The following is a 102419-nucleotide window of genomic DNA, read 5'->3' as shown; positions in this document are numbered from 1 at the left end:
AGTAAGACCCCTGAAAGACCATCAGGTTGATAGGTTAGAGGTGTAAGTGCAGTAATGTACTCAGCTGACTAATACTAATAGGTCGAGGACTTGATCAATATTAATTCACTGTGCAATTTTGAGAGAACAAAGTTCTTTCAAAGGAAACTCACTCAGCAGAGCTGAGGAGTACTGATTAATGACACTCTTGAGCAGAAGCTCATGAGTAGCCGACCATCACAAAATCGAAGATTTTGGATGTCTGGCTATCTGGTGGTTATGGCTTGAAGGTAACACCCGTTCCCATTCCGAACACGAAGGTTAAGCTTCAAAGCGCCGATGGTACTGCACTGGTGACGGTGTGGAAGAGTAGGTCGCCGCCGGGTTAATAAAAAGAAGCACTAAAATAAAAATTTTAGTGCTTCTTTTTTATTTATAAATACCACCTAGAGTTTAAAATTGCGAAGCACTGGATATTTAACTTAACCTAGCTAGAGAATAGAATAATATTAAGAAATCTAGTGGAGGTATGTATATGCAGGTTGGAGTTGTAATGGGTGGAGTATCAAATGAAAAGGAAATTTCTATTTTAACTGGAAAAGAAATTATAGATAATTTAGATAAGAGCAAGTATGAGATTTTGCCTGTACCTATAGATTCAAAATATCAACTAATAGATAGAGCAAAATGCTTAGATTTTGCCTTCTTAGCTCTTCATGGAAGCTTTGGTGAGGACGGGGAAGTGCAAGCAATTCTTGAAGCTTTTCAGATACCTTATTCGGGAAGTGGTATATTAGCAAGTTCCTTATGCATGAACAAGCATATGAGTAAAAAAATATTTATGGGAGAAAACATTTTAACCCCTAAATGGGCTTATATAAGCAGGGAAAAGAAATGTAATTATGATGAACTTAAAGCTATAGGTTACCCGCTAATTCTTAAACCAAACAATGGAGGCTCAAGTATAGATATAGCTGTCGTTAATAATAAAGAAGAGTTTCAATTAGCATTAGATAGCTTATTGAAATATCACAAAGGAATTTTAGTTGAAGAATTTATAAAAGGACAAGAGATAACCTGTTGCCTTTTAGATGGAAAGCTCCTTCCTGTAATTTCTATTCAGCACAAGTCAAAATTTTTTGATTTTAATTCAAAGTATAAAGAGGGAAATACCGTTGAAGAAATTATTGAACTTAGCGAGACTTTAAAGCATAAGGTTGAAGATATTGTTAGTAAATGCTGGGATGTTTTTAATTTGAAAGTATACGCTAGAATTGATATGATAATAAAGGATGAAGAAGTATATGTTTTAGAAATAAATACTCTTCCGGGGATGACAAAAAATAGCCTATTTCCTAAAAGCTCTGAAGCTCAAGGGCTTAGTTTTAGTGAACTTTTAGATGAAATAATTAACATATCTATTAGAGAGAGTAACAATAAGATTTGAGGTGTTTTAATGTTTTCTAATTTTAAAATAAATGAAAAGGAAGCAATATTTATTCAAGTTTATAATTATATAAAAAATATGATTGAAAATGGTATGCTTCCATATGAAAGTAAGCTTCCTTCAACGAGAGAAATGGGGATAATGTTAAAAGTAAGTAGAACTACAGTAATTAAGGGCTATGAATTACTTCAAGATAAGGGATTAGTTTATACTGCACAAGGAAAGGGAACTTTTGTATCAAAGGTTCCCTTAAAAAAGTCTAATGAATGGAATATAGATTGGGTAAGAAATTGTACTTCTTATGCAAAAAAGGCAGAATCGTTAGATATAATGAAACATGGAGAACAATATAAGAAGGGAATGATTTCTTTTAAAAGTATAGCTCCAGACGAAAAGTTATTTGATTTAGAAGAGGTAAAGAGAGCATTTCTAAATCGTATATCCATTGAGGGAGAAAAGCTTTTAAATTATGGATATGCTAAAGGATATAAGCCCTTAATCGATTTTATGATGAAGTATATGAAAAACAAAGGAGTAAATATAAAAAATAAAGATATATTAATCACTAATGGTTTCACTGAAGGTTTTGATATAGTTCTTTCAGCTATTGCAGAGAAAGGGGATAAGATAATTTGTGAAAACCCAACTCATAATACTGCTATAAAATTAATGAAGCTTCATGAACTTGATATTATAGGAATTAATATAAACAGTGATGGAGTTGATTTTAAACAGTTAGAAAGTAAGCTTAAGAACAATAAAATAAAAGCAGCTTATATAATTCCTTCATATCATAATCCTACAGGAATGGTTATGCCTTATGAAAACAGAGAAGTTATGTATGATATATTAAGGAAAGAAAATATTCCAATCATTGAAGATGGTTTTAACGAAGAGTTACAGCATCTTGGGAGTCATATTTCTCCTATGGCAGCTATTTGTGGAGAAGAAAATTCAGTAATTTATATTGGGAGTTTATCCAAGATACTTTTTCCTGGTCTCAGAATAGGATGGGTATTTGGGGATAAAAGGCTTATAGAAATACTTGAAAGTATTAAAAGAAGCAAAAATATACATACCTCATTTTTAGATCAGGGAATTCTCTATGAATATATGAATAGTGGTGTATTTGAAAGATATGTAAAGAAAGTAAGGAGTACATATAGGGAAAAATATAAGTACTGCAGAACTTTAGTAGAAAAGTATATACCTTATAAAGAGATAATAGGAGATGGGGGATTATACTTATTTATAAAGCTGGATAATATAAATTCTAAGGAACTGCTTCAAAGATGCTATAAAAGAGGAGTCATATTTATGCCAGGAGATATATTCTATACTGATGGTAGGGGAGAGGATACTATTAGATTGAGTTTTGGTAGGGCATCTATGGAAGAAATGGAGAGAGGAATTAAAATTATAGGAGAAGAAGCAAGAGCTATTGTTTTATAATGTGCATTTTTGTTATACTTAGCAAGTAAAGAAATAGACAAATAACATCATAGTTTGGGGGAAAAATAATGTTTCAATCACACATAGGAGAGTTTGCAGCACTATTAACAGCATTTTTTTGGACAACTACTGCAATGGTTTTTGAATCTGCAGGTAAAAAAGTTGGTTCACTTCAAGTAAATTATATTAGACTTATGTTTGCATTCATATTTATTAGTATATACACACTTATTTCAAGAGGGTTATTTTTACCTGTTGACGCCAGTACAAGTACTTGGGTTTGGCTGCTTATATCTGGTTTAGTAGGGTTTGTGTTAGGAGACTTATTTCTATTCCAAGCGTATGTTGAAATTGGAGCTAGAATCTCTATGCTTATAATGTCTTCTGTACCTCCACTAACGGCTATTTTAAGTTATTTTGTTCTAGGTGAAAAACTAACTAAAGTAAATATTTTAGGGATGACTATAACAGTACTAGGAATTGCACTAGTTGTATTGAAGAAAAAAGAAGGAGAAGAAGGAAAGGTACAATTCGCACATTCTGCTAAAGGCTTATTTTTTGCTTTTTTAGGAGCTGTAGGTCAAGCTACAGGAATGGTTATTAGTAAATTTGGAATGCAGAATTATAATCCTTTTGCAGCTACTCAAATAAGAATCATTGCTGGATTATTTGGATTTACAGTCTTGTTTTTTATTATGAAAAGATGGGGAAATTTAGCTTTAGCATTTAAAAATAAGGAAGCACTTAAGAGAATTTCTGTAGGTGCACTATTTGGACCATTTTTAGGAGTTTCCTTTCAACTTTTATCCCTGCAGTACACTTCAGCAGGTGTAACTTCTACTATAACCGCTATTATACCAGTATTAATAATACCTCCTGCAGTAATTTTATTTAAAGAAAAGTTAACTTCAAAAGAGCTGTTTGGTTCAATGGTTACAATAGTAGGTGTAGCAATATTATTCTTATAATATTTTATCCACTGTAATATGAAATAACTTTAAGATAAGGGTGAGATTATGAAAACTGTATTATGTTATGGAGATTCTAATACATGGGGTTATAATCCTAGAACAAAGAAAAAGTATAATGAAGGAATAAGATGGAGCAGTATTCTTGAAAAGGAATTAGGAGAAGACTATAAAGTAATAACTGAAGGGTTAAATGGAAGAACAACAGTGTGGAATGATCCTATTGAAGGAGAATTTAAAAACGGAAAGACATATCTTATCCCATGTATTCATAGTCATAAGCCAATTGATTTAATTATATTTTATTTAGGAGCAAATGATTTAAAATATAGATTTAATGTAACAGCTTACGATATTGCAAAATCTATTGAAACTCTAGTTAATATAACAAGAGAAAGTAAAACTGGTGTTGGAGAAAAGACACCCAAAATACTTGTTATTATACCTACAAAGATTGGAAATCTAGATGAGCCAAAGGGAGCCTTTTTTGGTGCAGAAGAAAAAAGCCAAAGGTTACCTTGTGAATTTAATAAAGTATTCGAAAATAGTGAAGTTATTTTATTTGATTCAAACGAAATTATCAAAACAAGTTCTATAGATGGAGTTCATCTAGATGAAGAAAGTCACAAAATCTTAGGATTTGAAGTAGCAAGAATAGTTAAGAAAATATTGTAATTAAAATAAGGCACAATAATGGTTAATTCCATCATTGTGCCTTATTTGCATAAAAACTAATGATTATTCATGATCCTGTAAGGCATCTCTACCTTCTTCGCCAGTTCTAATTTTTACTACATTAGCTACATCATAAATAAATATCTTTCCATCACCAATTTTACCAGTTCTAAGTACTTTTTCTGCAGTTTTCACAACTAAGTCAACAGGGACTTCGCAAACTACAATTTCTACTTTTACCTTTGGAATTAAGTTAATGTCTACAGGTACACCACGATAATATTCAGTGTAACCCTTTTGCATTCCACATCCTAGAACATTAGAAACAGTCATACCAGTGATTCCTATTTTTCGTAATTCTTCTTTCAATTCTTCAAACTTATTTGGACGTGTAATTATATCTATTTTGGTCATTTTTGTGTTCATAAACATGCCCCCTTGTACCTAAATAATTATTACATTCAGATATATAGAAGTATAATAACATAGATTCTGAATAAAAGCTATAACAAGCTTTAGACAATGTTAAAATGTTAATTATAAGGAATTAATCTATAAATCAAGACCGCTATTTGCATAAGCTTCTTCACCATGAAGAGATACGTCTAAACCTACACTTTCTTCTTCCTCATCAGTTCTTATCTTTACAAATACCCCAATAACTTTTAATATTACAAAGGTCACTATTGCTGCATAAAGAGCACAACTTAGAGCTGATATCAGGTGAACTTTTAGAAGCTCAAAATTTCCGTATAAAACACCATCTGCACCTGCAGGGTTTACTTTTGTTGTTGCAAATATTGCAGTTGCTATTGCTCCCCAAAATCCAGCAACTCCATGGCATCCAAATGCATCTAATGTATCGTCATATCCAAGTTTAACTTTTAAGAATGCAATGGCGAAAAAGCTTGCTATTCCTCCGACTAATCCTATGAAAATTGCTGATGTTGGAGTAACATATCCAGCACCTTGAGTTATAGCAACAAGACCTGCTACTGCACCAGTTACTGTTCCAAGTACTGTTGGCTTTTTATTGATTATCCATTCGCAAGCAGCCCAAGAAATAGCTCCGGCAGCTGCAGAAGTGTTAGTAGTTAAAAAGGCATTTACTGCGACACCATTGGCTGCAAGAGCACTTCCAGCATTAAATCCAAACCATCCGAACCATAGTAAACCTCCACCTAAGATTGCCATAGGAATATGATGAGGTTCTGGCTTAGTTTTTTTTCTTCTACCAATTACAAGGGCAGCAACAAGACCAGAAATACCTGAATTTATTTCAACAACGTTTCCTCCAGCAAAGTCTAGAACACCTAAATTTTTTAACCAACCAAAGTTTCCATTTGCACTTCCCCATACCCAGTGAGCGATAGGGTCATACACAAATGTGCTCCATAAGATTACAAATATAATAAAAGCAGGAAATCTCATACGTTCAGCAAAAGATCCTGAAATAACTGCTACTGTGATAGCAGCGAACATCATTTGAAAAACAGCAAATAATAAATGTGGAATTGATGTGGAATAAACTCCATCAGCTTCAAAGCCAACATTATGCAAAAAAGACCAATCCAAACTGCCAATAAACCCTTTTATATCAGGTCCAAAGGCAAGAGAATATCCAATCAATATCCATTGAATAGATATTATTATTAATGCAGCATAGCTGTGCATAGTTGTACCAAGAACATTCTTACTTTTTACCATACCTCCATAAAAAAGTGCTAGTCCAGGTACCATTAACATAACTAGTGCTGCTGAGAAGATAACAAAAGACATATCTGCTCCGTTTAATCCCATAATTAAGTTCCCCCCATATTTTATATTTTAAACACACTCTATCATTTTAATTTTAAATTATTAATTTGTCAATAATATAGATAATTTGGTGATAATATAATATCTTTATAAAAGAAAATATCGTATTTTATCAAAAAATAAGGTTGAGAATTTGTAAAATAGAAATATTAAAAATGCTTTTTTAAGACAAATGAGTTATTAATATGGCATTTTATCATATGCATATTGAACTTTAAGAAAATTTGTCATAATATATTAAAAGTAAGTATTTTAATAGGGGGTATAATTTAATGTTTGATATAGATACATGTTTAGCTTTCATCACAGGAGTTACAGCAAAAAAAGTTGCAGATTATTTCAATGAAATATTAACAAAAAAAGGAATTACACGAGTTCAATGGATGGCACTTTATTATATTGGTAAGCATAACAAATTAACTCAGGCTGAGCTGGCAAATCTTATGAATATAAAAGCATCAACAGTAGTAAGGCTTTTAGATAGAATGGAAAGGGAAGAATATATAATCAGGGAAAGAAGTTTAGAAGATAGAAGAGTAATCTTCATATCTTTAACAAAGAAAGGAAGTAATTTGAGGACGGAACTTTTACCAGAAGGAGAAAAGATGAGTTTAATAGTAAGAGAAGGATTAAATGATGAAGAGATAAGAATATTTAAGCATGTACTAGATAAAATTACAAATAACGTGGATTCAAAAGAAATATAAAATTTTATTAATAAAAAACGCCTTTTTCAGGCGTTGTTATTTTCCATAATAGTTGCTATACTAATTATTGTAACAGCAATCATTGCTGTTACAATAATTAAAATATTAACAATTACTAAGAGATAGTGAAACAAAAATAAATTTATAAAGGAGTGTTTATTATGCCAATGACAACGTTTAAAGCAATAGCAAGAAAAAAAGAAGGCTTAGCAGTAGAAGCTGAAGCTAGAGATTTTAAAGTATTAATAGACGAACCAGAAGAACTAGGTGGAACAAACAGAGGAATGAATCCAGTTGAATTATTACTTTGCAGTCTTGGTGCATGCCAAACAATAGTTGCATCAGCTTTTGCAGGAGAATTTGGTATCAACTTAGAAGATTTTTGGGTAGAAGTAGAAGGAGATTTAGATACAGATGGTTTCTTAGGACTTGCAGATGTTAGAATGGGCTATTCAAATATTAGATTTAATATGCATATAAAGAGTGATGCTTCAGAGGAGACAATTAAGGAATTTGTAGAGTTCATTGAAAAAAGGTGTCCTGTTGGAGACTCTATAGGTAATGGTGTAAAACTGGACAAAGCCAAAATTACAATTGAAAAATAAAACCTATTTTTAAGGGAAACTAGAATTGTTAGTTTTCCTTTGATTCTTTTTATTATTTATTTTGGAGGTAAATCATGATTACAGAAGTTAAAGCTACAAGATTAGGAAGTATAGGTAAAATTAATGTACAGGTGGGCAGCAAGATTGCAGCAGGACAAGAACTCTTAACAATGGAAACTAAGAAGGGAAATGCAGTAATAAAAGCTACATGTAATGGAATTGTAGAATCTATTGAAGTTGAAGAAGGTATGGAAGTAAAAGTTGCGCAAGTTCTTTTAAAGGTAAGAGAGGTTCAAGAAGAAAATAATTCAAGTAAAAATGAAGAAAAGATAAAGCCAGTGGAAAAAATAGAAAGTGAAATAACAGTCATTGGTGGTGGTCCTGGTGGATATGTAGCTGCAATTAAAGCTTCTAAGATGGGAGCAAAGGTTGTTCTTGTAGAAAAAGAATTCTTAGGAGGTACATGTTTAAACTGTGGCTGTATACCTACAAAGGCTCTTGTCCGTTCTGCAGAAGTGTATGATAGCATTAGAGAGGCTGATGCCTTTGGCATAACCGCAAAAGAATTTAAGGTAGACATGGCAAAAGTAATAGAAAGAAAAAATTCTATAGTATCTCGATTAGTTCAGGGTATAGAATATTTAATGGATAAAAACAGTATTAAAGTTATAAAAGGCAATGGAAAGTTTTTAGACAAAAATACAGTAGAAGCGGAAACAGAGGATAAAAAAATACAAATACACAGTAAAAATGTAATTTTAGCAACTGGTTCAGAAACTGTATATTTACCTATACCAGGAGCAAAATCTAAAAATGTTCTAACAAGCAAAGAAATTTTAGATTTAAAAGAGCTTCCAGAAAGCTTAGCTATAATCGGCGGCGGAGTTATAGGAATGGAATTTGCATTTATTTTTGCATCCTTTGGAGTAAAGGTATCTGTAGTAGAATTTTTAGACAATATACTTCAAATGTTAGACCAAGATGTAATACATGAAATCACAGCTGCAGCTAAGAAAAAAGGAATCACTCTTTATACAGGCTCTAAGGTGGAAGAAATAATTGATACAGAAGATAATAAGAGCATATTAAAGTTCACTAAAAATGGAGAGGCAAAATATATATCGATCCATAAAGTTCTTATGGCTGTTGGAAGAAAGCCTTATTTAGATAATTTATCATTAGAAAATGCTGGGGTAGAATTAAATGACAATAAAAAAGGAATAAAAGTAAGCTTAAAAATGAACACTAATGTGTCTAATATATATGCTATAGGTGATGCTACAAATATTATTCAATTAGCTCATGTGGCATCTCACCAAGGGCTAGTAGCTGTTGAAAATATAATGGGCAAGGATATGGAAATGGATTATAGTGCTGTTCCAAGCGCAATATTTACTCACCCAGAAATAGCTACAGTTGGTTTAACAGAAAAAATAGCTAAAGAAAAGGGACTAAATATTGAGATTGGAAAGTTTCCTTATGCGGCTAATGGTAAGGCACTTACTATGGGAGATGAAAGAGGCTTTATTAAAATAATAAAAGACAAAGCTACAAGAAAGATAGTGGGAGCCAGCATCATTGGAATAAATTCAGCAGATTTAATCTCGCCATTAACCATAGCAATTAGAAATGGCTTAACAACAGAACAGATAATAGAGACTATCTTTGCACATCCTACTACTGCTGAGGTAATTCACGAAGGAGTATTATCTGTTGAAGGGGGAGCATTACATTTTGCAGAATAACTATACACTAAAGCTTGTAAAATCCACAAGTTATGATCCTTGGTACAATTTAGCTCTTGAAGAACATCTTTTTAATAAGGCGGAAGACAATGAGATAATATTTTATCTATGGCAAAATGATAATACAGTTGTAATTGGAAGAAACCAAAATCCTTGGAGAGAATGTAGATATACTGAGCTTGAAAGGGATGAAGGGAAGCTTGCTAGGAGGCTTTCTGGTGGAGGTGCTGTTTATCACGATTTAGGTAATATGAACTTCACATTTATTATGAAAGAAAGCTTATACAATGTAGAAAAGCAGCTTCAAGTTATAATAAATGGTGTAAAAAAGCTAGGAATAAATGCTGAGTTTTCAGGAAGAAACGATATACTAGTGGAAGGAAAGAAATTTTCAGGAAATGCCTTCTACTCTGATGAAGGTAGATGCTACCATCATGGTACTCTTTTAGTAGACTCTGATATTAGCAAGCTTTGCCAATACCTTAAGGTTAGCAAGGAGAAGATGGAATCTAAAGGAATTAAATCAGTTCAGGCAAGAGTTATAAACCTTAAGGAGATTAATACTTCTATAGATATTAAAAAACTTAGTGAAGCTTTAGAAATTAGCTTTCAAGAGGTTTATAACAGCAGCATAAGTGAAAACGCTATTATGTCTGGTGATACCTCTGAGTTTAAAGAGCTTTATGATAAATACTCCTCTTGGAAATGGAGATATGGAGAGACTCCAAACTTTCAGATAAGCTTTTATAACAGGTTCTCCTGGGGGGATTTAGACATTAACCTTAATTTAAGAGACGGAGAAGTAATGAGCATTGCTATATTTTCTGATGCTATGGACTATAAGCTGATAAAGGATATGGAAAAGTCCATACAGGGCATTAAATTTGAAAAGCTAGAAATTTTACAAAAGCTAGAGATGTTAAATGAGATTTATGATAAAAATATAATAAGTGATATAGAAAATTGGCTAAATGAAAAGGATATATAAATAATAATGATTTTAAATGTGAATACTAATGTTACTCTTTAAGTTAATAATAAAATAAGGAGGCTTAGTATGTCACAAAATAATATTTTTTATAAAAATAAACTAAATGATATACCTTCAGCACATCCATTGGATTATAGAAAAGGTGAAGTATCAAATAAAGTCATCAATGAAGGAGTAATAAAACAAAAATCGGAAATTGAAAGTAGTGTAAATGGAGTTGTTGTAAGAGAAGAAGATTTAGACGGGATACAATTCAGATGGTTATAATGAAATAAGGTCATGAACCTTTCATGACCTTATTTCAGGCTGTTGATAAACATAATTTACCAACAGCCTGACTAGAAGTAATCTAGTCTATTTTTTTTCTCATAAAGAAATCAAATTTATCTTTTTTAGGTGTTGAAACGGATATATTTCTTTGATGGTAGGTGTCCTTATATTCAGAAACTTGACTATCTACAATATATCCATTATCAGTTTTACCTGCTTGTACCCAACCCATAAATATATAGGTATGAGAAGGAGCGCCAGAAGTTGATTTAACTGTAAAGCACACATCTCCTGGTTCTAGCTTATTGTAATCGGTAATTTTTTCCCAGCCATCCTTTTCAAGTTGCTTTACAAGGGAATCTGTGTTTATTATCTTATCACTAATAGTGTATCCATTATCTCTTAAGATTTGTGCTATAAATGTTGTTGCAAGACCTTTACTATTTCCTTTGTTTAAAGATGTAGCCTTATTAAGAGATGATGTTCTATTTTTTGAATCTGTCAAATATGTATATAATTTTGAATTTAATTTTTCAGAGGTAACTTGTACAGTACCTTGAGTATTAGAAGTATTACCTGTGTTGGCATTGCTATCTTTTGCAGAGGTGTCATTTGAAGTATTTCCCGAAGTTGAAACAATTTCAGGTTTTGAATCATCAATACTACCTTTTGCTAAATTAATAGTAAAAGAGAACATTTGTATAATTGTCAGAGTAAAAATTATTAAAAGTGGTATTCCAACAGCAGCGAAAGTTATATTTGTTATCCTAGCATTTCTATCAGACATTTCGTGCATTTCTTTTATATATTTTTGAGTATCTTCCATGCTTTCCAAGTTACTAAATTTATTTGAAAATTTACTTTTATTGTTCATTATTTTACCTACTCTCATTTATTATTTATTAGAAAAATCAGATTTGTATGTCGATAAATATTGTAATTTAAAGTAGATATTTATCATAATATTAATTTTAACAGATAATCTTAGATGAGTAAATAAAATAAGATTTTAATAAAATGAAAACAATTGTTACTAATGGGAAGTTGTATGAAAGAAAAAGGATTGTTTTGCCATTATGGCAAAACAATCCTTTAATATTAATTTATAATATATAAAAAACTGATAAATAACGAAATAAGTACTAAACTGCTTATAGGTAAAAGAATATTTTTATTTTTTATTTTAGAAGTTTCTTTATGAGCATCTAAAAGATAAATATAATGAGCAAGATTTATTCTTTCAGATTTACAGTAGTCATTTATTTCATGTATCTTATTATTTGTTTTAAAAAGCTCTAAATTAGACCCTAATGGATGAGAATTTACTCCGGGCTTTAACATGCATATTACCTCCTAATACTGATTGTTTTGTTAATAAAGTTAAGTCATTTGTTTTTACTATCATTTCCACTTTCTCCTTTCTTTGATATTTAATACAAAATTTAATAAAAAGCTGTGGATTTCCACAGCTTTAAAACAGAGTAATTTAATTTAAAATATATAAAGCCATGGGTGTTTTAACCCATGGCCATTTTAAACATCAATAAATAATTAAAAATTCTAATAGATTAATTAAATATTCTTTATGGTAGAGCTAAAAACACATTTATTATATGAAGTTTTTAAACTGTATGCATTAACTAACATAAACATAACTCTACCTCCTTTAAAATATTTTCATTTATTTTCCTTTATTAGTATATAGTTATTTAATGGAAAAGTCAATAGACTTTTACTAAAATTATTAAAATATTGAAATCAATAATTATTTTGTATAATTGTTAATAACATTTCTTAAATTTCTAGAAGAATTTTCAATATTGTCATTTGCTAAAATAGCAGATATTAATGAAATACCATTAACCCCGGCTTTCATAACCTCTTCACAATTGTTTTTATTAATTCCACCAATAGCTACAGAAGGTATTTTAATTTTATTTACAATCTCTTTAAGACCTTCAATTCCAATAGGCTCTTCTATATCTTTTTTAGTTCCAGTGAAGAAAACAGTACCAATGCCTAAGTAATCGGCACCGTTCTTTTCTGCTTCTAGAGCTTCAGATATGCTGCCAGCAGAAATACCTATAATCTTATCCTTCCCAAGAATCTTTCTAGCAATTTCAATGGGCATATCACTTTGTCCAAGATGTATTCCATCAGCATCAATTGCAAGAGCGATGTCTATTCTATCGTTAATTATCAATGGAATATTATATTTAGTTGTGACTTCTTTAACCTCTTTAGCAACTTTAAAAAATTCTCTTGTGGATATATCTTTTTCTCTAACCTGTATTAAAGTTACGCCTCCTTCTATTGCTTCTCTTACACAATTAGCAAGAGATCTTCCATTTAAAAAGCTTCTATCAGTAATTAAATATAAACTATAATCTACAACCATGTTACTTTACCTTCCTTTAGGAAATCTTCTTCTTTTAGGTTATATATTTCGTCAATAAGCTTAACTCTAAAGCTTCCAGGGGCTTTTGTAAGTTTTTCAGCATGTTCTCCGGCTAAATTCATCGCAAGAACGGAAGCTATTCCTGCAATAAATTTATCTTTCTCAGCTGCTGCAGTCGCAGCGGTTAAAGCTCCAACCATACATCCAGCACCAGTTATAAGAGTTAAAAGCTTTGTTCCATTTTTAATTATTGCTGTCCTTTTTCCATCAGTAACTATATCTTCTGCTCCAGTAGCAATAACAGTGCAGTTATATTTTAAAGCAAGACTTTCACAAGCTTCTACAGAATTATTACCATCATCAATGGAGTCAACTCCTCTTGATTTAGACTCGTAGCCTGCAAGATATTTAATTTCTCCTAGGTTGCCTTTTATAATATCCACCTTACCTAATTGGAAAATTCTGTTTATAACATCCATTTTTCTCTTTATAGCACCACAGGCAACAGGATCTAGTACTACAGGAACGTTATAGTTTTTTGCTGATATGACAGCCATTATGATAGCTTGTTCCTGTTCTTTTGTAAGGGTGCCTATGTTTATGTATAGGGCAGAAGAAATAGATGCAAAATCATAGGTTTCATCATAAGCTTCAGCCATAGCAGGAGAGGCACCATAGGAAAGAAGTATGTTTGCACAGTCATTAATGGTAACATAATTTGTAATAGCATGAATTAGTGGAGTAGTTGTTCTTACATTAGTTATTATTTTAGAAACATCATTAATCATATTTTACACCAGCCTTTTTGTATAAATTTATAAAATGTCCTACTGGACCAACACCGTGACCTATAGAAAATGAATTTTCAATAGTCGTATTAATATACTCTTTTCCCAGTTTAACTGAATGCGCAGTGGAATATCCTTTTGCAATATAGGTTGCAATTGCAGAGGAGAGAGTACAACCTGTGCCATGAGTATTTATAGTTTCAATTCTTTTACTTTCAAAACTAATAGATTCACCATTATAGTAAAGAATATCTGTTGAATTAGTTGGGCAATGGCCTCCTTTTATCAAAACATTTTTTGCACCAAGTTCAGCAATTTTTATAGCAGCATTTTTCATATCTTGTTCACAGGAAATTTTCATTCCTGTAAGTTCTTCAGCTTCAGGAATATTTGGAGTTACAATATGAGCTATTCCAATTAAATCCTTTAGAGCATCTATGGCTTCAGGTCTTAAAAGGTAGTAGCCGCTTTTCGATATCATAACAGGATCTAAAATAATATTTGTAACTTCATACTCTACTAAAAGAGCTTTTATTGTTTTGATTATTTCTGAGTTAGAAACCATACCTATTTTTACGGAATCTACTGAAATATCATCGAAAATAGCTCTTATTTGTGCTTCAACAATCTCTTTAGAAATTTCTTGAACCGCTGTTACACCTAAAGTATTTTGAGCTGTTACTGCACATATTACACTCATTCCGTACGCTCCAAGGGCACTGATGGTCTTCAAATCAGCTTGAATACCTGCCCCTCCACAGCTATCAGAGCCTGCAATAGTAAGCACTTTTTTCATAGAACCATCCTTTCATTAGAAAATAAAAAACATTCATACAGATATTATTGCATGAATGCTTAGAAACGAAGCTTTTAAATAAATTAAAAGCTCCTTTGCACAAAGCAAAAGGAGCTATATAAAGCATATAAACTTCTTCATTGCTTCCTACGCTAGTATAATCTAGGTTCAGGTTCTAAGGGTTAGAATTTCTTCTTCTCAGCCTAAAGGCACCCCTGCAATAATTCACATATTTTCTTTTACTAAATTATATTTTTATAATTCTTAAAAGTCAATAGAAATAATATATTATTTTATAATGTGTATAATGTATATGGTGCCAGGCACCGGAGAAAGGAGAAAAGTGACACGGTCGAAAATAGTAATTGTGAGGGAGGAAATAGGGTGAAGATAGATGCTGTATTTGAAGGTGGGGGAGTAAAAGGAATTGGGCTATTGGGTGCTGTATGCTGCCTTGAAGATAGGGGATATGAAATTCAAAACTATGCTGGCTCTTCTGCTGGTGCAATGATAGCTGCACTTTTAGCAGCAGGGTATAAGGGGAATGAATTAAGCAAAATTATATTAAATATGGATTATGAAGTTTTTTTAGATAAGAAAAAATTTAAAGATTTTATGCCCATATATATTCCAGAAAATATAATTAGATTATTAAAAGATAAAGGAATTTATTCTGGAGATCCTATTGAAGAATATCTTAAACAGCTATTGATAAAGAAGGGAAAAGTGAAATTCAAGCATATTAGCGTAAATGGTAAGTCACCACTGAAGATAATTGCATCAGATATTACAAAGGGAGATATGCTTATACTTCCAGACGATCTAGTTAAGTATGATATCGATCCAATGGAATTTGAAATTTCTAAGGCTGTAAGGATGAGTATTAGCATTCCATTCTTTTTTAAACCAGTAAAGATAAAATATAATGATGAAATAAGTTATGTGGTAGATGGAGGAATCTTAAGCAATTATCCCATATGGATATTTGATGTACAAGGAACTCCCAGGTGGCCAACCTTTGGAATGAAGCTTGTAGATGAAAATAAAAGTTACACATCTAGAAAGAGAACAGATATTGTTTCTTATTCTTTAGATATAATTAGTGCTATGCTAAATAAAAATGAAGAAATTTATGTTAAGGATAAGGATTGGGTAAGAACTATTAGTATTCCGACATTAGGTGTAGAAACTACAGATTTTAGCTTAAAAAAAGAAAAAGCACTTCAATTATTTGAAGCAGGATATAAAAGTGCTGAGAAATTTCTCGGGAATTGGAACTTCCAAAAATATAAAAATGATTATAGATAAAAATTAAAAGGTGATGTTAGAAAATCTAAATATCACCTTTATTTTTGTTAAGTAAATTTTTTTGAAAAAATTTCTAACTGCAAGGTAGCATTGTGGATGTTTTCCAAAGCAGAAGCCATTTCTTCTGTTGATGCAGCCTGTTCTTGACTAATGGATGCAACGCTATCTATATCTGCACTTATCTGATTAACTGAGGTATTAATATCCTCAAGTATTTTTTTGATTTTTGTTACTGATTCTTGACTTTGATTAGCTAGTTTACGTATTTCACTGGCAACAACACCAAAACCTCTACCTTGATCACCGGCTCTAGCAGCTTCGATAGCAGCATTTAGACCGAGAAGATTAATCTGTGTTGCTATATTTTTGATTAGTTCTAGAGCTTCATCAGTTTGGGCTGCTTTTTTTAATGTATCCTGAACCTTTTCAGTAGCAGTTTGACCCGATTTTGCTAAAATAGTAGCACTTGCAGCAACTTGTTCAATACTTTCATTTGCTTGCTTAGTTGAATTAGAAAGTTCATTAATTCCGTTCATTAATTGGTAGCTTTCATTTAAGTTAACTGCGGAGTTTATGCTGCCGATGATCTTTCCTTGAGAATTTTTAATGGGATTTGAAAAAACCTTAATTTCTACTCCAGAGGCTCTATCACGCGCATTTTGAATTATAAGTTTTCCAGAAGAAATGCAGTTTTTTATTGCCTTTGAACTATTGAAGGACTCTCCAACATTTATATCTAAGTTAAAGCTATTTGCTGGAGCGTAAGCTATGTATTTTTCAAGGTTAGTTACTGTAAAGGACATATCATCTCTTGTTATTGCATTTAACAGTGGAAGTGCTTGGCAGATATTCTCTAAAATTATGCTATCATTATCGGACATTAAAATTCCTCCAATACAAAATATTGTGTAAATGTTATCATAGGAATAATTATACAATATTTGTCTAACTTTGTTAAGATAATAAAAAATTTATTTTTTACCTAATTTCTGTGAGGTGCTTCCAATAACGTTTTGGCATCATTTTCTTCTGAAGCTTTGGATTTAGCCTATCATTAATAGCTATAGCTTCAAAATAGTCCTTCCACAAGCCTTCATAAAATATTTCCTCTTGACATTGAATTAAATTTTCACTTTCTTCCTTAGTGAGGTTATAAATAACCCATTGGTTTTTATTGTAAATAGCTGCAATATTTCTTTTTAAATCATGGATAATAAAGTATTCATTAGAAAGACGCTGAATAAAGTGTTCTGTAATAAGAGATAGAATATTATGGTCTGGTTCTATTGGTGCATAAAGAAATCTATTTTTAATCTTTTTAAATCTGACAAAGCCTAAAAATCTATGATATTCAAATGTAACTTTTTTCACTAACTGATGAATTTTTAGTACGGAATTTTCCGTTAAATGTAAATCCAAATTCTTTCCTAATTTAAAACCGAGTTTTACATAGTGGTAAATTAGGGTTCCGTTACCTTTAGCATCAGAGAGGTAGGCGTAATATATATATTTAAGAGAAGTTAGTGAAATTTTCTCCTGTATTGCCTTTGAAACCTTTGAAGCTTTTATATTATCATTAGAAATACATATTGGATTAGAGATAAGTGAAGGAACATACTCTTCATTTTTTATAATTTCCTCTGGCTTTTCTTTAGAGTAATAAGCATCATAAATAGAAGTAAGTAATCCTTCAAAGCTTCCATCATAAATATAAACAACCATTTGAATACCTCCTATAATTCACCTGAAATGCTAGTATAAGAATCAGAAGGAATATATACAGAAGGAGGTGAAGTTAAAAAGGACAACTGCTCATAATTAGTTGAAGGTATAGAATTATATATAAATTTGGAGTTAACATTATTTTTAAGAGTTTCTTTTATAAGTTGATCATTAAAGCTTACAGAGCCATAATATTTTCCCTTACAGGTTATAAAGTATTGAGCTCTTTTTAATACTACACCAAGTTTTCTAAGGTCATCAAAATCTAATGAACGAACTCGTCTAGCAGAAGCAATTTTTCTAACGGATCTAACACCAATACCAGGTGTCTTCATTAACTCTCTTGTAGATGCCTTATTTATTTCTATAGGAAATTTGTCAATATTTCTTATGGCCCAATCAGTTTTGGGATCTAAATGAGTATCAAAGTTTGGATTTTTTTCATTTAATAAATCTTCTGAAGAAAAATCATAAAATCTAAGAAGCCAATCTGCTTGATACAACCTATGCTCTCGAAGAAGCGGAGGATTATTTAAAGCAGGAAGCTTCGGATTGTTAGAAACTGGAACGTAGGCCGAGTAGTAAACTCTTTTTAATCCAAAATTTTTATATAGTTTTTCTGAAAGCCTGAGTATTTGAAAATCGCTTTCAGGGGTTGCTCCAATTATAAGCTGACTACTTTGACCAGCAGGAACAAAAGAAGGAGCATTTCTATAAATTCCTTTTTCATACTTTGAAGCATTGATTTGAGAACCTATATAAGACATAGGCTTTAAAATGTTTTCTTTAGTTTTTTGCGGTGCTAAAAGCTTTAGGCTAGAAGATGATGGTAGTTCAATATTAACGCTCATTCTATCTACCAGTTCTCCAGCTTTCTTTATTAAAGCAGAATCTGCTCCAGGAATAGCTTTAATGTGAATGTAACCGTTAAAATTTTCTTTTTTTCTTAGCTTAGATACTATCTCTATTAATAATTCCATAGTGTAATTTGGATTTTTATAAACAGCTGAGCTTAAGAAAAGGCCTTCAATGTAGTTCCTCTTATAAAAGTTAATTGTTAAGGAGACAATTTCATCAGGAGTAAACATAGCTCTTGGAAGATCATTTGAAAACCTGTTTACACAATAAGCACAATCGTAGCAGCAGTAATTTGTCATTAAAATTTTCAATAGAGATATACATCTTCCATCCGCTGCAAAACTATGGCATATACCACTTTCGCTAGCATTTCCAAGACCACCAGGAGTATTTTTTCGATTACTTCCACTTGAGGAACAGGAAACATCATATTTAGCAGCAGCTGATAATATTTTTAATTTTTCTTGTATTTCCATAATTGATCTCCTAAGTAATATAATACTTATATTTTATCAAACGTAAGTTCGTATGTAAATATATATTTCCCTAATAATAACTTTTTATTGACACAGCATATTTATAGTATTAAAATGTTTATTATTATAATTAAAAATTGTTCTTATCATGAGAGGTGGAGGGACTGGCCCTTTGAAGCCCGACAACCGGTATTAGTAATACAGCGGTGTCAAATCCTGCAAAATCTTTGATTTTGAGAGATAAGAAGGTAAGCGGAAATAAAAATGTATGTGTAGATTGAAGCTGCTTTTCTTATAGAAAGGCAGCTTTTGTTATTTTAGGGGGGGTTAGCAATGTTTATAAAAGATTTATTTTCTCAGAAAAAAACGGTTATTTCCTTTGAAATCTTTCCTCCAAAGAAAGATACTTCTATTGATAGCATTTATAAAACAATAGATGCTTTAGCACCACTAAACCCAGACTATATTAGTGTAACTTACGGTGCAGGGGGCAGCACAAGCAAGAACAGCACAGTTGAAATTGCATCAATAATTAAAAATAAATACAATATTGAGGCACTAGCACACTTAACCTGTATAGCTTCTACCAAAGAGGATATTAATATTATCCTTCAGCAATTAAAAGAAAATAATATTCAAAATATACTTGCACTAAGAGGAGATTTCCCTCAGGATCCAGATTTTAAGTTTCCAAATCCTCTTCATTTTACTCATGCAATAGATTTAGTACAGCATATTAAGAAGGATAATTATTTCTCTGTAGCAGGAACCTGTTATCCAGAAGGTCATATTGAAGCTAAAAGCATGAAGGACGATATAGTGTATTTAAAGAGAAAGGTAGATGCGGGGACAGATTTCTTAATTACACAGTTATTTTTTGATAATAATCTTTTCTATAGTTTCAAAGAGAAAACTGATATTATAGGAATAGATGTACCAATTGAAGTAGGAGTAATGCCAGTAATAAATTCTAATCAAATAAGAAGAATAGCATCCTTGTGTGGTGCTCATATTCCAGAAAAATTTGTTAAAATTTTAGATAGATATATTGATAATAAAGAAGCATTAAAGGATGCTGGAATTGCTTATGCAACGGAGCAAATTATTGATTTAATATCATCTGGGGTATCTGGTATTCATATTTACACAATGAATAATCCAGAGGTAGCAGAAAAAATAGTTCATAATATATCATCAATAGTTACTGCATTAAATAATTCAAATGGAGAAAAATAATATTTTAAGGAGGAAATTAAAATGTCAGAAGTTGAAAGTTTTCAATTAGATCATAGGAAAGTTGTTGCACCATACGTGAGAAAGTGCTGTACACTTGAAGGTAAAAAGGGCGATATAGTTTCAAAATTTGATTTAAGATTTTTACAGCCCAATAAGGAAGAGATGCCTACAGCATCAATTCATGCCTTAGAACATCTGCTTGCAGGATTTTTAAGAGAAAATTTAGAAGGAATTATTGATTTATCACCTATGGGCTGCAGAACAGGATTTTATTTGACAATTTGGGGAGATGTAGATCCAAAGGATATTAAAACTGCTCTTGAAACATCATTAAAACAAGTATTAGAAGCTAAAGAAGTACCAGCGGCTAATGATCTTCAATGCGGAAATTATAGGGATTTATCATTATTTGGAGCTAAGGAATATTCTAAGTATGTTTTAGAAAAAGGGTTTAGCACCGAGTTTTACAGATAGATGTTTTTGAGGTGATAAACTTGGAAGTAAACAGGAATGAAGTACTAAGGTATTTAGGATACAAAAAGGGGAATATTGGAGAAAGTATATCTCAATTAATAGATGAATGTATTGAAGAAATAAAAAAGTATTCAAATTACAAATACACTTATAAACTTTTCGAAATTAAGCAATTAGAAGAAGAGATAGAGCTCTTAAATAGTAATTTAATCCTAAAGGGTTCAGATATTTCACACCATCTAAAAGATTCAACCATGTGTGCTGTTTTAGGAGTGACCCTTGGCAGCTTAGTTGATACTAAGATTAAGTTATATGAAAAAACAAATCTTACAAAAGCTCTTATTCTAGATGCTTGTGCATCTACTGCTATAGAGTGGGTATGTGATGAAGCTAGTAATAAAATTAAAGAAGAAGCATTGAATAATTATGATCTTGGTATTACTTACAGGTATAGTCCAGGATATGGGGACTTTGCAATAGATATTCAACCGGAAATAATAAATGCACTTGAAGCTCAGAAAAAAATAGGCCTTACAGTTACGGAAACAAATATTTTGATTCCAAGAAAATCAGTAACTGCAATTATAGGCTTTCAAGATAAAAATATTATAAGTATTCATCCGGGGTGCAGAACTTGTAATAATTCTAAATGGTGCCAGTTAAAAAAAGGGGGCAATTACTGTGGCAATTAGGGACTTGATTACAAAGGAATTCATATTTTTCGATGGGGCTATGGGAACTATGCTTCAGCAAAGGGGCCTTAAAACTGGAGAGATTCCAGAAACCTATAATATCCTACATCCGGAAATAATAAAGGAAATTCACGAAGAATATATAGAAGCAGGGGCTAATATAATAACAACCAATACCTTTGGAGCAAATGAATTAAAGCTTAAAAATACAGGCTATTCTGTGGAAGAAATAGTAACAAACGCAGTAAAGATAGCAAAAGGGGCTAAAGGAGAAAAGTATGTTGCTCTTGATATTGGACCTATTGGGCAAATGCTTGAACCAATTGGAACCCTAAATTTTGAAAGAGCCTATGAAATAATTAAAAGACAAGTGGTTGCTGGTGTAAAGGCTGGTTGCGATGTGATTTTAATCGAAACCATATCAGATTTATATGAGGCAAAAGCTGCAATTATTGCTGCAAAAGAGAACTCAGATTTGCCAGTATTCTGTACAATGACCTTTGAAGAAGATGGAAGAACCTTTACTGGAACTGATCCAATTACCATGGTTACTTTACTTGAAGGCTTAGGAGTAGATGCTTTAGGGGTAAACTGCTCCTTAGGACCAGGAGAACTTCTTCCTATTGTAGAGGAAATTTTAAAGTACTCATCAATTCCTGTAATGGTGCAGCCAAATGCAGGTTTACCTAAAATTATTGATGGAAAAACCGTATATAATATTTCAGAAGAGGAGTTTTCTAATCACGTTCAAACTATGGCTGAAAAAGGAGCCTGTATATTAGGAGGCTGCTGTGGAACTAATGAAAAATTTATAAAAAAAGTAGTATCAAAGTTAAACTATAAAACTCCAAAGGCTCTAGAAAATAAAGAATACACTTCTGTATGTTCTCCTTCAAAAACAGTAATTCTAGGAAATGGAGTAAAGGTTATTGGTGAAAGAATTAATCCTACAGGCAAAAAGAAATTTAAAGAGGCATTAAAAAATAATAATATTGACTATATTCTTACAGAAGCTATTAATCAAATGGAAGCTGGAGCTGATATTCTAGATGTTAATGTAGGATTACCTGAAATAAATGAAACTGAAATGATGGTAAGAGTTATAAAGGAGATTCAGTCAATAATTAATTTACCTCTTCAAATAGATAGCTCAAGCCCAGAGGTTATAGAGGCTGCTGCAAGAATTTACAATGGAAAGGCAATTATAAATTCTGTTAACGGAAAAGACCAGATTATGAAAGAGGTGTTCCCTATTGCAAAGAAGTATGGCGCCTGTGTAGTAGGACTTACTCTAGATGACAGCGGAATACCATCAAAGGCAGAGGATAGATTTAAAATTGCTGAAAAAATCGTAAGTACAGCTAAGGAATATGGAATTAAAAAAGAAAATATATTAATAGATTGTCTTGTACTTACAGCTTCTGCTCAGCAGGAAGAAGTAATGGAAACCTTAAAGGCAGTTAGACTTGTAAAGGAAAAACTAGGGGTAAAAACTCTTCTAGGAGTTAGTAACGTGTCCTTTGGACTTCCTAATAGGGAACTACTTAATCAGACTTTTCTTTCTATGGCTTTAGTGCAGGGATTAGATGCACCTATTTTAAATCCAAATAATAAAGCTATAATGGATGTAATAAAGAGTTTTAAGGTGCTAGCTAATATAGATAAGGAAGCTAAAGAATATATAGAAGTAAATTCTAATGTAGAAGTGAAACAGGAGGTACAGACAACCAACAAAGGTGATTTAAAAGATATAATAATAAAGGGTATTAAGGAAGAAGCGACTCAGATTACAAAAGAATTATTAAAGACAAACGACAGCTTGACAATAGTGGATAATTATTTAATACCAGCATTAGATGTGGTTGGAGGAAAGTTTGAAAGAGGAGAAATTTTCCTTCCTCAGCTTATTCAATCAGCTGAAACAGTAAAGAATTCCTTTGCAGTTATTAAGGAAAAAGAATTATTAGAGAATAAAAAAGGCGTTTCTAAAGGAAAGATAATACTTGCCACAGTAAAAGGGGATATACACGATATTGGGAAAAATATTGTAAAAGTTATTTTGGAAAATTACGGTTTTCAAATAATTGACCTTGGAAAAGATGTTCCAATAGAGAAAGTAGTTAAAACGGCTCAAGAGGAGGATGTTAAGTTAGTAGGACTAAGTGCCTTAATGACAACTACAGTAAAAAGTATGGAAGAAACAATAAAATCACTTAAGGAAAATAATGTGCAGTGTGAAACTATTGTTGGGGGAGCAGTATTGAATCCAGAATATGCAAAAATGATTAATGCTGATTACTATGCTAAGGATGCACAAGAGGCAGTACAAATTGCTAAAAAAGTCTTCAATATAGTGTAATAGATAAAGGTAGGTGACAAGGCACCTACCTTTCATCTATATGATCAGAAGATGTTAAAGTTGTTGATTTATTAATGAACACTTCTGTAATATCCATTAATAAATATACCAACAACGGTTAGAAATTCTGATGATATTATATTATCCATTTTAGAGTTTTATATGTAGGGTAAATTTTGATATAATTATTAAATAATACATAAAATTTGGAGTTGTTAAAATTGAAGGAACAGATTAGTATTCAGGAAAAAAATAAAATAATTTTAAAAAATCCGAATATGTACAAGGTTCTTCTGCATAATGATGATTACACAACAATGGAATTTGTAGTATTTATTTTAGTAAATATATTCAGAAAAAGTAATGAAGAAGCTACAAAGATTATGTTGGATGTGCATAAGAAAGGAATTGGAATTGCAGGAGTTTATACATATGATATTGCTATGACTAAAATTAAACAGGTAGAAATATTATCTGAACAAGAGGGTTTTCCACTAAAATTAACAATTGAAGAGGAGTAATTATGAATTTAGATAAAGTTTTAAGCGAAATATTAATATTTGCCTATAATCAAGCCAATAAGCATAAACATGAGTATTACACTCCAGAACATATACTTTATGCAGCTATGTTCTTTAAAGAAGGTAAGGATATTATTAAGGGATGTGGGGGAAATGTGGAGGAATTAAAAAAAGATTTAGAAGGGTATTTTAACAAGTATATTCCTAAATTAGATGAAGAAGTAGAACCTATTCAAACAGTAGGGGTTCAAAGAATTTTATCTACTGCCAGTGCTCAGGTTGTTAATTCTGGAAGAAAAGAAATAAAAGTTTCTGATTTGATAGTTGCACTTTATGATGGAGATGAATCCTATGGAGGTTTCTTAATAAAGAAGCAAGGTATTCGTAAGATTGATATTTTAAGATATATTTCTCATGGCAATAAGCATATGGATGATTTTACAGAGGAAATTTCTTATGATTCTGATGATGAGGATGAGGAAGATACATATTCAGAAGAGGAAGATAAAAATAGCAGCTATCTACTAAAGAGTTTTACAGTGGAACTAACTGAAAGAGCTAGAAAAGGTGAATTAGATCCATTAATCGGAAGAGAGGATATATTAAATAGAACACTTCAAATATTATCTAGAAGACTTAAAAACAATCCTGTGCATGTTGGCGATCCTGGGGTTGGTAAAACTGCAATAACTGAGGGACTTGCTCAATTAATTGTTAAAAATAAAGTTCCAAGCATTCTAAAGGGCTTTAAAATATATTCTTTAGACATGGCAAGCCTTTTAGCAGGAGCTAAATATAGGGGAGATTTTGAAGAAAGAATAAAAAAGGTTTTATTGAAAATAAAGGCACAGGGAAAAGCTATAGTATATATTGATGAAATTCATACTATAGTAGGTTCAGGAGCAGTTTCCGGTGGTGCCATGGATGCAGCAAATATTTTAAAACCATTTTTAACTGATGGAAAGCTTAGATTTATTGGTTCAACAACTTATGAAGAATATAAAAAGTATTTTGAAAAAGATAGAGCTTTATCAAGAAGGTTTCAAAAGATTGAGATTCCAGAGACTTCTAAAGAGGATACTTTTAAAATTCTTATGGGTTTAAAAGAAAATTATGAACAGTATCATAATGTTGTTTACACTGAGGAGGCATTAAAATCTGCAGTAGAGCTATCTTCAAAATACATCAATGAAAAGTACCTTCCAGATAAAGCTATAGATGTGATTGATGAGGTTGGCGCTTTTGCTAGGTTAAGAGAAAAAAGTGATGCTAAGGTAACAATAACCGAAAAGGAAGTAGAAAAAATAATTTCTTCAATGGCAAAAATACCTCAAAATAATATATCCATCAATGAGCTAGATAGACTAAAAAATCTAGAGGCTGAATTAAAGAAAAATATTTACGGACAAGATGAAGCTATTGATACCATAGTTAGGGCAATAAAAAGATCAAGGGCAGGATTTAATGAAGAACAAAAGCCTGTTGCTAGTTTTCTATTTGTAGGACAAACAGGAGTTGGAAAAACTGAAATTGCAAGAAAACTTTCAGAGACCCTAAGTATACCTTTAATAAGATTCGATATGAGTGAATATCAAGAAAAACATACCGTAGCAAGACTAATAGGAGCTCCTCCAGGATATGTAGGATATGAAGAAGGAGGTCTTTTAACAGATGCAATTAGAAAAACTCCTTATGCAGTACTGCTTTTAGATGAAATTGAAAAAGCTCATGGAGATATTTTAAATGTCTTACTTCAAATTATGGATTATGCAACCTTAACTGACAACAATGGTAAAAAGGCTGATTTTAGAAATGTTATAGTTATAATGACTTCAAATGCTGGGGCGCGAGAAGTAGGAAAAACTATGATGGGATTTGGGTCCAGGATTGTTGAAGATGATGCCATTAATAAAGAAGTAGATAGAGTATTTTCACCAGAATTCAGAAATAGATTAGATGAGATAGTAGTATTTAATAGAATGAATAAGGAAATGGCTTATCTTATTGCACGTAAAACTTTATGTGAGTTTGAGAAGAAGCTTCTATCAAAAAATATTGAACTTATGGTTTCTGAAAGCTGCTATAAATGGATTGGATTAAAAGGTCTATCTTCTGCTTATGGTGCAAGGGAGATAATTCGTGTAGTACAACAGGAGGTTAAACCGTATTTTGTTGACGAAGTTCTTTTTGGTAAACTTTCAAAGGGAGGAAAGGCTTCATTAGATGTTGTTGAAGATAAGATAATAATAGAAAAAATCTTTTAAAGCAGATTAATTAAATAAGATAAATTAAGCCCTCTTTATTTTTAAGAGGGTTTAATAATTAAAATTTAATCATCTTTCTCCATGGCATATAAGTAAGTAAATCTTGTAGCATGCTCTTGCTCAAAGGAAGAAAATTATGTTAATAAAAAATTATGAAAACCAAATTTTAATTTCCCTTTGAGCATTTTCAGAGCAGTCTGAAGCATGAACGGAATTTTCTGTTTTTGAAAGTCCGAAGCTTCCTCGTATGGTATTTTTATCTGCTTTTTCAGGGTCGGTATTCCCATTAATTTTTCTAACCTTATTGATAGCATCTTCACCTTCAATAACTAAAGCACAAAGAGGGCTTCTTGTTATATAGGATATTAGTTCATCAAAATAAGGTCTTCCAATATGTTCAGAATAATGCAATGTTGCTTTTTCAACTGAAGCCTCCATCATCTGCATTTGGGATATTTTTAGTCCTTGCTTTTCATAAAAACTAATAATACTTCCAATAATATTTCTTTCTGTTGCATCAGGTTTAATTAAAACTAAAGTTTTTTCCATGCTTATAACTCCTTGCATAATAAAAATTATACTATAAATTATTGCCATTTATATTCATCATATTCTTTTTTGTGTATAATAGAAGAAAAATGTGAGGCATTTTTCTTAGGTACTAGTTACGAGGTGCTAGGTACTAGGAAATGAAATAATTAAGCATAGCTTAATTATAAATCCGCCATTGTAGCAAGCTACAATATGCGATAGAAGCTTTGCTTCTAAGCTAAAGTTTAGTTTTGCAAAAGCAAAACATCCTTCACTAGTACCTAGAACCTAGCATCTAGTACCTCAAGAATTTTACATCGTAAAATTCTTATATTACTAATTATATTTTACTAGAGGGGATGAAGATATGAAATACGTAATTTTATACTTGATTATAATCAATTTATATGGAATATACATTATGTATATAGACAAAAAAAGAGCAAAAGAAAGAAAATGGAGAATATCTGAGAAATCGATTTTCTTAGTAGCGTTATTTTTTGGAGGTATAGGTGTAATTTGAGGGATGAAAGCTTTTAAGCACAAAACTAAACATTTAAAATTTATAGTTGGTATTCCAGCAATATTGTTAATTCAACTGTATTTAACATATTATTATTATTTTTATAAATAAAAAAATTATAGAATAGAGGAGAGCTAGTTCATGGATGCACCAAATTATTTATTTTACGGATTAATAGGAATTCTGGTTATATTATTTATTACATCATTAATAAAAAAGGCATTTAAGTTAATGACTCTGGTTATAATGATTATCATTGGAATTTCCCTATACAATATTGTAATAAAAGGGGTTTCGCCAATAGATGAAGTGAATAGTTATAAAACAGATATAAGCTATACTAAAAATATAAAAGACTACTCTGAGAAAATAAAAACTTCTGTAGGAAATATTAAAAAAGCCGCTGGGAATCCTACTAAGCAGGAAAATGTAGATATTATATCTCTTGAAAGTGAAAATTTACATAAATATGAAGAAGAAGTGCTTTCTTTGAAACATTCAAGCAAATTGAAGCTGTTCCATGAAAAGTATTGTAACTATCTGACTTCACTTGTAAAAACTTCAGATTCTGCACTGAAGCTGACAAAGTTAGGGGGAAGTAGTAGCCAGAATGTAAGCAGCGTAATAGATAAGCTGATGGATAATTTTAATAGCTTAGCAGAGTTAAAATAATTAATTATTATCATTAAGTTATTAATAAGAAGTTTTTTATGATAAGTATTTATATCTACTAATTATTATTGTTTTATAATATAATTATTAAATAAACTTAAGAAATAAACGGAGGTAATTTGCTTTGAACAATACACCTAATTCTAACAGAATACACATAGGGATTTATGGAAAAAGAAATGCGGGTAAATCATCTTTATTAAATGCAATAGTTGGTCAAGAAACATCTCTTGTGTCAAATATAAAGGGTACAACTACAGATCCGGTAAATAAACCAATGGAATTAATTCCTATAGGACCTGTGCTATTTATTGATACCGCAGGATTGGATGATGAAGGGGAGTTAGGAAATTTAAGAGTAGAAAAGAGTTTAAAGGTTATTCAAAAGACAGAACTAGCTCTTTACTTAATGGATATTAACGATTTAGATGAAGAAATATATAAGAAAACTCTACTATATTTTAAAAGATTTAATATTCCTTATATAACTGTAATTAACAAAATAGATACGGTATCAAAAGAAAAAATAAGTGAGTTGAAAAATTTATATAAGAATTGCATTTTCATATCAACTAACAATGAAAAGGATATTGAATTATTAAAACAAAGTATCATAAAAAAAATCCAAGACAACTTGGAAAAGGAAACTCCTTTAATAGGAGACTTAGTTCCTTACAATGGTAAGGTTATATTAGTTGTACCTATTGACTCAGAAGCTCCAAAGGGAAGAATTATTCTTCCGCAGGTTCAAGTTATTAGAGATTGCTTAGACAATGGAATAAAAAGCTACGTAGTTAGGGATACAGAGCTTGAAGCAGCTATTGAAGACCTAAAAGACATAGATTTAGTAGTTACAGATTCTCAAGCATTTAAAAAAGTAAATGAAATAGTACCTAATAACATAAAGTTAACATCATTTTCTATTCTTTTTTCAAGAACAAAAGGAGAACTGTTAGAGTTTGTTAAAGGTGTAAGTGCAGTTAAAAATTTAAAAGATGGTGCAAAAATTTTAATAGGCGAGAGCTGCACTCATAATAGTACACATGAAGATATTGGTAGAGTGAAAATACCTAATTTAATGGAGAAATTTACTGATAAAAAGTTTGACTTTCAATTTAAAGCAGGGCATGATTTCCCGGAGGATTTAGCTGGATATGATTTAGTAATTCACTGCGGTGCATGTATGGTAAACAAGAAAACTGTTGAAAGCAGAATTAGGATTTGCAGAGAGCAGAATATCCCTATTACTAATTATGGAATTTTATTAGCATTTTTAACAGGAATTTTAAATAGAAGCTTAGAAATATTTAATATTGAATAAAAATTTGAGGATAAGAGTTACTAACTATTATCCTCTTGTATATTTTAGAACTCAACTCTACATAAAGTAGTATCTACATAAACAAGCCTTTGACCAATTTTACCGTCTAGATTGTATATTATATAATCTGCTTCTCTCTTTTTAGCTTGCCTTCTTCCTTTTACTATCGCATTGCTTTTTGTTCTATGATGACTTATTATTTCGCCAGTTATATTATCGATATTATCCCATCCACCAGATTGATTAGGTATTGTATAAATATATTTATCAGACATTTAATTTTCCTCCTTTTAATTTCATGAAGAGCTAATTAAAAGAAGATATAGTCTTATATTTACCTCCGTTAAAATAAATTACATTTAAGTAAGATATTTTTCGCCTTAAATCAAAGATAGGTTTATAGAAAAATCGAATTATAATAAGAGCTAAAAGACAACTGCAAATTACCTTAAGAATATTAGGTATAATGCTTGGAATAAATTTAAAATCTAGTACTCGTTTACCGGCAAATGCCATAGAATTTGTACTTATTTCATATTCTATCAATGCATGGTTTTTCGATTGAGTATTTGAACTATAAAAATATTTAACATTTTCACGTAAAGTAGAAATTCTAAATATTAAAAGAAAAATCAAACAGCATAGGAGTAATTTTCTTTTAAAATGGGTTTTCATGATTATGGATACACCCCTTAAACTTAAATCTGTACTATCTATTATATATCCTTTTTGGAATAAAATAAAGTATTATATTGAAATATCCAAAAGGTTCATTCTGAAGGTCCATAAAAAGCTGAAAACCGATATAATGGGATATATTCGGATGATTCCACTTTAGTGACTTAGTTAGTTTTAAAACGTTCTACTTCTTGAATCAGTTTTTCAGATAAAGTGTTTAAATTATTAGCGTAACTAGTAAATTCACTTACTGATGAAAGAAGCTCTTCTGTAGCAGCTATTGTCTCTTCTGTGCTATAACCGTTTTCTTCAGCTAATTTAAGTATCTCATTCATAACTAATACAATGGCTTCTTTCTTACTTGTCATATCATCATTTTGAGTTTTAATTATTTGTATATCATTTATTAAATCTTTCACTTTATTTGAGAGAGAGGTTAGTATTACCTCAGTTTCATTCATAATTTTTCCTTGCTCTAAATTAATTTCAGCTGCTCTTTTCATAGAACTTACTGCTTTTGCAGATTTAAATTGAATTCCTTCTATTAATTTACTAATGTTTTCAGTGGCTGAAGCTGATTGTTCAGAGAGTTTTCGAACCTCTTCGGCTACTACAGCGAATCCTTTCCCATGTTCTCCAGCTCTAGCAGATTCTATACTAGCATTTAAAGCTAAAAGCTGAGTTTGTGCTGCAATTTTATTAATTGTATCAACAATAACACCTATTTCATGGGAACTCTTATCAACTTCTAAGATTACATTTCCAACTTCTTCACTTGCAGAAGAACTTTCTTTAGATTTATCAATTAATAAATTAACTGTTGAAATACCTTGTCTATTTAAATTATTTAAATCGCTTACTGAATAAGTAACTCTTTGTATTGACGAGGAAACTTCATTAATACTGTCAGCGAGTTTATTAGTTTTTTCAGTACCATCAGATAGGAAACTCGTCTGCTTATTTGTTGATGAAGCGATTTCGTTAATACTTTTAGATACTTCATCAGTTGCTAAGGTAGTATTGTTAGCCATTTCTGAAAGGGATTCTGAGGTGTTGTGTAAGCTTTCACTAGACAGAGAAATTTCTTTTATTAAATTTGAAATACTATCAAGCATTATATTAAAGGTTTTAGCTAAAACTCCTATTTCATCTTTTGAATCTACAGTTACTTTGTCAACTGTTAAATCATAATCAGAAATCTTTTGAGCTACCTTAGACACTTTCTCAATTGGCTTTGTTATATATTTTGAAAGTATAATTGCTATTATGATTGATAAGACAAGAACTATAATGGATACCAAAATAATACTGTTACGGAATTTATTTAAAGCTTCATATCCATTACTTACATCATAATCCACTCCAACAAATCCAAGGACGCTACCGCTGCTATCTTTTATTGGATAATATGCAGAAATTAATGTTCCATACTCGTCAATTTCAATTTCGTCAGATATGAAAGGTGTTCCTTTGTAAACATTTTCAAAATCTTCATATGGCTTTTCTTCATCTCCAAATTCGGCGGCTTCTTCAGAACCATCTAATATATATATATATTTACCTTGATCATTTTTTTGAATAACATATAGATATTTTGAACCAGAAACTTTTCTTAAATCAGAGAATTCATTTAAAAGATTTTGATAGGATTCTTTATTTGTATCTTCTACGGTCTTATACTGCTTATATTCTTCAACAGGGATTTTTTCAGCAGCAGATTTTGCTATTTCACAAGCTATATTTCCAAGACTAGTGGTTAACATTTTATAACTCCTAGAATAGCTAATGTAAAAAAGAACAGAGATAATTACTAGTATGGTTACTGTGAATGAAACAATTATTTTTGTACTGAGTTTTCTGTGCGAATTATTTTTAAACATAAGCTCCCCCTTTATAATGCATTGTAATTTATTTAAAATATGTAAAATAAATAATACAAACATTGCCCCTAAAAACATATTTTGTTATATTATTATATATTATTTTTTATGCTAAAACTACTCTTTTAATCTTAACAGTTTCTTAAATTTTTTTGCTGCCGTATATACTTTGTTACATTAGGATAAATTAATAGTTAACTTATAAATATTTTTGATACCTTTAATATTTGGAGGGATAATTAGTGAAAACAAATAACTTAAAACGAATGTCTTTACTTAAACATAAATATTCCTCTTTCTTAGAAGATACTATTGCCAGTGAGGCAAATTATTATGGCATTTACAATAAAAGCATTTTAGAACGTCATATATGGATTTATGAAATACATTCCCAACTTCAAAGCAGGCTAAAAGATAATTGTATTTTAAAAGGAGGAGCCTGTGCTCAATTGTATATACCATTAGAAAAGCAGAGATGTACGGAAGATTTAGATTTATATACAAGTTTAACTCCAAATAAGCTTAGGACGGAATTATCCTCTCTAGGAAAAGAATTTAATCAAAGTAAGTTAAAAACAAGCATAAGAGAATATATACCAAAGGGTGTTAGAGATGTTAAAAATAAAATGCCTATAACTACATTTCTTGTATCACTTCCATTTATTTTTAAAGAAAACAAAAAAAATAAAAGAGCACTTTTGAAAATTGATTTTTTGCATGTAAATATAAAAAAAATTGAGACAAATAAGGTAAAGAATGCTTATGTTTTGGGTCTAAAACTAAATTATGAGCCTAATTGCATAACCCCTCATGCTTTAATGGCAGGGAAGTTAATGGTTTTTGCTGTAAATACTATAGGAATTGAAAAATTTAAAAAAGATAAGTTATATAAGAATATTTATGATTTATTTTATTTAGTGAATAAATATAATTCCTTGCAAGATATGGATCTTATAAGCAAATATTTTATGAATAGTATAGGCTTAGAATTTTATTTAAAAGGAATAAATCCAATAGAGATTGAATATATTTTGCAGGATATTTTACAGGAATTAAAGTTTTTGTATACAGAAAGTATTAATAAAGAATATATTGAAACAAATGAGAAAGTTCAATATTTTATAGAGAACTATTTACAATATAATATAGAAAGTAAACTTAATTTAAAAACCATTGGGAGCATGGCTAACTACTTATTGCATTGGACCTATGCATTTGAAGCTATAGTATTGTATAAAGATTTCGACAATTTTTCATCCATAGAAGCTACTTTAAATGAATTAAAATCCATAATTGATGAATAAATATGAATATAAATATGAATTATTAAAAATAATAATTGCATTTTTTATGAAAAATATATAATATAATATATAATTCTTGCTTTAATACCATTAAGTTGGCACTGAAAATGAAATAACACAAACAATTTAATTCAGAAATAAAATTATTTATGTTTATTATGCATGAATAATATGATAAAATATACTATACTTAGTTTTAATGGTTTTTTAATTGGGGGGAAACGGGGCAATGATTAATAATTTTACTAGTGACACTTTCAAAGGAAACATATTCAATGAAAATTTATTAAATGAACTTTCCATAATTGCAGAGAAGAATAATTATATAGACCCAATGTATTATAGCAAATATGATGTAAAAAGAGGGCTGAGAAATGAGAATGGTACTGGGGTTCTAGTAGGCTTAACAGAAATAGGAAATGTTCATGGGTATACAACAAGTGATGGCAAAAGGATTCCGGATCAAGGAAGGCTTGAATATAGAGGCATTGATATAATGAAAATAGTTGAAGGCTTTCAAACTGAAAGCAGATATGGATTTGAAGAAGTAGCTTATTTATTGCTATTTGGGGAGCTTCCTAGTAAAAAAAGACTTGAAGAATTTAAATACCTTCTTGGTGAATGTAGAATTCTTCCAGATGGTTTTACTGAAGACATGATATTAAAATTTCCAAGTAATAATATAATGAACAAACTTCAAAGAACTATTCTTGCAACATATTCTTTTGATAGTAATCCAGATGATACTAGCATAAAAAATATTTTGAGGCAGAGTATTGAATTAATAGCTAGATTTCCTACTATGATTTCTTATGGATATCAAGCTAAGGCTCATTATCATGGAAATCAAAGCTTATTTTTGCATATTCCTAAGCAAGAACTTAGTACTGCAGAAAATATATTATATATGATAAGGTCAGATAATCAATATACAAAAACAGAGGCAGAAATATTAGATTTAGCATTAGTTCTTCATGCAGAGCATGGAGGAGGTAATAATTCAGCTTTTGCTACACACGTAGTATCTTCTTCAGGTACTGATACTTATTCTGCCATAGCTGCGGCAGTTGGCTCACTAAAGGGACCAAAGCATGGTGGTGCAAATTTAGAAGTTATGAATATGGTGGATAATATTAAGGAAAACATTAAGGCCTGGGATAACACTGCAGAAATTAGAGATTATCTTATAAAGATTCTTAATAAAAAGGCTAATAATGGTTCAGGTTTGATTTATGGAATGGGACATGCGATTTATACCTTATCAGATCCAAGAGCTGTACTATTAAAGGAAAAGGCAAAAAAACTAGCAATAGAAAAAGACAGATTAGATGAGTTTAATTTGTACAATAATATAGAAGAAATTTCCAAGGACATTTTCGCAGAATTAAGAGGAAATGACAGTATATCAGCTAATGTGGATTTTTATTCTGGATTTGTTTATGATACGTTAAATATTCCAAGGGAATTGTATACACCACTTTTTGCTACTTCAAGAGTTGCAGGCTGGTGTGCTCATAGAATTGAACAGGTGGCTAGTGAACCTAAAATAATAAGACCAGCATATAAAAATATTAAGTTAGACGAAAAATATATACCATTAGATAACAGATAAAAAGAGGAAATTTATCCTCTTTTTTTATTAAAAGAAATAGTATAATATTTTTTGTATATTGAAGACTTTAAGCATAGTATTTAAGACGAGGAGAGCTTTAGATGAAAATAGGATATGCCTGTATTCCTGTAGCTAGCAGATATAAAAAAATAGAAGATTTGCTTTAAAAAATTTTTCATATGATAAATGAGGAAGTTTTTTCAACCTGGGAAGAAAAAGATGGGGAACTAAAGGTACACTACTTTGATAGTGATAAATCCAAGAAAACTGGAACTCAAGGAAATTAGCTATAAAGTACAATGAAAAATATTTGCTGGATTCATGCTATTTTTATTATTAATTACAGAAGAATAATTAAGGGAAAGAGAGGATAGACTTATGGAAGAAAATATAAACAAGGATATATTAGATAAATTAACAAAGATATGCATTTGTAAAAGTATAACTAGGGATAAAGTAAAAAAGGCAATAATTAATGGTGCGAATTCCTTTGAAAAGGTTCAAGAAAAAACAGGTGCTGGTACAGGTGAGTGTGGAGCTAAAAGATGTAGAGAGAAAATTGAAGAGTTAATATTAAGTTTAAAATAGTAAAAATTACTACTGGGATATAAACTCAGTAGTAATTTTTTTTATACAAAATGTATATCTTTATGCTTGGATGATTCAGTTAAAATATTTTCGATTAAATCATGATGTAAGTTTCTAAAATTTCTTGCTTTACAAATAAATCTTAGAGATAAAACAATCTTGCCATTTTCTAAGGAAGTATATATAGTATGTGAGAGATTTTCATAATAAATAGGGAGGGTTTTAGAAACAATATTTAAGGATTCTTTAGCTTCACTTTCTATATTTCCTAGAATATCATCAGCAACAGTTATTATAATATCCTTAGTTTTTTTCCAATTGCTTGTACTGTCTACTACTATGTCAATTTCATGCCAGGTAAAAGGAAAGGAGTTTGTCTCATTTATAAGGTGCTCAGTTAGTATTTTTATATTAGGAATATGGGTAAGGCGTCCTGTACTTTGACCGTAAGTATTACTATTACTTTCAACTACTTCAATAATTGTTGTATAAAACCAATCAACTTCAATTACGTCTCCAATACTATCATCAATTTTAATTCTATCTCCAATTTCAAAGGGCTTTTGAGTACTTATAATAATCCAGCCCAAAAAGTTTCCAAGTACATCTTTAAAAGCAAAAGCAAGACCAGCAGAAAATAAGCCTAGAAAAGTGAAAATGTCTTGATGATCATACATCCAAATAGGTATTGCCACAATAAAAAAAAGCAATTTAATGAAAATTGATGCCATTTTTTTTATTTTAATTGTATGTTGTGAACTAAAATCAAGCTTATTCAAAAAAGTACAGATGCTTTTATTAATTAAATATAAAGCAACGAACAGAATTAGAGTTATAAGTAATTTTGATAAAACACTAGTAGTTTGGAGCTTTGAAGCTAATTCTAAAATAAAGTCTTCCAAATAATATGTCACTCCTTTGAAAATTTATTTCTATTAATTTTATGATAATATAGAAGATATGATTTATAAAGTTAAAATATAATATTATATTAATATTTAAGAAATTCTTAATATTTTCTATAAGCTTTTGTTAAGATGTATTCCTTATAATATACAATATAAAAACTCTTTGCAGAAGGGAGAAACCTTATGAAAAAGCTCAAAGAAACGTATATTCCATTACTATTTATGTTAACTATTCCTATTTCAAATATTTTTTATAAAATATTAAACACATCAGAAAGAGGAGTATATAGTTTAAGTACAGAATTTGATAGTAAAATTCCTTTTATAAAGGAATTTATTATACCATATATAATTTGGTATCCATTCATATTTATTTTTATGATATATATTTGTTTTAAAGATAAAAAAGCATATTATAGAACACTTATAAGTTTAAATTTAGGATTAATTATTTGCTATGTAATATTTTATTTTTACCAGACCACAGTAATTAGGCCGGAGGTTGCTGGGAACGATATTTTTTCGAGCATTGTAAAAATTATATACAATAATGATAATCCATATAATTGTTTTCCAAGCGTTCATGTTATAACTACATTTATTGTGATGAAGGGAGTACAGATTGCTACGGATAATAAGCTTATATTAAAGCTTGTTAATATAATTGGAATTTTAATTATAATTTCTACTCAATTTGTAAAACAACACGTTATCTTAGATTTGTTATCAGGAATTATTTTAGGTGAAACAGTATTTGCTATTTCGATGCTAGGAATATATAGGGAGGGAGTTCTATGGAAAAAGAAACAATTCTCGTGGTCGATGATGAAAAAGAAATTAGAAGGTTAATTGAAATTTATTTAAATAGTGAAGGCTACAATACTTTGCTTGCAGGAAATGGGGAGGAAGCATTAAAAATATTAGAGAGGAATGAAGTTCATCTTATAGTTTTAGATATAATGATGCCTAAAATGGATGGAATAGAGGCATGTTTAAAAATAAGAGAAGATAAAAATATGCCTATTATAATGCTATCTGCTAAAAGTGAAGATATGGATAAAATATTGGGACTTACAACAGGAGCAGATGATTATGTAACTAAACCCTTTAACCCTTTAGAGCTGGTTGCTAGAATTAAGTCTCAATTAAGAAGATATATGAAACTAAATAATAATGATGTAATAAATAAATCCATTATTCAGCTGGATGGATTAAGTATAGACACAGATACTCATGAAGTAAAGATAGATGGCAAAGAAGTAAAGCTTACGCCAAGAGAATTTGATATTTTAGAGCTTTTAGCTAGAAATAAAGGTATAGTATTTAGCATTGAAAAAATATATGAACAGGTATGGAAAGAGGATTTTTACGAGTCTACCAACACTGTTATGGTACATATAAGAAAAATAAGAGAAAAAATTGAAGAGGATTCTAGGAAGCCAAAATACATAAAAACTGTATGGGGAGTGGGATATAAGGTTGAAGCTTAAATTATTTCCAAGATTTAGACCCTTTAGGAAGACAAGAAATAGAATAAAAAATCTATATACATCCATTAAAAATAGAGTTAATAGAAGTATAAGAGTAGAGTTATTAGTGACCTTTGGAATCTGTATAATCATTGCATTTGTTTCTTTAATATTTATTCAAAGAGCTGTTGGTAAATATAATAGAACAGCTGTAATTAACTACAATAGTGGTATTATTGAAATTGAAAATAGGGTTGAATTTCTTGTTAATTCAATTTCCAATAGTGATTTAAGTATAAAGGAAAAAGAAAAAATAGAGAATTTAATGAATGAGTATATAGAAGAAGGTAGAGCAATTGAAAAAATATTAATTACTGATTTAGATGGTAAAGTAATATACAAAAGTAAAGGTGCAGAGGAAAGTATCATAGATATTTACAGTATAATTAAGAATTCAATGAGTAGAAAGGATTCAAGTATATTATATGAAAGAAAAGAATATGTAAGCTTCTATCCAATAAATTTTAAGGAGGATAGAGCCTATTTAATTGTAAAGGCTATACCGGAAGGTAGGATAGAATATTATAGTACTAGTGGTTTTTCATCATTGGTAGGATTTGTCTTAGCTGTAGTAGTATTTATAATTGCTTTTCTACTTTTTACTAGAAATAAGATGTTGTATTTTGAAGAAATAACAAATAGTTTAAAGGAAATATCACAAGGAAATCTAAGTCATAGAGTAGAAATTAGAGGTTATGATGAGTTAAGTTCCCTTGCATCAAATATCAATAACATGACAAAGGATTTGGAAAGTACTATCCAAGAGGAAAGAAGGGCGGAAGAAACAAAAAATCAATTGATAACAAATGTATCTCATGATTTAAGAACACCGTTAACTTCAATTATGGGGTACTTGGGATTAATAAAAGAGAAAAAGTATGATGGAGAAGAACAATTAACTGAATTTGTAAATATAGCTTTTAATAAATCTGAAAAATTGAAGGTATTAATAGAAGACTTGTTTGAATATACAAAAGTGTCTAACAAGGTAATAAGGTTAAATAAAAAAGATATAGTAATTAATGAATTGCTAGAACAGCTTATAGAAGAATTTATACCTGTAGTGGAGGAAAACTCTTTAGAAATATCTAAACAAATTCCAAATGAAAAGTTTATTTTAAATCTTGATACTGACAAAACCGTTAGAGTTTTCGATAATTTGTTGATGAATGCAATAAAATACAGCACTAAGCCAGGAACTATAACGGTAAGTTTATACAAGCAAGAAAATAATATAATAATAGAGATTCAAAATAAAGGGGAGCATATACCTAAAGAAGAGCTGCCTTACCTATTTGAAAGATTTTACAGGATGGATAAATCCAGAAATTCTGAAAGCGGAGGAACAGGGCTAGGACTAGCAATTTCAAAAAATATTGTTGAACTTCAAGGGGGGAAGATTTGGGCTGAATGTGAAGAGGATAATATAGCCTTTAAAGTTAGCTTTCCTATATAGAAAATAATAACAGGAAACTCACTCAGCTAAGCTGATGAATAAAAGCTTGCACAAAATCAAAGATTTCTAGCAAGCTTTTAAATGGAATTATCTTATTTTGAGATAATTCCATTTGTTTGTATTTTAGATAATTCTAGTTTTTCTAACTGTTTTAATTCCTTCATTCCCTTGTATAAAAAGAAACTTGTCAATATTGCTGCTACAACATCTGCTATAGGCTGAGATAGCCAAAGACCAGTTAGCCCCAAAAAATTAGGCAGAATTAATATTATTGGAATCAAAACTATTACTTGTCTCAAGAAGCTTAAGAAAAGGGAAATTTTAGCTTTCCCAATGGCTTGAAAATAGTTTGAAGCAATTACTTGATAACCTATGATTGGCAAAAACATAAGGTCTATTCTTATGCCTCTAGAGCCTAGTTCTATCAGTTCAGGTGCATCTTTTGCAAAAACTTTAAAAATAAGTTTAGGGAAAAATTCAATAGCAATAAAGCCTAATGAAGCTATGAAAATACCAGATAAAATTGCTAATCTAAGGGCTTTTTTTACTCTAGCGTATTGTTTAGCTCCATAATTATATCCCAGTATCGGCTGAACTCCTTGATTTATACCGAAAATTGGCATGAAGATTATCATAGAAATACTTACAATAATACTCATTGCGGCAACAGCTGAGTTGCCACCATATTTTAATAATCCCTTATTATAAAGAATGGATACACAACTAGCAGCAAGCTGCATTGTAAATGGTGAAAGACCTATTGAGAAAATATCAAGCATAAGATTGTAATTAAACTTTAGATTGGATTTTTTTAATTTTAAGATACTTCCGCTATTTTTGCTGGTAAAATAATGTAATACCAATAGGGTATTTATGATTTGAGAAATTACTGTAGCTATAGCTGCACCTTTTATACCGAGTCCTAATCCAAAGTCAAAAATAAAAATTGGGTCTAGAATAATATTCAGAAATGCTCCTACTAGCATTGTTCTCATTGCAATTTTGGGGTTGCCTTCTGAACGAATTATATTGTTAATTCCAAAACCCATGTTCTGGAATACTGTGCAAGAGAGAATTACAATAATGTATTGTTTTGCATAAAAAATACTATCTGCATCGGCACCAAAAATTTTTAGTATAGGTGTAATAAATAGTAACCCAATAATTGAAATTAATATGGAGATAGTGAAGTTTAGTAATACAGCTAGTCCGAGAATTTCTTCAGCCTTGTCCTTATTTTTTTCTCCAAGCTTTAAAGATACAATAGTTGAGGATCCTATACCAACTAACATACCAAAAGCCATAATTGTAGTCATAATTGGCATAGTAATTCCAAGTCCAGCTAAAGCTTTTTCACCTATTCCTTGTCCCATATTACCTATATATATTCTATCAACTAAGTTGTAAAAAGCATTTACTAACATTCCAATTATTGCAGGTACAGAAAATTTCAATAGGAGGCTACTAATACTTCCTGTTTCAAGTTGTTTAGATTTATCCATAAAATACCTCCTTGCATAATTTTAAATCTGAAAATGTTCCAAAGAATTATACCATGTTTTAGAAATAAAGTATACTTTAGAATAATATTTCATATTTGAGAAAGTATAATTATAGATTTCTAATTAATTTTGTAATTGAAAGGAGACCTTAATTTTGTGTGTTTATTTGATATACCAGATAAATTTATAACTCCCATGATTTCAGCTACAGCGGTTATTATTGGTTCACTTATTGGAGCTACCTGCAGCTGGATTACAATGAAGCACTCTATTAAAGAGAACATGAATGTGGAAAACAAAATTGTAGAAGATAATAGAAAATACGAAGAAATTCAAAAGATGAGTAAAATCTGCGAGAACATAAATATAATAAGATTAGATATATGCACAGCCATTTTTCAAAGTATAAGGAATTTAAATGATTTTTCAAAAGAAAATTATTTAAGCATGAATCCTATACTACTAAACAGAGACTATTCAAAGATTGTGGCTTCTTTAACTAATAGATTTGACTTAAAAGAAATGAGTTATATATATCAGCTATATGGAATTATTGAAATCATAAATGAACATATTAAGAACTATAAACTTAATGATAATAATAGTTATAATTTAATTATTAGAGACTGTGAATTGCTACTTCATAAAATTTATGGGGATAATTATAAAAGCATATTAAAGATGGATATAGATAAAATAAAATATGAACAATTGTATGATAATCAAATTATAAAAATAGGGTATAAAAAAATATTGAAAAAGTTAGATGAAAATGTATGTACTGATAAATAACATTTACACTTATTTCATTTTAAAAGCTTTTAATATTGGTATATTCTATTTAGCTTTAACACAAAATACTACAGAAAATATAGTAAAGAGGAGGAAATTCACATGTCACAATTAAATCAATTAGAATTACAAAACCTAAGACACTTAATAGGAAGTCATGAAAATATATCTGCAAAACTAAATGATTATGCAGGTAAATGTCAAGACATGCAAGTTAAACAAATGTTTCAGCAAGCAGCAAATGCTTCAACACAAACTGCTCAACAATTAATGGGATTTTTACAATAATAAAAAATGGAAAGTGAGGAATAGACAATGCAAGAAAAACAAATGGTGAATGATATTTTATCAATGACTAAAAGCAGTTTAACTAACTATGCTGCTATAATTTCTGAATGCGAAAATCAGCAGCTTAGACAGACTCTTCAACAAAAAAGAGATGGAGATGAACAATTCCAATATCAATTATTCCAAATGGCTTCACAGAAGGGATATTATAAGCCAGCTGCAAAGGCAAGTCAACAAGATATAGATCAGGTTAAATCACAATTAATGCAAGGATAATAAATTAATAATATAAATAAAAGCTGCCTTTTTAGGTAGCTTTTTAATATATTGTTTTTATTACGTAATAAGTTGTATAATATTTACTATACTTATATAAAGTACATAGGGGGTGCGGATATGAAGGACATTGGACTTGTTTTAGAAGGCGGAGGTATGCGAGGAGTATATACAGCAGGTGTATTAGATTTTTTTATGGAGAAGGATTTGTATTTTCCGTATGTAATTGGGGTATCTGCTGGAGCATGCAATGCAGCCTCTTATATATCTAAGCAAACTGGAAGAAGTAAAAAAATTAATATTAAGTATATAAAAAATCCAAGGTATTTAAGTCTTAGAAATCTTATCTTAGAAAAGAGTATATTTGGGATTAAATTTGTCTATGATGAACTTCCAAATAAATTGGAGCCTTTTGATTATAAAACTTTTGAAAACTCACAGCAAAAATTTGTAATAGGAACAACAGATTGTATTACTGGAGAAGCACTATATTTTGAAAAAAATGATTGCAGGGATAATATTTTACAAATAATCAGAGCGTCAAGCAGTTTACCTTTATTAGCGCCTATGGTAAAGATAGAGGATAAAATTCTTTTAGACGGTGGACTTGCAGATTCTATTCCAGTTAAAAAGGCAATGGAAGATGGGTACTTAAAAAACATAATTATACTTACAAGAAATAAAGAATACAGAAAAGAACCTACAAAGTTTAGTGGCATTATAAAAATTAAATACAAAAAATATCCAAAACTAATAGATACAATTTTAAATAGATACAAGGTTTATAATAAAACTCTAGATTATATAATTTCCCTTGAAGAGAACGAACAAGCATTTGTAATTAGACCAGCTAGTGACTTAAAAGTAGATAGATTGGAAAAGAATCCTGAAAAGTTAGCTGCTTTATACCAATTAGGATATGAGGATGCTAAAAATAACTATAATAAAATGATAAATTGGATACAAAAAAGTAATTAGGTATCGATATATTTATTAATAAATTATTTAGTTCAAATACATTAAGTTATTAAAAAATATGGAGGTTTTTTTTGTGGAGAGTTTGCAAATGAAAAATAAGGTTGAAGACAGCATATTATTTAAGGCTTTTGAAGAGATAGTACCATTTATGGGCTCTATTTTAAGAGGGGATTTTGTTATGGGCTTTAACTCAACAGAGGATTGTATAAAGCTGTACAATAGTTCTAAAGGTGGATATGAGTATAATATTGGGCCTATTACTAAAGAAACTGTAGCATATAAATGCATACAATCAGGAGAATTAATATTAGATGAGTTGAATGTTGGAAGAACAGGAATACCTTATAGAAGTACAGCAATTCCAATAAAGGAAAACAATAAAATGCTTGGATGTATTGTTGTATCTACTTTTTTAGATAGACAAAAGAAAGTTTCTGATATGGCTGAAGAATTATCTAAATCTGCAAATGAATTGTTAATGTATATTTCAAAGGTTTCAAAAGGAATTGGACAAGTAGCTGAGAGCAATAACGGGGTTATAAAAGTATTAGATGAGACAGTTAAGGATACTGAACAAACAGATAGTGTTATTGGATTTATTAAGGATGTTTCAAAAAGATCAAACTTGTTAGGACTTAATGCTTCTATTGAAAGTGCAAGAGCAGGTGAGGCAGGAAAAGGCTTTGGAGTTGTTGCTTCTGAAATTAGAAAATTAGCTGATTCAAGTAATAATTCAATAAAGACAATTGAATTTACATTATCCAGAATTAAGAAAAATTCAAGAGAAATCTTTGAAAATATTGAAAGTGATATGAAAAGCTTTCAACAGTATTCAAATGATTTAAAAGAAATAGAAAGTTATATTTTTGATTTAGAGAAGTTATCTAGAGAATTAAAGGAAATATCTCGAAAATACTAATTGTTTTATTAAATATATTAACTTTACTTCAAAGTAATAATAAGTAATGAGCAATAAATTTGTGTAATTATAAGTAGCTTGTATATAAATTAGTTAAATTGGAAAGTTTAAGAAAACATAGTAAGAATGCAATATATGCTTGAATTTGAAGTACGAGATTAATTGAAATATAATATTTAATTAAGCAATAATAAATGTATAACGAGGTATAAATTATGGACATTTCAACGGTTATTTTTTTAATAATTAGTTTTGGAGGTTTAATTTTAGGTTTTGTTTTAGAAGGAGGACATCTAGCAGCTTTATTAGTTGGTACAGCTGGACTTATTGTTTTTGGAGGAACTATAGGTGCAGTAGGAGTGTCTTTCCCAATGAATAAACTAAAAAGAGTACCAGGAGCTCTAAAAACAACTTTTTCAAGTAAGAAGAGTAATAGAGCATATTCAATAAACTATTTTGTTGATATTGCAAAGAAGACTAGGCAAAATGGATTGTTAAGCTTGGAATCAGATTTAAGTGATTCTAATATGGATCCATTTATTAAAAAAGGTCTTCAAGCAGTTGTAGATGGTGTAGAGCCGGAAACAGTAAAAACAATGCTGCACTTAGATGCAGAAATGACTTCTATGAGACACAAAGATACAATTGCTATATTTGAAGCAGCTGGAGGCTTTGCTCCTACTATGGGCATAATAGGTACAGTAATGGGATTAGTTCATGTTTTAGGAAATCTAAGTGATCCAGGTTCCTTAGGACCTAAAATTGCAGTTGCATTTATTGCTACTTTATATGGAGTTTCTTCTGCAAATCTTCTATGGCTTCCTATAGCTTCAAAGTTAAAGGTATTAAATAAAGATGAATTGATAGATAAGGAGTTAGTTATAGAGGCTATATCTTGTATTCAGGCAGGAATAAATCCAAATACAATTGGAGAAAAATTAAAGGGATTTATGGATAAAAAGGAACTAGCAGAATATGAATCAAAAAGAGGAGAAAATTTAGAATGATTAGTGATGAAGAAGAAAAAGAAGCCAATAATGAACGATGGTTGCTTACATATTCAGATTTAATAACTTTACTAATGATATTTTTTGTTATAATGTATGCTATGAGTAATATAAGTGTAGAAAAATATAAAAAAATAGCAGAGTCCTTTAATATTGCTTTTTCTGGTGGACAATCTATTCTTGAACAAGATACTAGTACTAGCGAAGGAACTCCTACTCCAATAGTTGAGAAAGATCTCGAGCAGGCCAAAATGGAACAACTAAAACAAGAGGTAGATAAATATCTAGCTAATAATAATCTAAGCAGCAGTGTTTCAACTGAAATCGAAGAAAGAGGACTTGTAGTAAGACTAAACGATACTCTGTTTTTTGAATCAGGGAAAGCAGAAGTAAAAGAAGATGCGTTAAAAAAGCTTATTCAAATAGGAAATATTCTAAAGCAGGAAGACAATTATATAAGAATCGAAGGAAATACAGATAATAAGCCAATTAATACTTATATGTTTAAATCAAACTGGCAATTATCTGCTGTTAGGGCATCAAATGTAGTACAGCTTCTCATTGAAAAGTGCAATTATTCTCCAGAAAAGCTAAGCTCAGTTGGATACGGTGAGTATAGACCTGTAGCAACAAATAATACAAAAGAGGGCAGAGCAAAAAATAGAAGAATTGATATAGTAATAATGAATACAAAGTATAATACTGTTGAAAAAAACTGATAAAAGCAAATTGACTAAATTAAGGCTGTTGGTAAGCGCAAGATACCAACAGCCTTTTACTATGGATGTTTAATTAAAAAAGTATATTTCTAGAAAATTTCTTAATAAAAATTGAGAATAAGTCAAATAATAGTTTAGTAAAGCATTATCATCATATGAAAAAGGAGGAATTTTTAATGGGAAAGTTTGCAACCATGGATGGAAATGAAGCTGCAGCTTATGCTTCTTATGCTTTTACAGAAGTAGCAGCTATCTATCCAATCACTCCCTCTTCACCTATGGCAGAATTAGTAGACGAATGGTCTGCCCATGGTAAGAAAAATATTTTCGGTCAGTCAGTACATGTTGCTGAGATGCAATCAGAAGCTGGGGCGGCAGGGGCAGTACATGGGTCCCTTGTGGCTGGAGCACTTACTACTACTTATACTGCTTCACAAGGATTATTATTAATGATTCCTAATATGTACAAAATAGCTGGGGAAATGCTTCCAGGTGTGTTTCATATAAGTGCTAGAGCATTAGCAACTCATGCTCTTTCGATATTTGGAGATCATACAGATGTTATGACTACTCGAGAAACGGGATTTTCAATGTTAGCATCTTCTAATGTCCAAGAAGTAATGGATTTAGGATGTGTTGCACATCTTTCTGCAATCAAGGGCAGCTTACCATTTACACATTTTTTTGATGGATTTAGAACCTCTCATGAATATAAAAAAGTTGAGACTATTGATTATGAAGATTTAGAAAAGATCGTTGATAAGGATGCAATAAGAAGATTTAGAAGAAAAGCATTAAATCCAAATTATCCAACTGTAAAGGGGACTGCCCAAAACCCAGACATATATTTTCAAGAAAGGGAAGCAGTAAATACTTATTACGATGCTATACCGGATATAGTAGAAGAATACATGATGGAAATAAAAAAAATTACTGGAAGAGGGTATCACCCTTTTGATTATTATGGAGATCCAAATGCAGAAGATATTATAGTTGCTATGGGTTCTGTTTGTGACACTATAGAAGAAGTTGTGGATTACCTTATGAGTAAAGGAGAAAAGGTAGGAACTATAAAAGTTCATCTCTTTAGGCCGTTTTCACCAAAATATTTCTTCAATGTTATGCCAAAGACAGTAAAAAGGATTGCAGTACTGGACAGAACAAAGGAACCGGGATCTTTAGGAGAGCCATTATATCAAGATGTAGTACATCTTTTTAATAACAATAGCAATAAGCCAATAATAGTCGGTGGAAGATATGGAATCGGTCAAAAAGATACTAGACCTTCTCAAATAATTGCAGTCTTTAAAAATCTTAAAAATGATGTACCTAAGGATGGTTTCACTATAGGTATTATAGATGATGTTACCTATAAGTCTTTACCAGAAGAAGATATAATTGATACAACAGCTGAAGGGACAATAAGCTGCAAATTTTGGGGACTTGGTTCAGACGGTACAGTTGGTGCCAATAAGTCAGCAGTAAAGATTATAGGTAACAATACAGATATGAATGTTCAAGCATATTTTTCCTATGACAGTAAAAAGTCTGGAGGAAGTACTATTTCTCATTTAAGGTTTGGAAAGAAACCAATTAAATCGCCATATCTAGTATATGATGCAGATTATATTGCCTGCCATAACAAATCTTTTATTTACCATTTTGATATTCTCAAAGGACTTAAGAAAAATGGAGTTTTTGTTTTAAATTGTCCTTGGAAAGAAGAATTAGAAGAAAAAATCCCCTCAGCATTGAGAAAGGCTATTGCAGAAAAAAACGCTAGGTTTTATATAATTGATGCTGTTAAGATTGCTTCTGAGATAGGTCTTGGCGGAAGAATTAATATGATAATGCAATCGGCATTCTTTAAACTAGCAAATGTAATTCCTGTAGAAGAAGCAGTTGGTTACTTGAAAAATTCAGTTGAAAAGACATATGGTAAAAAGGGTAAAAATATAGTAGATATGAATAAAGCTGCTATTGACAGAGGAGTAAGTGATCTAAAAGAGATTAAGGTACCTGAAAGTTGGAGAAATGCAGAACTTGAAGAAACTGAATATCCTATAAAAGACGAACCAGAATTCATTAAAAGGATTCAAAAGGTTATGGCCAGACATGAAGGAGATGAGCTTACTGTAAGTGCGTTTAAGGGAATGGAAGATGGAACTTTCCCGCTTGGAGTTACATCATATGAAAAACGTGGTATTGCAGTAATGGTTCCAGAATGGCAAATTGACAAGTGTATACAATGTAATCAATGTTCTTATATTTGCCCACATGCTACAGTTAGACCATTCCTTTTAGATGACAATGAAAAAGCCAAAGCACCAGACACATTTAAAACAAAAAAAGCAGTTGGTAAAGGATTAGAAAATTATGAATATAGAATTCAAGTAAGTCCGATGGATTGTACAGGATGTGGAAATTGTGCTGATATATGCCCTGCTCCTGGTAAGGCATTAATAATGAAGGCAGCAGAAGAGGAAATGGAGATGGAATCAGAAAATTGGGAATACGCTACAACTATCACTTATAAAGACGAACTTATGGATAAAACAACTGTAAAAGGAAGCCAATTTGCTGTGCCATTTCTAGAGTTTAATGGAGCATGTCCTGGTTGCGGTGAAACGCCATATATTAAATTAATTACCCAGCTTTTTGGCGACAGAATGATGATAGCAAATGCTACAGGATGTTCCTCAATTTGGGGAGCTAGTGCTCCTGCAATAGCTTATACAACAAATGCAGAAGGAAAAGGACCTGCTTGGGGGAATTCCTTATTCGAAGATAATGCAGAATATGGCTATGGTATGTTTTTAGGTGTTAAGCAAATAAGAGAAAAGTTGGCTGATTTAATGGGAAATGCTTTAAATACTGATATTAACTATGAAGTAAAAGAAGCTTTTAAAAAGTGGCTAAAATATAAAGATGAAGGAGAAGCTTCTAAAGATGCATCAGATGAAGTAATAAAGGTATTAGAAGCACAAAAGGATACTAATAATGAAATTATTAGTGAAGTATTAGAGAAGAAAGATTTCTTGGTTAAAAAATCTCAATGGATAATTGGAGGAGATGGATGGGCATATGATATTGGATATGGAGGAGTAGACCAGGTATTGGCATCTGGCGATGATGTGAATATTTTTGTTATGGATACAGAGGTATACTCTAATACAGGTGGTCAATCCTCAAAGGCAACACCAACTGCAGCAGTCGCTAAATTTGCTGCTAGCGGTAAAAAGGTTAGAAAAAAGGATTTAGGACTTATGGCAATGACATATGGACACGTTTATGTGGCTCAAATAGCTATGGGAGCTAACTTCAATCAAACTATAAAGGCTATTGTAGAGGCAGAAAGACATAAAGGACCATCATTGATAATTGCTTATGCTCCATGCGTAAATCATGGTATAAAGAGCGGAATGGGAAGTAGTATTATGGAAGAAAAGAAGGCTGTAGATTCCGGATATTGGCATTTGTACAGGTATGATCCTACGATTAAGAAAGAAAATAAAAATCCATTTAAATTAGAGTCTAAGGAACCAACAAAATCATTTAGGGAGTTTATATTAGGTGAAATAAGGTACTCTTCTTTAGCAAATACCTTCCCAGAAGTGGCTGAAGAATTATATAATGCTGCTGAAAAATATGCTAAAGAAAAATATAAGACTTATAAAGCACTAGAAGATTGTGGATATCTATAAAAGAGAAAAAGGTGTGTCTCCTTTGAGACATACCTTTTATTTCTGGTTTTCTTCCACCCAATCTTTAGCTTCTCCAATTTGAAAGTCGCTAGGAACTGAAACCTTTGAAACGGGTTTTGCAGTTTCAATATTTGCCCATGCTGCAGTTTCATGTCTTTCTATTGGAGTAGAAAGAAATCTTTCTTTAAATTTGTTTTTAGCCATGATATACCTCCTTTTTTAATAGTATTTTCAATAGAGGTTATATTTATTATTAACTTTCAGTAATTTTTCCGCCATTAACGTGAATTACTTGGCCGGAAATATAAGAAGAATCTTCAGAGGCTAAAAAAACATATGTTGGGGCTAATTCAAAGGGTTGACCTGGGCGACCCATAGGAGTGTTCTGCCCAAATTTTGTAACTTCCTCAGCAGTAAAACTAGAAGGAATTAAAGGAGTCCATATTGGACCAGGTGCTACGGCATTTACTCGAATACCTTCTTTAGATAAATTTAAAGCCAGTGAACGAGTTAAGCTAGTAATTGCACCTTTTGTTGAGGAATAGTCCAAAAGAGTTTCATGTCCTTCATATGCTGTTATGGAGCTAGTATTAATTATTGAGCTTCCCTTTTTTAAGTGGGACATAGCATACTTTATTAAATAGAAAGCAGAAAAAATATTAGTTCTAAAAGTCAATTGAAGCTGTTCTGATGTAATGTCTGTAATACTATTCTGTGGATATTGTACAGCAGCATTATTTACTAAAATATCAATATGATTAAATTTATTAATAGTGTTTTCAATAACCTTTTTACAAAAATTCTCGTCTCCTAAGTCACCAGAAATGCATAGGCATTTTCTACCAGTTTCTTTTATAATTTTTTCAGTTTCTTTTGCATCAACTTCTTCGTTTAAATATACAATAACTATATCTGCACCTTCTTTTGCATAGGCTAAAGCAACAGCTTTTCCAATACCGCTGTCGCCACCGGTTATAATTGCTACTTTATTTAATAACTTATTACAGGGTTTATAATTTGGGTTTTCACTTTGAGGTTTTGGATTCATAAGGGACTCAAGACCAGGCTGAGTATCTTGATGTTGCGGTGCAAAATTTTTTGGAAACATAAAAAACACCTCCTAGAACTATACTTTATTTTAGTATTTTGATAATTAGGAGGATTTTTTATACTTATATTTTGAAATAGAATTCATCGGATATTGATTTATATCTATCTAAATAGAGCTGTTTATTTTTTACTATATTATTCAATAAAGATAATAATACATCTATTTCTTTTGTAGTATTGTAAATCCCAAAGCTTATTCTAACCATTCCAGGTTCATGACTGCCAGATTTTACCCTTTCATCTATTTCTTCTTTGGTCATTCTTAATAATTTTTGAACATAAGGCTGAGCACAAAAACAACCATTTCTAACAGAAATACCAGCTTCATAAGATAGTATTTTTGCAACTACTTCATGATTTATGTCGTTTATATTAAATGAAATAGTACCTATTCTTGTATCCGCATTTTTTTTATCACAGTATATTTTTATATCAGGTATTGAACTTAAACCTTTTAAGGCATATTGAGTTAGATAATTTTCATAGGCTTCAACATTATTCATACCTATGAAATTTAAAGTTTCAATTGCAGTTGCTAAAGCTATTACTCCTACTACATTTGGAGAGCCGGCTTCTTCTTTATGAGGAGAACGGAGCCATTTAATATAATCGTGAGTAACAATATCTACAGTACCACCACCCAAATAATCTGGAGTCAAGCGCTCTAACTCTTCACTTGGGCCAATAAGAACACCTACACCAAAAGGAGCATACATTTTATGACCTGAAAAGGCAATATAATCTATATGATCTTTTTCTTTCATAGGTTTCATATCTACAACTGCGTGAGGAACCAGTTGAGCACCATCTATGAATATCTTGGCTCCATATTTATGAGCTAGTCTTGCAGCCTCATGAATAGGATTCCTAAATCCAGTTATATTTGACGCACCTGTAAGAGTAACTAGTGATACATTTCCATTATAATACTTTAATTTATTTCTTAAATCCTCAATAGATAATCTTCCACAATCGTCAACAGAAATATAATCTATTTTATATTTTCTCCAAGGCAGATCATTTGAGTGATGTTCCATGTCAGTTGATAAGATTATTTTATCTTTATTTTCTGCATAAAGCATGTTAGAGAGTTTATTTATTGCTTCAGTGGTATTTTTAACAAATATTACCGAGTTATAGTTTAAATCTGCATTTAAAAAGTTTGCTACAATATTACGACTATTCTCATAAAGTTTTGTAGAGAATTGAGATTTATAACCGAAACCTCTATGAACAGATGAATATAATGATATAAATCTTACAACTCCCTCTACTACTGATACAAAGGCAGGGGTTGTAGCAGCATTATCAAAATTAATAGCTTGACCATATTTTCCATTTATAAGCGGAACTCTTGTATTTACGCCTACTACTAAGTTTCTATAGTAAGATGCGTTCATATAATCACACTCCAAGTAGTTATCTTACTTATAGTTTATTAAGCATTTTACGATTTGGTGTTATTGATAAATGTATTTTATTTAACATATTAATAGTACTTAATGCAGTTCATTATTTTTTAATATTTATTTTTTTCAATTACGTTGATAAAATTATACTTATCAAGTATTATATATGGTAATCAAAATATTTTTACTTTTGACTATATAAAAGATTCGGAGATGATTTAAATGCAAATGTGTTCTATTTGTAAGAAGAATGTTGCAACTATATATACAGCTAAAATAGAAAATGGAAAATCAGAAATGATAGGAATATGTTTTGAATGTGCTAAAAAAATGGGGTATCCAATAATGGATCAACTAATTAAGCAATCAGGAATAAAGCCAGAGGATGTAGAAAATTTAGCAGAACAAATGAATGGAATGTTACAGGACATAAATATAGATGAGCTAGGAGAAGATAATATTTTATCAAGTCTAATGAATAATGTGTTTCCTCAGACAAAGAATACTTCAGAAGAAGAAACAAAAGAGGAAAAAGAAAAGAGTGCTACTAGAGCTTCAAAAGTGGAAGAAAAACCTAAGAGTAAGTCAAAAAGCAGTTTATTTAAAAAGAAAAGAAAATACTTGGATATGTATGGAACAAATTTAACTCTAAAGGCTAAAAACCAAAATGTAGATAAGGTTATAGGGAGAAATAGAGAAATAGATAGGGTTATCCAAATTCTAAATAGAAGAACAAAAAATAATCCTATTCTTATTGGAGAGCCTGGAGTAGGAAAGACAGCTATCGCAGAAGGGCTTGCAGTAAGAATAGCTGAAAGACAAGTTCCTGCAAAGCTTTTTGATGCTGAGATATATGTTCTAGATCTAACAGCAATAGTTGCTGGAACACAGTTCAGAGGTCAGTTTGAAGGTAGAATGAAATCTATTATTGAAGAGGCTAAGGAAGATGGCAATATCATTTTAGTAATTGACGAGGTTCACAATATTATCGGAGCAGGTGAGGCACAAGGTGGTGCAATGAATGCAGCTAATATTCTTAAACCTGCGCTGGCTAAGGGAGAAATCCAAGTAATAGGAGCAACTACTCTTGAAGAGTATAGGAAACATATTGAAAAGGATTCTGCTTTAGAGAGAAGATTTCAACCAGTCCTTGTGGAGGAACCAACAATTGAAGAAACTATCGAAATAATAAATGGAATAAAAAATTATTATGAAGATTATCACAAGGTTAAGATTTCTAAAGAAGTGGTAGAAACAGCAGTTAATCTATCAGCTAAATATATAAATGATAGATTTCTGCCAGATAAGGCTATTGACGTAATAGATGAAGCTAGTTCAAGAGCAAATTTAAAGAACAAAGGCTTAGTTGAGCTAAAAGCTGTAAAGGAAGAAGCACAGCAAATAGAAGAAGCAATGAACTATGCAGCAGATAATGATGATTATGCAAAGGCTGCTGAATGTAAGATGGAACTTTGTAAGGTTGAAGAAAAAATTGAAAAACTAGAAAAGGAAAGTAAAGAAACAGATTTATCCATTGAAGAAATTGCATATGTAATAGAAGCATGGACTAAAATTCCTGTACAAAGCATAACAGAAGAAGAGGCTGAAAAATTACTAAACTTAGAAAATAGACTTCATAAAAGAGTAATTGGTCAGGAAGAAGGTATAGTTGCACTATCAAGGGCAATAAGACGTAATAGATTAGGCTTTAGAAAAAAGAAAAAACCATCTTCATTTATATTTGTTGGACCTACTGGAGTTGGTAAAACTGAATTGGTAAAGGCTTTAGCAAGTGAACTTTTTGGAAGTGAAGATGCAATGATAAGAATAGATATGTCTGAATATATGGAGAAGCATACTGTATCTAAACTAATAGGTGCTCCTCCAGGATATGTAGGCTATGATCAGGGAGGACAATTAACTGAAAAGGTAAGAAGAAAACCATATTCAGTAATATTGATGGATGAAATTGAAAAAGCTCACCCAGATGTATTTAATATGCTTCTTCAAATTTTAGAGGATGGAAGACTTACAGATAGTCAAGGAAGAACTGTATACTTTGATAATACTGTTATAATTATGACCTCTAATGCAGGGACTAATTTTAAATCATCATCTATAGGATTTGCAAAAGATGATTACTCAGAGTTAGAAAAACAGGTAAAGGATGCATTAAAGGAAGTATTTAGACCAGAATTTTTAAATAGAGTTGATGAAACAATAGTATTTAAGTCTCTAACTAAGGAAGAATTGTATAAGATAATGGATTTAATGCTAAAAGAAGTTATAGAAGAAGTAGGAACAAAAAAACTTACTTTAGATATTTCTGACGAAGTTAAAGAATTTATTTTAAAGGTAGGATATGATAAAAAATACGGTGCTAGACCATTAAGAAGGGCTATTCAAAAGTATATTGAAGACGAAATTGCAGAGCAATACCTTCAGAAGAAGTTTATTGATGGTGACAAAATAACAGTTAAATTAATAGATAATAAGGTTGTATTAGAGTAAAATTAGTAAGGCTATGTTTAAGTATATTGGGTTCATTAACATATGACAATTATGAATCTAATTTCTTAAAACATAGCCTTTTTAAATAATAACAAAAAAATGAATGAGCATAAAAATATTTTAGACGAAAAATGTCGAAAATGATTATAACCATTTCAGAAATTTAATATATAAAATATTGATGCTCATTCATAGCAAAACTTAGACTATAGGTTTTGCTAAATAATGTGGGTATATTATTAAACATGTAGTGTGGTTTGATTACGTTTACATTATAACATTTTACAAAAATATTTTCAAGAATAATTTTAAATGAATTATAATTTTTTTAGAAAAAAATAAGGGCGTTTACTACAAGTAAATTAAATCATAGTCTTGGCTACCAAGACCAATTTCTTCAGCATACTTTAGAGTATATCTTCCTCTTGAAAAAACCCTACTGCCCTTTTCCTTATCTAACATATCTAAACAAGCTTTATCAATCGCAACCGGGTCCTTTGAAGCAAAAATTCCTAAGTCATTTACAACAGGTTTCATTTTATGACCCTCACAATCACAACCCTTTGTAATATTAAAAGCAAAAGTAATATAAATATTATTCTTTTTATGTGCAGCAAATGCATACTCTGCAAGTCTTTCATAAAAAGATTTTGAAATGGATCCTAACCAGTTAGTACTTATAGCTTTGTGTGGACAAATTGCAATGCAGGATGCACAACCAATGCATTTTTCTTTTAAGATTTTAGCTTTTGGATTTAATGTAAGTGCATTTACAGGGCAGGTTTTTACACAGGCATTGCAGGACTTACATTTAAATGGAATAATTATTGGAAAAGAGTTTGAGTGTTGGGCAAGCTTCCCCCCCCTAGCGGCACAGCCCATGGCTAGTTGCTTTATTGCACCACCGAAACCAGCCAACCCATGTCCTTTAAAGTGACTTAAAATAATCATTTGGTCAAGTTTGGCAATTTCTCTTCCGATTTTGCACTGCTTAAAATTTTTTTTATTTATTTCTACAAGTTCATATTCTTCACCATACTCACCATCAGCTATAACTATTGGAAGTTGATTAAAACCATGTTCTTTTGCAAGTTTAATATGATTTGTTTTAGTGGTTCTTTCACCTCTATAAAGTACATTAGTTTCTATAAAAGCACTTTCAATCTCTTTTTCTTTTAAATAATTTATTATACCTTCATAATTTTTAGATTCAATGAAGGTATTGTTACCTTTTTCCCCAAAATGAACCTTTAAGGGAATATATTTTTGTAATTCTAATTTTTCTTCAGTAACAAGTTTGATTAAAAGTTCTTTAGCACTCATACTTATGATAGTTGTATCGTTATAAGAATCTATTTTTTTAAAAAATACTTTTCCCATATTTATTTTCTCCTAAAATATATACTGTTTTATAAAATTATATACTTTACTTTTTACCGTATCAATGCAAAATAATAAAAATTATCCAATGGGTAATCAATATAACAGCATATTGAATAAAATATATCATAAGTATTGAAGAGGTGCTTGAAATGAACAATTTTTACAAGGTTAAAAAATACTTGATATATAAGAAAAAATATAAGGAACTACTTATAAAGCTAGCACAATTAGAAAATCTTAATAAAGAACTGATAAAAAAGATAGAAGATAGTAAAAATATACAAGAAAGACTTCAACACATGGTATATCATGATGCATTAACAGGTGTATATAATAGGAGCTATTTAGATAATTTTGAATTTAAAGAAAAGGTTAAAAAGGCTAAAAGTCTCGGAATTATATTCTGCGACATTGACTTATTGAAACTTATAAATGATACTTTTGGGCATTTAATAGGTGATAACCTTATTTTTTTAACATCACAAATTTTAAAAAACTCAATTAGAGATAAAGACATAATTGTTAGAATGGGCGGAGATGAATTTGTAATTGTTTCATTCGATATTTCTGAAGAAGAAACTAAAGAAATGTGTGATTTTATTTTAAAAAAGGTAGAAGCATATTCAGTAGAAAATAATAATCTACCAATATTTACGTCTTTAGGTTTTTCATATGGAGAAGGAGAAGATTTTTGCTTAGAGGAAATTTTAAGAAAAGCAGATGATAATATGTATAAGTTCAAGCTTAGTAAAAGAAAATTAGTTAAAAAAAAGATTACAGAAAACATTATAAATTACTATAAAATTTATGAAAATGAACTATATGAACACGGCAAGCGTGTAGCTAGTTATGCTTTAAAGTTGGGTGAATTATTTGGCTTTAGTAGAAGTTCCATTGAAAGGTTAAAAATAGCATGCATTTATCATGATATAGGTAAAATAAATTTTAACAATAACTTATGTAATGGTAAGAACCACAGTGAGGTCGGATATAGGATAGCTAAGATTTCTGATTTATTAAACTTTTGTGCTGAATGGATACTTCAACATCATGAAAATTGGGATGGCACTGGCTGCCCTCTAAGTTTAGAAGGTGATAATATAATACTTGAAGCACAGATAATAGGAGTATCAGACTATTATGACAGAATGAGGTATTATAACGGATTAAACAAAATAGATGCTCTTGAGGCGGTAAGATCACAAGCAGATATAAAATTTAGTAAAGATTTAGTTAATCGTTTTACTACAATTTTTCAAACTACTGAATAATAGTAAAATCTAGAGAATTTATTACTCTAGATTTTCGTTATATTTAAATATATTATTTTTTTATTTTTTTGATATAATTTAAGAGGGAAAGGAGATGAAAAAATTGAAATTTGTAACTTTTTATTATAAGGGAATAGAACAAGTTGGGTTACTTTCAAAGAAAAATGATAGGGTATATACTATAAAAGAACTATTAGAATCTGACAGACCAAATTCTATGATAGACTTTATTGAAGACTTTAATGAATGTGTTGAAAAAAAATTAAAGTATATATATGAAAACTCTAATAATTTAGAAGGAATTGATATTAGTAAAGTGAAACTCTTAGCACCTATTCCTGAACCAAGAAGAGGTGTAATCTGCCTTGGGAAAAACTACGCAGAACATGTTAATGAGGTTCCAAGTGCAATAGATTTTAGAAAAGGCTTGCCAGAAAATCCAATTTATTTTTGTAAATTAGTTGATAGAGCAATTGAAGATAAAGGATCTATTTCAATACACAAGGATGTGTCAAAGCAGGTAGATTATGAAGTAGAGCTAGCTGTAATAATAGGCAAAAAAGGGCGAGATATACCTAAAGATAAGGTTGAAGAATACGTATTTGGATATACTATTTTAAACGATATTTCTTTAAGGGATATTCAAGCTAAGCATATTCAATGGTTTAAGGGGAAGAGCTTTGATGGAACATGCCCTATGGGTCCATGTATAGTACACAAAAGTGAAATAAAACTTCCAGTGAAATTAGATATTAAATGCTATGTTAATGGAGAACTAAGACAAAATTCTAATACAAGTAAAATGATATTTGATATACCGTATATAATAAGTGAGTTCTCAAAGGGAACTACGCTAAAACCAGGAGATATTATCTCCACTGGGACTCCTTCAGGGGTTGGAATGGGATTTAAACCTCCAAAACTTTTGAAGGTTGGGGATGAAATTATGTGTTACATAGAGAAAATAGGAACTCTTACTAATATAGTCGAAGATAAATAAGGAAAGAGCCTTTTACACAAAGGGCTCTTTTACAATTACTACTCCAACTAGACCAGGACCTGTATGTACTCCTGCTACTGGACTAATATCTCCTAAATTTAAGGAAGTAATATTTGGATTAGTTGATAAATAATCGTACAATTTCTTACCTTCTTCCATGGCTCCGCCATGCATAACCCAAATTCTGGCTTTAGATTCTTTTAATTTATCATTGATTATTTCAATAAGTTTTGAATTAGCTTGATTCTTTCCTCTAGCTTTAGAATGGGTGTAATAAACACCATCATCATTAATAGAAATTATAGGTTTAATATTTAATAACTGACCTATTGTTCCGGCAACTTTTCCAATTCTTCCACCTTTTATCAAGTATTCTAATGTATCTACTATATAGAATACACTTATCTTTTCCCTCATGGCTGGCAATTCAGCTACTATTTCATCATATTTTTTCCCTTGCTTTAACATTTCACCACAACCTATGATTATAGCACCTGCTCCTAAAGTTAAAGATTTTGAGTCAAAAACTGTAGTAGTTATATTCTCATGTTCACTTGCTACAAGTTTTAATGCACTGAATGTACCTGATAAAGCAGAACCTATTCCAGTAACTATTGCATGAGTATAACCTTCAGATTCTAACTTAGAGAAAAGATTATGCATATCTTCAATTGAAGGCAAAGAAGTGTGAGGAACTTCTACACTAAGATTATCATAAACCTCTTGAGGAGTAATATTTACTTTATCTATGTATTCTCTATCCTTATATATTATTTTTAGATTGAGCATTTTTACATCATACTTATTAATGATTTCGCTGCTTAAATCTGAAGTACTGTCGGTAATAAGAGCTATTTTTTCCAAAATTATCCCACCTTATAAACAATTGTATATGTAGTTTTAAAAACTTTGTTTTGTAATACTAATATAGTATCATGCGGTAATAAAAATATCAATTAGGAGTTTTTTTGTTATATTACTATTAATAGAGTATTATAGTTGAAGTAATCTTTTTATATGTTTATAATAAACTTATAACTTATAAATGGGGGCGAAAAAGTGGAAAAACAAAATATACACAATACATATAATACTTTATTCCACTTTGAAAATTTTCAGCTTAGGCTAATTTTTGAAGGTATAGTAGTAGGAATGTTATCAAGTTTAGTAATTGTGGCTTATAGGCTTGTTGCGGAGAAAATTTGGACATTTACGCAAAATGTTTTTATGAATAAAACTCATAGCGTAGGATTGATTTTTTTTATATTATTAATATATATTTTAGCTAGTTTAATTGTAGGGTTTACTGTAAAAAAAGAGCCAATGATTTCAGGAAGTGGTATTCCACAAACAGAAGGTGTTTTAACAAGAAAACTTGAAATGAATTGGATAAAGGTACTAGTAGGAAAATTTTTTGGAGGAGCTATTTGTTTAGGAACAGGATTATCTCTTGGGAGAGAAGGCCCTTCTATACAAATGGGAGGTGCTATAGGACAAGGGGTTAGTAGGATTTTTAAAAGAGTCAAGGTGGAGGAAAGATATCTTATTACAAGTGGAGCTAGTGCAGGGATAGCCGCTGCCTTTAATGCACCTTTAGCAGGAATTGTTTTTGCACTAGAGGAGGTTCATAAGAATTTTTCATCGTTAGTAATTATATCTGCAATGGCTTCTTCTTTAACAGCAGACTTTATTACAAAACAGTTTCTAGGCTTGAATCCTGTATTTGACTTACATTTAATAAAAGTATTACCTTTGAAATACTACTTTTTTCTTATAATATTAGGGATTATAACGGGAGTATTAGGAGTAGTTTTCAATAAATCAATTATCATGTTTCAAGATTTATATGCATCTATGAAGAAATTAAAAACAGAATATAAACCAATAATTCCATTTAGCGTAGCATTTTTATTAGCTATTATATATCCAATAGCATTAGGATCTGGTCATGATTTAATACTTCAGTTTAGTAAAATAAATTTCGGACTAAAAGCATTATTACTTCTGTTAGTAATCAAATTTACTTTTACAATGATATGCTTTGGTTCAGGAGTTCCAGGGGGCATATTTCTGCCGTTACTAGTGATTGGAGCAATCATCGGAAATATTTACGGAAATTTGCTTGTAATATTATTAAATTTAAATTCTCAATATATTTTGACTTTTACTGTATTAGCAATGTCAGGGTATTTTACATCTATTGTAAGGGCACCAATTACGGGAATAATATTGATAACTGAGATGACAGGATCATTTAGCCATTTGCTTCCTTTAATTATTGTATCAATAAGTTCATATATAATAGCTGATTCATTACGGTCAGAACCTATTTATGAAACACTGCTAAATAGATTATTAAATAGAAGTAAAAATATATTAATAAATACTCCTAATAAAAGTCATAAGAAAACTATTATTGAAGTAGCTGTTTGTTTAGGATCGACTTTAGAAAATAAAAAAATTAAACAGATAAGTTGGCCAAAGGATTGTTTGCTAGTAGCTATTAAAAGAGGGCAAAAAGAAATAATTCCTAATGGAAACACTGTAATGTATACATCTGATTACTTAGTAGTTCTTACTAATGAAGAAAAGGCTTCAATAGTTTCTGATCAATTAATTGAAATTGCTGGAGCATGCTCTTTAAATGATCAATTTTTAAGTAACTAAAAAATAAGAACAGCAGGGATTTATAGAAAAACTATAGTTCCCTGCTATTTTGATTTTATTTGATTGCTACCAAATATCTTTCATTAACAACATCCCAATTTACTATGTTCCACCAAGCTGATATGAAATCTGCTCTTCTATTTTGATATTTTAAGTAATAAGCATGTTCCCAAACGTCAAGGATTAGTAAAGGAACACTTCCCCATATAGTTAAATCCTGATGCTTTTCAACTTGAAGAATTTCTAGTTTTTCAAATTTAGGAATCCAAACAAGAACACACCATCCAGATCCTTCTACTGCAGCAGCAGCGGCAGAAAATTGCTTTTTAAAAGTTTCTATATCTCCAAAGTTTTCGGTAATCTTTTCTAAAATCTTTCCTGAAGGTTGAGAACCATTACCAATCATGTTTTCCCAGAAAAGAGTATGAAGTATGTGACCAGCACCATTAAATGCAAGTTCTCTTTCCCAATGCTTGATTAACGCAAAATCTCCAGATTCTCTTGCTTCTTTAAGCTTTGTTTCTGCTTTGTTTAATCCATCTACATAGGCTTGATGATGCTTATCATGGTGAATCTTAACTGTTTCTTCATCATAATATGGCTCTAAAGCATTATATGAATAAGGAAGTTGTGGTAAAGTAAACATAATTAATCACCTCATACAAATTATTTTATCTACAAGTATATTTTACCATAAGTAATAAGTTTATGCATATATCCTTTTGTATTATTCTAACATTCTGTAACATTATATATATATTTAAAAAAGGATTTTCTTCATGAATAATTCTTATATGAATATAGAAAAATATCTTAGGAGTGAAATTTACTTTTAATTATAGGAGGATAAAATGATTAAATTAAAAAAGCATATTATTATACTTATTTTTACTGGAATTATATCCATGCCAGTTGCAGCAAATGCCAATGTAGTTACTAATAGTGAATCTAATATAGTAAATACTAAGAGTGTTATTCACAAGCCATTAGAGGATAGAGAGAAGATAAAAGAAGATTATTTCAAGACATTTGAAAAGGCAGATAAATATGTTCCAGGAATAAAAATAAAAGGAGAAGAACTTTATAATATAAGACATGAACTTAAGAAAGAACTAAGGGAAGCAATAAGAGAGAAACAGAGTCATCATTTAGAGGAAAATCAAGATAAGCCTAGAGAAGGAATAGATAAAGAAAAAGTAGAGAAAGAAAAAATAGAGAAAGAAGATTTAAACTTAAAAGACAAACACAGATTTAAAGATGAAGAAATAAAGATTCAAAATGAAAAAACAAGAAAAGCATATAGAGATTTTGTTAAAGCAGTTGATAGTGGGGATAAAGAATCTATAAATAAAACTTATAATATTTTTGAAGAAAATAGTAAAAGTCTTAATGAGCTTTTGAAAAAGAAGATTAAGGAGCTTAAGTCTCAATAAAAAGTAAAGAACAGATAGATATAAGTACGATTATATATCTATTTGTTTTTTAGTTTATAAGCAATCTATGAAGTTATAGCTTTAACAAGTATTGGTCATTTTTATGATTTTTTTCTGCCAAGCTCCCTTATAATAAATAATAATACCTATTAAGCAAATTATTCCATTACTTATCATCATTGAATACCAGACTGAAGGAGAACCCCAATTTGTATAATTTTTAAAGAATAATATTAAAGGAAGTCTTATGAACCAAAGCCTTCCCATCTCCATTATCATGGAATAAATAGTGTGACCAGATCCTTGGAATATTCCAATTAATACTTGAAAAATGCCCATTAAAGGTAGCCCCGCGGAAATTATCTTTAAATAGTATTTTCCTTGTATAATTACTTCCATATCTTTTGCTTCAGGTACAAATATTTTTATCACATTTCCTGCGAATAGAAATAGAAAAGAGCCGCCAATGACTAAAATTATTGTAGATAAGCAAAGAGCGGTTTTAAAAGCTAATTTTGCTCTGTCTATTCTATTTCCACCTAAATTTTGACCAACAACTGAGGCTAAAGCTGTACCTATGCCTAAAGCTGGCATCATTACTATAGAATTAATATTATTACCAATATTAAAAGCAGCCATTGTATCGTTACCATAAGATACTATAAATGAATTTAAGAATATAAAACCTAATGAAGAGAAGGATTGCCCAATACAAGTAGGAACCGCAACTTTAAGTATAGTTAATATTAAATTTCTTTTTAATCTCAAAAACTTTATAGGAATATGAACTCTTTCCAGCGACATAAACAATAGGAAAATAACATATGGCATATAGATTACTTTAGAAATTATAGTAGCAATTGCTGCTCCGCCAATCCCCATATGAAACTTAAAAATTAATATAGGATCTAAAATTACGTTAGTTATAGCGCCTATAATATTTAAAAGCATTGGTGAAAATGTATCTCCTTCAGCTTGCCTAATTGCTCCAAAAACTAAAAAGATAAAATAGCAGGGAATATCTAAAAACATTATGCTTAAATATTTACAGCTATAACTATATAGTTGAGAGTTAGCACCCATTAACTTAATAACATATGGAGTAGAAATGTAACCTATAATTGAAAGAATAAGACCCAATATTATGGCTACTAAAAAAATCTGAGAAGCAATTTTATTTGCCTGATTTTTTTCTTTAGAACCTAAATATTGAGATATTAGTGAAGTACCGGCAATAGTTAAGCCCATTCCAATAGACAATATAAGAAAGAGTACTGGCCATACAAAGCCTGTAGAAGCAACTTCTATAGAACCGAGTTTGCTTACCCAATACATATCAGCCAAACTATATAAGGTTTGAATGAGATTATTAAACATGATTGGTACGGATAAAACTATAATAACTTTTTTCATATCTCCATTTAAAATAAATTCTGTTTTCCCTAGATGATTCATTATTGTTCTCCTAAAATGTAAAATTATATATTTCCATTGTTGTTATTTTAGCATGTATGATACAATGTGTATATATTTTAGGATATGATACATTCAATTTTAAAAAAGGAGGAGTTAAATTGGCTATTAATTTTACTGAAAATTTGGATGCAATGATGCAACAATTACATAAGAAAGGTGCTTTCTTAACTGTTAAACATGGAGAGAAAGTAAATACTATGACTATTAGCTGGGGAGATATTGGATATCAATGGAATAAGCCTATATTTACTGTCTTAGTAAGGAAATCAAGATATACACATGAGTTTTTAGAAAAGAATAGAAACTTCACAGTAAGTGTACCGATAGATTCTGAGTTTGAAAAAGCATTGGTTTTCTGTGGAACAAAGTCTGGCAAAGATGTTGATAAAATTGAAAAATGCCAATTGAATTTAGAACCAGGTAAAAGTATTGATGTTCCTGTAATAGGTAATTGTGGATTTGTTTATGAATGTAAGGGACTTTATAAACAAGATTTAGATTTAAGTTTAATGGATGAAAGCATTAAAAAATCAAGTTATCCAGATGAGGATATTCATACAATGTATTTCGGAGAAATCGTTGCTTGTTACAAAAATAAATAAAATATAATAATTTAATTTAGGATGCCTTAAAGATTTTTTCTTTAAGGTATTTTCTATTTATGGCTTAGTAATAATTAATTAGATTATATACATATAATTCAAGTGAAGATTACATATTTTAAAAATGATTTACAAAAAGGGGGGAACTAGATGAATACAAAATATAATAAAAAAGAAATCTTAAAAAGTATATTGACAATTGCGGGATTATTATCTATACCAACTTTGATGATTAAGGATAAAATTAAAAATATTCGCCATGAAGAATTACAAAGAAGAACTTTAGAAAAAATTATAAAAAACACAATGGAATTAGACAATAATTTATGTAACCTAAAAGCAATACAGTATTTACAATTTATTCAATCTGTAGAAATACCTGATAAGACTCTTTGTAAAAATATAATAATTGAAGGATTTAAAATGATTAAAGACTCCAAGGAAATAGATGATAGAATAAAAGGAGATTTAAGATTTGTCCTAGAGTGTAAGGGAGTTAGTTTCTTATATTAGAATTTAAGGTGCAGTATGAGTATTATACTGCACCTTAAATTTTAAACAGTTCTATCAAGAATATTACCAAGGTTTGGATTTACAGACTGTTTAAGTAGATCAGTCATTCCAGCAGCATTATCTTTTGAAACATCCATTGCTTTCTTTAATACTAGAAGACTTGCACCATCATTGATTTTATTGTGATTATTAACAATAGAAAGTAAAGAAATATCCATTTTAATAACCTCCTTTATGTTAAGCCTTATTTTCATTATCGTTTAGTAAAGAAAAAAATTGAGAAAATATTATAGATAAAGTAGTTGTCAACTGGTATTATATAATATAGTGTTAGAGGGGGGGATTACAATGGAGAAGAGCAGTATAATGAATCAGGTTATTATTCTTTTCTTAATAGTGGGAGTTGGATATTATTCAAGAAAGAGGAATATTATAAATGATGAGATAAATAAAGGATTAACTAAACTGCTACTAGAGGTTACTATGCCTTTAATGATAGTTGCCTCATTTGATTATAGCTTTTCAAAGGAATTAATGAAAAATATAATTTATATGCTTCTTTATTCTTCGTTAATTCATGGGGCTTTAATATTAATTAGTAGGATTTTATACAATAAATATTCAAAAGAAAAGAAGGATATATTAAGATTTGCTACTGTTTTTTCAAATTGCGGATTTATGGGGTTCCCGGTAGTTGGCAGTATTTTTGGGAAAATAGGTATATTATATGCGTCTATTTTTAATATTCCATATAATATTTTAAGCTGGACCTTTGGAATTATGCTGTATACTGAAAATAAGGATTCTAAAAATTTAAAGAAAGTATTATTAAATCCAGGAATTATAGCAGTTATTATAGGGATAATTTTATTTATATTTTCTATAAAAATTCCACAAACCATTTATAGTACGATTAAGCTGGTAGGAGATATTACAACTCCTCTCTCTATGATAATAGTAGGAGTAATGATTGCTGAAGTGGATTTTAAAAAGATATTTAAGAAAAGTTCACTTTATTATATTGCTTTTGTTAGATTGATTTTAGTACCAATATTGACCTTTGCAATTCTTAAAATAATTAGAGTTGAAGAATTACTTATAGATGTTGCAATAGTAATTGAGGCAATGCCTGCAGCTGCAGTAACAGCAATTTTTGCGGAAGCTTACAGTAAAGAGCCTGAACTAGCCTCTGAAATTGTTTTTTTTACAACATTTCTTTCTGTAGTATCAATACCTGTAATATTTAAAATATTGAATATATCATGATGCCTAATTTAAAAAAGGTTTTTGAGTTTTATAATAATGAGAGTTTATTGCGGTGAATAGCAAAAAACTCTCATTTTTTTAAATATAATTATATGAATGAAAAAAATTGAATAAATAGATTTAAGATTAAACAATTTTCTAAACTGTTTGACAAATTTCAAATTTTTTGATATTTTATTTAAAGATAAAATATTAATGATATTATAAAATTATATTAATTGGAGGGCATTATGAGTACTAATCAAGAACAAAGTGTGAAAATTGTCAATTGTGATCCATCGGCAGTAGGTCTATTTGGACTAGCTATGGTTACATTAGTTGCATCAAGTCAAAAATTAGGCATTACTACAGGTGAATCTTTTATTTTACCTTGGGCAATATTCTTAGGTGGATTAGCTCAGATATTTGCTGCTATTAACGATTCTAAAAGAAATAATGTATTTGGGACTACAGCTTTTGCTGGATATGGACTTTTTTGGCTTGCAGTAGCTACTAGCTGGATGATTAAATTTGGTGTTTTTGGACAAGCTATGGCTAAAGCAATAGATCCAAAACAATTAGGATTTGCATTTTTAGGATATCTAATATTCACTATTTTTATGACTATTGGAGCAGCTGAAACACATAAAGTGTTATTCATTATATTTGTACTTATTGATTTTCTATTCTTAGGATTAACATTATCTTCTTTTAATATAGAGCCGCATCTTACACATGAAATGGCAGCATATGCAGAATTCCTTATATCAATGGTTTCATTCTATGGATCTGCTGCTGCAGTATTAAATCCTCACTTTGGAAGAGTATTTTTACCAGTTGGTAAACCATTAGGAATATTTAAAAAATAAAAAAATGGGGTCAGACCCTTGGATAGATTTCCCAGGGGTCTGACCCCGTTACTTATTTATTTTACATATAAGCAATTTGAGCTATTCATTCTTCCATAGCCTCTTCCTGCTCCAGTGCCTTGAGATCCTTGACCAGCAGAAGTACCTCTTCTTCCATTTATTCTTCCTTGACCAGGAACAGCATTTTCAGAATTACTTTTAATAGCGTTTTTATAGGTAGCTGCTTGTTCACTAGTAATTGTACCCTTTGTTACAGCATCATCAATAGCTTTGTATTTAGAGTTTAGCATTGCATTTTTTAAATCATCATAAGATAATCCCTTCTCAGTTGCTATATCATATAAAGTCTTACCTTCTAGTCTTGCTTTTGATATTTCTTCATCAGTCAATTTGCCTAGGTCTTTAAGTACTGATTCCATGAATTCATATCCTCTAACACCTATAGCACGATTTAATCCTACTGGCTGGCGTGTATTTGTTGCAGTGGTAGTGTTTGAAGTATTTGCATTTTCAGTTGCTGCATAAGCAGTAGCACCTATCCCAAGGGTTAAAGCAAGAATTAATGTTGTGGCAATATTTCTTTTTTTCATATTTGTTCCTCCTAACAAAATTTTTATTTTCTATGATTTCATTATAAATACCAATTATGTAGAAAATATGTTATAAATGTGATGGATTTGTGAAAATAAAACTATTTTTAAGTTGTTGACTTCGTATAATTTCAAAAACAATTCTAAGATTAGAATAACTATCACAGCTAAACTTTCATTAACTCGCACAGCTCAGACAAATGAAAGTTTTTAACGCTGCAATAGTTATTCTAATCAAGAATTGTAATTTCTCATTATAATGAACTCAACAATCTTAAAAATAGTTTTTGGACATTAAAGGAAAGTTTATAATGAATGTAAAAACCAACATTCATTATAAACATAAATAAAAATAAACTAATATAGGGTTATTATTTTGTATAATTTCGAAAACAATTCTATTTTTAAAGAACTTTATAAATTATGATGAAATATGATAAGATAAAGAAAGGAGATATTACTAAATAATTTTATAAAGAAGGTGAAATCATGAGGGAGTTAATTAACAAGGATGAATGCTGGTGTGGCAGTGGAAAGAAATATAAGGAATGTCATTTTACTATAGATGAGAAATTGAGCAAAATGGAAGGGGAGGGTTTAATAGCACCTCCAAGAGAAATAATAAAAACTTCTGAGCAAATAGAAGGCATACGAAAAAGCAGTCAAGTAACGAAAAAAGTATTAGATATGGTAGCTGAAAGGATTAGGGCTGGAATAACTACTGATGAAATAAATACATTGGTTCATGAGTACACATTAGAATTAGGTGGAATACCAGCTACTTTAAATTATAGAGGATATCCTAAGAGTGTATGCGTTTCAATAAATGAAGTTGTATGCCATGGTATACCAGATGAGAGGGTTTTAAAAGAAGGGGATATAGTTAATGTTGATGTAACAACTATATATAAAGGATACTATGGAGATTCTAGTAGAATGTTCATTATTGGAAAGGCCTCAGAAAAAGCAATAAGATTAGTAGAAACGGCTAAAGAATGCCTTTATGCTGGAATCAATGTGGTTAAGCCTTTTGCTACCTTTGGAGATATAGGTCATGCAATTCAAACCCATGCAGAGGAAAAAGGATATTCTGTAGTAAGAGAATATGGTGGACACGGTATAGGCATCCAATTTCATGAGGAACCCTTTGTAGATCACTGTGCTGAGCCACATACTGGAATGATAATGATCCCAGGAATGACCTTTACTATTGAACCTATGATAAATGAAGGAACATACAGGTGCAAGGTTTTAAGAGATGGTTGGACAGCTGTAACAGCAGATGGAAAGCTTACTGCTCAATGGGAGCATACTGTTCTAGTTACAGAAGAAGGTGTTGAGATATTAACAGCCTAGAAGACTTTTCTTCTAGGCTTATTCAATGATTTTAGATGAAAAAAAGGGGAAAAAATGGAGAAAGCAAAACTAGGTAACATTTCCTATGGAGAACAATATATTAACACAAGAAGAAATGCTATCAGAAAAGAATTAATTAAGACATCTAAAAATATTGATAGTGGAGTAATAGATACAATTTCTGATGAAGATTTAAAAATACTATTTTATTTATATGACAAATATTTCTTTGAAAATTATTTTATAAATAATTTTAAGGGAACAATTAATTTTGCTCTTTCTAGAAGAATGAGCAAAAGCGCTGGAAGTACAACTGCATTAAAAAGTAATTGGGCTATGCCAGAAGAGAAGGAAAAATACGAAATAAAAATTGGCGTGAATTTTTTATTTCAATATTATGAATTAAGTAGAGAAAAAACTGTTGCAGGAATTAAGACTGAAGATTCACTTCATGCTTTATTGATTACTTTTGAGCATGAATTAATTCATTTAATAGAATTCTATTTATTTGGAAACTCTAGTTGTAAGAAAAGAAGATTTAAAACAATGGCAGAAAACTTTTTTGGACATAAAGGAGTATATCATTCTTTAATAACTAAAAGTGAAATTCTTAGTAGCAACTATGGTTTAAAAATAGGTGATAAGGTCAGTTTTGTGCATAAAAATAAAATAAAGTATGGATATATATACAGAATTAATAAGAGAGCAACAATCTACTTCTTAGATAGAAAAGGTATTTATATCGATTCTAAAGGAAATAGATATTTAAAAGCATATATTTCTTTAGAATTGCTAAAAAAAGAATAAAATTTGCAAAAATATGTTGAAAAATTTTCTGAATGTGATAACATTTATGATTATACATAGTTTATGAGATTTTCAAGGATTCTTTTGAATTAAAACTAAATATATTAAATGGGGTGTTTAAAGATGGATAGTATTGTAGTAGCTAAATTTGGGGGCAGTTCATTAGCTAGTGCAGAGCAGTTTAAAAAGGTTAAGAATATAGTTCTTGAGGATGCTAGAAGAAGATATATAGTTCCTTCAGCTCCTGGAAAAAGAAATAGCAAGGATTATAAAATCACTGATTTATTTTATTTATGCCATACTCACGTAGATCACGGTATAGCTTTTGATGATGTTTTTAGTATTATTGAGCAAAGGTATAAGGAAATAGTGAAGGAAATTGGAGTTAGCATGGATATAGACTCTCATTTAAAAGAGGTTAAGAAAAAAATTGCTGAAGGTACAACAGCTGATTATGCAGCAAGTAGAGGAGAGTATCTAAATGGTTTAATCTTAGCAGATTACTTGAACTACGAATTTGTCGATGCTGCTGATGTAATTAAATTCGATAAATCTGGATGTTTTGATTCTGAAAAGACTAAGGAAGCTATAAAAAGCAAGCTTTCAAAAATAGAGAAAGCAGTTATACCAGGATTTTATGGTGCAATGGAAGATGGAAGAATTAAGACCTTTACTAGAGGTGGCTCAGATATCACTGGATCTATAATTGCTAGAGATGTAGAAGCTGATTTATACGAAAATTGGACAGATGTATCTGGATTTTTAATGGCTGATCCAAGAATTGTTGAAAACCCAAAACCTATAGAAAAAATCACATATAAGGAGCTAAGAGAATTAGCTTATATGGGAGCTACTGTTCTTCATGAAGAAGCTGTTTTCCCAGCAAGAGAAGGTGGAATACCTATAAATATTAAAAATACAAATGCACCTCAGGATAAAGGCACTATAATCATAAATGACGTAGATTTTGAGGATGGAAATAGCACTATCACAGGTATTGCAGGAAAGAAAAACTTCACAGTAATATCTATTGAAAAGGCTTATATGAATGCTGAAATTGGATTTGGCAGAAAGTTATTATCTATTTTAGAAACTTACGGAGTTGCTTTTGAGCATATGCCTTCTGGTATAGATACTATATGTCTTGTAGTTGAAGATGCTCAATTAGAACAAAAGCTTGACAAAATACTTGATGAGATAAAGAGACAATGTAATCCAGACTCAGTACAAGTTATACCTAACATGGCACTAATAGCTACTGTTGGTAGAAAGATGGCAAAAACAGTTGGAGTATCTGAAAAGGTATTTAGTGCTTTAGCAAAAAATAACGTAAATATCAGAATGATAGACCAAGGATCCAGTGAAATAAATATAATAATCGGAGTTGAAACAGAGGATTTTGAAAAGGCAATAAATTCAATTTATAAAGTGTTTAATTCGTAAAAAAGTGTCAGGTATTTAGAATTATATTAAGTACCTGGCTTTTTTTTATTAGCAGACATCAGACATCTTGCTTGAAAAATGACATCTTTTATTATATTATATATACATATCTTTAAAGGAGGCCGTTTTATGAGAAGAAGAGTAAAAAGCCTAGCTGAAAGCGTCGCTGATGAAATCCATGCAATGATTACTATAGATAAAAAGTTTGCTTCTGGAGAAAAACTTCCAAATGAAAATGAACTTTCTGCTGAGTTAAAAGTAAGCAGAACAACTCTAAGAGAAGCTATTCGAATTTTAGTTGCTCATAATGTGCTTGTAATCAAAAGGGGAAAAGGGACCTTTGTGACTAAGCAATCAAAGATAGGTGATAACTTTGGATTGGAAGAATTTTCAACCATTAAGCTTAATGTAAAAGACTTATACGAAATGAGATTGATTTTTGAACCAGAAACTGCATATTATGCGGCTATACGGGCAACAGATAAGGAATTGGAAAGAATACTTTATTACGGAAAACTTGAGGAAGAAAAAATTTTAAATAAAGAAGACAGAACTGAGGTAGAACAAGCATTCCACAAAGCTATTGCCAAAGCGACTCATAACGAATTTATGAATAGATTAATGCCTATAATTCATAAAGCTATTGATAAAGGAGTAATTTTGTCCTATGAAAATGATAAAGTTGTAAAGGATACCTTGAATGATCATAGAATGATTATGGAGTTTTTAGCCAAAAGAGATGCGGAAGGTGCAAAAACTGCAATGAAACTTCATATTATTCACGCAATGGGAGACTTAGGAATCAAAAAGGAATAAAGTGGGTTTGTGACGTTGACAACAGACATCATACAACTTATAATTAAAACATACAAGTCGAAATTAAAAAATAAAGTAGGGGGTTAAATTATGAGAAGTGACGCTGTAACAAAGGGAACAAAAAGTGCACCACATCGTTCTTTATTTAATGCTTTAGGTTTTACTAAAGAAGAAATGGAAAGACCACTTATAGGAATTGTAAGCTCACAGAATGATATTGTACCTGGACATATGAATTTAGATAAAATTGTAGAGGCAGTTAAAATAGGTGTTGCAATGGCAGGGGGTACTCCAATTGTTTTTCCAGCAATAGCAGTTTGTGATGGTATAGCAATGGGACATTTAGGAATGAAATACTCACTAGTAACAAGAGATTTAATAGCTGATTCAACTGAAGCTATGGCAATGGCTCATGCCTTTGATGGTCTTGTTATGGTGCCAAATTGTGATAAAAATGTACCAGGACTTTTGATGGCAGCTGCTAGAGTTAATATTCCAACAATTGTTGTAAGTGGTGGACCTATGCTTGCAGGAAGAGTTGATGGTTGTAAGACAAGCCTTTCAAGTATGTTTGAGGCTGTTGGAGCATATAATGCAGGAAAAATTACTGAAGAGAAACTAGAAGAATTTGAAAATAAAGTTTGTCCAACTTGTGGATCTTGTTCTGGAATGTACACAGCCAATAGCATGAACTGTTTAACAGAAGTTCTTGGAATGGGGCTTAAAGGAAATGGTACAATTCCAGCTGTTTATTCTGAGAGAATTAAGCTTGCAAAACATGCAGGAATGAAGATTATGGAGTTAATTGAAAAAGACATTAGACCAAGAGATATTATGACAGAGGATGCTTTTAAAAATGCATTAACTATGGACATGGCTCTTGGCTGCAGTACAAACAGCATGCTCCATTTACCGGCTATTGCTCATGAAGCAGGAGTTGAGTTAAATATTGATATTGCTAATGAAATAAGTAATAAAACGCCTAACCTATGTCACCTTGCTCCAGCAGGACATACCTATATGGAGGATTTGAATGAAGCAGGCGGAATATATGCAGTTATGAATGAAATTAATAAACTAGGTTTATTAAATACTGATTTAATTACATGTACAGGTAAAACTGTTGCAGAAAATATTAAAGCATGTTATAACAAAAATCCTGAGGTTATTAGACCTGTTGAAAATCCTTATAGTTCAACTGGTGGAATAGCAGTTTTAAAAGGAAATCTTGCACCTGATACTTGCGTTGTTAAACGTTCAGCTGTTGTACCTGAAATGTTAAAACATGAGGGTCCGGCAAGAGTATTCGATTGTGAAGAGGATGCACTAGAAGCAATAAACTCAGGTAAAATTGTTGATGGTGATGTTGTAGTTATAAGATATGAGGGTCCTAAAGGTGGTCCAGGAATGAGAGAAATGCTTAATCCTACCTCAGCTATTATGGGAAGAGGTCTTGGAAGTACTGTTGCTTTAATTACTGACGGACGTTTTAGTGGAGCTAGTAGAGGAGCATCTATTGGACACGTTTCTCCAGAAGCAGCTGTAGGTGGAAACATTGCTTTAGTTGAAGAAGGGGATATAATCCAAATCGATATTATGGCAAACACAATTAACTTCCTTGTAAGTGATGAAGAATTAGAAAGAAGAAGAGCTAACTGGAAACCAAGACAACCTAAGGTTACAACTGGATATCTTGCAAGATATGCTGCACTAGTAACTTCAGGAAATAAAGGGGCAATTTTAGAAGTTCCTAAGTTATAATAAAAGAGAATTTTACGAGGTAAAATTCTTGAGTAACCAGTAACCAATTCCCAGTAACCAGTTTTATAAATCCTACTGGCGACTGGTCACTGGTTACTCAAGAAAAATGCGTCGCATTTTTCTTCTATTGTAAAAAATAATAAAAATTTTCAGCTTCCCTCTTGACATGAAAAATTTATGATAGTATACTTTTCTTCAAAGTAACATTGATATGTAAAAACTGAGAAGGGGAAAAGTATATAAAAATTAGTCTTAGAAGAGAGTGGGAATAGGTGAAAGCCCATAGACGAGGTTTTATTGAATATCACCCCGGAGTTGCAAGCTGAAACAAAGTAAGCTGAGCCGGCATTGTCGTTAAAAGTATGAGTAAAAAATTGAGTGGTACCGCGAGTATAAGACTTTTCGCCTCATGGAAGAAAAGTCTTTTTTTATTTTTCACGTGAATCTTTAAAAAGAATATATTAATTTTAAAATGTAATATTAAAAGCTATGATAGGGACAAGTAGATATAAAGTAATCTTAGAAGAGAGTGGGGATTGGTGAAAGCCCATAGATGATCTTTTATATTGAATATCACCCTGGAGCTGCAAGCTGAAATAGAGTAAGCTGAGCCGGCATTGCCGTTAAAAATATGAGTAAAAAATTGAGTGGTACCGCGTATAAGACTTTTCGCCTCATGGCAGATAGGTCTTTTTTATTTTAAATTTTGTTCACAATTTACAGTTTTTTATTAGAAATAAAGTTTAAAGTGGGGGATTGAATAATGAAGCTTAGTGGGGCAAAAATTTTATTGAAATCTTTGAAGAAAATGGGGGTAAATGTTTTATTTGGTTATCCAGGTGGTCAAGTACTTCCAATATACGATGCTTTATATGATGAGGAAGGGCTAGAACATATACTAACTGCACACGAGCAAGGAGCTACTCATGCAGCAGATGGTTATGCTAGAGCAACAGGTAAAGTGGGGGTAGTTTTAGTAACTTCAGGTCCAGGTGCTACTAACACTGTTACAGGAATTGCAACAGCTTTTAGAGATTCTGTTCCTTTAGTTGTAATAACCGGACAGGTTCCTAAATCACTAATAGGGAAGGCTGCTTTTCAAGAGGTGGATATATTAGGGATAACCACCCCAATTACAAAAGAGAGATTCATTGTTAATGATGTAAAAGAGTTACCTTCAATTGTGGAAAAGGCATTCTATATTGCTAGTGAAGGTAGAAAAGGTCCTGTGGTAATTGATATACCTAAGGATATTCAAGTGTCCGAGATGGAAGTGGATAGTATTATATATGGGGAAAGAAAAAATCAAGGGAAAAATTCATTTGTTGATGATAAATGCATGGAAAACATAAACAAAGCGGTAGAATTAATTAATAATTGTGAAAGACCACTTATTTATGCTGGGGGCGGCATAATTAGTGGAGATGCAAGCAAAGAACTTTTAGAATTTTCGGAAAAGATAAAATCTCCTGTTACATGCAGTTTAATGGCTTTAGGGGGATTCCCAGGAGAACACGAGAATTTTACTGGTATGATTGGTATGCATGGTACAAGATGTTCAAACTTTGCTGCAACAAAATCAGATCTATTAATTGCAATAGGGGCAAGATTTAGTGATAGGGTAACGAGCAAAACTGAGGGCTTTGCACCGGGGGCTAAAATTATTCATATAGATATAGATCAAATGGAAATCGGAAAAAATGTTAGAGTTGATGTTCCTTTAAAAGGGGATGTGAAGGAGATATTAACTCTATTGAATAAGCGTGTACAAGAAAAAAGTTCAAATAACTGGAATTCTAGAATTCAGGAATGTAAAGAGAATTATCCACTAAAGTATGAAAAGGCTAATGCTTTATGTGGACAATTCGTTATTGAAAAATTATATGAAATTACAAAAGGAGATTGCATAATAACTACAGAAGTAGGACAAAATCAAATCTGGGCTGCTCAGTATTTTAAGTATTCAACACCAAGAACCTTAATAACGTCAGGTGGTCTTGGAACTATGGGCTTTGGTCTTGGAGCAGCAATAGGAGCTAGTTTTGGCGGTACTGGTAAAAAAGTTATCAATGTTGCAGGGGACGGAAGTTTTAAAATGAACTCTACAGAATTAGTAACTCTTGCAAAGTACAAGGTTCCTATGGTACAGCTTGTATTAAATAACAGCTGCCTTGGAATGGTTCGTCAATGGCAGGAAATGTTTTATAACGGGCATTATTCCCACACACTTTTTGATGAAGACATAGATTTTGCAAAACTTGGGCAAGTTTACAAAATAAAAGGAATCACAATCACAAAAGAAGAAGAGGTTGAAGATGCTCTAAGGTATGCACTAGGCTTAAACGAACCTGTTATTATTGACTGCAAGATAAGCAGAGGAGAAAAGGTATTCCCAATGGTGGCACCGGGAGCTAATATTGATGATATGATTTTTGAGTAGTTAAAAGAAGGGTACAAGGCTAAGCTTATACCCTTCTTTTTTAATATCTTCCAGAAAAGAATTTTTTATTGTCAACATTAATATTAAATTGGTAAGGAGCTTCATCATAAAAGCTTCTGTAGTTTTGGAAGGAATTTAAATCTAAGTCTTTAGTCCAAAACATAACATAAATTACTTTATTCTTATTAAAAGGGTTTTCGCTAATAAATTGACCAGAAATATTTTTACTATAGAGAGCTAAATCATTGGTCATTAACCCGTAACTAGTAAATGATATAGGGAGTTTGCTGTTAATTGAATTTAATATAGAGTTATTTTCAGGGTTACCAATAACCATTAGATTTTCATTCTTTAATTCCTCTGGTTTTAAAGTTGAATCTTCTTTTACAATTATTTCGAAACCATATTGATTTTTAAAGCTATCACTAAGCATTGATAAATATTCATTTATTTGAAGTGATTCTTCTTTTGATAAATTAGAAGGTTTTACAATATATATTTTTTCACCTAGGATTCCTCTTGCAATGATGCTATCAATAGAAATTCCATATTGCTTTTCAGAGTTTAGAATCCTATTTTTCTCCATCTCTCTAAAAGCTTTATTTCTTTCCTCTTGAGAAAGAATGATATTTTCCGGGAAATAATTTTTAGAGCTTAAAGCGTTTTTTATTACATTTTCTGTTTCTTCTCCTGATTTTTCACTTATAATTTTCAAAAGATCAGCTATATTTGCATTTTTAAATTTAAATTCATCATAATAAGTTTTCAATGTGTTAACTAACTTTTCATCCCCAACTCTTTGTCTTAAGTCTTCAAATACCAAAGGACCTTTTTCGTATATAATCATTGAATAATCTGACCATGATTCAAATTTATCAACACTTGAATTAATAGGTAGAGATTCAGATTTATCAGGATACATGAATAAGCGGAATTTAATAAAGGCACTTTTCTGATTATATTTACCAAACTGCTTTTCAAAATAATAAGCAGTTGAATAGGTTGTTAAGGATTCATCTAGAAAAGATTCTTTAAACTCATTATTTCCAACAACAACGTACCACCATTGGTGAGCTACTTCATGAACTGCAGCCTCAATTTCAAATGGAAAAGATTGATTGGAAATAAGATAATTTGTGTCAGGGTTAAAGGAGTAATTACCCATTTGAATTAATTGAGGATATTCCATTGCTCCACCAGATAAATAAGTTTCTACTATATCAAATTCCTTATAAGGATACTTACCAAAAGTGTCACTAAAATATTTTAACGAATTTGCAGAGACTTCAAGTATTGTTTCAGCTTGTTTTTTTTCTTTAGAAGAATTTGAATCATCGATGTAGAAGCTGTTTACTTTTATTCCATCAATGTTTTTAGATACAACATTAAATTTTGGACTTGCTATAAAAACAAAATCACGTACATTGTTAGCTTGTATATTAAAGGTTTCTTTACTATCTTCAACAGCTATATTATTAATAACTCCTGTTGAAGCAATTTTCATGTCCTTTGAAGTTTCAATAGTAACATCATAATCTGCTACTTCGGAGTAATTAGACTCTCCAATTGGATGGAAAGGAGCTTCATCCCAGGATTTAGTATTTTCATCGTATATAGAAAGTATAGGATACCAATTTGTAAAACTATATACATCATTATAATATCCAAGTCTATTATTACCCTTAGGAAGTTTAAGTGTAAATTCTATGTATATCTTTTTTTCTTCATCAGGTTTTATACTTATATTTGGTTTGATTTTAAGAATCTGATTGTCTTGAGTATAGGAAACCTCTTTATCATCAATTAGAACTTTACTTATAGCGATATCTCCAAGCTGATCTTTTTGAAGTTCAGGAGGAAAATAACCTATAGAAGGGATGGTTTTTGAACTCCCATAAGAGTCTGGGTATAAATGAAAGACAAGATCTTTTAATTCGGATTTATATAAATTTCTAAAAGATAAGGTTTCTTTTGCTGCTAGTATTTTGGTTTGTTCATTAAAGGTTAGCTGAATATTATAATTATTTAATTTTGTTTCAGCAAGAGCAAAGTTCGTATTAAAATAAATACTAAACAATAGTGTGAAAATAAAACCACAAAAAACTTTAATTTTAATTTTGTTCATATAATTCGCTCAAGTTCGAGCTGACCCCCCTTTTGTGTGTAGTAAAAAATGTAAATACAATAAAATTTTAACACAATATAAAGAAAAAACAATAAGGATTTAAGAATTTAATATTTACTTAATAAATATGTGGTAAAATATTTATAAAACGAATATAGTTCTTTTGTGTGAGGTGATAAAGTGAATATTTATGAATTAGCGATGAAAATGGAAAAGGAAGGTTCGGAATTTTATTCAAAAGCATCAAGAGAATGTAATGATACGTGGTTAAAGGGGATTTTTGAATACCTAGCTATTGAAGAAAGTAAACATTATAAAATTTTTAAAGACTTGAAAGATAATGTTAATAGTCTAGATCAAGTTGATTTAAATAGCAGTGAAGAAATAATAAATGCTTTTGAAAAAAATAAAAAGGAAAGAATAATTGAATGTTTAACAGACCTTCAATCAGATGTTTATATTGCGGCTGCAAAGGATGAACAAGCTAGTATAGACTTGTATGAAGGATTATTAAATAAAAGCCAAAATGAAGAAGAAAAAAAGGCGCTTTCTTTAATAATTGAGGAAGAAAAGAAACACTTAAATTTTTTTAGAGAAGTAATAGAATTAATGGAAAAAATCCAAGAACAGAGGAAATAAAAAATTATTGACAAAAGTATATTTGAATAATATAATGATAAACAATGAAACTGAATAGAGCTTATCTAGAGCGGTGGAGGGACTGGCCCGATGAAACCCGGCAACCAGTATAAATTGCAGTTATGGTTTATACAATGGTGCTAAATCCTGCAGCTACATGCTGGGAGATGAGGATGCATGGGACTATCAAGACCTAAGGTTATCCTTGGGTCTTTTATTTTATTACGAGGCAGTTGGAGGTGCAATTATGATTCAAATCAAAAATGTAGCAAAATATTTTGGCAAAGATCAAGTTCTTAAAAATGTCAGTATAAATGTAGAAGAAGGAGAAGTGTATGGAATAGTTGGACATAGTGGTGCAGGAAAATCTACACTTCTTAGATGTATTAATGGTCTTGAAAGTTACGATTCAGGAAGCGTACTTGTAAATAACAAGGAAGTAAAAACTCTTGGAGATAGAGAGTTAAGAGAATTTAGAAAAAATATTGGAATGATATTTCAAAATTTTAGTCTTCTAAATAGAAAAAGCGTATGGAGTAACGTAGCTCTTCCTATGGAAACCTGGGGATATAGCAAGGAAGAGATTGATAAAAGAGTAAAGGAACTTTTAAGTCTTGTAGGCTTAGAAGATAAGGCATATAGTATGCCAAAGGAACTTAGCGGTGGACAAAAGCAGAGAGTTGCCATAGCCAGAGCATTGACCTTGAATCCTAAAATTATTCTTTGCGATGAAGCTACTTCAGCTTTAGATCCTAAAACTACAAAATCAATTTTAGAGCTTCTAAGGGAAATAAACAGAAAGCTAGGAATTACAATTGTCATTGTAACTCACCAGATGGAGGTTATTAAAGAAGCTTGCAGCAAGGTTGCTCTAATGGAAGATGGAAAAGTAATACAAGCTGGTAAGGTAGAAGAGGTCTTTTTAAGACCAACAAAAGAAATGGAAAATCTTTTAGGAGAAGAAGAAATATTACCACAGGAAGGAATAAACATAAAGCTATTTTTCCCAAAGGAATTAAGTCAAAATTGTATAATTACTTCCATGGCAAGAGAATTAAACATAGATTTCTCAATTGTATGGGGAAAGCTTGAGAAATTCACCGATGGAGTACTAGGAAGCCTTGTTATTAATATCTCTGAAGATAAAAAACAGGATGTTATTTCTTACTTAGAAAAGCAAAATATCAATTGGGAGGTGCTATAAATGTTAGGTAGAGTTTTAATTCCTGCCCTAGGAGAAACCTTGTTTATGGTATTAGTTTCTACTGCATTAGCAGTAATAATAGGATTTTGGCCTGCAATAGTAATGATTATTACTGATAAAAATGGCTTAAGACCAAATGAAAAAGTATATAAAATTCTAGATGTTATAGTAAATGTTTTAAGATCTTTCCCATTCATAGTATTGATGGTTATACTAATACCTTTTACTAGACTAATTGTAGGAAAATCTATAGGAACTGTTGCAGCTATTGTGCCTCTTACAATAGGTTCAGCTCCTTTTGTTACTAGAATTATAGAATCAGCTTTAAAGGAAGTAGATAATGGAGTTGTTGAAGCAGCAAAGTCCTTTGGTGCCAGCACTTCACAAATTATATTTAAAGTAATGCTGCCAGAAGCACTTCCTTCAATAGTTTCAGGTATTACATTAACTGTTATCAGTGTAGTTGGTCTTTCTGCTATGGCTGGAGCTATAGGTGGAGGCGGACTTGGAGATATAGCAATTAGATATGGATATCAAATGTTTAGGGAAGATGTCCTATTTGCAACAGTAATACTTCTTATTGTATTAGTACAAGTATTACAAAGCATTGGAATGATTATTTATAAGAAAGTGAATAGATAATAATTATAAGAAAAATGTGGTGCATTTTTCTTTAGTAACCAGTGACCAGTTGCCAGTAGAATTAATAAAACTGGTTACTGGGAATTGGTTACTGGTTACTAAGAATTTTACGTCGTAAAATTCTTAAAATAGTTCATTATTAAATTATTATATATAAAAACATCAAGGGGGTTTATTAAATGAAAAAAAGAATTTTATCAGCATTATTAGCAACAACATTTTTAGTAGGTTCAGTAGCTTTAACTGGCTGCGGAAGTAAGACAAGTGCACCAGAAGAAAAGAAGAAAATAGTAGTAGGTGCAACTCCTGAGCCACATGCTCAAATTTTAGAAAAAGTAAAGCCAATTCTTGAAAAGAAGGGATATACCTTAGAAATTAAAGTGTTTAATGATTATGTCATTCCAAATACTGCTGTAGAAGATGGGGAATTAGATGCAAACTTCTTCCAACACGTTCCTTATTTAGAACAATTTAATAAAGAAAAGGGAACTCATTTAACGTATACAGCTAAGATTCATTTAGAGCCAATGGGAGTATACTCTAAGAAAATTAAAGATCTAAAAGAATTAAAGAATGGAGCAACAATTGCAGTTCCTAGTGATCCAACAAACGAAGCAAGAGCACTAAGACTTTTAGAAAAACAAGGAATATTAAAATTCAAAGAAGGACAATTAATAACTAAGCTTGATATTACAGAAAATACAAAGAATATAAAAATTCAAGAACTAGAAGCAGCTCAATTACCAAGAACTTTAGCAGATGTAGATGCAGCAGTAATTAATACTAACTATGCACTACCAGCAGGTTTAAATCCGTTAAAGGATGCATTGGCAATAGAAGATAAAGATTCTCCATATTCTAACGTATTAGCTGTTAAAGAAGGAAACCAGGATAAAGCTTATATAAAAGCATTAACTGAAGCTATTACTTCACCTGAAATTAAGAAATTTATTGAAGAGCAATACAAGGGTGCTATAATTCCATCTTTCTAATAAAAATAAAAATCTCAGTTATTATAAAAAATAGCTGAGATTTTTTATTTTGCTAAAATTAAAACCATTTCTTTCTCTTAAAATAATTTATCATAAATATTATGGTTATGAGAGTGATTACCCAAAACATAATATAACCATATTTTAATCGCAGCTCGGGCATATAATCAAAATTCATACCATAAATACCTGCTAAAAAGGTAAGAGGTATAAAAATAGTAGAAAATATAGTAAGTACCTTCATAACATCGTTTGTTTTATTACTAATACTAGATAAATAAGTGTCTAGCATACCGGATAGGATATCTCTATAGGTTTCAATGATATCCATAACCTGAATAGTGTGATCATAAATATCTCTTAAATACATAAGTGTCTTATCTTCAACTATTAAATTATCTGATTTAATTAAACTTCCTAAAATTTCTCTTAATGGCCATACTGAGTTTCTTAAAAGTATCATTTCTCTCTTTAAATTATATATCTCAGGCATTATTGCTTTATCGGGATTACTCAGTAGTTTATCCTCAACTTCATCAACATTATTTCCTATGTTTTCTAAAATATCAAAATAGCTATCTATAATGGAATCTAATAAGGAGTAAGCGAGATAGTCTGTGCCTTTACTTCTTATGTTAGATTTATTTTGCTGAAGTCTTTTTCGCAAATCACCAAAAACATCTCCTTCAAATTCTTGAAAGGAAAATAGATATTTTTTGAAAATAATTAAGCTTACTTGCTCTGAATGTATTTCGCGTAACTCATCATTATAGTAGAGCATTTTAAGTACTACAAAAATATAGTTGTCATCAAAATCAACTTTAGGTCTTTGAGTAGTATTTAATACATCTTCTAATGTAAGTGGATGTATGTTGAATTTATTTCCTAATTGCTCAATTAATTTAATATCGTGGAGACCATCTACATTTAACCAAGATATAGAAGTTTCTGATGGTGAATATTCTATAGATGAAAAATCATTTAATATTTCTGTTGTAAAAGAATCTACAGTATATTTAATTAAATTTATTTTTACATCTTCACTGAGGCGTTCACCTACATGTATTAAAGTGCCTGGAGCCATACCAATTTTTTCCTTTGTACTTTTTATATGCTTTGGCATAAATTTATCACCTCATATTACATTATACCAAATTAATCCTGGAAGAGAAAATACTGAAATATATATGAAAATAGTTGACATTAGTAACAAGGATGGTATACTAACTTTTAAATATTTGTGCTACAATAACAATATTTAAAAGGAGGATTTTCAGATGAATGAATCTTATGTATATTATCAAGGACAAATAGTTGATGAGAATCAAGTTAGTATAAGTATAAGATCAAAGGCTTTTAATTATGGGCTTGCCTGTTTCGAAGGAATTAGAGCTTATTGGGATGAAGAAAGTGAGCAGTTGTATGCTTTTAGACTTAGAGATCACTATGAAAGATTGCTGCAATCCTGCAAGGCTTTATATATAAATTTACCTTACACAGTAGATGACTTAATGGAAGCGACCATACAGCTGTTAAGAAAAAACAATTATAAAACTAATACCTATATAAGACCTATAGCATATAAAGGTGCTGATAAAATAGGACCGACATTATTTGACGATGATGATAGAATATTAATTTATTGTCAACCATTAGAAAGCTACACAGGAAAAAGTGCCTTAAAGGTTGCAGTAACTTCATGGAATAGGATTGAAGACAATATGCTTCCACCAAGAGTAAAAGCTACTGCGGCATATTTAAATTCAGGGTTAGCATCCCTTGAGGTATTGAGAAGAGGATATGATGAAGCAATTTTCCTAACAAAGAGCGGTCATGTTTGCGAAGGACCAGGAGAAAATATATTTATGGTTAGAAAAGGTAAACTAATAACTCCTCCCCCTTATGACAATATATTAGAAGGAATAACTAGGGATACTGTAATGCTCCTTGCAAAAAATGAATTAGGAATTGAAGTGGTTGAAAGAAGTATTGCTAGAACAGAACTTTACGCATCAGATGAATTGTTTTTTAGTGGAACAGCTATGGAAGTTACTCCCATTGTAGAGGTTGATGATAGAGTAGTAGGAAATGGTCATCCAGGTGAAGTATGGAGTAAAATTAAGGAACTATTTAATAACCTGACAGTAGCCAAGAATCCAAAGTATTCTTATTTTTGTACTCCTATATATGAAAAAAATGAATATGAATATATCTAAAATATAAAATCATGCAGTAGAAAATAAGTACTACGCATGATTTTTTTAGAACTCAATAATTTTCAAATTGTTCTTGACTTAAAGTGCACTTTAAATAGTACACTGATTTTGTTAGGAGGTGTTTTGGTGGGTATATTTGAAATTGGTAAAATATCAAAGCTTACTGGAATGAAAATAAATAAAATGATAAGATATGCTGAACTGAGGAAACAAGGAGATAGTACAGTTACTGAAAGAAAAGAAATTATGATTGAACATCTTGAATATATTGAAGAAAAATACGAGTATTGATGGAAAACAAAAAATATGTTCAAGAAAAGATAAGAATTTATAATGAGATGGAGGAAAAGGCAAATGGAACTATGAAATTTAACAATAAAATTCTTTTAGATATAATCTCTTGTAGATTATGTATAAACTAAAAAATGATTAAAGGTGGTTATTTAGTATGACAATTACCTCTGAGAAAGATTTAATATCTCTAAAAAAAATAGGCTTTATCGTTGCAGAGGCTAGAGAAGAAATGATCAAAGCCGTTAGAGCTGGAATTACAACAAAAGAACTGGACGCTGTTGGAGAAAAAGTTCTATCTTATTATGGAGCAAAATCTGCACCAAAATATGAATATGACTTTCCGGGAATTACATGTATAAGTGTCAATGATGAAGCTGCTCATGGAATACCTGGTTCTAGAATTATTGAAGAAGGGGATTCTGTTAATATAGATGTATCAGCATTATTAGATGGATATTATGCTGATACAGGTGCAACAGTATTGGTAGAGCCTGTACCATTAATAAAAAAAGAACTTTGTCAGTGCTCATTATTTGCACTAAACAAAGCTATAGATAAGGTAAAAGCAGGTATGAAAATAAATCAAATTGGTAGGACTATATTTAATGAAGCAAAGGAAAAAGGATTTACTGTAATAAGAGATTTAACTGGTCATGGAATAGGAAAAAGGCTCCATGAAAAGCCAGATTATATCTTCAATTATTTTGATGCTAAGGATAATCAGATATTAAATAATGGTCTCGTACTGGCAATAGAAACTTTTATCTCAACCTCTGCAGAGCACATTGTGGAAGATAAAAACGGCTGGACTCTTAAAACTCCGGATAAAAGTATAGTTGCGCAGTTTGAACATACTATTGTAGTTACTAAAGATAAGCCAATCATACTAACTGCTAAAAGAAATTTCTAGAAAAATCTATATCGATAGAGATTTTTGTTTAAAGTTACCTTGAATATCTTTTACGGGGGATACAGTTACGAATGCTTTTGGATCTAAAGTATTAACAATATTTTTAAGAGCTTTAAGCTGAACCTTTTGAACAACAACGTATATAAATTTTCTTGCAGTATGTGAGTAACAACCTTCTGCGTTTAATAAAGTTACTCCTCTTCCAAGATTAATTTCTATAGCTTCAATTATTTTTTCAGGATTTTCACAAATTATTATGCATTGTCTTGAAGAAGCTACTCCCTCTTGTACAGTATCTATTGTCTTTGATCTGATAAAACTCATAATAAGTGCGTACATTACAGATTTTGGACCAAGGGTTACAGCCACGAATATATATACAATCATATCTTGAATTAAAAGTATTTTAGAAAGCTCAAGAGCTTTGAACTTATTATTAATTATCTTACCAGAGATATCAAGCCCGCCAGTAGATGCTCCAGTCATAAAAAGCAATGCCATTGCTAAACCAGAGATAACTCCAGCAAATATAGTAGAAGTAAGAGAATCACCAAGTGGATTAAAAGAAAAATTAATATTCAAAAAATCTATTAAAAATGAAGAAGAAGCAACAACTAATAAGCTTTTTAATACAAAATTTCTGCCTAAAAAGTTATATCCAAATATAAATAAAGGTATATTTAATAGCAATGTGCATATTCCAATAGGAAAATTGAATAAAACATTTAAACCAAGTGAAATACCAGTTATGCCACCAGTTCCGATTTTATTAGGTACTAGAAATACAGAAACATAAAGTGAAAATAACAAGACACCAATAATTATAAAGCCAACTTCCCTTAATGTTTTTTTCATAAAAATGCTCCTTATTAAATATATTTTATTATACCGCCTTCATAGTAGCATAAATAATTTATTTCCACAAAGCTTATTTTCTTATGTTTAAGGATGTTTTGAAGCTAAAATTGCAAAATATATAATTTGATGGTGTTTTCGAGGCTATACATTGACTATTCTCTTAAAAGGTGCATCCTTGAAATTCACTGAATAAAATCTTGCAAAAACCACTAATTTTATCAGGAGGTAAGTTAATGTATCCCTTAAAATTTGAAAATATTTATTTTCAGAAAGTTTGGGGAGGAAGAAAATTTGAAAAAATTAGAGATAATCTTCCAGAGGGCAACATAGGAGAAAGTTGGGATATTTCTTGTCATGTTAATGGGAAAAGTAAAATTTGCAATGGTATTTATAAGGGGGAAACTTTAGAAAATCTAATAAGTTTAAAAGGGGAAAAAATATTAGGAACAAAAATGATAAAAGGAGCTTTCCCGCTTCTTATTAAATTAATTGATGCAGAAGACAAATTGTCTATTCAAGTGCACCCGAAAAATCAAGATGTAAAAGTAGAAGGGGAATCAGGAAAGACTGAACTATGGTATGTTATGTATGCAGAAAAGGAAGCAAAAATAATACTGGGCTTTAAATCAGGAGTAGAAAAGAAAGAAATTAAAGAAGCGATTGAAAAAGGTCAGCTAGAAAAGTTAATAAATGAAATACCAGTTTCAACAGGACAGGTATTTTATGTGAGAAGTGGACTTATTCATGCAATTGGAGAAGGAATTATTATAGCTGAGATACAGCAAAATAGTGATACAACCTTCAGAATTTATGATTATAATAGAGGAAGAGAACTAAATACGGGTAGAGCATTAGAGGTTTTAGATGTTAAACTAGAAGGTAAAGAAAGTAAAGGTATAAAGACTTTAAAAGATGGCTATGAAAAGACATATTTATGCTTATGTAATGAATTTTCAGTAGAATTGTATGAAGTAAAGACTTGTTTTAAAGAATATAGCGATATGGAGAGATTTTATATTTTTACATGCGTACAGGGGAATGGAAAAATCAATTATATTATAGAAAATAATTTAACTGAAAGTATGAATATAAAGCTTGGTGATAGCATTTTTATACCTGCTTACTTAGGTGAATATTCTTTTCAAGGTAATATGAAATTGTTGAAGAGTTATGTTCCGGATGTTGAAAAGGTTAGAAAAGAAATTCTAAATCATGTAGAAACATAATTAATTAGAGGGAGTCAAATTTTTTCTATGAAAAATGGAATAAAGTTGAGAACCCTCTTTAAATATATTATAATAGATAAGGCGATTCAGTAGATTAAATGGAGGAAGAAATACTATGATTAGCACAAGCAGAGTAAGTTTGAGATACGGAGATAGAAAATTATTTGAAGATGTAAATATTAAATTTACCCCAGGAAATTGCTACGGACTTATTGGGGCAAATGGAGCAGGAAAATCAACTTTTTTAAAAATATTATCTGGTGAAATTGAACCTAATACTGGAGAAGTTATAGTAGAAAAAGGCAAAAGACTTGCTGTTTTAAAACAGGATCATTTCCAGTTTGATGAATATGAGGTAATGGAGACAGTTATAAGAGGCCATGTGAGATTATATGAAATAATGCAAGAAAAGGAAGAGCTATACGCTAAAGAAGATTTTACAGAAGAAGATGGCATAAAAGCTGCAGAATTAGAAGGAGAGTTTGGAGAATTAAATGGTTGGGAAGCTGAGACAGAAGCAGCTATGCTTTTAACTGGACTTGGCATTCAAGAAGAATTGCATAGAAAGCTTATGAAGGACTTGACTGCTATGGAAAAGGTAAGAGTGTTACTTGCTCAAGCTTTATTTGGAAGACCTGATGTTTTGCTTCTAGACGAGCCAACAAACCACTTAGATATAAAATCTATTACATGGCTTGAAAACTTTCTGCTAGATTTTGAAAGCACAGTTATCGTAGTATCACATGATAGGCATTTCTTGAATAAAGTTTGTACACATATTGCAGATATCGATTTTGGAAAAATTCAGCTTTATGTTGGTAACTATGATTTCTGGTATGAGTCAAGTCAACTTGCTTTAGAACTGGCAAAAAATCAAAACAAGAAAAAAGAAGAAAAAATAAAGGATTTACAAACCTTTATAGCAAGATTTAGTTCTAATGCTTCAAAGGCTAAACAAGCAACAGCCAGAAAAAAACAGCTAGAAAAGCTTACATTAGAGGATATAAAGCCTTCAACAAGAAGATATCCATTTGTTGGCTTTAAACCTGATAGAGAAGCAGGTAAAGATTTATTATATGTAAAAGAAATTACTAAAGTACTTGATGGACAAAAGCAACTGAACAATGTCAGTTTCATGGTTAACAAAGGTGATAAAATCGCTTTTATTGGAGAAAATGAAACAGCTAAAACTGTTTTGTTTAAAATAATAATGGGAGAAATTGAACCTAACAGTGGAGAATATAAATGGGGGGTAACCACATCTCAATCTTATTTTCCAAAGGATAATTCTAACTTTTTTAATGATGTAGACCTAAACTTAGTGGATTGGCTTAGACAATTTTCTGAGGAAAAATCAGAAAGCTTCTTAAGAGGATTCCTTGGAAGAATGCTATTTTCAGGAGAGGAAGCATTGAAAAAAGTAAATGTCCTATCTGGAGGAGAAAAAGTAAGATGTATGCTTTCTAAAATGATGCTAAGCGGAGCAAATGTGTTAATTTTAGATGAACCTACTAACCATTTAGATCTAGAGTCAATTACAGCTTTAAACAATGGATTAATTAATTTCCCAGGGACAATTTTATTTACCTCTCATGATCATCAATTTGTTCAGACCGTTGCAAATAGAATTATAGAAATAACTGATGAAGGAATAATAGATAAACAAATGACATATGATGAGTATTTAGAGGATAAGGGTATTAAACAATAGGAATAGAACGAAAAATATATATAATAAGCTGCGGTTGAGAAATTTATTTTCTTAACCGCATTTTTCGACAGTTGATTTTTAAATTTAAACTTGTATAATGAAGGATGAAGTGCAAAATTGCATAATACTTCTTTGATTAATATTTATTATTAATGTGTTATACAATCTATTTTTAAATCACTATTAAAAAAACTGATTTATTTTAATATTGTGTCAATTCAATAATTTCTGTTGTAATATGGTATTATAATGTAGAATGGTGTTGAACTAAGTTTTTAAGTTTTTAAGAGTTTCTAATTTTTATAATTTCCCTTTGGCTAATATCATAAAATTAATACATGCAAGTTTATTAATTTTTTGTTAAAAAAACAGCATAAAAATTAATAAATATAAAGCAAAATTAGTTAAATTTATGATATTATATACCTATGGGTAAAATTATACCCCATGTAATTGTATACATGGGATTAAACAATTTGTTTTATGGGATAATAATTAAACTATGGGTGCACATTTGTTAATATAAAAATTTAAGTATTAACAATAATAATCATTATAAATCTGTTTTAAATTTATAAGGAGTATTAATGTCCTATAGATTGATTTTGCACGACAAAATATAATATGTGCATATTTAGATTAAAGATAGGAGGATTTATATGGAACTTTTAACTTTCAAAAGAGGAGTACATCCGCCTCATGGTAAATACCTTACTGAAAATAAAGCTATTGAAGACTTGTCTCCTAATCAACTCTTAGTTTATCCAATGGCTCAACACATCGGTGCACCTGCTGAATGTTTAGTTAAAAAGGGCGACAGAGTTTTAGTTGGACAAAAAATTGGTCAGGCCAGTGGTTTTATTTCTGCTAATATTCATAGCAGTGTTTCAGGAACAGTAAAAGATGTTAAACCAGTTTTAACAGCTGGAGGAACAAAATCATTAGCAGTAATAGTAGAAAATGATGGACAGTATGAAGAAATCGAAATGCCAAAGCCAAAGCCTTACACAGAAATGTCAAAGGAAGAAATTGCAGCTATTGTAAAAGAAGCAGGGGTAGTTGGTATGGGTGGAGCTACTTTCCCAACAAATGTTAAGCTTACACCAGCACCAGATAAAAAAATTGACGCAATAATCCTAAATGGAGCAGAATGCGAACCTTATTTAACTTGTGACCACAGACTTATGCTTGAAGAAACAAACATGATAGTCGAAGGTCTACAAATAATTCTTCATATGTTCCCAGAAGCAAAGGGATATATAGGAATTGAAGATAATAAGAAAGACGCTATTCAAAAACTAAAAGAAGCAACAAAGGATATCCCTAATATAGAAGTAAAAGCATTAAAAACAAAATATCCTCAAGGTGCTGAAAAACAATTGATTTATTCAGTTATGAAAAGGGAAGTACCTTCAGGAAAGCTACCAGCAGATGTTGGATGCATTGTTCAAAACGTTAACACAGTAAGAGAAATTTATAATGCAGTTGTAAATGGAAGACCTACAATTTCTAGAGTTGTTACAGTAACTGGTGAAGCTGTAAAAGAACCAAAGAACTTTAGGGTGAGATTAGGTATGTCTTATAAAGAATTAGTTGATGCTTGTGGAGGATTTAAAGAAGATCCAGTTAAAATAATTTCAGGTGGTCCAATGATGGGTATGGCAATTTCTACATTAGATGTACCAGTTATTAAAGGATCTTCAGGAATATTATGCTTAACTGCAAAACAAGCAGTACTACCAGAAGAATCAAGCTGTATTAGATGTGGTAAATGCGTTGAAGCGTGCCCAATGTTCTTAGTTCCATCAGCAATTGATTCACTTGGAAGAAGAAAAGAATATGAAGCATTTGAAGAAGAACATGGAATGGATTGTATAGAATGTGGTTCTTGTACATTCGTATGTCCTGCAAAAAGACACTTAATTCAATCAATAAGAACTTCAAAGAAAACAGTTCTTGCAAATAAGAGAAAAAAGTAAATAAGGAGTGAATAACAATGGCTGAAATGTTTACAGTATCATCATCTCCTCATATTCGTGACAATAATTCTGTTCAATCAATTATGAGAGATGTTATTATTGCTTTATTACCAGCTACTGCAGCGGGAATATATTTCTTCGGAATGCCAGCAGTTTTAGTAATTCTTACAGCAGTTATTGCATGTGTTGCTTCAGAATGGGCATGGTGTAAGATTACTAAAGGAGCAAATACAACTAAAGATTTAAGCGCAGTTGTAACAGGAATATTATTAGCATTTAACGTACCACCATCATTACCTTTATGGATGGTAGTAGTAGGTTCAGTATTTACAATGATAGTTGTAAAAGCATTATTTGGAGGAATTGGGCAAAATATAGTTAACCCTGCATTAGCAGGAAGAGCATTTTTGCTTGCTTCTTATCCAGTTGCAATGACTACTTGGACTACTCCAGGTGTAGATGCCGCATCATCTGCAACTCCTCTTGCTATATTGAAGGGAGTTGAAGCAGGTGGAGCTCAATTACCAAGTCTTGGACAAGCATTTATTGGACAAGTAGGTGGATGTATTGGGGAAACTTCTGCATTAGCATTATTAATTGGATTTGCTTATCTTCTATATAGAAGAATAATTACTTGGCATATACCAGTAGTATATATTGGTACAGTTTTAGTATTAGGAATGATTTCAGGAAGAAGTGCACTTGGTGGAATATTTGAAATAATGGCCGGTGGATTAATGCTTGGAGCAATATTCATGGCTACAGATTATACAACTTCACCTATGAATAAAAAAGGACAAATTGTTTTTGCATTAGGTTGTGGTATTTTAACAATGGTTATTCGTCAATTTGGTGGATATCCAGAAGGTGTATCCTATTCAATTCTTATAATGAATTTATTTGTACCTCTAATAGATAAATTTGTAAAACAAAGAGTATTTGGAACTGGGGAGGTGAAGTAGATGGAAAACCAAACTTCTAATAAAGAGATAATAGCTTTAGGTATAAGACTATTAATAATAACTGCAATTGCTGCTCTTATTTTAGGTTGGGCGCATAAAATTACTCTTGATCCAATAAAACAACAAAATATCAAAACAAACAACGAAGCAATGAAAGAAGTTTTACCATCTGCAGAAAGCTTTCAAAAGATAGCATCAAAAACCCCTGAAGCTGGAGAAAAATTAGAACTTGAGTTAAAAGCTGACAGTGCAGTTTCAGAAGTAAATAAAGCAGTAAAGGGAAGCGACACAGTTGGATATACAGTTAAGATATCAACTAAAGGTTATGGTGGTCTAATTGAAATGGTGGTTGGAATTTCTAAAGAAGGAAAAGTTGAAGGAATAAAAATTCTTAACCATAGCGAAACTCCAGGTCTTGGAGCAAAAGCACCTGAACCAGAATTCTCAGGTCAATTTAAAGGTAAACCAACAGACAAACCTTTAGTGGTTGTAAAAACCGCTCCATCAGGAGATAACCAAATTCAAGCAATCACAGGATCTACTATAACTTCTAATGCGGTAACAAAAGGTGTTAATGATGCAGTAGACTTCTTTAAGACTGAACTAAAAGGAGGTCAAAAATAATGAATGTTGCATTTGAAAGAATAAAAAATGGTATTTTTAACGAAAACGTAATATTTGTTCAGGTTCTTGCTATGTGTCCAACACTAGCAGTAACCTCTAGTGCTCAAAATGGTATAGGAATGGGACTTGCTTCCACAGTAGTTCTTATAGGAGCAAACTTAGTTATATCATTATTAAGAAATGTAATACCAGATAAAGTGCGTATACCTGCTTTTATAGTTGTTATTGCCGGCTTTGTTACACTACTTCAATTTTTGCTTGCAGGTTTCGTTCCAGCTTTAAATAAATCACTTGGTATATTTATACCACTTATAGTTGTTAACTGCGTTATTTTAGGACGTGCTGAAGCATATGCTTCAAAGAATGGCCCAATATCTTCTATTTTTGATGGACTTGGACAAGGTCTTGGATTTACTGTAGCCTTAGGAATTATAGGTATGGTAAGAGAATTACTAGGAACAGGAAAAGTATTTGGAGCTCAACTTGTGCCAAAGGCAGTTGACCCAGCACTTATATTCATTCTTGCTCCAGGAGCTTTCATTACTCTAGGAATAATGATGGCTATAATGAATCAGAGAAAACTTAAAAAAAGTTCAAAATAGAAGATAGGAAAGAAGGGTGAATAGATAATGAAAATTTTTACATTGATAATTTCTGCTTTGTTAGTACAAAACATGGTATTATCTAGGTTCCTTGGTATCTGTGCTTTCCTTGGAGTTTCTAAGAAGATTGAGACAGCTAAAGGAATGGGTGCAGCAGTTACCTTTGTTATGGGACTTGCATCATTAATATCATATATAGTATATAGTTTTATACTTGTGCCATTACACATTGAATATATGTATACAATAGCATTTATTTTAGTTATTGCTGCACTAGTTCAATTCGTTGAAATGGTTCTTAAAAAGACAATGCCAGACCTATACAAAGCTCTAGGAATTTACTTGCCACTTATTACTACAAACTGTGCTATCCTTGGTGCAGTTATCATAAACATGAATGAAAAATTTAATTTGTTTGAGTCATTAGTATTCGGTATTGTTTCTGGTCTTGGATGGATGCTTGCAATTATTATACTTGCAGGACTTAGAGAAAGAATGGAAGCAAACGATAAAATGCCAGAAGCAGTAAAAGGATTACCAGCTTCATTAATCACAGCAGGATTAATGGCTATAGCATTCCTTGGCTTCTCAGGCCTAGTATAAGGAGGAAATTCAAATGACTGATATATTATATCCTGTACTTAGCTTAGGTGGTCTTGGACTTTTATTCGGGTTAGTTTTAGGTTTTGCATCTAAAAAATTCGCAGTACCAGTTGATCCTAAAGTGCCTCTAATTAGAGAATGCCTTCCAGGAGCAAATTGTGGTGGATGTGGATTTGCAGGATGTGATGCTTATGCTGAAGCAGTAGCAAGTGGTGCAGCTGCACCAAACTGTTGTCCAATTGGAGGAGCACCTGTAGCTGCAAAAATTGGTGAAGTTTTAGGTGTTACTGTTGATAGCTCTGAGCCTAAAGTTGCTTATGTAAAATGCCAAGGTACTTGCGAAAAAGCTAAAGACAAGTATGAATATTATGGATTAAAGGATTGTCAAGAAGCAATGAACGTTCCAGGAACAGGAGCTAAGGCTTGTGAATTTGGATGTTTAGGATATGGAAGCTGTGTTAAAGCATGTGCTTTCAATGCTATTGACATAGTAGATGGAATTGCAAAAGTTAATAAAGAAAACTGTGTTGCTTGTGGTGCATGTGTAAAAGCTTGTCCTAAATCTATTATTGAATTAGTACCAGAGAAACAAAAGGTATTTGTAACTTGTAACTCTAAGGCTAAAGGACTTGATGTTAAAAATGTATGTTCTGTTGGATGTATTGCTTGTAGCTTATGTGTAAAAGCGTGTCCAAAGGAAGCAATCACTATGGTAAACAATCTTTCTGTTATTGATTACAGTAAGTGTGTAAATTGTGGACTTTGCGAACAAAAATGTCCAACTAAGGCAATTCTTAATTTTAGACAACCTGTAAAACCAAAGGTTCAAGTTGAAGAAGCAAAATAATTAATATTAACGAAGGTTCTCAATTTTGTTTAATTAACAAAATTGAGAGCCTTTTTTAATATTTAATATTTATTCTTTAATATTTTATATTTATTAATTTTTATTGTAGTACAGTATCAAATTTGATATAATTTTGTCGGTGGGTTTATTTACTAGATTTAAGTGTATGGATTTTGGGAGTTGGTTAAATGGTTTTTTCTGAAAAGAAGCATAATATTAAATTTATAGGTATATTTATTCTATTAACATTATTGGGGATTATGGGAAATTATCTTGAAATTAAGTTATTAAAAGGTCTTGACTTTATTTTTGGAAGTATTTTTGTATTACTAATATCATATTTTTATGGACTAAGATGGTCTTTTTTTGCTTCACTAATTGTAAGTAGTTATACATATTACTTATGGAATCATCCTTTTGGAGTTATTTTATATACATTAGAAATAGTATTTATTGCAGTTATTCAAAAGAGAAAGATAGGAAATATCATTTTATTAGATAGTGTTTTTTGGATTTTAATTGGCATGCCATTAACTATATTAATTTATAATAAAGTGTTAAATTTAAATACATATGATTCATATATTATAGCTTTAAATAAGGGCGTAAATGGAATATTGAACGTATTTTTAGCGAACCTGTTACTCATGTTTATAAAAATAAGAAATTATTATGCAAACAATAAAAGAAGTATTACTTTACCATTGAATCAAATTTTATTTACATTGTTCTTAGGTACAGTAATTATGTCAGATTTGTTTATAAGTATTTATAATAATGGTTTAGATAATGAAAGACTTAGGAGTTTAAGCATTATTTTGATTTCCATAATAAGCACTTTATTAATAGCTACATTATTTTCAAAGGTAATAACTTATCCAATAAGAAAGCTAGCCAAGGAAACAACACGTTTACCATCAAAAATCTTAAATGAAGATTCTATAGAATGGCCTAGAAGTATAATTAAAGAGATCGATACCTTAATAATGAATTTTAAATCTACTTCTAAAATTTTAAAAGAAAACTTTAAGGAAATTCAGAATGCTAATGATGAACTAGAATACCTAGCAAATCATGACTTTCTTACAAGACTTCCAAATAGGTTTAAGTTTAATAGAGAATTAAATGATGCCTTATTAAAATCTGAGGAAGACGGATCAGAGCTAGCGGTTCTATTCTTAGATTTAGACAGATTTAAGCTTATTAATGATACTTTTGGACATGATATTGGAGATAAATTATTATTAGAGATTTCAAATAGATTAGTAAGTATTTTAAGAAAAGATGATGTTGTATGCCGAATAGGAGGAGATGAGTTTAATATTCTTCTTTCTAATATTAAAAATAGAGAACAGGTTTCAAAAATGGCAGAAGCTATAGTGAATCTATTTAAAGAAACTTACATAATAGATGGACAAGAATTTAGTATAAGTACTAGTATAGGGATTGCAATTTCTATATTTGATGGAAAAGATTTAGACTTGTTACTTAAAAAGGCCGATATTGCAATGTATAAGGCCAAAGAGAAGGGAAAAAATAATTTCCTATTCTATCAAAAAGAAATGAATATGCATTCTGTTGAAAGATTTAAACTGGAAAATAGATTAAGAAAAGCTTTAGAACAGGAAGAATTTATATTGTATTATCAGCCAAGAGTAGATGCTAATTCTGATAAAATAATTGCAGTAGAGGCACTTATTCGATGGAATAATCCTGAGTTAGGAATGGTTTCACCTGCTGAATTTATTCCGCTGGCAGAGGAATCTGGTCTTATAGTTCCTATTGGAGAGTGGGTACTTAGAACAGCTTGCATGCAAAACAAACAATGGCAAGATGCAGGACATAAACCTATTAGAGTGTCAGTTAACTTATCTGCTATGCAGTTTATCCAACAAGATTTAGTGGACAAAATTGGAGCTATTTTAGATGAGAGTGGATTATCATCTGAGTGGCTAGAATTAGAAATAACTGAAGGTATAATTATAAAAGATTTAAAAGGCACTATGGAAACTCTTGGAAAATTAAAAGAGATGGGTGTTCATGTATCCTTAGATGATTTTGGAACAGGATTTTCATCATTAAATTATTTGAAAAACTTTAAGATTGATACGCTGAAAATAGATGCTTCCTTTGTAAGAGATATTAGTGATGATAAAAAAAATACAGCAATTGTTAATACTATTATTATGTTAGGAAAAAATCTTGACTTAAATGTTACAGCAGAAGGAGTTGAAACAGAAACTCAATTAGAGTTTTTAAAGAACAAAGGTTGTAATGAAATTCAAGGATTCTTATATAGTAAACCAGTGCCACCGGAAGAATGTGAAAAGCTAATTTATGGTGAGAAAATTTTATTTGCTATGTAAAGTCTCTAATACACAGATAATAGATGGTATTTACAATAAATTTATTGTATATTAAACTGTTAATAAAGAAATTGATAAATAATACAATGATACTTAAAAAATGGAGGTTTACTTATGAATCATTCTTGGAAGACATTTGCAATAAAGTTTGTTTTGTATTGTGTAATCGGGTTTGCAGTATTAGGAATAGTAGAAGGTAGTTCATTTTCACGAGTAATTTTATTTGCTGTAATAGCTACAGTAATAAATTATTTCATGGGAGATATTTATATCTATAATCAATATGGAAGTATAATAACCTCAATTTTAGAAGGTTTTATGGCTTCTTTAACTGTTTATTTAATGAATGCGCTTTTAGTTGTAGAGAATTTTCAATTCTCTTCATTAGTTGGAATAGGAGTAATAACAGCTGTTGCGGAATACTTCTTTCACTCATTCTTTTCAAAGAACATAATAGATTAATATAGTTAGAGGATTTAGAGTTAAGCTATGTTTTAAGGAGTAAAATTATTATATATTCCTTAAAACATAGCTATTTATTTTTTGATTTTCCGAGTAGTTATTCTTAATATTAAACTGCTTATTAATATAATTAATAAAATAAGAAGTGCACAGTGAAAAAAGAAATCTTGAGGTAATATATTTATCACTGGGTCTTCATTTGGGTCAAAGAGCCAATAATCATTTCTGAAAAATAGCTTATGAAAAAAAGTAAAGCTGGAGTCAAAATTAATTATAAATGGTATTAGAATCGTTATTGGAATCACAAGTAAAAGAATTGAAGCGTGTCTTAATAGAAGTATAAAATTTCGATTAAATAAAAGACATAAAATTATTACTGCTAACGAGCAAATTAGGATCACATCTAAAGCTTTATAAATTATCTTAACTTCATAAAAATGAATTTTACCTTTATCAGAGAAGGGTAAGCTAGGTAGATTAAATTCAACTTCATTTCCTGAATTAAGGTAATTAATTACGTAGTTATAGTTTTCTTTTATTTTAGATTCGCTTAAGCCAGAGAATTCTTCAATATTAGAATTTTCAATTTCAAAATAGTATAGAGGCTTAAAATTAAAAGTAAATTTTACAGCAAGTATAAAAATCAATAAAATCACTGCAATAACAAAGATAAGCTTAAGCATTTTATTAAGAATGTTATTCATTATATTTCCTCCAAAGATGTTAATTTTTATATATACGATTGTATATATCCTATAATATATTAAAAGTAACAAAAAAAGCTACAATAAATTAATAATATTATTGTAGAAAAAGATAAATTAAAAAAATTGAAAGCCTATGAAGGTAAGAGTATAATTAATTCTAGGATTTAATTGGGAATCTTTAAAGTAGGAGGAGACCAATGATAATAAAATTATCTGTAAACGTTTTGAGTATAATAGTTTTTAGTTTAATAATTGTATGGTATTTTAGTAGATATTCAATATACAATAGGTTAATACTTAACTGTAAAAGAATAATTGAATATTATAGAGACATATTAATATTAATAAAAAATTCAAATCTAAAAGAACTTAGATATTATAGAATAATGGCAGAGAATCTCACAGATATGATATCCTCTCATAAGCCAGATGGAGAATATATATATGTCTCTCCTTTTATCAATGAAATTTTAGGATATACTCAAATAGAAATGATAGGGACTAGTCCTTATGACTATATACATCCAAAGGATATAGAAGCTGTAATGAAGTGGCATATGAATACTCTTCACAATGAAAATGTATATAAGATGGAATATAGAATGAAAAGAAAAGATGGTATGTATGTTTGGGTTGAAACCTCTATGAAAAGAATTTTAGATAACAATAATTTTGTCAAAGAGTTAATAGCAGTAACTCGAGATATATCAAAGAATAAGGAAATTCAAAAGGAAGTTTTTATGTCAAATGCTAGGTTTAGTACCTTGATAAATTCTATGGAAGATGTGGTATTTACTATTGATAAAGAATTGAGCTATTCTGGAGTATTTGGAAAATGGTATACTAAGATAGGGTTAAAAGAAGAAGATATTGTTGGCAAAAAAATAAGAGAGGTTTTTCCAGATCAAAATCACAGGATACATGAGGAATCAGCCATTAAAGCTTTGAAAGGAGAGCATGTAGTATATAATTGGTCATTAATAGCAAATAATAAGTATCTATTTTATCAAATATCCTTATCACCAATGGAGAATTCAAAAGGAGAAATAATTGGGGTAGTAGCAATTGGAAGAGATATTACTAAAGAAGTTATAATTGAAAATGAATTGAAGATTTCTAATGAAAAATTAAAAAGATTATCATTTTTAGATGGATTAACAAATATTCCTAATAGAAGATATTTTGATGAATATATGTCAATAAAGTGGCAAAATGCTTCTGGTACATCAATAGATTTTTCTATGATTATGATAGATGTAGATTATTTTAAAGCATTCAACGATACATATGGTCATATCAAGGGAGATGAATGTTTAAAAATTATTTCTAAGGAAATACGAAAATGTTTAAGAAAACCAGGAGATTTAATTTGTAGGTATGGAGGAGAAGAATTTGCAATAGTTCTTCCAGAGACTAGTACAAAGGATGCTGAAATAGTAGCTCATAGAATTCGTTCAAAGGTTGAAGATTTAAAAATTTTAAATAGTAATTCACCTATTAATCCATATATAACTGTAAGTATCGGTTTTGCAACTTTGAAACCTAACAAAGATACACTATATAAAACTTTAATAAGTAATGCTGATAGAGCCTTATATAAAGCAAAAGAAAAGGGAAGAAATAGGATAGAGATATTTTGCGAATAATTTAATTAAAAGACTATGAGGTGAATGGCAATGGACAAACTCTTAATTGTTGAAGATGAAGAAAAAGTATCAGAGGTGCTAAAGGCTTATTTAATAAGAGAAGGATACGAAGTTTATTGTACTACAAGGGGACTTGAGGCTATAGCTTTATTTAAAGCTATAGATTTTAAGCTTATAATTCTTGATTTAATGTTACCAGATATATCTGGAGAGGAGGTATGTAAAATAATACGAAAAACCTCTTCTGTACATATATTTATGTTAACAGCAAAAGGAAGTCTAGATAATAGAATAGAAGGACTAAACATTGGAGCAGATGAATATTTGGTTAAACCCTTTAGTCCACGAGAGTTAACAGCTAGGGTTAATGCTTTATTTAGAAGATTGAATTTGGATAAGGATTTGGATAAAGAGGAATTTGCATTTAATGATGGAGAACTTATTGTAGATTATAATAGAAGGGTTGTTAAATTGCATGGAGAAGAGATACCCTTTACACCAAACGAATTTGATATATTATACACTTTAATAATAAATAAGGGAAGAGTTTTAACTAGGGAACAACTTATATATAAAGTATTTGGAGAAGATTTTGATGGATTTGACAGAACTATTGATGTTCATATAAAAAATATCAGAAAAAAGATAGAAAGTGACACAAGAAACCCAAAATATATTATAACTGTCACAAAGGTAGGTTATAAGTTTGGCGGTGAAAACAAATGCAAACAATTAGAAGAAAAATAAGTATATTTTTTATTCTATGTTCTATCTGTGCAATATTACTTTGCACATTATTCGTTAACTTAACAATAAATAATAAATTTAATGAATATATGATAAATACTCAAAATAAAAGATATGAAAGAATTATATCTTTTCTCCAAGAAACCTATAAAAGAGAGGGTAAATGGACTGAGAACTCGGGGGTTGAATTAATCCATGAAGCATATATGAGCAATTACTGCTTAACGCTTTTAGATAATAATAAAAAAGTCATTTGGGGAATGGACCCAAATGACATAAGGAATAATTTACATTTTAAGAATATGAATGTGAAGGAAGCGGGAATCTATAACAGTAAGACCTTTGAAATTAAGGTTGGAGATAAGATAGCTGGATATGTGGATATTGGTCAATATTCATCTGTTTTATTAACTGAAGATGATGTAAACTTTAAAATATCTGTTATTAAAAGTATAATTGCAAGTGGTTTGGTAACTCTAGCAATAATAATAATTATTAGTCTATATATTTCTAAACAATTAGCTGCTCCTATTAAAGATGTGGCAAATATGTCTATGAATTTATCCGAGGGTAGATTTGATACAAAATCAACAATAAAAAGTGATATTAAAGAATTGGAAAATTTGAGAAAAAGCATTAATGTACTTGCAGAAAAGCTAAAAAATCAGGATATAATAAGAAGGAGGCTAGTGTCGGATATCTCCCATGAGATAAGAACACCTTTAAATATATTGCAAAATAATATAGAAGCTATGATTGATGGGGTTTTCCCTGTAACGAACGAAAGATTAAATTATTTAAATGAAGAAGTAGTAAGGTTTGGTAAGCTGCTAAACAACTTAAATCTTTTAAAAGAATTTGAAGAGGAGAGTATAAAGTTAAACTTCGAAAAAATATCTTTAAAGGACTTAATTGAAGATATATATAATGACTTTTATATGGCAGCTGAAAATAAGGGAATTGACTTAATCTTAAAGCTAGACAACTATAGTGAATATTACATAACTGGAGATAAAGATAAGCTAAAACAAGTGTTTATTAATTTAATATCTAATGCTATTAAATTTACTGAAAAAGGTAAAAATATTTGTATAAGTCTAAAATATGAAAGAGACAAGGTGATTGCAGAAGTTAAAGATAATGGTATCGGCATTAAAGAAGAAGACCTGCCATTTATTTTCGAAAGGCTTTATAGGGGAGATAAAAGTAGACATGAAACTCAAGGCAATGGTATAGGGCTTACTATAGTAAAGAACATATTACAGCTTCATTTAGCTAATATTGAAGTAGTAAGTAAGGAAGGAAAGGGAACCAGCTTTAAGATATACTTTAATATTTATAAATAAAGAAACAATTATAATTTCATTAAAGATTATGCTAAAAGAGCTTTAGTAAAAGTTTACTAAAGCTCTTTTGTTATATCTAATTAAGGTATTTTTGTCTTATAGATGATAAATCTATGGTTTTAATGTCTTTAACTATCTCAACTATTCCTAATAAATTATCATCCTTTACAATTCCATAGCTTCCTGGCTTTCTTGGATTTAATATTAATTCATTGATACCTTTTTTTCCTGAAAAGGTTGTAATAGTATCTCCAGTTGACAAATCTAGAACTT

At 30.5% G+C, this 102419-nt stretch carries 97 protein-coding genes, 2 rRNA genes, 3 riboswitches and 2 other annotated features (1 of these 104 only partly in view); of the genes, 70 read left to right on the top strand and 29 right to left on the bottom strand.

Annotation, left to right across the window (positions count from 1 at the left end; genetic code table 11):
• The 6 genes from CLHOM_RS01060 to CLHOM_RS01035 form a co-directional block, all read left to right on the top strand.
• Window positions 1-98, top strand: a 23S ribosomal RNA gene (locus CLHOM_RS01060); the annotation flags it as partial.
• A 150-nt stretch (window positions 99-248) separates the two neighbouring features.
• Window positions 249-365 (top strand): 5S ribosomal RNA (rrf, locus tag CLHOM_RS01055).
• A 149-nt stretch (window positions 366-514) separates the two neighbouring features.
• Window positions 515-1426, top strand: a complete 912-nt coding sequence (locus CLHOM_RS01050; RefSeq protein WP_052219816.1) for a D-alanine--D-alanine ligase — start codon at window positions 515-517, stop codon at window positions 1424-1426.
• A 9-nt stretch (window positions 1427-1435) separates the two neighbouring features.
• Window positions 1436-2878 (top strand): aminotransferase-like domain-containing protein, encoded by a 1443-nt coding sequence (locus tag CLHOM_RS01045; protein ID WP_052219815.1) that lies wholly within the window; start codon window positions 1436-1438, stop codon window positions 2876-2878.
• 68 nt (window positions 2879-2946) lie between these two features.
• Entirely contained in the window at window positions 2947-3846 is a 900-nt protein-coding gene (locus tag CLHOM_RS01040) for a DMT family transporter (protein ID WP_052219814.1), read from the top strand.
• Between the two features lie 48 nt (window positions 3847-3894).
• Window positions 3895-4521, top strand: coding sequence for an SGNH/GDSL hydrolase family protein (locus tag CLHOM_RS01035; RefSeq protein WP_052219813.1), 627 nt, complete (start codon window positions 3895-3897; stop codon window positions 4519-4521).
• Window positions 4522-4584: 63 nt separating this feature from the next.
• Here the strand turns inward: CLHOM_RS01035 and CLHOM_RS01030 are convergent, their stop codons facing one another.
• Complete coding sequence (locus CLHOM_RS01030; protein WP_052219812.1) at window positions 4585-4947, bottom strand: P-II family nitrogen regulator; 363 nt, start codon at window positions 4945-4947, stop codon at window positions 4585-4587.
• 126 nt (window positions 4948-5073) lie between these two features.
• Entirely contained in the window at window positions 5074-6321 is a 1248-nt protein-coding gene (locus tag CLHOM_RS01025) for an ammonium transporter (RefSeq protein ID WP_052219811.1), read from the bottom strand.
• A gap of 290 nt (window positions 6322-6611) precedes the next feature.
• Here CLHOM_RS01025 and CLHOM_RS01020 point away from each other — a divergent pair, with 290 nt between their 5' ends.
• The 5 genes from CLHOM_RS01020 to CLHOM_RS01000 all read left to right on the top strand — a co-directional run bounded on the left by CLHOM_RS01020 (window position 6612) and on the right by CLHOM_RS01000 (window position 10654).
• On the top strand, window positions 6612-7046 hold the full coding sequence (locus tag CLHOM_RS01020; RefSeq protein WP_052219810.1) for a MarR family winged helix-turn-helix transcriptional regulator: 435 nt from the start codon (window positions 6612-6614) through the stop codon (window positions 7044-7046).
• A gap of 161 nt (window positions 7047-7207) precedes the next feature.
• Window positions 7208-7651: an OsmC family protein gene (locus CLHOM_RS01015; RefSeq protein WP_052219809.1), complete on the top strand. Its 444-nt coding sequence runs from the start codon at window positions 7208-7210 to the stop codon at window positions 7649-7651.
• Window positions 7652-7725: 74 nt separating this feature from the next.
• Complete coding sequence (lpdA, locus tag CLHOM_RS01010) at window positions 7726-9396, top strand: dihydrolipoyl dehydrogenase (RefSeq protein WP_052219808.1); 1671 nt, start codon at window positions 7726-7728, stop codon at window positions 9394-9396.
• Window positions 9386-10384: a lipoate--protein ligase gene (lplA, locus tag CLHOM_RS01005; RefSeq protein WP_052219807.1), complete on the top strand. Its 999-nt coding sequence runs from the start codon at window positions 9386-9388 to the stop codon at window positions 10382-10384. Before lpdA ends, lplA begins: the two co-directional genes overlap by 11 nt.
• Before the next feature lie 69 nt (window positions 10385-10453).
• A complete protein-coding gene (locus CLHOM_RS01000; protein ID WP_052219806.1) occupies window positions 10454-10654 on the top strand; it encodes a hypothetical protein in 201 nt (66 codons plus the stop codon).
• An 82-nt stretch (window positions 10655-10736) separates the two neighbouring features.
• Here the strand turns inward: CLHOM_RS01000 and CLHOM_RS00995 are convergent, their stop codons facing one another.
• The 5 genes from CLHOM_RS00995 to thiD all read right to left on the bottom strand — a co-directional run bounded on the left by CLHOM_RS00995 (window position 10737) and on the right by thiD (window position 14639).
• Window positions 10737-11531 carry a hypothetical protein gene (locus CLHOM_RS00995; protein ID WP_052219805.1) on the bottom strand — a complete coding sequence of 265 codons (795 nt, stop codon included), beginning with the start codon at window positions 11529-11531 and terminating at the stop codon, window positions 10737-10739.
• Window positions 11532-11755: 224 nt separating this feature from the next.
• Entirely contained in the window at window positions 11756-11998 is a 243-nt protein-coding gene (locus CLHOM_RS00990; RefSeq protein WP_052219804.1) for a hypothetical protein, read from the bottom strand.
• Between the two features lie 424 nt (window positions 11999-12422).
• Complete coding sequence (gene thiE, locus CLHOM_RS00985; RefSeq protein ID WP_052219803.1) at window positions 12423-13055, bottom strand: thiamine phosphate synthase; 633 nt, start codon at window positions 13053-13055, stop codon at window positions 12423-12425.
• A complete protein-coding gene (gene thiM, locus CLHOM_RS00980) occupies window positions 13046-13843 on the bottom strand; it encodes a hydroxyethylthiazole kinase (RefSeq protein WP_052219802.1) in 798 nt (265 codons plus the stop codon). The genes thiE and thiM overlap by 10 nt, the downstream gene beginning before the upstream one ends.
• Window positions 13836-14639 (bottom strand): bifunctional hydroxymethylpyrimidine kinase/phosphomethylpyrimidine kinase, encoded by an 804-nt coding sequence (gene thiD / locus CLHOM_RS00975; protein WP_052219801.1) that lies wholly within the window; start codon window positions 14637-14639, stop codon window positions 13836-13838. Before thiD ends, thiM begins: the two co-directional genes overlap by 8 nt.
• Before the next feature lie 127 nt (window positions 14640-14766).
• Window positions 14767-14866, bottom strand: a riboswitch (TPP riboswitch).
• A 157-nt stretch (window positions 14867-15023) separates the two neighbouring features.
• Between thiD and CLHOM_RS00970 the strand changes: the two genes are divergently transcribed.
• Entirely contained in the window at window positions 15024-15947 is a 924-nt protein-coding gene (locus CLHOM_RS00970; RefSeq protein ID WP_052219800.1) for a patatin-like phospholipase family protein, read from the top strand.
• A 47-nt stretch (window positions 15948-15994) separates the two neighbouring features.
• On the opposite strand, the gene CLHOM_RS00965 is transcribed toward CLHOM_RS00970, so the two are convergent.
• From CLHOM_RS00965 to CLHOM_RS00955, 3 genes are all read right to left on the bottom strand, one after another.
• The gene (locus tag CLHOM_RS00965; RefSeq protein WP_052219799.1) at window positions 15995-16828 is read right to left on the bottom strand and encodes a methyl-accepting chemotaxis protein; all 834 of its coding nucleotides are present in this window, start codon (window positions 16826-16828) and stop codon (window positions 15995-15997) included.
• A 97-nt stretch (window positions 16829-16925) separates the two neighbouring features.
• Window positions 16926-17669, bottom strand: a complete 744-nt coding sequence (locus tag CLHOM_RS00960) for a TIGR03915 family putative DNA repair protein (RefSeq protein ID WP_052219798.1) — start codon at window positions 17667-17669, stop codon at window positions 16926-16928.
• Window positions 17670-17680: 11 nt separating this feature from the next.
• Complete coding sequence (locus CLHOM_RS00955; RefSeq protein WP_052219797.1) at window positions 17681-19003, bottom strand: putative DNA modification/repair radical SAM protein; 1323 nt, start codon at window positions 19001-19003, stop codon at window positions 17681-17683.
• A gap of 140 nt (window positions 19004-19143) precedes the next feature.
• Window positions 19144-19250: riboswitch (SAM riboswitch) on the top strand.
• A gap of 86 nt (window positions 19251-19336) precedes the next feature.
• Here CLHOM_RS00955 and metF point away from each other — a divergent pair.
• The 6 genes from metF to clpA all read left to right on the top strand — a co-directional run bounded on the left by metF (window position 19337) and on the right by clpA (window position 26549).
• Complete coding sequence (gene metF, locus CLHOM_RS00950) at window positions 19337-20239, top strand: methylenetetrahydrofolate reductase [NAD(P)H] (protein WP_052219796.1); 903 nt, start codon at window positions 19337-19339, stop codon at window positions 20237-20239.
• A 21-nt stretch (window positions 20240-20260) separates the two neighbouring features.
• Entirely contained in the window at window positions 20261-20713 is a 453-nt protein-coding gene (locus tag CLHOM_RS00945; RefSeq protein ID WP_052219795.1) for an S-ribosylhomocysteine lyase, read from the top strand.
• An 11-nt stretch (window positions 20714-20724) separates the two neighbouring features.
• The gene (locus CLHOM_RS00940) at window positions 20725-21405 is read left to right on the top strand and encodes a methionine synthase (RefSeq protein ID WP_242846718.1); all 681 of its coding nucleotides are present in this window, start codon (window positions 20725-20727) and stop codon (window positions 21403-21405) included.
• A complete protein-coding gene (locus CLHOM_RS00935; RefSeq protein ID WP_052219794.1) occupies window positions 21395-23764 on the top strand; it encodes a homocysteine S-methyltransferase family protein in 2370 nt (789 codons plus the stop codon). The genes CLHOM_RS00940 and CLHOM_RS00935 overlap by 11 nt, the downstream gene beginning before the upstream one ends.
• A 221-nt stretch (window positions 23765-23985) precedes the next feature.
• Window positions 23986-24285: an ATP-dependent Clp protease adaptor ClpS gene (locus tag CLHOM_RS00930; protein WP_052219793.1), complete on the top strand. Its 300-nt coding sequence runs from the start codon at window positions 23986-23988 to the stop codon at window positions 24283-24285.
• 2 nt (window positions 24286-24287) lie between these two features.
• Window positions 24288-26549: an ATP-dependent Clp protease ATP-binding subunit ClpA gene (gene clpA, locus CLHOM_RS00925; RefSeq protein ID WP_052219792.1), complete on the top strand. Its 2262-nt coding sequence runs from the start codon at window positions 24288-24290 to the stop codon at window positions 26547-26549.
• 150 nt (window positions 26550-26699) lie between these two features.
• Here clpA and ndk read toward each other — a convergent pair whose 3' ends face one another.
• On the bottom strand, window positions 26700-27098 hold the full coding sequence (ndk, locus tag CLHOM_RS00920; protein WP_052219791.1) for a nucleoside-diphosphate kinase: 399 nt from the start codon (window positions 27096-27098) through the stop codon (window positions 26700-26702).
• A gap of 349 nt (window positions 27099-27447) precedes the next feature.
• On the opposite strand from ndk, the gene CLHOM_RS18905 reads away from it, so the two are divergent.
• The 3 genes from CLHOM_RS18905 (at window position 27448) to hydF (ending at window position 29596) form a co-directional block, all read left to right on the top strand.
• A complete protein-coding gene (locus CLHOM_RS18905) occupies window positions 27448-27603 on the top strand; it encodes a DUF1294 domain-containing protein (RefSeq protein WP_423230620.1) in 156 nt (51 codons plus the stop codon).
• A gap of 141 nt (window positions 27604-27744) precedes the next feature.
• Window positions 27745-28275, top strand: coding sequence for a hypothetical protein (locus CLHOM_RS00910; RefSeq protein ID WP_052219790.1), 531 nt, complete (start codon window positions 27745-27747; stop codon window positions 28273-28275).
• A 124-nt stretch (window positions 28276-28399) separates the two neighbouring features.
• Window positions 28400-29596, top strand: coding sequence for a [FeFe] hydrogenase H-cluster maturation GTPase HydF (hydF, locus tag CLHOM_RS00905; RefSeq protein WP_052219789.1), 1197 nt, complete (start codon window positions 28400-28402; stop codon window positions 29594-29596).
• Between the two features lie 44 nt (window positions 29597-29640).
• Here hydF and CLHOM_RS00900 read toward each other — a convergent pair whose 3' ends face one another.
• Entirely contained in the window at window positions 29641-29871 is a 231-nt protein-coding gene (locus CLHOM_RS00900) for a DUF2188 domain-containing protein (RefSeq protein WP_052219788.1), read from the bottom strand.
• Window positions 29872-30438: 567 nt separating this feature from the next.
• Window positions 30439-32037, bottom strand: a complete 1599-nt coding sequence (locus CLHOM_RS00890; protein ID WP_052219786.1) for a methyl-accepting chemotaxis protein — start codon at window positions 32035-32037, stop codon at window positions 30439-30441.
• A gap of 359 nt (window positions 32038-32396) precedes the next feature.
• Here CLHOM_RS00890 and CLHOM_RS00885 point away from each other — a divergent pair, with 359 nt between their 5' ends.
• From CLHOM_RS00885 to CLHOM_RS00875, 3 genes are all read left to right on the top strand, one after another.
• A complete protein-coding gene (locus CLHOM_RS00885) occupies window positions 32397-33458 on the top strand; it encodes a nucleotidyl transferase AbiEii/AbiGii toxin family protein (protein WP_052219785.1) in 1062 nt (353 codons plus the stop codon).
• A gap of 229 nt (window positions 33459-33687) precedes the next feature.
• On the top strand, window positions 33688-35070 hold the full coding sequence (locus CLHOM_RS00880; RefSeq protein ID WP_052219784.1) for a citrate/2-methylcitrate synthase: 1383 nt from the start codon (window positions 33688-33690) through the stop codon (window positions 35068-35070).
• A gap of 378 nt (window positions 35071-35448) precedes the next feature.
• Complete coding sequence (locus tag CLHOM_RS00875) at window positions 35449-35658, top strand: (2Fe-2S)-binding protein (protein WP_052219783.1); 210 nt, start codon at window positions 35449-35451, stop codon at window positions 35656-35658.
• A gap of 41 nt (window positions 35659-35699) precedes the next feature.
• On the opposite strand, the gene CLHOM_RS00870 is transcribed toward CLHOM_RS00875, so the two are convergent.
• On the bottom strand, window positions 35700-36560 hold the full coding sequence (locus CLHOM_RS00870; protein ID WP_052219782.1) for a mechanosensitive ion channel family protein: 861 nt from the start codon (window positions 36558-36560) through the stop codon (window positions 35700-35702).
• Between the two features lie 189 nt (window positions 36561-36749).
• Between CLHOM_RS00870 and CLHOM_RS00865 the strand changes: the two genes are divergently transcribed.
• Genes CLHOM_RS00865 through CLHOM_RS00855 form a run of 3 tightly spaced genes read left to right on the top strand, consistent with a single transcriptional unit; the run spans window position 36750 to window position 39551 of the window.
• Window positions 36750-37415 carry a phosphatase PAP2 family protein gene (locus CLHOM_RS00865; RefSeq protein ID WP_052219781.1) on the top strand — a complete coding sequence of 222 codons (666 nt, stop codon included), beginning with the start codon at window positions 36750-36752 and terminating at the stop codon, window positions 37413-37415.
• The gene (locus CLHOM_RS00860) at window positions 37361-38056 is read left to right on the top strand and encodes a response regulator transcription factor (protein ID WP_052219780.1); all 696 of its coding nucleotides are present in this window, start codon (window positions 37361-37363) and stop codon (window positions 38054-38056) included. Before CLHOM_RS00865 ends, CLHOM_RS00860 begins: the two co-directional genes overlap by 55 nt.
• Complete coding sequence (locus CLHOM_RS00855) at window positions 38046-39551, top strand: sensor histidine kinase (RefSeq protein WP_052219779.1); 1506 nt, start codon at window positions 38046-38048, stop codon at window positions 39549-39551. Before CLHOM_RS00860 ends, CLHOM_RS00855 begins: the two co-directional genes overlap by 11 nt.
• Before the next feature lie 92 nt (window positions 39552-39643).
• On the opposite strand, the gene CLHOM_RS00850 is transcribed toward CLHOM_RS00855, so the two are convergent.
• Window positions 39644-41053, bottom strand: a complete 1410-nt coding sequence (locus tag CLHOM_RS00850; RefSeq protein ID WP_052219778.1) for an MATE family efflux transporter — start codon at window positions 41051-41053, stop codon at window positions 39644-39646.
• Between the two features lie 156 nt (window positions 41054-41209).
• On the opposite strand from CLHOM_RS00850, the gene CLHOM_RS00845 reads away from it, so the two are divergent.
• The 8 genes from CLHOM_RS00845 to nifJ all read left to right on the top strand — a co-directional run bounded on the left by CLHOM_RS00845 (window position 41210) and on the right by nifJ (window position 49736).
• Window positions 41210-41845, top strand: coding sequence for a hypothetical protein (locus CLHOM_RS00845; protein ID WP_242846717.1), 636 nt, complete (start codon window positions 41210-41212; stop codon window positions 41843-41845).
• A 102-nt stretch (window positions 41846-41947) separates the two neighbouring features.
• Complete coding sequence (locus CLHOM_RS00840; RefSeq protein WP_052219777.1) at window positions 41948-42133, top strand: hypothetical protein; 186 nt, start codon at window positions 41948-41950, stop codon at window positions 42131-42133.
• 27 nt (window positions 42134-42160) lie between these two features.
• A complete protein-coding gene (locus CLHOM_RS00835) occupies window positions 42161-42409 on the top strand; it encodes a spore coat protein (RefSeq protein ID WP_052219776.1) in 249 nt (82 codons plus the stop codon).
• A 120-nt stretch (window positions 42410-42529) separates the two neighbouring features.
• Window positions 42530-43387: a patatin-like phospholipase family protein gene (locus tag CLHOM_RS00830; RefSeq protein WP_052219775.1), complete on the top strand. Its 858-nt coding sequence runs from the start codon at window positions 42530-42532 to the stop codon at window positions 43385-43387.
• Window positions 43388-43475: 88 nt separating this feature from the next.
• The gene (locus tag CLHOM_RS00825; protein WP_161803186.1) at window positions 43476-44306 is read left to right on the top strand and encodes a methyl-accepting chemotaxis protein; all 831 of its coding nucleotides are present in this window, start codon (window positions 43476-43478) and stop codon (window positions 44304-44306) included.
• Between the two features lie 215 nt (window positions 44307-44521).
• Window positions 44522-45313, top strand: a complete 792-nt coding sequence (locus CLHOM_RS00820) for a flagellar motor protein (protein ID WP_052219773.1) — start codon at window positions 44522-44524, stop codon at window positions 45311-45313.
• Window positions 45310-46032 (top strand): flagellar motor protein MotB, encoded by a 723-nt coding sequence (locus CLHOM_RS00815; RefSeq protein ID WP_052219772.1) that lies wholly within the window; start codon window positions 45310-45312, stop codon window positions 46030-46032. Before CLHOM_RS00820 ends, CLHOM_RS00815 begins: the two co-directional genes overlap by 4 nt.
• A gap of 176 nt (window positions 46033-46208) precedes the next feature.
• Window positions 46209-49736 (top strand): pyruvate:ferredoxin (flavodoxin) oxidoreductase, encoded by a 3528-nt coding sequence (gene nifJ, locus CLHOM_RS00810; protein WP_052219771.1) that lies wholly within the window; start codon window positions 46209-46211, stop codon window positions 49734-49736.
• 36 nt (window positions 49737-49772) lie between these two features.
• Here the strand turns inward: nifJ and CLHOM_RS17770 are convergent, their stop codons facing one another.
• The 3 genes from CLHOM_RS17770 to CLHOM_RS00800 form a co-directional block, all read right to left on the bottom strand.
• Window positions 49773-49940, bottom strand: coding sequence for a CDIF630_02480 family spore surface protein (locus CLHOM_RS17770; protein WP_074782797.1), 168 nt, complete (start codon window positions 49938-49940; stop codon window positions 49773-49775).
• Between the two features lie 49 nt (window positions 49941-49989).
• Entirely contained in the window at window positions 49990-50844 is an 855-nt protein-coding gene (locus tag CLHOM_RS00805; RefSeq protein WP_052219770.1) for an SDR family oxidoreductase, read from the bottom strand.
• A 64-nt stretch (window positions 50845-50908) separates the two neighbouring features.
• Window positions 50909-52246, bottom strand: a complete 1338-nt coding sequence (locus tag CLHOM_RS00800; protein ID WP_052219769.1) for an aminotransferase class V-fold PLP-dependent enzyme — start codon at window positions 52244-52246, stop codon at window positions 50909-50911.
• 231 nt (window positions 52247-52477) lie between these two features.
• Here CLHOM_RS00800 and CLHOM_RS00795 point away from each other — a divergent pair, with 231 nt between their 5' ends.
• Window positions 52478-54766, top strand: a complete 2289-nt coding sequence (locus CLHOM_RS00795) for an ATP-dependent Clp protease ATP-binding subunit (RefSeq protein WP_052219768.1) — start codon at window positions 52478-52480, stop codon at window positions 54764-54766.
• A gap of 351 nt (window positions 54767-55117) precedes the next feature.
• Here CLHOM_RS00795 and CLHOM_RS17765 read toward each other — a convergent pair whose 3' ends face one another.
• Entirely contained in the window at window positions 55118-56146 is a 1029-nt protein-coding gene (locus CLHOM_RS17765; protein ID WP_074782799.1) for a DUF362 domain-containing protein, read from the bottom strand.
• 152 nt (window positions 56147-56298) lie between these two features.
• Here CLHOM_RS17765 and CLHOM_RS00785 point away from each other — a divergent pair, with 152 nt between their 5' ends.
• A complete protein-coding gene (locus CLHOM_RS00785) occupies window positions 56299-57420 on the top strand; it encodes a bifunctional diguanylate cyclase/phosphohydrolase (RefSeq protein ID WP_052219767.1) in 1122 nt (373 codons plus the stop codon).
• A gap of 94 nt (window positions 57421-57514) precedes the next feature.
• Window positions 57515-58420, top strand: coding sequence for a fumarylacetoacetate hydrolase family protein (locus CLHOM_RS00780; protein ID WP_341375910.1), 906 nt, complete (start codon window positions 57515-57517; stop codon window positions 58418-58420).
• 12 nt (window positions 58421-58432) lie between these two features.
• Here the strand turns inward: CLHOM_RS00780 and CLHOM_RS00775 are convergent, their stop codons facing one another.
• The gene (locus tag CLHOM_RS00775) at window positions 58433-59284 is read right to left on the bottom strand and encodes a DegV family protein (RefSeq protein ID WP_052219766.1); all 852 of its coding nucleotides are present in this window, start codon (window positions 59282-59284) and stop codon (window positions 58433-58435) included.
• 195 nt (window positions 59285-59479) lie between these two features.
• Between CLHOM_RS00775 and CLHOM_RS00770 the strand changes: the two genes are divergently transcribed.
• A complete protein-coding gene (locus CLHOM_RS00770; protein WP_052219765.1) occupies window positions 59480-61087 on the top strand; it encodes a ClC family H(+)/Cl(-) exchange transporter in 1608 nt (535 codons plus the stop codon).
• A gap of 55 nt (window positions 61088-61142) precedes the next feature.
• On the opposite strand, the gene CLHOM_RS00765 is transcribed toward CLHOM_RS00770, so the two are convergent.
• The gene (locus CLHOM_RS00765; protein WP_161803187.1) at window positions 61143-61736 is read right to left on the bottom strand and encodes a superoxide dismutase; all 594 of its coding nucleotides are present in this window, start codon (window positions 61734-61736) and stop codon (window positions 61143-61145) included.
• Window positions 61737-61938: 202 nt separating this feature from the next.
• Between CLHOM_RS00765 and CLHOM_RS00760 the strand changes: the two genes are divergently transcribed.
• Window positions 61939-62520: a hypothetical protein gene (locus CLHOM_RS00760; protein ID WP_052219763.1), complete on the top strand. Its 582-nt coding sequence runs from the start codon at window positions 61939-61941 to the stop codon at window positions 62518-62520.
• 81 nt (window positions 62521-62601) lie between these two features.
• On the opposite strand, the gene CLHOM_RS00755 is transcribed toward CLHOM_RS00760, so the two are convergent.
• Window positions 62602-63975 (bottom strand): MATE family efflux transporter, encoded by a 1374-nt coding sequence (locus CLHOM_RS00755; protein ID WP_052219762.1) that lies wholly within the window; start codon window positions 63973-63975, stop codon window positions 62602-62604.
• A gap of 119 nt (window positions 63976-64094) precedes the next feature.
• Here CLHOM_RS00755 and CLHOM_RS00750 point away from each other — a divergent pair, with 119 nt between their 5' ends.
• On the top strand, window positions 64095-64598 hold the full coding sequence (locus CLHOM_RS00750; protein WP_052219761.1) for a flavin reductase family protein: 504 nt from the start codon (window positions 64095-64097) through the stop codon (window positions 64596-64598).
• A 150-nt stretch (window positions 64599-64748) separates the two neighbouring features.
• Window positions 64749-65111: a transcription factor gene (locus CLHOM_RS00745; RefSeq protein WP_242846716.1), complete on the top strand. Its 363-nt coding sequence runs from the start codon at window positions 64749-64751 to the stop codon at window positions 65109-65111.
• A gap of 41 nt (window positions 65112-65152) precedes the next feature.
• Here CLHOM_RS00745 and CLHOM_RS17760 read toward each other — a convergent pair whose 3' ends face one another.
• A complete protein-coding gene (locus CLHOM_RS17760; protein ID WP_074782801.1) occupies window positions 65153-65329 on the bottom strand; it encodes a YjfB family protein in 177 nt (58 codons plus the stop codon).
• A gap of 130 nt (window positions 65330-65459) precedes the next feature.
• On the opposite strand from CLHOM_RS17760, the gene CLHOM_RS00740 reads away from it, so the two are divergent.
• Both CLHOM_RS00740 and CLHOM_RS00735 read left to right on the top strand, forming a co-directional pair.
• Window positions 65460-66377 (top strand): AEC family transporter, encoded by a 918-nt coding sequence (locus CLHOM_RS00740; RefSeq protein ID WP_052219760.1) that lies wholly within the window; start codon window positions 65460-65462, stop codon window positions 66375-66377.
• Between the two features lie 230 nt (window positions 66378-66607).
• Complete coding sequence (locus CLHOM_RS00735; protein WP_052219759.1) at window positions 66608-67225, top strand: acetate uptake transporter; 618 nt, start codon at window positions 66608-66610, stop codon at window positions 67223-67225.
• Between the two features lie 56 nt (window positions 67226-67281).
• Here the strand turns inward: CLHOM_RS00735 and CLHOM_RS00730 are convergent, their stop codons facing one another.
• The gene (locus CLHOM_RS00730; protein WP_052219758.1) at window positions 67282-67815 is read right to left on the bottom strand and encodes a hypothetical protein; all 534 of its coding nucleotides are present in this window, start codon (window positions 67813-67815) and stop codon (window positions 67282-67284) included.
• A gap of 489 nt (window positions 67816-68304) precedes the next feature.
• Between CLHOM_RS00730 and map (CLHOM_RS00725) the strand changes: the two genes are divergently transcribed.
• From map (CLHOM_RS00725) to ilvB, 6 genes are all read left to right on the top strand, one after another.
• Window positions 68305-69171 carry a type I methionyl aminopeptidase gene (gene map / locus CLHOM_RS00725; RefSeq protein WP_052219757.1) on the top strand — a complete coding sequence of 289 codons (867 nt, stop codon included), beginning with the start codon at window positions 68305-68307 and terminating at the stop codon, window positions 69169-69171.
• A gap of 54 nt (window positions 69172-69225) precedes the next feature.
• Window positions 69226-69978 (top strand): hypothetical protein, encoded by a 753-nt coding sequence (locus CLHOM_RS00720; protein ID WP_052219756.1) that lies wholly within the window; start codon window positions 69226-69228, stop codon window positions 69976-69978.
• A gap of 123 nt (window positions 69979-70101) precedes the next feature.
• Window positions 70102-71421 carry an aspartate kinase gene (locus CLHOM_RS00715; RefSeq protein ID WP_052219755.1) on the top strand — a complete coding sequence of 440 codons (1320 nt, stop codon included), beginning with the start codon at window positions 70102-70104 and terminating at the stop codon, window positions 71419-71421.
• Between the two features lie 129 nt (window positions 71422-71550).
• Complete coding sequence (locus CLHOM_RS00710; RefSeq protein WP_052219754.1) at window positions 71551-72237, top strand: FadR/GntR family transcriptional regulator; 687 nt, start codon at window positions 71551-71553, stop codon at window positions 72235-72237.
• Between the two features lie 90 nt (window positions 72238-72327).
• Window positions 72328-73998 carry a dihydroxy-acid dehydratase gene (ilvD, locus tag CLHOM_RS00705; protein WP_052219753.1) on the top strand — a complete coding sequence of 557 codons (1671 nt, stop codon included), beginning with the start codon at window positions 72328-72330 and terminating at the stop codon, window positions 73996-73998.
• 213 nt (window positions 73999-74211) lie between these two features.
• Window positions 74212-74411 (top strand) — a binding site (T-box leader).
• 67 nt (window positions 74412-74478) lie between these two features.
• Window positions 74479-74678 (top strand) — a binding site (T-box leader).
• Between the two features lie 83 nt (window positions 74679-74761).
• The gene (ilvB, locus tag CLHOM_RS00700; protein WP_052219752.1) at window positions 74762-76438 is read left to right on the top strand and encodes a biosynthetic-type acetolactate synthase large subunit; all 1677 of its coding nucleotides are present in this window, start codon (window positions 74762-74764) and stop codon (window positions 76436-76438) included.
• A gap of 40 nt (window positions 76439-76478) precedes the next feature.
• Here the strand turns inward: ilvB and CLHOM_RS00695 are convergent, their stop codons facing one another.
• Entirely contained in the window at window positions 76479-78563 is a 2085-nt protein-coding gene (locus tag CLHOM_RS00695) for a M1 family metallopeptidase (protein ID WP_052219751.1), read from the bottom strand.
• 180 nt (window positions 78564-78743) lie between these two features.
• Here CLHOM_RS00695 and CLHOM_RS00690 point away from each other — a divergent pair, with 180 nt between their 5' ends.
• The 4 genes from CLHOM_RS00690 (at window position 78744) to CLHOM_RS00675 (ending at window position 82040) form a co-directional block, all read left to right on the top strand.
• On the top strand, window positions 78744-79202 hold the full coding sequence (locus tag CLHOM_RS00690) for a ferritin family protein (protein ID WP_052219750.1): 459 nt from the start codon (window positions 78744-78746) through the stop codon (window positions 79200-79202).
• 58 nt (window positions 79203-79260) lie between these two features.
• Window positions 79261-79376: riboswitch (SAM riboswitch) on the top strand.
• Between the two features lie 73 nt (window positions 79377-79449).
• Window positions 79450-80406 carry a methionine ABC transporter ATP-binding protein gene (locus tag CLHOM_RS00685; protein WP_052219749.1) on the top strand — a complete coding sequence of 319 codons (957 nt, stop codon included), beginning with the start codon at window positions 79450-79452 and terminating at the stop codon, window positions 80404-80406.
• Window positions 80407-81048, top strand: a complete 642-nt coding sequence (locus tag CLHOM_RS00680; protein WP_052219748.1) for a methionine ABC transporter permease — start codon at window positions 80407-80409, stop codon at window positions 81046-81048. It abuts the gene before it with no gap.
• A gap of 179 nt (window positions 81049-81227) precedes the next feature.
• Window positions 81228-82040, top strand: coding sequence for a MetQ/NlpA family ABC transporter substrate-binding protein (locus CLHOM_RS00675; RefSeq protein ID WP_052219747.1), 813 nt, complete (start codon window positions 81228-81230; stop codon window positions 82038-82040).
• 58 nt (window positions 82041-82098) lie between these two features.
• Here CLHOM_RS00675 and corA read toward each other — a convergent pair whose 3' ends face one another.
• Window positions 82099-83163, bottom strand: a complete 1065-nt coding sequence (gene corA, locus CLHOM_RS00670; protein WP_052219746.1) for a magnesium/cobalt transporter CorA — start codon at window positions 83161-83163, stop codon at window positions 82099-82101.
• Window positions 83164-83317: 154 nt separating this feature from the next.
• Here corA and CLHOM_RS00665 point away from each other — a divergent pair, with 154 nt between their 5' ends.
• From CLHOM_RS00665 to map (CLHOM_RS00660), 3 genes are all read left to right on the top strand, one after another.
• A complete protein-coding gene (locus CLHOM_RS00665; protein WP_052219745.1) occupies window positions 83318-84256 on the top strand; it encodes a branched-chain amino acid transaminase in 939 nt (312 codons plus the stop codon).
• A 126-nt stretch (window positions 84257-84382) separates the two neighbouring features.
• Window positions 84383-84547 (top strand): MerR family transcriptional regulator, encoded by a 165-nt coding sequence (locus tag CLHOM_RS18250; protein WP_161803185.1) that lies wholly within the window; start codon window positions 84383-84385, stop codon window positions 84545-84547.
• A 157-nt stretch (window positions 84548-84704) separates the two neighbouring features.
• Complete coding sequence (gene map / locus CLHOM_RS00660; protein ID WP_052219744.1) at window positions 84705-85460, top strand: type I methionyl aminopeptidase; 756 nt, start codon at window positions 84705-84707, stop codon at window positions 85458-85460.
• A gap of 6 nt (window positions 85461-85466) precedes the next feature.
• On the opposite strand, the gene CLHOM_RS00655 is transcribed toward map (CLHOM_RS00660), so the two are convergent.
• Window positions 85467-86315: a YitT family protein gene (locus tag CLHOM_RS00655; protein WP_052219743.1), complete on the bottom strand. Its 849-nt coding sequence runs from the start codon at window positions 86313-86315 to the stop codon at window positions 85467-85469.
• A gap of 236 nt (window positions 86316-86551) precedes the next feature.
• Here CLHOM_RS00655 and CLHOM_RS00650 point away from each other — a divergent pair, with 236 nt between their 5' ends.
• The 10 genes from CLHOM_RS00650 (at window position 86552) to CLHOM_RS00605 (ending at window position 97700) form a co-directional block, all read left to right on the top strand.
• The gene (locus tag CLHOM_RS00650) at window positions 86552-87544 is read left to right on the top strand and encodes a type I phosphomannose isomerase catalytic subunit (protein WP_052219742.1); all 993 of its coding nucleotides are present in this window, start codon (window positions 86552-86554) and stop codon (window positions 87542-87544) included.
• Between the two features lie 115 nt (window positions 87545-87659).
• A complete protein-coding gene (locus tag CLHOM_RS00645; RefSeq protein ID WP_052219741.1) occupies window positions 87660-89255 on the top strand; it encodes an ABC-F family ATP-binding cassette domain-containing protein in 1596 nt (531 codons plus the stop codon).
• A gap of 659 nt (window positions 89256-89914) precedes the next feature.
• Window positions 89915-91234 carry an electron transport complex subunit RsxC gene (gene rsxC / locus CLHOM_RS00640; RefSeq protein ID WP_052219740.1) on the top strand — a complete coding sequence of 440 codons (1320 nt, stop codon included), beginning with the start codon at window positions 89915-89917 and terminating at the stop codon, window positions 91232-91234.
• A 17-nt stretch (window positions 91235-91251) separates the two neighbouring features.
• Entirely contained in the window at window positions 91252-92196 is a 945-nt protein-coding gene (locus CLHOM_RS00635; RefSeq protein ID WP_052219739.1) for an RnfABCDGE type electron transport complex subunit D, read from the top strand.
• The gene (locus CLHOM_RS00630) at window positions 92197-92820 is read left to right on the top strand and encodes an RnfABCDGE type electron transport complex subunit G (protein ID WP_052219738.1); all 624 of its coding nucleotides are present in this window, start codon (window positions 92197-92199) and stop codon (window positions 92818-92820) included.
• Window positions 92820-93422, top strand: a complete 603-nt coding sequence (locus CLHOM_RS00625) for an RnfABCDGE type electron transport complex subunit E (RefSeq protein ID WP_052219737.1) — start codon at window positions 92820-92822, stop codon at window positions 93420-93422. The genes CLHOM_RS00630 and CLHOM_RS00625 overlap by 1 nt, the downstream gene beginning before the upstream one ends.
• A gap of 27 nt (window positions 93423-93449) precedes the next feature.
• Entirely contained in the window at window positions 93450-94025 is a 576-nt protein-coding gene (locus tag CLHOM_RS00620) for an electron transport complex protein RnfA (RefSeq protein ID WP_052219736.1), read from the top strand.
• Between the two features lie 13 nt (window positions 94026-94038).
• A complete protein-coding gene (rnfB, locus tag CLHOM_RS00615; RefSeq protein ID WP_052219735.1) occupies window positions 94039-94872 on the top strand; it encodes an RnfABCDGE type electron transport complex subunit B in 834 nt (277 codons plus the stop codon).
• 188 nt (window positions 94873-95060) lie between these two features.
• Window positions 95061-97238 carry a putative bifunctional diguanylate cyclase/phosphodiesterase gene (locus CLHOM_RS00610; RefSeq protein ID WP_052219734.1) on the top strand — a complete coding sequence of 726 codons (2178 nt, stop codon included), beginning with the start codon at window positions 95061-95063 and terminating at the stop codon, window positions 97236-97238.
• Window positions 97239-97352: 114 nt separating this feature from the next.
• Entirely contained in the window at window positions 97353-97700 is a 348-nt protein-coding gene (locus tag CLHOM_RS00605; protein WP_052219733.1) for a DUF2512 family protein, read from the top strand.
• A 74-nt stretch (window positions 97701-97774) separates the two neighbouring features.
• Here CLHOM_RS00605 and CLHOM_RS00600 read toward each other — a convergent pair whose 3' ends face one another.
• Complete coding sequence (locus tag CLHOM_RS00600; RefSeq protein WP_052219732.1) at window positions 97775-98404, bottom strand: TIGR01906 family membrane protein; 630 nt, start codon at window positions 98402-98404, stop codon at window positions 97775-97777.
• A gap of 200 nt (window positions 98405-98604) precedes the next feature.
• On the opposite strand from CLHOM_RS00600, the gene CLHOM_RS00595 reads away from it, so the two are divergent.
• The 3 genes from CLHOM_RS00595 to CLHOM_RS00585 are packed head-to-tail and all read left to right on the top strand — an operon-like array spanning window position 98605 to window position 102146.
• Window positions 98605-100053, top strand: coding sequence for a sensor domain-containing diguanylate cyclase (locus CLHOM_RS00595; RefSeq protein WP_052219731.1), 1449 nt, complete (start codon window positions 98605-98607; stop codon window positions 100051-100053).
• 30 nt (window positions 100054-100083) lie between these two features.
• Window positions 100084-100800, top strand: a complete 717-nt coding sequence (locus CLHOM_RS00590) for a response regulator transcription factor (RefSeq protein WP_052219730.1) — start codon at window positions 100084-100086, stop codon at window positions 100798-100800.
• Window positions 100776-102146: a sensor histidine kinase gene (locus CLHOM_RS00585; RefSeq protein ID WP_052219729.1), complete on the top strand. Its 1371-nt coding sequence runs from the start codon at window positions 100776-100778 to the stop codon at window positions 102144-102146. The genes CLHOM_RS00590 and CLHOM_RS00585 overlap by 25 nt, the downstream gene beginning before the upstream one ends.
• A gap of 76 nt (window positions 102147-102222) precedes the next feature.
• On the opposite strand, the gene CLHOM_RS00580 is transcribed toward CLHOM_RS00585, so the two are convergent.
• A protein-coding gene (locus CLHOM_RS00580) for an urease accessory protein UreH domain-containing protein (protein ID WP_052219728.1) crosses the window boundary here: on the bottom strand, window positions 102223-102419 show its final stretch. The gene runs 1630 nt beyond the window's last position; 197 of the gene's 1827 nt are visible here — the last part of the coding sequence; its start codon lies beyond the right edge, outside the window; the stop codon is at window positions 102223-102225.

The organism is Clostridium homopropionicum DSM 5847, assembly GCF_001263795.1.
Taxonomy (GTDB): domain Bacteria; phylum Bacillota; class Clostridia; order Clostridiales; family Clostridiaceae; genus Clostridium_H; species Clostridium_H homopropionicum.
This window is presented reverse-complemented; position numbering and strand designations above follow the sequence as displayed.

What these genes read in the sequence shown, in the direction of transcription:
- CLHOM_RS01050 (WP_052219816.1), top strand. Translation starts at nt 515, where the DNA reads ATGCAGGTTGGAGTTGTAATGGGTGGAGTATCAAATGAAAAGGAAATT.
- CLHOM_RS01045 (WP_052219815.1), top strand. Translation starts at nt 1,436, where the DNA reads ATGTTTTCTAATTTTAAAATAAATGAAAAGGAAGCAATATTTATTCAA.
- CLHOM_RS01040 (WP_052219814.1), top strand. Translation starts at nt 2,947, where the DNA reads ATGTTTCAATCACACATAGGAGAGTTTGCAGCACTATTAACAGCATTT.
- CLHOM_RS01035 (WP_052219813.1), top strand. Translation starts at nt 3,895, where the DNA reads ATGAAAACTGTATTATGTTATGGAGATTCTAATACATGGGGTTATAAT.
- CLHOM_RS01030 (WP_052219812.1), bottom strand. Translation starts at nt 4,947, where the DNA reads ATGAACACAAAAATGACCAAAATAGATATAATTACACGTCCAAATAAG.
- CLHOM_RS01025 (WP_052219811.1), bottom strand. Translation starts at nt 6,321, where the DNA reads ATGGGATTAAACGGAGCAGATATGTCTTTTGTTATCTTCTCAGCAGCA.
- CLHOM_RS01020 (WP_052219810.1), top strand. Translation starts at nt 6,612, where the DNA reads ATGTTTGATATAGATACATGTTTAGCTTTCATCACAGGAGTTACAGCA.
- CLHOM_RS01015 (WP_052219809.1), top strand. Translation starts at nt 7,208, where the DNA reads ATGCCAATGACAACGTTTAAAGCAATAGCAAGAAAAAAAGAAGGCTTA.
- lpdA (WP_052219808.1), top strand. Translation starts at nt 7,726, where the DNA reads ATGATTACAGAAGTTAAAGCTACAAGATTAGGAAGTATAGGTAAAATT.
- CLHOM_RS01000 (WP_052219806.1), top strand. Translation starts at nt 10,454, where the DNA reads ATGTCACAAAATAATATTTTTTATAAAAATAAACTAAATGATATACCT.
- CLHOM_RS00995 (WP_052219805.1), bottom strand. Translation starts at nt 11,531, where the DNA reads ATGAACAATAAAAGTAAATTTTCAAATAAATTTAGTAACTTGGAAAGC.
- CLHOM_RS00990 (WP_052219804.1), bottom strand. Translation starts at nt 11,998, where the DNA reads ATGTTAAAGCCCGGAGTAAATTCTCATCCATTAGGGTCTAATTTAGAG.
- thiE (WP_052219803.1), bottom strand. Translation starts at nt 13,055, where the DNA reads ATGGTTGTAGATTATAGTTTATATTTAATTACTGATAGAAGCTTTTTA.
- thiM (WP_052219802.1), bottom strand. Translation starts at nt 13,843, where the DNA reads ATGATTAATGATGTTTCTAAAATAATAACTAATGTAAGAACAACTACT.
- thiD (WP_052219801.1), bottom strand. Translation starts at nt 14,639, where the DNA reads ATGAAAAAAGTGCTTACTATTGCAGGCTCTGATAGCTGTGGAGGGGCA.
- CLHOM_RS00965 (WP_052219799.1), bottom strand. Translation starts at nt 16,828, where the DNA reads ATGTCCGATAATGATAGCATAATTTTAGAGAATATCTGCCAAGCACTT.
- CLHOM_RS00960 (WP_052219798.1), bottom strand. Translation starts at nt 17,669, where the DNA reads ATGGTTGTTTATATTTATGATGGAAGCTTTGAAGGATTACTTACTTCT.
- CLHOM_RS00955 (WP_052219797.1), bottom strand. Translation starts at nt 19,003, where the DNA reads ATGGAAATACAAGAAAAATTAAAAATATTATCAGCTGCTGCTAAATAT.
- metF (WP_052219796.1), top strand. Translation starts at nt 19,337, where the DNA reads ATGTTTATAAAAGATTTATTTTCTCAGAAAAAAACGGTTATTTCCTTT.
- CLHOM_RS00945 (WP_052219795.1), top strand. Translation starts at nt 20,261, where the DNA reads ATGTCAGAAGTTGAAAGTTTTCAATTAGATCATAGGAAAGTTGTTGCA.
- clpA (WP_052219792.1), top strand. Translation starts at nt 24,288, where the DNA reads ATGAATTTAGATAAAGTTTTAAGCGAAATATTAATATTTGCCTATAAT.
- ndk (WP_052219791.1), bottom strand. Translation starts at nt 27,098, where the DNA reads ATGGAAAAAACTTTAGTTTTAATTAAACCTGATGCAACAGAAAGAAAT.
- CLHOM_RS18905 (WP_423230620.1), top strand. Translation starts at nt 27,448, where the DNA reads ATGAAATACGTAATTTTATACTTGATTATAATCAATTTATATGGAATA.
- CLHOM_RS00910 (WP_052219790.1), top strand. Translation starts at nt 27,745, where the DNA reads ATGGATGCACCAAATTATTTATTTTACGGATTAATAGGAATTCTGGTT.
- CLHOM_RS00900 (WP_052219788.1), bottom strand. Translation starts at nt 29,871, where the DNA reads ATGTCTGATAAATATATTTATACAATACCTAATCAATCTGGTGGATGG.
- CLHOM_RS00890 (WP_052219786.1), bottom strand. Translation starts at nt 32,037, where the DNA reads ATGTTAACCACTAGTCTTGGAAATATAGCTTGTGAAATAGCAAAATCT.
- CLHOM_RS00880 (WP_052219784.1), top strand. Translation starts at nt 33,688, where the DNA reads ATGATTAATAATTTTACTAGTGACACTTTCAAAGGAAACATATTCAAT.
- CLHOM_RS00875 (WP_052219783.1), top strand. Translation starts at nt 35,449, where the DNA reads ATGGAAGAAAATATAAACAAGGATATATTAGATAAATTAACAAAGATA.
- CLHOM_RS00865 (WP_052219781.1), top strand. Translation starts at nt 36,750, where the DNA reads ATGAAAAAGCTCAAAGAAACGTATATTCCATTACTATTTATGTTAACT.
- CLHOM_RS00860 (WP_052219780.1), top strand. Translation starts at nt 37,361, where the DNA reads ATGGAAAAAGAAACAATTCTCGTGGTCGATGATGAAAAAGAAATTAGA.
- CLHOM_RS00850 (WP_052219778.1), bottom strand. Translation starts at nt 41,053, where the DNA reads ATGGATAAATCTAAACAACTTGAAACAGGAAGTATTAGTAGCCTCCTA.
- CLHOM_RS00840 (WP_052219777.1), top strand. Translation starts at nt 41,948, where the DNA reads ATGTCACAATTAAATCAATTAGAATTACAAAACCTAAGACACTTAATA.
- CLHOM_RS00835 (WP_052219776.1), top strand. Translation starts at nt 42,161, where the DNA reads ATGCAAGAAAAACAAATGGTGAATGATATTTTATCAATGACTAAAAGC.
- CLHOM_RS00830 (WP_052219775.1), top strand. Translation starts at nt 42,530, where the DNA reads ATGAAGGACATTGGACTTGTTTTAGAAGGCGGAGGTATGCGAGGAGTA.
- CLHOM_RS00825 (WP_161803186.1), top strand. Translation starts at nt 43,476, where the DNA reads ATGAAAAATAAGGTTGAAGACAGCATATTATTTAAGGCTTTTGAAGAG.
- CLHOM_RS00820 (WP_052219773.1), top strand. Translation starts at nt 44,522, where the DNA reads ATGGACATTTCAACGGTTATTTTTTTAATAATTAGTTTTGGAGGTTTA.
- CLHOM_RS00815 (WP_052219772.1), top strand. Translation starts at nt 45,310, where the DNA reads ATGATTAGTGATGAAGAAGAAAAAGAAGCCAATAATGAACGATGGTTG.
- nifJ (WP_052219771.1), top strand. Translation starts at nt 46,209, where the DNA reads ATGGGAAAGTTTGCAACCATGGATGGAAATGAAGCTGCAGCTTATGCT.
- CLHOM_RS17770 (WP_074782797.1), bottom strand. Translation starts at nt 49,940, where the DNA reads ATGGCTAAAAACAAATTTAAAGAAAGATTTCTTTCTACTCCAATAGAA.
- CLHOM_RS00805 (WP_052219770.1), bottom strand. Translation starts at nt 50,844, where the DNA reads ATGTTTCCAAAAAATTTTGCACCGCAACATCAAGATACTCAGCCTGGT.
- CLHOM_RS00800 (WP_052219769.1), bottom strand. Translation starts at nt 52,246, where the DNA reads ATGAACGCATCTTACTATAGAAACTTAGTAGTAGGCGTAAATACAAGA.
- CLHOM_RS00795 (WP_052219768.1), top strand. Translation starts at nt 52,478, where the DNA reads ATGCAAATGTGTTCTATTTGTAAGAAGAATGTTGCAACTATATATACA.
- CLHOM_RS17765 (WP_074782799.1), bottom strand. Translation starts at nt 56,146, where the DNA reads ATGGGAAAAGTATTTTTTAAAAAAATAGATTCTTATAACGATACAACT.
- CLHOM_RS00785 (WP_052219767.1), top strand. Translation starts at nt 56,299, where the DNA reads ATGAACAATTTTTACAAGGTTAAAAAATACTTGATATATAAGAAAAAA.
- CLHOM_RS00780 (WP_341375910.1), top strand. Translation starts at nt 57,515, where the DNA reads ATGAAAAAATTGAAATTTGTAACTTTTTATTATAAGGGAATAGAACAA.
- CLHOM_RS00760 (WP_052219763.1), top strand. Translation starts at nt 61,939, where the DNA reads ATGATTAAATTAAAAAAGCATATTATTATACTTATTTTTACTGGAATT.
- CLHOM_RS00755 (WP_052219762.1), bottom strand. Translation starts at nt 63,975, where the DNA reads ATGAATCATCTAGGGAAAACAGAATTTATTTTAAATGGAGATATGAAA.
- CLHOM_RS00745 (WP_242846716.1), top strand. Translation starts at nt 64,749, where the DNA reads ATGAATACAAAATATAATAAAAAAGAAATCTTAAAAAGTATATTGACA.
- CLHOM_RS17760 (WP_074782801.1), bottom strand. Translation starts at nt 65,329, where the DNA reads ATGGATATTTCTTTACTTTCTATTGTTAATAATCACAATAAAATCAAT.
- CLHOM_RS00740 (WP_052219760.1), top strand. Translation starts at nt 65,460, where the DNA reads ATGGAGAAGAGCAGTATAATGAATCAGGTTATTATTCTTTTCTTAATA.
- CLHOM_RS00735 (WP_052219759.1), top strand. Translation starts at nt 66,608, where the DNA reads ATGAGTACTAATCAAGAACAAAGTGTGAAAATTGTCAATTGTGATCCA.
- CLHOM_RS00730 (WP_052219758.1), bottom strand. Translation starts at nt 67,815, where the DNA reads ATGAAAAAAAGAAATATTGCCACAACATTAATTCTTGCTTTAACCCTT.
- map (WP_052219757.1), top strand. Translation starts at nt 68,305, where the DNA reads ATGAGGGAGTTAATTAACAAGGATGAATGCTGGTGTGGCAGTGGAAAG.
- CLHOM_RS00720 (WP_052219756.1), top strand. Translation starts at nt 69,226, where the DNA reads ATGGAGAAAGCAAAACTAGGTAACATTTCCTATGGAGAACAATATATT.
- CLHOM_RS00715 (WP_052219755.1), top strand. Translation starts at nt 70,102, where the DNA reads ATGGATAGTATTGTAGTAGCTAAATTTGGGGGCAGTTCATTAGCTAGT.
- CLHOM_RS00710 (WP_052219754.1), top strand. Translation starts at nt 71,551, where the DNA reads ATGAGAAGAAGAGTAAAAAGCCTAGCTGAAAGCGTCGCTGATGAAATC.
- ilvD (WP_052219753.1), top strand. Translation starts at nt 72,328, where the DNA reads ATGAGAAGTGACGCTGTAACAAAGGGAACAAAAAGTGCACCACATCGT.
- ilvB (WP_052219752.1), top strand. Translation starts at nt 74,762, where the DNA reads ATGAAGCTTAGTGGGGCAAAAATTTTATTGAAATCTTTGAAGAAAATG.
- CLHOM_RS00695 (WP_052219751.1), bottom strand. Translation starts at nt 78,563, where the DNA reads ATGAACAAAATTAAAATTAAAGTTTTTTGTGGTTTTATTTTCACACTA.
- CLHOM_RS00685 (WP_052219749.1), top strand. Translation starts at nt 79,450, where the DNA reads ATGATTCAAATCAAAAATGTAGCAAAATATTTTGGCAAAGATCAAGTT.
- CLHOM_RS00680 (WP_052219748.1), top strand. Translation starts at nt 80,407, where the DNA reads ATGTTAGGTAGAGTTTTAATTCCTGCCCTAGGAGAAACCTTGTTTATG.
- CLHOM_RS00675 (WP_052219747.1), top strand. Translation starts at nt 81,228, where the DNA reads ATGAAAAAAAGAATTTTATCAGCATTATTAGCAACAACATTTTTAGTA.
- corA (WP_052219746.1), bottom strand. Translation starts at nt 83,163, where the DNA reads ATGCCAAAGCATATAAAAAGTACAAAGGAAAAAATTGGTATGGCTCCA.
- CLHOM_RS00665 (WP_052219745.1), top strand. Translation starts at nt 83,318, where the DNA reads ATGAATGAATCTTATGTATATTATCAAGGACAAATAGTTGATGAGAAT.
- map (WP_052219744.1), top strand. Translation starts at nt 84,705, where the DNA reads ATGACAATTACCTCTGAGAAAGATTTAATATCTCTAAAAAAAATAGGC.
- CLHOM_RS00655 (WP_052219743.1), bottom strand. Translation starts at nt 86,315, where the DNA reads ATGAAAAAAACATTAAGGGAAGTTGGCTTTATAATTATTGGTGTCTTG.
- CLHOM_RS00650 (WP_052219742.1), top strand. Translation starts at nt 86,552, where the DNA reads ATGTATCCCTTAAAATTTGAAAATATTTATTTTCAGAAAGTTTGGGGA.
- CLHOM_RS00645 (WP_052219741.1), top strand. Translation starts at nt 87,660, where the DNA reads ATGATTAGCACAAGCAGAGTAAGTTTGAGATACGGAGATAGAAAATTA.
- rsxC (WP_052219740.1), top strand. Translation starts at nt 89,915, where the DNA reads ATGGAACTTTTAACTTTCAAAAGAGGAGTACATCCGCCTCATGGTAAA.
- CLHOM_RS00635 (WP_052219739.1), top strand. Translation starts at nt 91,252, where the DNA reads ATGGCTGAAATGTTTACAGTATCATCATCTCCTCATATTCGTGACAAT.
- CLHOM_RS00630 (WP_052219738.1), top strand. Translation starts at nt 92,197, where the DNA reads ATGGAAAACCAAACTTCTAATAAAGAGATAATAGCTTTAGGTATAAGA.
- CLHOM_RS00625 (WP_052219737.1), top strand. Translation starts at nt 92,820, where the DNA reads ATGAATGTTGCATTTGAAAGAATAAAAAATGGTATTTTTAACGAAAAC.
- CLHOM_RS00620 (WP_052219736.1), top strand. Translation starts at nt 93,450, where the DNA reads ATGAAAATTTTTACATTGATAATTTCTGCTTTGTTAGTACAAAACATG.
- rnfB (WP_052219735.1), top strand. Translation starts at nt 94,039, where the DNA reads ATGACTGATATATTATATCCTGTACTTAGCTTAGGTGGTCTTGGACTT.
- CLHOM_RS00610 (WP_052219734.1), top strand. Translation starts at nt 95,061, where the DNA reads ATGGTTTTTTCTGAAAAGAAGCATAATATTAAATTTATAGGTATATTT.
- CLHOM_RS00605 (WP_052219733.1), top strand. Translation starts at nt 97,353, where the DNA reads ATGAATCATTCTTGGAAGACATTTGCAATAAAGTTTGTTTTGTATTGT.
- CLHOM_RS00600 (WP_052219732.1), bottom strand. Translation starts at nt 98,404, where the DNA reads ATGAATAACATTCTTAATAAAATGCTTAAGCTTATCTTTGTTATTGCA.
- CLHOM_RS00595 (WP_052219731.1), top strand. Translation starts at nt 98,605, where the DNA reads ATGATAATAAAATTATCTGTAAACGTTTTGAGTATAATAGTTTTTAGT.
- CLHOM_RS00590 (WP_052219730.1), top strand. Translation starts at nt 100,084, where the DNA reads ATGGACAAACTCTTAATTGTTGAAGATGAAGAAAAAGTATCAGAGGTG.
- CLHOM_RS00585 (WP_052219729.1), top strand. Translation starts at nt 100,776, where the DNA reads ATGCAAACAATTAGAAGAAAAATAAGTATATTTTTTATTCTATGTTCT.